Source organism: Bradyrhizobium sp. MOS001, assembly GCF_004634465.1.
GTDB lineage: Bacteria > Pseudomonadota > Alphaproteobacteria > Rhizobiales > Xanthobacteraceae > Bradyrhizobium > Bradyrhizobium barranii.
This window is the reverse complement of record NZ_SPVJ01000009.1, coordinates 56,082-171,424: the sequence shown is the minus strand read 5'-3', so window position 1 is coordinate 171,424 and position 115,343 is coordinate 56,082. Positions and strand designations below refer to the sequence as shown.

At 65.1% G+C, this 115,343-nt stretch carries 96 protein-coding genes (2 of these 96 cut by a window edge); 51 read left to right on the top strand and 45 right to left on the bottom strand.

Features of this window, described 5'->3' with window-relative positions:
* The 5 genes from CT676_RS15680 to CT676_RS15660 form a co-directional block, all read left to right on the top strand.
* Positions 1-666 carry the 3' portion of a branched-chain amino acid ABC transporter ATP-binding protein/permease gene (locus CT676_RS15680; protein ID WP_085403905.1) on the top strand. Its footprint begins 1,113 nt before the window's first position, so 666 of the gene's 1,779 nt are visible here — the last part of the coding sequence; its start codon lies beyond the left edge, outside the window; its stop codon occupies positions 664-666.
* Positions 666-1,394, top strand: coding sequence for an ABC transporter ATP-binding protein (locus CT676_RS15675; RefSeq protein ID WP_063986556.1), 729 nt, complete (start codon positions 666-668; stop codon positions 1,392-1,394). Before CT676_RS15680 ends, CT676_RS15675 begins: the two co-directional genes overlap by 1 nt.
* Before the next feature lie 15 nt (positions 1,395-1,409).
* Entirely contained in the window at positions 1,410-2,495 is a 1,086-nt protein-coding gene (locus CT676_RS15670) for a malate/lactate/ureidoglycolate dehydrogenase (RefSeq protein ID WP_085403904.1), read from the top strand.
* 128 nt (positions 2,496-2,623) lie between these two features.
* Positions 2,624-3,400 (top strand): aldolase/citrate lyase family protein, encoded by a 777-nt coding sequence (locus tag CT676_RS15665; RefSeq protein ID WP_028157190.1) that lies wholly within the window; start codon positions 2,624-2,626, stop codon positions 3,398-3,400.
* A gap of 159 nt (positions 3,401-3,559) precedes the next feature.
* Complete coding sequence (locus tag CT676_RS15660) at positions 3,560-5,083, top strand: altronate dehydratase family protein (RefSeq protein ID WP_071915717.1); 1,524 nt, start codon at positions 3,560-3,562, stop codon at positions 5,081-5,083.
* A 13-nt stretch (positions 5,084-5,096) separates the two neighbouring features.
* On the opposite strand, the gene CT676_RS15655 is transcribed toward CT676_RS15660, so the two are convergent.
* Positions 5,097-6,023 (bottom strand): lipase family protein, encoded by a 927-nt coding sequence (locus CT676_RS15655; protein WP_161495909.1) that lies wholly within the window; start codon positions 6,021-6,023, stop codon positions 5,097-5,099.
* A 263-nt stretch (positions 6,024-6,286) separates the two neighbouring features.
* Between CT676_RS15655 and CT676_RS15650 the strand changes: the two genes are divergently transcribed.
* The 13 genes from CT676_RS15650 (at position 6,287) to CT676_RS15585 (ending at position 23,702) form a co-directional block, all read left to right on the top strand.
* A complete protein-coding gene (locus tag CT676_RS15650) occupies positions 6,287-9,556 on the top strand; it encodes a transglutaminase family protein (protein WP_135214868.1) in 3,270 nt (1,089 codons plus the stop codon).
* A gap of 27 nt (positions 9,557-9,583) precedes the next feature.
* Complete coding sequence (locus tag CT676_RS15645; protein ID WP_135214867.1) at positions 9,584-12,109, top strand: circularly permuted type 2 ATP-grasp protein; 2,526 nt, start codon at positions 9,584-9,586, stop codon at positions 12,107-12,109.
* Positions 12,106-12,984 (top strand): transglutaminase family protein, encoded by an 879-nt coding sequence (locus CT676_RS15640; RefSeq protein WP_085403900.1) that lies wholly within the window; start codon positions 12,106-12,108, stop codon positions 12,982-12,984. The genes CT676_RS15645 and CT676_RS15640 overlap by 4 nt, the downstream gene beginning before the upstream one ends.
* A gap of 207 nt (positions 12,985-13,191) precedes the next feature.
* Positions 13,192-14,019 (top strand): metal-dependent phosphohydrolase, encoded by an 828-nt coding sequence (locus CT676_RS15630; protein WP_085403899.1) that lies wholly within the window; start codon positions 13,192-13,194, stop codon positions 14,017-14,019.
* 111 nt (positions 14,020-14,130) lie between these two features.
* Complete coding sequence (locus tag CT676_RS15625) at positions 14,131-15,021, top strand: alpha/beta hydrolase (RefSeq protein ID WP_085403898.1); 891 nt, start codon at positions 14,131-14,133, stop codon at positions 15,019-15,021.
* 126 nt (positions 15,022-15,147) lie between these two features.
* Complete coding sequence (folE, locus tag CT676_RS15620) at positions 15,148-15,774, top strand: GTP cyclohydrolase I FolE (RefSeq protein ID WP_071915711.1); 627 nt, start codon at positions 15,148-15,150, stop codon at positions 15,772-15,774.
* 32 nt (positions 15,775-15,806) lie between these two features.
* Positions 15,807-17,330: an FAD-dependent oxidoreductase gene (locus CT676_RS15615; protein ID WP_135214866.1), complete on the top strand. Its 1,524-nt coding sequence runs from the start codon at positions 15,807-15,809 to the stop codon at positions 17,328-17,330.
* A 129-nt stretch (positions 17,331-17,459) separates the two neighbouring features.
* Positions 17,460-18,035 carry an HdeD family acid-resistance protein gene (locus CT676_RS15610; RefSeq protein WP_014496836.1) on the top strand — a complete coding sequence of 192 codons (576 nt, stop codon included), beginning with the start codon at positions 17,460-17,462 and terminating at the stop codon, positions 18,033-18,035.
* A 92-nt stretch (positions 18,036-18,127) separates the two neighbouring features.
* Positions 18,128-18,352: a hypothetical protein gene (locus tag CT676_RS15605; RefSeq protein ID WP_014496835.1), complete on the top strand. Its 225-nt coding sequence runs from the start codon at positions 18,128-18,130 to the stop codon at positions 18,350-18,352.
* Positions 18,353-18,465: 113 nt separating this feature from the next.
* On the top strand, positions 18,466-19,677 hold the full coding sequence (locus CT676_RS15600) for an ABC transporter substrate-binding protein (RefSeq protein WP_041955751.1): 1,212 nt from the start codon (positions 18,466-18,468) through the stop codon (positions 19,675-19,677).
* A gap of 357 nt (positions 19,678-20,034) precedes the next feature.
* Positions 20,035-21,264, top strand: coding sequence for an acyl-CoA dehydrogenase family protein (locus CT676_RS15595; RefSeq protein WP_135214865.1), 1,230 nt, complete (start codon positions 20,035-20,037; stop codon positions 21,262-21,264).
* A 326-nt stretch (positions 21,265-21,590) separates the two neighbouring features.
* Positions 21,591-23,045: a hypothetical protein gene (locus tag CT676_RS15590; RefSeq protein WP_085403895.1), complete on the top strand. Its 1,455-nt coding sequence runs from the start codon at positions 21,591-21,593 to the stop codon at positions 23,043-23,045.
* A gap of 147 nt (positions 23,046-23,192) precedes the next feature.
* Positions 23,193-23,702 carry an AAA family ATPase gene (locus CT676_RS15585; RefSeq protein ID WP_085403894.1) on the top strand — a complete coding sequence of 170 codons (510 nt, stop codon included), beginning with the start codon at positions 23,193-23,195 and terminating at the stop codon, positions 23,700-23,702.
* 271 nt (positions 23,703-23,973) lie between these two features.
* Here the strand turns inward: CT676_RS15585 and CT676_RS15580 are convergent, their stop codons facing one another.
* Positions 23,974-25,713 (bottom strand): HAMP domain-containing methyl-accepting chemotaxis protein, encoded by a 1,740-nt coding sequence (locus CT676_RS15580; RefSeq protein ID WP_085403893.1) that lies wholly within the window; start codon positions 25,711-25,713, stop codon positions 23,974-23,976.
* A 219-nt stretch (positions 25,714-25,932) separates the two neighbouring features.
* Here CT676_RS15580 and CT676_RS15575 point away from each other — a divergent pair, with 219 nt between their 5' ends.
* From CT676_RS15575 to CT676_RS15560, 4 genes are all read left to right on the top strand, one after another.
* Positions 25,933-27,315, top strand: coding sequence for an ethanolamine ammonia-lyase subunit EutB (locus CT676_RS15575; RefSeq protein WP_135214864.1), 1,383 nt, complete (start codon positions 25,933-25,935; stop codon positions 27,313-27,315).
* Positions 27,316-27,467: 152 nt separating this feature from the next.
* On the top strand, positions 27,468-29,054 hold the full coding sequence (locus tag CT676_RS15570) for a B12-binding domain-containing radical SAM protein (protein WP_167768054.1): 1,587 nt from the start codon (positions 27,468-27,470) through the stop codon (positions 29,052-29,054).
* 6 nt (positions 29,055-29,060) lie between these two features.
* Positions 29,061-29,843 (top strand): ethanolamine ammonia-lyase subunit EutC, encoded by a 783-nt coding sequence (gene eutC, locus CT676_RS15565; RefSeq protein ID WP_085403890.1) that lies wholly within the window; start codon positions 29,061-29,063, stop codon positions 29,841-29,843.
* A 207-nt stretch (positions 29,844-30,050) separates the two neighbouring features.
* Positions 30,051-32,417 carry an MMPL family transporter gene (locus tag CT676_RS15560; RefSeq protein WP_071915703.1) on the top strand — a complete coding sequence of 789 codons (2,367 nt, stop codon included), beginning with the start codon at positions 30,051-30,053 and terminating at the stop codon, positions 32,415-32,417.
* Between the two features lie 25 nt (positions 32,418-32,442).
* Here the strand turns inward: CT676_RS15560 and CT676_RS15555 are convergent, their stop codons facing one another.
* Both CT676_RS15555 and CT676_RS15550 read right to left on the bottom strand, forming a co-directional pair.
* A complete protein-coding gene (locus CT676_RS15555) occupies positions 32,443-33,276 on the bottom strand; it encodes a hypothetical protein (protein WP_085403889.1) in 834 nt (277 codons plus the stop codon).
* 75 nt (positions 33,277-33,351) lie between these two features.
* On the bottom strand, positions 33,352-33,849 hold the full coding sequence (locus CT676_RS15550; RefSeq protein ID WP_028146949.1) for a hypothetical protein: 498 nt from the start codon (positions 33,847-33,849) through the stop codon (positions 33,352-33,354).
* A 457-nt stretch (positions 33,850-34,306) separates the two neighbouring features.
* On the opposite strand from CT676_RS15550, the gene CT676_RS15540 reads away from it, so the two are divergent.
* The 6 genes from CT676_RS15540 to CT676_RS15515 all read left to right on the top strand — a co-directional run bounded on the left by CT676_RS15540 (position 34,307) and on the right by CT676_RS15515 (position 40,466).
* Positions 34,307-34,540, top strand: coding sequence for a hypothetical protein (locus CT676_RS15540; protein ID WP_028143219.1), 234 nt, complete (start codon positions 34,307-34,309; stop codon positions 34,538-34,540).
* Between the two features lie 192 nt (positions 34,541-34,732).
* Entirely contained in the window at positions 34,733-35,617 is an 885-nt protein-coding gene (gene hpnC / locus CT676_RS15535) for a squalene synthase HpnC (RefSeq protein ID WP_014496822.1), read from the top strand.
* A complete protein-coding gene (gene hpnD, locus CT676_RS15530; RefSeq protein WP_071915699.1) occupies positions 35,607-36,446 on the top strand; it encodes a presqualene diphosphate synthase HpnD in 840 nt (279 codons plus the stop codon). The genes hpnC and hpnD overlap by 11 nt, the downstream gene beginning before the upstream one ends.
* Positions 36,446-37,702, top strand: a complete 1,257-nt coding sequence (gene hpnE / locus CT676_RS15525) for a hydroxysqualene dehydroxylase HpnE (RefSeq protein WP_085403887.1) — start codon at positions 36,446-36,448, stop codon at positions 37,700-37,702. The genes hpnD and hpnE overlap by 1 nt, the downstream gene beginning before the upstream one ends.
* Before the next feature lie 50 nt (positions 37,703-37,752).
* Positions 37,753-39,720: a squalene--hopene cyclase gene (gene shc / locus CT676_RS15520; RefSeq protein ID WP_085403886.1), complete on the top strand. Its 1,968-nt coding sequence runs from the start codon at positions 37,753-37,755 to the stop codon at positions 39,718-39,720.
* Positions 39,717-40,466 carry a phosphorylase gene (locus CT676_RS15515; RefSeq protein WP_063984634.1) on the top strand — a complete coding sequence of 250 codons (750 nt, stop codon included), beginning with the start codon at positions 39,717-39,719 and terminating at the stop codon, positions 40,464-40,466. The genes shc and CT676_RS15515 overlap by 4 nt, the downstream gene beginning before the upstream one ends.
* A gap of 408 nt (positions 40,467-40,874) precedes the next feature.
* Here the strand turns inward: CT676_RS15515 and hpnH are convergent, their stop codons facing one another.
* Both hpnH and ispH read right to left on the bottom strand, forming a co-directional pair.
* On the bottom strand, positions 40,875-42,035 hold the full coding sequence (gene hpnH, locus CT676_RS15510; protein WP_063984632.1) for an adenosyl-hopene transferase HpnH: 1,161 nt from the start codon (positions 42,033-42,035) through the stop codon (positions 40,875-40,877).
* A gap of 35 nt (positions 42,036-42,070) precedes the next feature.
* A complete protein-coding gene (gene ispH, locus CT676_RS15505; protein WP_063984631.1) occupies positions 42,071-42,997 on the bottom strand; it encodes a 4-hydroxy-3-methylbut-2-enyl diphosphate reductase in 927 nt (308 codons plus the stop codon).
* A gap of 462 nt (positions 42,998-43,459) precedes the next feature.
* On the opposite strand from ispH, the gene CT676_RS15500 reads away from it, so the two are divergent.
* Entirely contained in the window at positions 43,460-46,048 is a 2,589-nt protein-coding gene (locus CT676_RS15500) for an MMPL family transporter (protein ID WP_135214862.1), read from the top strand.
* Here CT676_RS15500 and CT676_RS15495 read toward each other — a convergent pair.
* Entirely contained in the window at positions 46,016-46,693 is a 678-nt protein-coding gene (locus CT676_RS15495) for a DUF2147 domain-containing protein (protein ID WP_085403884.1), read from the bottom strand. The genes CT676_RS15500 and CT676_RS15495 overlap by 33 nt on opposite strands.
* Before the next feature lie 141 nt (positions 46,694-46,834).
* Here CT676_RS15495 and hpnO point away from each other — a divergent pair, with 141 nt between their 5' ends.
* Positions 46,835-48,226, top strand: a complete 1,392-nt coding sequence (gene hpnO / locus CT676_RS15490) for an aminobacteriohopanetriol synthase HpnO (RefSeq protein WP_028146959.1) — start codon at positions 46,835-46,837, stop codon at positions 48,224-48,226.
* Positions 48,227-48,321: 95 nt separating this feature from the next.
* Here the strand turns inward: hpnO and CT676_RS15485 are convergent, their stop codons facing one another.
* The 6 genes from CT676_RS15485 to CT676_RS15460 form a co-directional block, all read right to left on the bottom strand.
* Positions 48,322-49,089, bottom strand: a complete 768-nt coding sequence (locus CT676_RS15485; RefSeq protein ID WP_085403883.1) for an anti-sigma factor — start codon at positions 49,087-49,089, stop codon at positions 48,322-48,324.
* The gene (locus tag CT676_RS15480; RefSeq protein WP_028146963.1) at positions 49,086-49,634 is read right to left on the bottom strand and encodes a sigma-70 family RNA polymerase sigma factor; all 549 of its coding nucleotides are present in this window, start codon (positions 49,632-49,634) and stop codon (positions 49,086-49,088) included. The genes CT676_RS15485 and CT676_RS15480 overlap by 4 nt, the downstream gene beginning before the upstream one ends.
* A gap of 142 nt (positions 49,635-49,776) precedes the next feature.
* Positions 49,777-50,100: a cupredoxin family copper-binding protein gene (locus tag CT676_RS15475; RefSeq protein ID WP_028146964.1), complete on the bottom strand. Its 324-nt coding sequence runs from the start codon at positions 50,098-50,100 to the stop codon at positions 49,777-49,779.
* Between the two features lie 39 nt (positions 50,101-50,139).
* Positions 50,140-51,081, bottom strand: a complete 942-nt coding sequence (locus CT676_RS15470; protein ID WP_085403881.1) for a metallophosphoesterase — start codon at positions 51,079-51,081, stop codon at positions 50,140-50,142.
* Between the two features lie 262 nt (positions 51,082-51,343).
* Complete coding sequence (locus tag CT676_RS15465) at positions 51,344-52,225, bottom strand: alpha/beta hydrolase (protein ID WP_085403880.1); 882 nt, start codon at positions 52,223-52,225, stop codon at positions 51,344-51,346.
* A gap of 12 nt (positions 52,226-52,237) precedes the next feature.
* Entirely contained in the window at positions 52,238-53,857 is a 1,620-nt protein-coding gene (locus CT676_RS15460; RefSeq protein WP_085403879.1) for a GMC family oxidoreductase N-terminal domain-containing protein, read from the bottom strand.
* 211 nt (positions 53,858-54,068) lie between these two features.
* On the opposite strand from CT676_RS15460, the gene CT676_RS15455 reads away from it, so the two are divergent.
* Entirely contained in the window at positions 54,069-55,241 is a 1,173-nt protein-coding gene (locus CT676_RS15455) for a M20 aminoacylase family protein (RefSeq protein WP_085403878.1), read from the top strand.
* 76 nt (positions 55,242-55,317) lie between these two features.
* Here CT676_RS15455 and CT676_RS15450 read toward each other — a convergent pair whose 3' ends face one another.
* The 3 genes from CT676_RS15450 to CT676_RS15440 all read right to left on the bottom strand — a co-directional run bounded on the left by CT676_RS15450 (position 55,318) and on the right by CT676_RS15440 (position 59,732).
* Positions 55,318-56,946 carry an inorganic phosphate transporter gene (locus CT676_RS15450; protein ID WP_135214860.1) on the bottom strand — a complete coding sequence of 543 codons (1,629 nt, stop codon included), beginning with the start codon at positions 56,944-56,946 and terminating at the stop codon, positions 55,318-55,320.
* Between the two features lie 108 nt (positions 56,947-57,054).
* Positions 57,055-58,497, bottom strand: coding sequence for a UdgX family uracil-DNA binding protein (locus CT676_RS15445; protein ID WP_085403877.1), 1,443 nt, complete (start codon positions 58,495-58,497; stop codon positions 57,055-57,057).
* A complete protein-coding gene (locus CT676_RS15440) occupies positions 58,497-59,732 on the bottom strand; it encodes a putative DNA modification/repair radical SAM protein (protein ID WP_085403876.1) in 1,236 nt (411 codons plus the stop codon). Before CT676_RS15440 ends, CT676_RS15445 begins: the two co-directional genes overlap by 1 nt.
* 163 nt (positions 59,733-59,895) lie before the next feature.
* Here CT676_RS15440 and CT676_RS15435 point away from each other — a divergent pair, with 163 nt between their 5' ends.
* The 3 genes from CT676_RS15435 to CT676_RS15425 are packed head-to-tail and all read left to right on the top strand — an operon-like array spanning position 59,896 to position 65,538.
* Positions 59,896-60,678: a DNA repair protein gene (locus CT676_RS15435; RefSeq protein WP_085403875.1), complete on the top strand. Its 783-nt coding sequence runs from the start codon at positions 59,896-59,898 to the stop codon at positions 60,676-60,678.
* On the top strand, positions 60,581-62,167 hold the full coding sequence (locus CT676_RS15430; protein ID WP_085403874.1) for a DNA polymerase Y family protein: 1,587 nt from the start codon (positions 60,581-60,583) through the stop codon (positions 62,165-62,167). The genes CT676_RS15435 and CT676_RS15430 overlap by 98 nt, the downstream gene beginning before the upstream one ends.
* A complete protein-coding gene (locus CT676_RS15425) occupies positions 62,164-65,538 on the top strand; it encodes an error-prone DNA polymerase (protein WP_085403873.1) in 3,375 nt (1,124 codons plus the stop codon). Before CT676_RS15430 ends, CT676_RS15425 begins: the two co-directional genes overlap by 4 nt.
* 255 nt (positions 65,539-65,793) lie before the next feature.
* Here the strand turns inward: CT676_RS15425 and CT676_RS15420 are convergent, their stop codons facing one another.
* Both CT676_RS15420 and CT676_RS15415 read right to left on the bottom strand, forming a co-directional pair.
* Complete coding sequence (locus CT676_RS15420) at positions 65,794-66,564, bottom strand: SDR family oxidoreductase (RefSeq protein ID WP_085403872.1); 771 nt, start codon at positions 66,562-66,564, stop codon at positions 65,794-65,796.
* A 176-nt stretch (positions 66,565-66,740) separates the two neighbouring features.
* The gene (locus CT676_RS15415) at positions 66,741-67,028 is read right to left on the bottom strand and encodes a hypothetical protein (RefSeq protein WP_085403970.1); all 288 of its coding nucleotides are present in this window, start codon (positions 67,026-67,028) and stop codon (positions 66,741-66,743) included.
* A 113-nt stretch (positions 67,029-67,141) separates the two neighbouring features.
* Here CT676_RS15415 and CT676_RS15410 point away from each other — a divergent pair, with 113 nt between their 5' ends.
* The 3 genes from CT676_RS15410 (at position 67,142) to CT676_RS15400 (ending at position 73,090) form a co-directional block, all read left to right on the top strand.
* On the top strand, positions 67,142-68,554 hold the full coding sequence (locus CT676_RS15410) for a CoA transferase (RefSeq protein ID WP_085403871.1): 1,413 nt from the start codon (positions 67,142-67,144) through the stop codon (positions 68,552-68,554).
* 145 nt (positions 68,555-68,699) lie between these two features.
* Positions 68,700-69,944, top strand: a complete 1,245-nt coding sequence (locus CT676_RS15405) for an efflux RND transporter periplasmic adaptor subunit (RefSeq protein ID WP_085403870.1) — start codon at positions 68,700-68,702, stop codon at positions 69,942-69,944.
* 29 nt (positions 69,945-69,973) lie between these two features.
* Positions 69,974-73,090 (top strand): CusA/CzcA family heavy metal efflux RND transporter, encoded by a 3,117-nt coding sequence (locus CT676_RS15400; protein ID WP_063984613.1) that lies wholly within the window; start codon positions 69,974-69,976, stop codon positions 73,088-73,090.
* A 20-nt stretch (positions 73,091-73,110) separates the two neighbouring features.
* Here CT676_RS15400 and CT676_RS15395 read toward each other — a convergent pair whose 3' ends face one another.
* The 5 genes from CT676_RS15395 to CT676_RS15375 form a co-directional block, all read right to left on the bottom strand.
* The gene (locus CT676_RS15395) at positions 73,111-74,073 is read right to left on the bottom strand and encodes an amidohydrolase family protein (protein WP_085403869.1); all 963 of its coding nucleotides are present in this window, start codon (positions 74,071-74,073) and stop codon (positions 73,111-73,113) included.
* 51 nt (positions 74,074-74,124) lie between these two features.
* Positions 74,125-74,682, bottom strand: coding sequence for a hypothetical protein (locus tag CT676_RS15390; RefSeq protein ID WP_085403969.1), 558 nt, complete (start codon positions 74,680-74,682; stop codon positions 74,125-74,127).
* A 25-nt stretch (positions 74,683-74,707) separates the two neighbouring features.
* On the bottom strand, positions 74,708-76,138 hold the full coding sequence (locus tag CT676_RS15385) for a TolC family outer membrane protein (protein ID WP_094184354.1): 1,431 nt from the start codon (positions 76,136-76,138) through the stop codon (positions 74,708-74,710).
* 188 nt (positions 76,139-76,326) lie between these two features.
* Complete coding sequence (locus CT676_RS15380) at positions 76,327-77,106, bottom strand: enoyl-CoA hydratase (RefSeq protein ID WP_085403867.1); 780 nt, start codon at positions 77,104-77,106, stop codon at positions 76,327-76,329.
* Between the two features lie 162 nt (positions 77,107-77,268).
* Positions 77,269-77,904 (bottom strand): hypothetical protein, encoded by a 636-nt coding sequence (locus CT676_RS15375; RefSeq protein ID WP_085403866.1) that lies wholly within the window; start codon positions 77,902-77,904, stop codon positions 77,269-77,271.
* Between the two features lie 289 nt (positions 77,905-78,193).
* Here CT676_RS15375 and CT676_RS15370 point away from each other — a divergent pair, with 289 nt between their 5' ends.
* Complete coding sequence (locus tag CT676_RS15370; protein WP_028146986.1) at positions 78,194-78,739, top strand: sigma-70 family RNA polymerase sigma factor; 546 nt, start codon at positions 78,194-78,196, stop codon at positions 78,737-78,739.
* A gap of 2 nt (positions 78,740-78,741) precedes the next feature.
* Positions 78,742-79,380 (top strand): DUF1109 domain-containing protein, encoded by a 639-nt coding sequence (locus tag CT676_RS15365; RefSeq protein ID WP_085403865.1) that lies wholly within the window; start codon positions 78,742-78,744, stop codon positions 79,378-79,380.
* Positions 79,381-79,391: 11 nt separating this feature from the next.
* Here CT676_RS15365 and CT676_RS15360 read toward each other — a convergent pair whose 3' ends face one another.
* Both CT676_RS15360 and CT676_RS15355 read right to left on the bottom strand, forming a co-directional pair.
* Positions 79,392-80,495: a DUF2336 domain-containing protein gene (locus CT676_RS15360; protein WP_085403864.1), complete on the bottom strand. Its 1,104-nt coding sequence runs from the start codon at positions 80,493-80,495 to the stop codon at positions 79,392-79,394.
* Between the two features lie 63 nt (positions 80,496-80,558).
* Positions 80,559-81,716, bottom strand: a complete 1,158-nt coding sequence (locus CT676_RS15355) for a GGDEF domain-containing protein (RefSeq protein WP_085403863.1) — start codon at positions 81,714-81,716, stop codon at positions 80,559-80,561.
* A 433-nt stretch (positions 81,717-82,149) separates the two neighbouring features.
* Here CT676_RS15355 and CT676_RS15350 point away from each other — a divergent pair, with 433 nt between their 5' ends.
* The 4 genes from CT676_RS15350 to CT676_RS15335 all read left to right on the top strand — a co-directional run bounded on the left by CT676_RS15350 (position 82,150) and on the right by CT676_RS15335 (position 86,367).
* Positions 82,150-82,719 (top strand): sigma-70 family RNA polymerase sigma factor, encoded by a 570-nt coding sequence (locus CT676_RS15350; RefSeq protein ID WP_008140099.1) that lies wholly within the window; start codon positions 82,150-82,152, stop codon positions 82,717-82,719.
* On the top strand, positions 82,716-83,405 hold the full coding sequence (locus CT676_RS15345) for a hypothetical protein (RefSeq protein WP_085403862.1): 690 nt from the start codon (positions 82,716-82,718) through the stop codon (positions 83,403-83,405). Before CT676_RS15350 ends, CT676_RS15345 begins: the two co-directional genes overlap by 4 nt.
* A 15-nt stretch (positions 83,406-83,420) precedes the next feature.
* The gene (locus tag CT676_RS15340) at positions 83,421-85,133 is read left to right on the top strand and encodes a S8 family serine peptidase (protein ID WP_135214859.1); all 1,713 of its coding nucleotides are present in this window, start codon (positions 83,421-83,423) and stop codon (positions 85,131-85,133) included.
* A gap of 511 nt (positions 85,134-85,644) precedes the next feature.
* Entirely contained in the window at positions 85,645-86,367 is a 723-nt protein-coding gene (locus CT676_RS15335; RefSeq protein ID WP_085403968.1) for a TIGR03809 family protein, read from the top strand.
* 28 nt (positions 86,368-86,395) lie between these two features.
* Here the strand turns inward: CT676_RS15335 and CT676_RS15330 are convergent, their stop codons facing one another.
* The 16 genes from CT676_RS15330 to CT676_RS15250 form a co-directional block, all read right to left on the bottom strand.
* Complete coding sequence (locus CT676_RS15330; protein WP_063984604.1) at positions 86,396-87,766, bottom strand: TIGR03808 family TAT-translocated repetitive protein; 1,371 nt, start codon at positions 87,764-87,766, stop codon at positions 86,396-86,398.
* Positions 87,767-87,997: 231 nt separating this feature from the next.
* Positions 87,998-88,654, bottom strand: a complete 657-nt coding sequence (locus tag CT676_RS15325; protein WP_085403860.1) for a pyroglutamyl-peptidase I — start codon at positions 88,652-88,654, stop codon at positions 87,998-88,000.
* On the bottom strand, positions 88,651-89,640 hold the full coding sequence (gene meaB, locus CT676_RS15320; protein ID WP_085403859.1) for a methylmalonyl Co-A mutase-associated GTPase MeaB: 990 nt from the start codon (positions 89,638-89,640) through the stop codon (positions 88,651-88,653). Before meaB ends, CT676_RS15325 begins: the two co-directional genes overlap by 4 nt.
* Before the next feature lie 51 nt (positions 89,641-89,691).
* Positions 89,692-91,203: a tripartite tricarboxylate transporter permease gene (locus CT676_RS15315; RefSeq protein ID WP_135214858.1), complete on the bottom strand. Its 1,512-nt coding sequence runs from the start codon at positions 91,201-91,203 to the stop codon at positions 89,692-89,694.
* A 4-nt stretch (positions 91,204-91,207) separates the two neighbouring features.
* Positions 91,208-91,702 carry a tripartite tricarboxylate transporter TctB family protein gene (locus CT676_RS15310; RefSeq protein ID WP_039151132.1) on the bottom strand — a complete coding sequence of 165 codons (495 nt, stop codon included), beginning with the start codon at positions 91,700-91,702 and terminating at the stop codon, positions 91,208-91,210.
* 191 nt (positions 91,703-91,893) lie between these two features.
* Entirely contained in the window at positions 91,894-92,886 is a 993-nt protein-coding gene (locus CT676_RS15300; RefSeq protein WP_028146998.1) for a tripartite tricarboxylate transporter substrate binding protein, read from the bottom strand.
* A gap of 131 nt (positions 92,887-93,017) precedes the next feature.
* Entirely contained in the window at positions 93,018-93,791 is a 774-nt protein-coding gene (locus tag CT676_RS15295) for an RsiV family protein (protein ID WP_085402697.1), read from the bottom strand.
* A gap of 32 nt (positions 93,792-93,823) precedes the next feature.
* Positions 93,824-94,120, bottom strand: a complete 297-nt coding sequence (locus CT676_RS15290) for a nucleotidyltransferase domain-containing protein (RefSeq protein ID WP_085402698.1) — start codon at positions 94,118-94,120, stop codon at positions 93,824-93,826.
* A gap of 37 nt (positions 94,121-94,157) precedes the next feature.
* The gene (gene scpA, locus CT676_RS15285; RefSeq protein WP_085402784.1) at positions 94,158-96,314 is read right to left on the bottom strand and encodes a methylmalonyl-CoA mutase; all 2,157 of its coding nucleotides are present in this window, start codon (positions 96,312-96,314) and stop codon (positions 94,158-94,160) included.
* A gap of 24 nt (positions 96,315-96,338) precedes the next feature.
* Positions 96,339-96,803, bottom strand: coding sequence for a GFA family protein (locus CT676_RS15280; RefSeq protein ID WP_085402699.1), 465 nt, complete (start codon positions 96,801-96,803; stop codon positions 96,339-96,341).
* On the bottom strand, positions 96,800-98,671 hold the full coding sequence (locus tag CT676_RS15275) for a methylmalonyl-CoA mutase family protein (RefSeq protein WP_085402700.1): 1,872 nt from the start codon (positions 98,669-98,671) through the stop codon (positions 96,800-96,802). The genes CT676_RS15280 and CT676_RS15275 overlap by 4 nt, the downstream gene beginning before the upstream one ends.
* Positions 98,672-98,752: 81 nt before the next feature.
* Entirely contained in the window at positions 98,753-99,244 is a 492-nt protein-coding gene (folK, locus tag CT676_RS15270; RefSeq protein ID WP_085402701.1) for a 2-amino-4-hydroxy-6-hydroxymethyldihydropteridine diphosphokinase, read from the bottom strand.
* Position 99,245: 1 nt separating this feature from the next.
* Positions 99,246-99,614 (bottom strand): dihydroneopterin aldolase, encoded by a 369-nt coding sequence (gene folB, locus CT676_RS15265; RefSeq protein WP_008553485.1) that lies wholly within the window; start codon positions 99,612-99,614, stop codon positions 99,246-99,248.
* Positions 99,611-100,471: a dihydropteroate synthase gene (gene folP / locus CT676_RS15260; RefSeq protein WP_135214856.1), complete on the bottom strand. Its 861-nt coding sequence runs from the start codon at positions 100,469-100,471 to the stop codon at positions 99,611-99,613. The genes folB and folP overlap by 4 nt, the downstream gene beginning before the upstream one ends.
* A 231-nt stretch (positions 100,472-100,702) precedes the next feature.
* Positions 100,703-101,110, bottom strand: a complete 408-nt coding sequence (locus CT676_RS15255; protein ID WP_071915663.1) for a DUF4332 domain-containing protein — start codon at positions 101,108-101,110, stop codon at positions 100,703-100,705.
* 24 nt (positions 101,111-101,134) lie between these two features.
* Positions 101,135-101,500 (bottom strand): hypothetical protein, encoded by a 366-nt coding sequence (locus CT676_RS15250; RefSeq protein ID WP_063984593.1) that lies wholly within the window; start codon positions 101,498-101,500, stop codon positions 101,135-101,137.
* Between the two features lie 348 nt (positions 101,501-101,848).
* Here CT676_RS15250 and CT676_RS15245 point away from each other — a divergent pair, with 348 nt between their 5' ends.
* The 3 genes from CT676_RS15245 (at position 101,849) to CT676_RS15235 (ending at position 106,411) form a co-directional block, all read left to right on the top strand.
* The gene (locus tag CT676_RS15245; RefSeq protein ID WP_085402703.1) at positions 101,849-103,474 is read left to right on the top strand and encodes a helicase HerA-like domain-containing protein; all 1,626 of its coding nucleotides are present in this window, start codon (positions 101,849-101,851) and stop codon (positions 103,472-103,474) included.
* Positions 103,475-103,663: 189 nt separating this feature from the next.
* Complete coding sequence (locus tag CT676_RS15240; protein WP_167768053.1) at positions 103,664-104,992, top strand: glycosyltransferase family 87 protein; 1,329 nt, start codon at positions 103,664-103,666, stop codon at positions 104,990-104,992.
* Between the two features lie 24 nt (positions 104,993-105,016).
* Positions 105,017-106,411: a M20/M25/M40 family metallo-hydrolase gene (locus CT676_RS15235; protein WP_085402705.1), complete on the top strand. Its 1,395-nt coding sequence runs from the start codon at positions 105,017-105,019 to the stop codon at positions 106,409-106,411.
* Positions 106,412-106,734: 323 nt separating this feature from the next.
* Here the strand turns inward: CT676_RS15235 and CT676_RS15230 are convergent, their stop codons facing one another.
* Positions 106,735-107,514, bottom strand: coding sequence for a class II aldolase/adducin family protein (locus CT676_RS15230; protein ID WP_028153549.1), 780 nt, complete (start codon positions 107,512-107,514; stop codon positions 106,735-106,737).
* A 176-nt stretch (positions 107,515-107,690) separates the two neighbouring features.
* Positions 107,691-109,340, bottom strand: a complete 1,650-nt coding sequence (locus tag CT676_RS15225) for a glycosyltransferase family 39 protein (RefSeq protein WP_085402706.1) — start codon at positions 109,338-109,340, stop codon at positions 107,691-107,693.
* A 312-nt stretch (positions 109,341-109,652) separates the two neighbouring features.
* On the opposite strand from CT676_RS15225, the gene CT676_RS15220 reads away from it, so the two are divergent.
* Both CT676_RS15220 and CT676_RS15215 read left to right on the top strand, forming a co-directional pair.
* Complete coding sequence (locus tag CT676_RS15220; protein WP_085402707.1) at positions 109,653-110,510, top strand: hypothetical protein; 858 nt, start codon at positions 109,653-109,655, stop codon at positions 110,508-110,510.
* Positions 110,511-110,668: 158 nt separating this feature from the next.
* Entirely contained in the window at positions 110,669-111,085 is a 417-nt protein-coding gene (locus CT676_RS15215) for a MucR family transcriptional regulator (RefSeq protein WP_063984587.1), read from the top strand.
* Positions 111,086-111,090: 5 nt separating this feature from the next.
* On the opposite strand, the gene CT676_RS15210 is transcribed toward CT676_RS15215, so the two are convergent.
* Both CT676_RS15210 and CT676_RS15205 read right to left on the bottom strand, forming a co-directional pair.
* The gene (locus tag CT676_RS15210; protein WP_028149946.1) at positions 111,091-111,519 is read right to left on the bottom strand and encodes a SufE family protein; all 429 of its coding nucleotides are present in this window, start codon (positions 111,517-111,519) and stop codon (positions 111,091-111,093) included.
* A gap of 68 nt (positions 111,520-111,587) precedes the next feature.
* The gene (locus tag CT676_RS15205) at positions 111,588-112,013 is read right to left on the bottom strand and encodes a DUF5330 domain-containing protein (protein WP_063984586.1); all 426 of its coding nucleotides are present in this window, start codon (positions 112,011-112,013) and stop codon (positions 111,588-111,590) included.
* 409 nt (positions 112,014-112,422) lie between these two features.
* Between CT676_RS15205 and CT676_RS15200 the strand changes: the two genes are divergently transcribed.
* The 3 genes in view from CT676_RS15200 to CT676_RS15190 are tightly spaced (at most 57 nt apart) and all read left to right on the top strand, a layout consistent with a single transcriptional unit that may run on beyond the window.
* Positions 112,423-114,294, top strand: coding sequence for an ATP-binding protein (locus CT676_RS15200; RefSeq protein ID WP_085402708.1), 1,872 nt, complete (start codon positions 112,423-112,425; stop codon positions 114,292-114,294).
* Complete coding sequence (locus CT676_RS15195; RefSeq protein ID WP_135214854.1) at positions 114,287-115,003, top strand: peptidoglycan-binding domain-containing protein; 717 nt, start codon at positions 114,287-114,289, stop codon at positions 115,001-115,003. The genes CT676_RS15200 and CT676_RS15195 overlap by 8 nt, the downstream gene beginning before the upstream one ends.
* A gap of 57 nt (positions 115,004-115,060) precedes the next feature.
* Positions 115,061-115,343 carry the 5' portion of a DUF1491 family protein gene (locus tag CT676_RS15190; RefSeq protein ID WP_063986550.1) on the top strand. 62 nt of this gene lie beyond the right edge of the window, so the window shows 283 of its 345 coding nt (coding positions 1-283); its start codon is at positions 115,061-115,063; the stop codon falls past the right edge of the window.

The window sequence follows — 115,343 nt, the reverse complement described above, 5'->3', positions numbered from 1 at the left end:
GTCGACATCGCCGTGAAGCGCGGCGGCGTGCATGCGCTGATCGGGCCGAACGGCTCGGGCAAGACCACGACGCTCAACGTGCTCTCGGGTCTCTATGAAGCGACAGCCGGCAGGATCGTGCTCGACGGCACCGACATCACCCACATGCCGCCGCATCAGCGCACGGCGTCTGGTCTCGGCCGCACGTTCCAGAACATTCGCCTGTTCCGTTCGATGACGGCGCTGGAGAATGTCGAGATCGGCGCCGAGCGGCCCGGCAACACCATGGTCGGGAAGGGCGACGACGCCCTGACCGAGCGGGCGATGGAGGCGCTGACCTTCGTCGGGCTCGGCAGCCGGGCCAACGAGCTGATCTCGAGCTTCTCCTACGGCCATCAGCGGCTGATCGAGATTGCCCGTGCGCTGGCCTCGAACCCGACGCTGCTGCTGCTCGACGAGCCCGCTGCCGGCCTCAACTCAACCGAGAAGCTGGAACTGCACGAGCTGCTCAAGCGCATCGCGGCGCAGGGCCTGACGATCCTGATCATCGATCACGACATGACGCTGGTCTCGGAAGCGGCCCAGCACATCACCGTGCTCAACTTCGGACGCCGTATCGCGGACGGCGAATCCCTGGCCGTGCTGCGTCATCCCGACGTCGTCTCCGCCTATCTCGGGAGCGAATGATGCCGTTGCTCGAAATCCGCAATCTGGTGGTGCGCTACGGCGAGATCGAAGCGCTGCGCGGGGTGACCTGCGCGGTGGAGCAGGGGCAGGTGGTGACGCTGCTCGGGGCCAACGGCGCTGGCAAGTCCACTACGCTGCGCGCCATCTCCGGCCTCGCCAAGCCGACCTCCGGCGACATCCTGTTCGACGGCAAGTCGATCGCAGGTCTTGGTCCGGAAGCGATCGTCCGCATGGGCATCTCGCACGTGCCGGAAGGCCGCAGGGTCTTCCCGGGTCTCACCGTGAAAGAGAACATCATGCTCGGCGCGTCCAATCGCCGCGCGCCGACCTCGGAGATCTCGCGGGAGGCGGACGCGATGTTCGACCTGTTCCCTGACATCCGGAAGTTCACCAACGCACTCGGCTGGACGCTGTCCGGCGGCCAGTTGCAGATGGTGGCGGTTGCGCGCGGCTTGATGGCCAAGCCGCGGCTGTTATTGCTCGACGAGCCCTCGCTTGGTCTTGCGCCCGTCATCGTGCAGGCCGTGTTCAAGATCATCTCGGAGATCCGGCGCAACACGACGGTGCTGCTCGTCGAGCAGAACGCGCGCATGGGCCTGTCGGTGGCCGATTACGGCTATGTGCTCGAAACCGGCCGCATCGTGCTCGGCGGCAAGCCCGACGCGCTCTGGGGCAACGAAGCGATCCGCGCCGCCTATCTCGGCGGCCATGCCAAGGTGAATGCTTAACCGGGGAGTTTCTTGATGGTCACGATCCAGGTCCAGAACCTCATCGACTTCGTCGGCGAGGTGTTTGGTCACGCAGACTCCTCGCCGGAGGAAGCGAAGCGGATCGCGACCTATCTCACCACGGCCAATCTCACCGGCCATGACAGCCACGGCGTGATCCGCGTGCCCGTCTACATCCGCTGGAAGAAGACGGGTTTCGTGGTCCCGAACCAGAACGCAGAGGTGGTTGTCGACACGCCTTCGCTCGCGGTGGTCGACGGCAAGTTCGGCTATGGCCAGACCGTGACGCCGCAGGCGGTCCGGATCGGCATCGAGAAATGCAAGAAGGCGGGCCTTGCCGCGGTTGCGCTGCGCAATGCCGGTCATATCGGCCGCGTCGGCGACTGGGCCGAGATGGCTGCCGCCGAAGGGTTGGTCTCGGTGCATTTCGTCAATGCGGCCGGCTCGCTGCTGGTGGCGCCGTTCGGCGGCGTCGAGAAGCGGCTCTCCACCGCGCCTTACTGCGTCGGCATCCCGCGCGAGGGGCAGGATCCGATCGTGCTGGATTTCGCCACCTCGGTCGTCGCCGAAGGCAAGGTGCTGGTCGCGAGCCGCGGCGGCAAGAAGCTGCCGAAGGGCGCACTGGTCGATGCCGACGGGACCCTGAGCGAGGACCCGACCGTGCTCTACGGGCCCTTCACGCCGGAAGGGCCGCGCGATCACACCAAGGGCACCGGCGCGATCCGTGCCTTCGGCGACCACAAAGGCTCGGGTCTGGCCTTCATGTGCGAGCTGCTCGGCGGCGCGCTGACCGGAACCGGGGCCACCTCGGGCGGGCGGCGCTTTGCCAACGGCATGCTGGCGTTCTATGTCGATCCGAAGGTGATTGATACCTCCCATGTGTTCGACGCAGAGGTATCGCGCTATACGGACTTCATCCGTGCCACCAAGCCGATGGCAGGGGTCGATCAGGTGCTGATTCCCGGCGATCCCGAGCGGAAAACCCGGGCCGAGCGCACCAAGAACGGCATCCCCTTGCCGGATGACACCTGGGCGGCAATAGTGAACACCGCCCGCGAGGTCGGCGTCAGCGAAGTCAGCATCCAGCGGGCGACCGCATAGGCCTTGCGTCATTGCGAGCGTAGCGCGGAGCCCCGGTTCGCGGTAACAGCAGAGCCGTGCTGTCGCGGCGCTCGTCATGGTGACGAAGGTCCAAACAACGGTCCAAGCAACAAAAGAAGGAAGGCAACGTGGCGAACAAGGTCAAGGAAATCTGGAAGTCGGGCAAGGCCGTGGTCAACGCGTGGCTCGCAATTCCCTCCGGCTTCTCCGCCGAGATGATCGCGCAATGCGGCTTCGACAGCGTCACCGTCGACATGCAGCACGGCGTGCAGGACTATCTCTCGATGGTGCAGTGCTTCCAGGCCATGGACAAGCATCCCGTGACCCCGATGGTCCGCGTGCCCTGGAACGAGCCCGGCATCATCGGCAAGGTGCTCGACGGCGGCGCCTATGGCGTGATCTGCCCGATGGTCAACACGGCGCAGGAGGCCAAGAACCTCGTTTCCTATTCCAAGTATCCGCCGCAGGGCGTCCGCTCCAACGGCCCGATCCGCGCCGGCATGTACGGCACCGCGGGCTCCTACCAGAAGACCGCGAATGCCGACACCATCCTGCTGCCGATGATGGAGACCAGGACCGCGGTCGAGAACATGGAAGCGATCCTCGACGTCGAGGGCATCGATGGCGTCTATATCGGCCCGTCCGATCTCGGCTTCTCCTACGGCCTCGAGCCCAAGCTCGACCGCACCGAGCCGGAGATTCTCGCGATCTACGACAAGATCATCAAGGAATGCGCCAAGCGCGGTCTCAACCCGGGCATCCATTGCAGCGGTGCGGAAGGCGCAGCGCGTGCGATCAACATGGGCTTCAAGCTGGTGACGTTGTCCAACGAAGTCGGCCTGATGACGACCTACGCCAAGATGCAGGTCAACGCGACCCGCAAGGATTCGGCCGGGAAGGCCTGATCTCGTGTCCCGGACGCGATGCGGCGCCTAGCGCCGCTTCGCAGAGCCGGGACCCAGTTGCTTGCGAAAGAAACGACACATGGGGCCCCGGCTCAGCAGCGCACCGTTTCACGCTGCGCTGCGTCCGGGGCACGATAGTTTTGATACAGGAGACCTGCCATGACCATCAGCCCCGTCATTCGCCTCCATCCCGATGATGGCGTGCTGATCGCGCGCGCGAGCCTGCCGCCGGGAACATTGGTTGCCGACGGCGTGACCACGGTCGAGCGCATTCCCTCCGGCCACAAGGTCGCGATCAAGCCGATCGCAGTGGGCGAGCCGGTCAGGCGCTACGGACAGATCATCGGCTTTGCGACGGTGCCGATCGCGCCGGGCCAGCACGTGCATACGCAGAACTGCGGCATGGGCGATTTTTCCAAGGACTATGCCTATTGCGCCGACGTCAAGCCGACGCCGAACTTCGATCTGCCGGCAACCTTCGAGGGCATCCGCCGCCCGGATGGCCGCGTCGCCACGCGCAACTATATCGGCATCCTCACCTCGGTGAATTGCAGCGCGCATGTCGCAAGCCTCGTCGCCGACGTCTTCAAGAAGAATCCGTTCACCGGCGACAATCCGCTCGCCGACTTCCCCAATGTCGACGGCGTGGTCGCGCTGACCCATAAGACCGGCTGCGGCATGACGCAGAACGAGCCCTTGGCGCTGCTCCGCCGCACGCTCGGTGGCTATGCGCGTCACGTCAATTTCTCCCACGTCATCGTGCTTGGGCTGGGCTGCGAGGTGAACCAGATCGGCGGCCTGATGGAGGAGCAGAAGCTCGCCGGCCGCCTGCGCGCGATGGACATCCAGGAGGTCGGCGGCACCCGCAAGACTGTCGAAGCGGGTATTGCCTTCGTGCGTGAAGCTCTCGCGGACTCCAACAAGGTCAAGCGCGAATCCGTGCCCGTCAGCGAACTCACCGTGGCCCTGCAATGCGGCGGCTCGGACGGCTATTCCGGCGTATCCGCGAATCCGGCGCTTGGGGCTGCCAGCGATCTCATCGTCCGTCACGGCGGCACCGTGATCCTGTCCGAGACGCCGGAGACCTATGGCGCCGAGCATCTGCTCACGCGCCGCGCCGTCAGCCGCGAGGTCGGCGAGAAGCTGGTCGATCTCATGCGCTGGTGGGACGCGTATACCGAGCGCGAGGGCGCCGAGATGAACGCCAATCCGAGCCCCGGCAACAAGGCCGGCGGCCTCACCACCATTTTGGAGAAATCGCTCGGCGCGATGGCCAAGGCCGGCACCACCAATCTCGTCGACGTGCTGCGCTATGCCGAGCCCATCACCAAGAAGGGTTTCATCTTCATGGACACGCCCGGCTACGATCCGGTCGCGGCGACCGGCCAGGTCGCCGGCGGTGCCAATCTGGTCTGCTTCACCACCGGCCGCGGCAGCGTGTTCGGCTGCAAGCCGGCGCCCTCGATCAAGCTTGCCACCAACACGCCCATGTACAAGCGCATGGAGGAGGACATGGACGTCAATTGCGGCACCATCCTCGAAGGCGAGGAGAGCGTCGAGCAATGCGGCCAGCGCATCTTCGAGCTCATCCTGAAGACGGCGTCCGGACAGCCGACCAAGAGCGAGAGCTTCGATTTCGGCGGTGCCGAATTCGCGCCCTGGGTGCTCGGGGCGACTATGTGAGGCTACGCGGCAGTTACGGAATGGTGACCGACAACGCCCGGAAGTAGCTTGCCGGAACATGGTCGCGCACGAAGCCGGGCAGTACGTCGGATTGGTCGAGCGTCCGCGGGTCGATGTTGCGGAGTTCCTCGATGCTTGGGATCTTCAGGTGGAAATTGCCTCCGGTAAGAAGGGTACCAAGCCCGACTAGGTTGAAGCTGGGGTCGTTTCCCTCTTTCGACGCCGGCACCTGACCTGCGAAGGTCGAGCCAGACGCGCAACGCAGCATTCGGCCGACGTGGCGGAAGTTGCCTCGCAGGCTGGGTGGAACGGCCGGGACGATGTCGTTACCGTTGACGAGCCGGAACGTGCTTTCGCTGAGAGGCTCGTAGGCTTCAAAGAAATCCTGACCGCCGGTTCGCGGCCCGCCAAACGTGTAAATGGCGGTTGCCCGTAGGCCAGCATCCAACGCCCGCAGTGCTGAGATATTTGCCAAGGCGCCGCCCATGCTGTGTCCAGTAAAGAAGAGCGGCTGTCCGGCGCCGCCACTCCTGATCGCGACTTCGATGTCTGATCGGACTGCATCGACGGCTTCGGCAAATCCCTTGTGAAGAACATTTTGACTTGGTGCGAGGGTGAAGTCGGTGATCCAATCCTTGATACTGAGCGGATCGGTGCCGGAGAGTGTGACGAAAGTCGCGCCGCGTCCGACGGCGACAATGAAGCGGGCTTTTGGCGGTACCAAACCTGTAGCGGGAGTGTCGGCACCGAAGCCGCGCATCTCTAGCCCCAGTGCCGTCAGGATATTGTCTACCTTGTCGCGGTCGTCGGTCTCGTAGGCGAGCTGCGACAACCACATCATGGCTTGCGCGTTTTCCGGTGTGAAACCTGGAGTGACAGTGAAACCATCGAGCGCGTCGGCGCGATAGGAAGCCCGCGGGAATCTGACCAGAAAGCTCATCGGAAACATCTCCTCTTTCAGGCCGCGCCACGCGTCGAGACGTTGCGCGGCAACCATTACGAACGGGAGAGTCCATCATGCGCAAAGCGGCGCGTCGGGCGCGGCTTGTGCAGGCAATGGTTCATTCGATCATAGGTAGATCACTTCGGCAAGTGTAACTCGCAATTCAGCCCGCGGCGTAGGCAACCCGTGCCCGTTGTTAGTGCTTGATCCCACCCGGAACCGGTGTTCTGCTCAAAAAAGCTGCTGGAGCACCGCACCCCGTGTCGATCTACGTCGCATTACACCACGTCACGCACTACAAATACGACCGCCCGATCGATCTTGGCCCGCAGACCATCCGCCTGCGGCCGGCGCCGCATACGCGCACGCCGGTTCTGAGCTATTCGCTCAAGGTCACTCCGGCCAATCATTTCGTGAACTGGCAGCAGGATCCGCAGGGCAATTGGCTCGCGCGCTACGTCTTTCCGGAGAAGACGACCGAGCTGAAATTCGAGGTCGATTTCACGGCGCAGATGACCGTGGTCAACCCGTTCGACTTCTTCGTCGAGCCTTATGCCGACAGCTTTCCGTTCGAGTATTCGAAGGATCTGAAGACCGAGCTCGCGCCGTATCTCGAGACCATCAAGCCCGATCGCCTGTTCGCAAAATTTCTCGACGCGATCCCGCCTGAAGCCCCGAACACCGTCAACTTCCTGGTCGATCTCAATCGCGAGCTTCAAAAGCACGTCCGTTACATCATCCGCATGGAGCCCGGCGTGCAGACTCCGGAGGAGACGCTCTCCTCCGGTGCCGGATCGTGCCGCGACTCCGCCTGGCTCCTGATCCAGACCTTCCGTCATCTCGGTCTCGCGGCCCGTTTCGTCTCCGGTTATCTCATTCAGATACGCCCCGACATCGATCCGATCGAGGGACCGCCAGAGGTCGAGAACGATTTTACCGACCTGCATGCCTGGGCCGAAGTCTATTTGCCCGGCGCGGGCTGGATCGGCTTCGACGCGACCTCGGGTATGCTCGCGGGCGAGGGGCACATCCCGGTTGCGGCCACGCCGCACTATCGTTCGGCGGCGCCGATCTCCGGCGGCGCCGGCTTTGCCGAGGTCGAGTTCGAGTTCGACATGAGCGTGAAGCGCATCCGCGAGGCGCCGCGCATTACAAAGCCGTTCTCCGACGAATCCTGGACGCGGCTCAATGACCTCGGCGAGCAGGTCGACGGCGATCTCGCCGCGCAGGATGTCCGGCTGACCATGGGCGGCGAGCCGACCTTCGTCTCCGTCGACGATCTGGAAGCGGCGGAATGGAACACCGAGGCCGTCGGCCCGACCAAGCGCGCGCTCGCCGACGATCTGATCCGCCGCTTGCACACGCGCTTCGGGCCGGGTGGCCTGCTGCACTTCGGCGAGGGCAAATGGTATCCCGGTGAAAGCCTGCCGCGCTGGGCCTTTGGCCTGTACTGGCGCAAGGACGGCGTACCGATCTGGAAGAATGCCGATCTGATCGCCAGGATCGAGAATCCGCGGCGCGCCGAGGTCAAGGACGCCCAGGAATTCGTGGAGGGCGCGGCGGCGCGGCTCGGACTTGATCCCGGCTACGTCATCCCAGCCTATGAGGACACCGCGTACTGGCTCCAGAAGGAAGCCGAGCTTCCCCTCAACGTCGATCCGTCCGACTCCAAATTATCCGATCCCGAAGCCCGCGCGCGGATGGCGCGCGTGTTCGACGAGGGCCTCAACACGCCGCGTGGCTTCGTGCTGCCGGTGCAACGCTGGAACGCGCCGCCGCGCTGGCGCAGCGAGCGCTGGCAACTCCGGCGCAATCATCTGTTCCTGATGCCGGGCGATTCACCGCTGGGCTTGCGCCTGCCGATCGGCTCGCTCGGCTACATCCCGCCCAACCAATATCCTTACATCGTCGAGCAGGATCCGTTGGAGCCGCGGGGCAAGCTGCCGGTGTTCACCCTCGCCGCGCGCCCGGAATCGCCGCCGCAGGTCGCGCCCGAGCATCTCAACACGTCCGTCCCCGTCCGCACCGCGATGTCGGTCGAAGTCCGCGACGGCGTGGTCTGCGCCTTCATGCCGCCGGTGGAGCGCATCGAGGATTATCTCGAGCTGGTCGCGGCCCTCGAAGCGACCGCCGAGGAGATGCAGATCCAGGTTCACGTCGAAGGCTATCCGCCGCCGTTCGATCCGCGCATCGAGGTGATCAAGGTGACGCCCGACCCTGGTGTCATCGAGGTCAACATCCAGCCGGCCAAGAGCTGGCGCGAGGCGGTCGACATCACCGTCGGGCTCTATGAGGACGCCGGCAAGACACGCCTCGGCGCCAACCGCTTCCTGGTCGACGGCCGCCACACTGGCACCGGTGGCGGCAACCACGTCGTGGTCGGCGGCTCCAGCCCGCAGGACTCGCCGTTCCTGCGCCGGCCTGATCTCTTGAAGAGCCTCGTGCTGTACTGGCAGCGGCATCCGTCACTGTCCTATTTCTTCTCCGGCCTGTTCATCGGCCCGACCAGCCAGGCGCCGCGCATCGACGAAGCCCGGCACGACAGCATCTACGAGCTCGAGATCGCGCTCTCGCACGTGCCGCCACCGGGCTACCAGACGCCGCTGTGGCTGGTGGACCGGCTGTTCCGGCACCTGCTCGTCGACATCACCGGCAACACCCACCGCGCCGAGATCTGCATCGACAAGCTCTATTCGCCCGATGGCACCACTGGCCGGCTCGGCCTCGTCGAATTCCGCGCGCTCGAAATGCCGCCCGATCCGCGCATGTCGCTGGCGCAGCAGTTGCTGATCCGCGCGCTGATCGCAAAATTCTGGCGCGAGCCGCAACAAGGCAAGTTCGTGCGCTGGGGCACTGCGCTGCATGATCGCTTCATGCTGCCTCACTTCATCTGGCAGGATTTTCTTGACGTGCTTTCTGAGTTGAAGCAGTCCGGCTATCCCTTTGAGCCGGAATGGTATCTGGCCCAGCTCGAATTCCGTTTCCCCGCCTTCGGCCGCGTCCATCATGGCGGCGTGACGCTGGAATTGCGTCAGGCGCTGGAGCCCTGGCACGTGCTGGGCGAGGAGGGCTCGGCCGGCGGCACGGTGCGCTACGTCGACAGTTCGGTCGAACGACTTCAAGTGAAAGCTGAGGGCTTTGTCGAGGGCCGCCACATCGTGACCTGCAACGGCCGCCGCCTGCCGATGACCTCGACCGGTCGCTCGGGCGAAGCCGTGGCCGGCGTCCGCTTCAAGGCCTGGCAGCCGGCCTCCGGCCTGCACCCGACCATCCCCGTTCACGCGCCCCTGACCTTCGACCTGATCGACACCTGGAACGGCCGCTCGCTGGGCGGCTGCGTCTATCACGTCGCCCATCCCGGCGGGCGCAGCTACGACACCAAGCCCGTCAACACCTACGAGGCCGAGGCGCGGCGGCTGGCGCGCTTTCAGGACCACGGCCATACGCCGGGTCCGATGCAGCCCCCGCCCGAGGAACGCACAAATGAGTTTCCGCTGACCCTCGACTTGCGGACCCCGCTCCTGCAATGAGAATGATGGTGGGGCAGGGAGAGGCGCATGGGCGAGGGCGCAGCCGAGCAGGACGACAAGACGGGTAAGGCGCGAGGTCAGCGCGAAGGCCAGCGCCGCCTCGCGCAATGGGTCCGCGACTATAGCCGCCTGCCCGGCATCCCCGACGAGTTCCTGGGGCCCGACGGCGCCCCCCGCGCGGTCTGGAGCCGCTTCTTCGACGCCTTCGGCGCGCTCGCGCCGGACGAGATCGAACGGCGGTTCGGCATGGCCGACCGCCATTTGCGCGAGGCCGGCGTCACCTACCGTGCGCCCGGCGACAGCGCCGATCGGCCGTGGTCGATCAGCCATCTGCCGCTGCTGATCGACGAGGCCGACTGGAAGCAGCTGTCCGCCGGCATCACCCAGCGCGCCGAGCTGCTCGAGCTCGTGCTGCGCGACATCTATGGCGAGGGGCGGCTGGTCGCGGAAGGCGCGCTGCCGGCCGCCGCGATCGCCGGCAGTCCCGAATATCTCCGTCCCGTCTGTGGCGTGCCGCCGCCGGGCGGGCGCTATCTCTCGCTCTATGCCGCCGATGTCGGCCGCGGACCCGACGGGCGCTGGTGGGTGCTCGGCGACCGCACGCAGGCGCCCTCAGGCGCGGGCTATGCGCTGGAGAACCGCCTGGTGCTCTCGCGCGCCTTCTCCGATCTCTACAAGTCGATGAACGTGCCGCGCGTCGCGCCGTTCTTCGAGGCGTTTCGCGACAGCCTGCGTGCGCGCGCCGATCGCGACGAGCCGCGCATCGGCGTGCTCACGCCGGGCAGCTTCAGCGAGACCTATTTCGAGCACGCAACCCTGGCGCGCTATCTCGGCTTTCTGCTGGTCGAGGGCGACGATCTCGCCGTCAGCGACAACCGTATCCACATCCGCACCGTCGCCGGCCTCAAGCGGCTCGACGTGCTCTTGCGCCGGGTCGATTCCAACTCGCTCGATCCGCTCGAGCTCGATGCCTCCTCGCATCTCGGCGTGGCCGGCCTGATCGACGTGCTGCGCAAGGACGGCGTCGTCGTCGCCAACATGCCGGGCTCGGGCGTGCTGGAGGCGCGCGCGCTGCTCGGCTTCCTGCCGGCCCTGAGCCGCCGCCTGCTCGGGCAAGAGCTCAAGATGCCGCATATCGCGACCTGGTGGTGCGGCCAGCGCAACGCGCGCGACGAGGTGTTGTCACGGCTCGACGAGGTCGCGATCGAGGGCGCCTATCGCCGCGGCGTTCCCGGCTTCGACAGCAATGGCCCGGTGCTCGCGAGTGAGCTCGACGCCGCCGGGCGCCAGCGTCTCGTCGACGCCATCAGCGCGCGCGGCATGGACTATGTCGGCCAGGAGATGGTGCGGCTTTCGACCATGCCGGTGTGGGAGCAGGGCCAGCTCACGCCGCGTCCCTTCGTGCTGCGCGTGTTCGCGGCCGCGACGGCCGACGGCTGGGCTATCATGCCCGGCGGCTTCTGCCGGATCGCCGAGCAGGCGGACGCGCGCGCGGTGTCGATGGGCGACGGCGCGCGCGCCGCCGACGTCTGGGTGGTCTCGGACAAGAAGGTCTCGATCGCGACGCTGCTGCCCGCGACCGACAAGGTGCGGATCCGCCGCATCGCCGGCGTGCTGCCGAGCCGCGCCGCGGACAATCTGTTCTGGCTCGGCCGCTATCTCGAACGCGCCGAGGCAACGCTGCGGCTGGTGCGCGCGCTGGGTTCGCCGAGCGGGCCCAACAAGGGCACCGCTGCCTCGCTGCAATCGGCCGACCGCATCCAGCGCCTGCTGGTGGCGTGGGGCGCGATCTCGCAGGCCTCGCGCACGGCGCCGGGGCGCATCGTCGCCGAAGCACTGCAGAGCCCGGAGCGTTTCGGCTCGGCGCTGTCGCTGGTGCGCGCGGCGCAGCGCACGGCGACATCCTTGCGCGAGCGGCTGTCGCCCGACGCCTGGCAGGTCATCACCGAGATGGCCGATCGCCTCGCCTACGAGGTCGAGGACGACGACGACGTGCTGAGTGCGGCCGAACTGACCTTGCAGGAGCTTGCGAGCTTGGCGGGGCTGGCGCAGGAGAACATGAACCGCGCCGCCGGCTGGCGCTTCCTCGATATCGGCCGCCGCACCGAGCGCGCCATCAACACCACGCGCTTCGCGCGCCAGTTCGCCTATGACGAGGCCTGCGACGAGGACCTCGATATCCTGCTGACGCTGGTGGATTCCCAGATCACCTACCGCTCGCGCTATCTGCTGGCGCCGATCCTGGCGCCGGTGCGCGATCTCGCCGTGCTCGACAGCTACAATCCGCGTTCGGTCGCGTTCCAGGTGACGACGCTGAACGAGCACATCGCTTCGCTCCCGAGCCTGAAGGAGCACGGCCTGATCGAGCAGCCGCAGCGGCTCGCGGTGGCGGTGCAGTCCATGCTGGCCACCGCGGAAGCCGAGAAGCTCGAGGTCAAGACCCTGTTCTCGCTGGAGCAGGACCTGCTCAGCCTCGCCGAGGCGATCGGGCTGCACTACTTCCCGCACGGCCCCAATGCGAGCCGGCCGGAAAAGCTGACGGGGCTGGCGTGATCTACGACATCCGTCACGTCACGACTTACGAATACGAGAGTCCGGTCAGCTTTGCCCGCTGCACGCTGCGGCTGGAGCCGAAGAGCGGCGACGGTCAGGAGCTGATCTCGCACAGGGTCGAGATCCGGCCGCGCCCGTCCGAGCGCCACGTCCGCCGCGACTTCTTCGGCACGCTCACCGAGAGCGTCGTGATCGAAACCGCGCACCGAAACTTGCGCATCGACTCGCGCTCGCGCGTGTCCGTCTCGCGCAAATCGCCGGCGCGCGATGCCGTCAGCCCGCCCTGGGAAAGCATCCGCGACATCGCGTTTGAAGCAACGAGCCTCGGGCCGTCCTCGCCGGTCGGCTACGTCTTCGCGAGCCCGCTGGTGCCGGTGCTGCACCCCGTCAGCGCCTATGCGGCCACGAGCTTTGCGCCAGGCGCAGGGATCCTCGCCGGTGCGACCGATCTCATGCATCGCATCCGCACCGAATTCCGCTACGATCCGAAGGCGACGGTGATCTCGACGCCGCTTGGCGAGGTCTTCGACAAGCGCCACGGCGTTTGCCAGGACTTTGCCCATGTGATGATCGCAGGGCTACGCGGGCTCGGCCTTCCGGCTGCCTATGTCAGCGGCTATCTCCGTACCATTCCGCCGCCGGGCCAGCCGCGTTTGCAGGGCGCCGATGCCACCCATGCCTGGGTGTCGCTGTGGTGTGGGGCTGAGCTTGGCTGGGTCGATTTCGATCCGACCAATGATTTGCTGGTCGCCAACGATCACATCGTGCTCGCGGTCGGCCGCGACTTTTCCGACGTCTCGCCGGTCGACGGCATCATCGTCGGCTCGCCGAAGCAGAAGCTCGGCGTCGCCGTGGACGTGCTGCTGGTGGAATAAAAGCGGTCTTGACGGGCCCGGCCAGGCTGTGTCGCGCCCCGACTGCAACCGTGATGTCGCAGGGCACAACAGCAACATATTTCCGTAAATTCGTCCCGGCGTTTGGTCACTTGGCCCAAGATGGGCTATGCTGGCCGTTGCGTCGAAGACACGAAATGAGACGTCGGGAGCTGGCGTGGGACACCACCGACGAGCGGGGCTGCATCCATGATGACGTTACCGAGACTGGCGGCTGAATCCCTGGAGAAAGTGCTGGGCTCGTTCATGCGTCGCAGGTACGGCGAGTCTCCCGCGAACATCGTCGAGAGCGCGACGCGCACCGCGATGGAGTGCATTGGCAACAGCGACGCGCTCTACCACAATGTCGAGCACACGATGCTGGTGACCCTGGCGGGCCATTCCATCCTCAGCGGCCGATATCTCCACACCCACCTCGAGGCCGCGGATTACGTCCACATCCTGATCGCGTGCCTCGCCCACGACATCGGCTATGCCCGGGGCCTGTTCGAGGAGGATGACAATGACGGCTTCGTGATCGACGCGGCGGGCACCAAGGTTTCATTGCCGCGCGGCGCCTCGGATGCCAGCCTGATGATGTATCATGTCGACCGGTCGAAGCTCTATGTCATGCGGCGGCTGCAGCATATCCCGGGGCTGGACCCGGAACGCATCGCCAGCGCCATCGAGGGCACTCGCTTCCCGGCCCGCGAAGGCCAGGAGTACGACGACGAAGCCTCGATCCTGCGTGCCGCCGATTTCATCGGCCAGCTCGGCGATCCCAACTATCTGCGCAAGGCCAACGCGCTCTATTACGAATTCGAAGAGGTCGGCATCAATCGCCAGCTCGGCTACGACTCGCCCGCCGACATCGTGAACCGCTATCCACAATTCTACTGGAACAGCGTCGCACCGCACATTCAGACCGAGATCGGCTACCTCAACAAGACCGAGATCGGCCGGCAGTGGATCGCCAATCTCTACAGCAACGTGTTCCGCGCCGAACGCGAGATCTCGCTGTCTGGCCCGCAGAAATAGCCCCCGTAGCCCGCATGGAGCGAAGCGGAATGCGGGGACGCCTGTATCCGCGAATCCCGGATTGCGCTGCGCTCCATCCAGGCTACGGCCTCTCAACTCCGTGAGCAAATCATGCAACAAAAAACCATCGCCACGGATATCCTCGACATCGCCTATCTCGAATACGGCGCACCGGATGGCTGGCCCTGCATCATGGGCCACGGCTTTCCCTACGATGTGAACGCCTATGCCGAGACCGCGCCGCTGATCGCGGAAGCCGGCGCGCGGGTGCTTGTGCCCTGGCTGCGCGGCTACGGGCCGACGCGGTTCCGGTCCGCAGCGACGCTGCGCTCCGGTGAGCAGGCGGCGCTCGGCGCCGATCTGCTGGCTTTCATGGATGCGCTTCGCATCGAACGCGCGGTCGTCGGCGGTTACGATTGGGGCGGACGCGCGGCCTGCGTGGTCTCGGTGCTGCATCCCGAGCGCGTGATCGCCCTCGTCTCCGGCAATTCCTACAACATCCAGAACATCGCGCGTGCGATGGAGCCGGCTTCGCCACCGGAGGAGGCGGCGCTCTGGTATCAATATCTCTTCCACAACGAGCGCGGCCGCCGCGCGCTGGAGCGCAACCGGCGCGGCTTTGCGCGCCAGCTCTGGGCGATGTGGTCGCCGAAATGGGGCTTCGACGACGCGACGTTCGAAACGAGTGCGGTGGCGTTCGACAATCCTGATTTCGTCGATGTCGTGATCCACTCCTACCGTCATCGCTATGGGCTGGTCGAAGGCGATCCCGCCTATGCCGCGATCGAGGCCAAGCTCGCCGCGCAGCCGCCGGTCCGTGTCCCGACGATCGCGGTCGACGGCGACAGCGACGGCGTCAATCCCGGCACCGCCCATCATGCGCCCAAATTCGAAGGCGTGTTCGAACGGCGTGTCTTCGCTGGAGCCGGCCACAACCTGCCGCAGGAGCGGCCTGCCGAATGGGCGCGCGCTGTGCTCGACGTGCGGAAAGCAGCCTCGTAAAGCCCGGCTTTCCCGCCCCGCCGCCCGGTCGCCCGATTTTTCGCGACTTCGGGAACCTTTTCCGATTGCAGCCGTCCAAGCTGAGGGACCGCCAGATGTGCGCGGCCCATTGCAGGGAGGCTATTGATGAATTCACATGCGCGCAGGTTGGAGGGCGTCGCGGTGGCGCAGCTGCCGGGCGAACGGCCTGGCAGGGCCGAGGTCGAGCAGGCGGTCCGGACCATGATCCGCTGGGCGGGCGACGATCCCGCCCGCGACGGCCTGCACGACACGCCGGACCGGGTTGCGCGCGCCTTCGCAGAGTATTTTTCCGGCTATGCGCAGGATCCGACCGAAATCCTGCAAAAGACCTTTGAGGAGATCGAAGGCTATGACGAGATGATCGTCCTGCGCGGCGTTCGCTTCGAAAGCCATTGCGAGCACCACATGGCGCCGATCGTGGGCCGCGCCTGGGTCGCCTATATCCCGCAGGGCCGCGTCGTCGGCATCAGCAAGCTCGCGCGGGTGGTGGATATCTACGCAAAACGCCTCCAGATCCAGGAGAAGATGACCGCGCAGATCGCCAATACGATCAACGATGTGTTGAAGCCGGAAGGCGTCGGCGTCATCATCAAGGCGACGCATCATTGCATGACCACGCGTGGCGCGCACAAGCCTGGGACCGATCTCGTCACCAGCCGCATGCTGGGCGTGTTCCGTGACAACGCGTTGACGCGCCAGGAGCTGTTGGGGCTGGCCAATTCGGACGCGTGATCCGCGCGGGCCGAGCTGAAGGAGACGACACCATGACCGAGCACAAGACGCCGAGCGGGCCGGACCTCACCAGGGGCGTGTTGCTAACCGCGTTCGAGGACGGCAAGCTGCTCGGCCATGTCGGCGAGGAAGATGTGCTACTGTTAGCCGCAGATGGCGAGGTCTTCGCGATCGAGCCGTCCTGCAGCCACTATCACGGTCCGCTCGCCGAAGGGCTGGTCGTGGGCGACACGATCCGCTGCCCCTGGCATCACGCCTGCTTCTCCTTGCGCACGGGCGAAGCCACCCGCCCGCCGGCGCTGAACGCGCTGGCGGTCTGGGAGGTCACGCGCGACCAGGACAGGATCTCGGTTCAGCGCAAGCGCGAGATGCCGCAGCCTGCAGCGTCACATCGCAGCGCGCCGACGCCGGAAAAATTCGTCATCGTCGGCGGTGGTGCGGCCGGCTTTGCGGCCGCCGAGACGCTTCGGCGCGAGGGCTTTGCCGGCGCCATCACCATGCTGAGCGATGATGGCGCGATGCCGGTCGACCGGCCGAACCTCTCCAAGGATTACCTCGCCGGCAGTGCACCCGAGGATTGGCTGCCGCTGCGGGGCGAGGACTATTATCAGGACGCGGGCATCGATCTCAGGCTCAACACGAACGTCGCAGCGATCGATCCGAAGGCGCGCACCATCACGCTCGGCAATGGCGACAAGCTGCCGTTCGACCGGCTGCTGCTCGCGACCGGCGCCGAGCCGGTCAAATTGCAGATTCCGGGCGCGGACCAGCCACACGTGCACACCTTGCGCACCGTTGCCGACAGCCGCGCCATCATCAAGGCGGCGGGTAGCGCGAAGCGCGCGCTGGTGATCGGCGCCAGCTTCATTGGCCTCGAAGTCGCGGCCTCCTTGCGAGCGCGCAAGCTGGAGGTGCATGTGGTTGCCCCCGAGAAGCGGCCGATGCAGCGTGTGCTCGGCCCCGAGATGGGCGACTTCGTCCGCGCGCTGCATGAAGAGAACGGCGTCCACTTTCACCTCGAGGACACCGTGGAAAAACTCGAGGGCAAACGCGCCACGCTGAAGAGCGGCAGCGTGATCGAGGCCGATCTGGTCGTGGTCGGGATCGGCGTCAGGCCGCGCCTTGCGCTCGCCGAGCAGGCGGGGCTCGCCATCGATCGCGGCGTCAGCGTGAACGAATATCTCGAGACCAGCGCATCGGGCATCTTCGCGGCCGGCGACATCGCGCGCTGGCCCGATCCCCATTCGGGCCAGAACATCCGCGTCGAGCACTGGGTGGTGGCGGAGCGGCAGGGCCAGGCCGCGGCGCGCAACATGCTCGGCAGGCGCGAACGCTTCGACGCCGTGCCGTTCTTCTGGTCGCAGCACTATGACGTTCCGATCAACTATGTCGGCCATGCCGAGAGCTTCGACGACATCGCGACCGACGGCAGCATCGACGGCAGGGATTGCCTGCTGAAGTACCGCAAGGGCGGGCGCGTGCTGGCGGTTGCTTCGATCTATCGCGATCTCGATAGTCTCAAGGCCGAGCTCGACATGGAGCGCTCGCGCGCGTGAGGCGCCCCGTCCGCTCTTGACTTAAGTCAATGGGGGCTCCCGCGGGGGCTGCTCTACTGGCTGTTGTCCCAGCGCGGCTCGTGCTATCCTGAGATGTGCCTTGGGACTTCGCATGCAGGAGTAGCCGTCATGACAAGTGCTTCGGATACGTCTCCAAACTTGGGTCTTGGGTCCGGCATTGCTGCGCTGCACGCCAAGTGGGGCTGGATCGTCGCCCTCGGCGTCGTCTATCTCATCACCGGCTTCATCGCGCTCGGCAGCATGATGATGGCGACGGTGGCGAGCGTGCTCGTGGTTGGTGTGATGATGATCATCGCCGGGGTCACCGAGGTGATCGGCGCGTTCCAGATGAAGAGCTGGGGCAAGTTCCTGATCTGGGCCTTGCTCGGCGTGCTCTATATCGTCGCGGGCTTCCTGACCTTCGAGAACCCGTTGTTCGCCGCGGTGCTGCTTACCTTGTTCCTCGGCGCGTCGCTGCTGGCCTCGGGCGCCGTCAGGCTGTTTCTCGCCTTCAGCATGAAAAGGGAAAGCCCGTGGGTGTGGGTGGCACTGTCTGCGGTCATCACCCTGCTGCTCGGGCTCTTGATCCTGGCGCGCTGGCCGGTCAACAGCGTCTATATCCTCGGCCTGTTCCTCGGCATCGACCTGATCATGGCCGGCGCCGGCTGGGTCAGTCTGGGCTTTAGCCTGCGGCGGCGCCATTAAGGCTTGATCCGGAGAAGGACCGTGGTCGCCCAAGAGCGCGATGACGGTTCATCCAGATTTCATCGCGCGTCGGGCGACGCTGAGGGATTGTCATGCGCTGGTTTCATCTTGCCGTGATCGTGTTTTTCGCCGCAGCGACCATCGTCTTCGCCGTGCAGAATCTCGACACGGTCACGATCTCCTTCTTCAAGATGAATCTCAGTCTGCCGCTCGCGCTCCAAACCCTCGTTGTCTATCTCGTTGGAGCCGCGACCGGCGGCAGCCTGTTCGCCCTGCTGCGGCGTTCATACGCAGGTTCCAAACGAGACGTCGAATGAACCAGCAACTCGACGCAAGACCATCTTGCGGAACTCCGCTGATCTGACGTGCTGGCAAAAAGCAGCACGCCGCGCGGTCGCCTCGCGTGGACGATCATCACCGGGGAGAAACCATGAGAGCCGCTTTGGTCCTGGCCGCAGCGCTAGCTGCCGCCTGCCTGTCCACGCCCGTCTCCGCGCAAAAGTCCTACGGTCCCGGCGTCAGTGACACCGAGATCAAGATCGGCAACACCATGCCCTATAGCGGCCCCGCATCGCCGCTCGGCATCACCGGCAGGGTGATCTCCGCTTATTTCGATGAGGTGAACGAGAAGGGCGGCGTCAACGGCCGCAAGCTCAACCTGTTGTCGCTCGACGACGCCTTCTCGCCGCCGAAGACCATGGAAGCCGCGCGACGTTTGGTCGAGGGCGACGGCGTCGCCTTCATCTTCGCGACCATGGGCACGGCGCCGAGCTCGGCGATCGCAAAATACCTCAACAGCAACAAGGTGCCGCAGCTGTTCCTGATCAGCTCGGCCTCGAAGTGGAACGATCCCGCCAACATGCCGTGGTCGATGGCGCTGCCCTGGGCGCCGAACTACACCAGCGAGGCCGCGATCGACGTCGCTTACGCCCGCGCCAAGAACCCGAACGCGCGTTTCGCGGTGCTCTATCAGAACGATGACGCCGGCAAGGAATATTTTCGCGGTGTCAAGGAAGCGCTTGGTGCCGACGCCGACAAGGCGCTCGCGATGGCCTCGAGCTTCGAGGTCACCGATCCCACCGTCGATTCCCAGGTGCTGACGCTGGCCAACACCAAGGCTGATGTCTTCATGATCTATTCGGTGACGCCGCGCGCCTGCGCGCAGGCGATCCGCAAGGCCCATGAGGTCGGCTGGCAGCCGACGCGCTTCCTCGCCTCCGGCTGCGCCAACAAGGCGACCGTCATGGTCCCTGCGGGCCTCGATGCCGGCAAGGGCGTGCTGTCGCTCGGCTCGCTCAAGCCGTTTGTCGAGCAGCCGAAGGACGACCCGTCGATGACGGCCTATATCGACTTCATGAAGAAGCGCCTGCCCAATGCCGACATCAACAATGTCGCCGGCCTCTACGGCTACACCGTCGCCGAGGCACTGGTCGTCCTGCTCAAGCAGTGCAAGGACAATCTGACGCGCGAGAACATCATGGCGCAGGCGGCGAACCTCAAGAACGTGCCGCTGTCGCTCTTGATGCCCGGCATCACCCTCAACACCACACCGCAGGATTTCCGCCCGATCAAGGACGGCTATATGCTCCAGTTCGACGGCAACGACTGGATCGTGGCGAGCGAGCTCTTGCGCGGGACGTGAGGGGGCGTTCTCTCCGCGAACTCGGAATCGTAGGGTGGGCAAAGGCGCACTTGCGCCGTGCCCACCACCGATCCAACACCGAAACAGAAACGTGGGCACGCTTCCGCCTTCGCTCTTCGAGCTACGGCGGACAAGTCGCTTTGCCCACCCTACGACACCGCTAGCAAAGCGGCCACACAGACGGTGCACCCTCTCCCCTTGTGGGAGAGGGTGGATGCGCGAAGCGCAGCCGGGTGAGGGGTGTCTCTCCTCACGACTGCTTGTGCGAGTGGATACAACCCCTCATCCGGCGCTTCGCGCCACCTTCTCCCACAAGGGGAGAAGGGAAGAGCTAAGCGCAGCGAACAGGAGACCACCATGGACTTTCAACACTCCGCCCGTTCGCTGGAGCTGCAGGAACGCGTTCGCCAGTTCATGCTTGCGCATGTCGAGCCGGTCGAGGAGCTCTATTACGAGCAGGTCAAGCCGGAGGCCGCGCGCTACAAGACGCCGCAGGTCCTCCAGGACCTGAAGCGGCTGGCACGCGAGCAGGGGCTCTGGAACCTGTTCCTGTCAGGCGAGCACGGCCAAGACCCTGACAACACTGGCCTCACCAATCTCGAATATGCGCCGGTGAAGGAGATCATGGGCCGCATCCTCTGGGCGCCTGAAATCTTCAACTGCTCGGCCCCTGATGTCGGCAACATGGAGGTGCTGGCGAACTACGGCACGCTGGCGCAGCAGGAGCGCTGGCTGAAGCCGCTGCTGGAGGGGCGCATCCGCTCCGGCTTCTCGATGACGGAGCCGCAGGTCGCCTCCAGCGACGCCACCAACATCCAGTGCGAGATCAAGCGCGACGGCGGCGACTACGTCATCAACGGCCGCAAATGGTTCACGTCAGGCGCGATGAATGAGGATTGCGAGATCCTGATCGTGATGGGCAAGACCGCGCCCGACGATCCCGACCGCCATCGCCAGCAATCCATGATCCTGGTACCCAAGGCGACGCCCGGCGTGCGCATCGTCCGCGACATGCTGACCTACGGCTACGACGACGCGCCGGTCGGCCATCCCGAGATCGTCTACGAGAATGTCCGTGTGCCGGCCGAGAACATCCTGCTCGGCGAGGGCCGCGGCTTCGAGATCGCGCAAGGCCGGCTCGGCCCCGGCCGCATCCATCACTGCATGCGCTTGATCGGCTGCGCCCAGCGTGCGCTGGAATTGATGTGCCAGCGCTCGGTGTCGCGCACAGCCTTCGGCAAGCCGCTCGCAGACCAGGGTTCGGTGCGCGAGGACATTGCGCACTCCTTCTGCGAGATCGCGCAGGCGCGGCTCCTCACGCTGCAGGCCGCCGACAAGATGGACCGCGAAGGCAACAAGGCCGCGCGCGACCTGATCGCCGCCGCCAAGATCGTGGTGCCCAGCATGGCCGCTCGCGTCATCGACCGCGCCATCCAGATCCACGGCGCCGCCGGCGTCTCGCAGGACACCTTCCTCGCCCGCGCCTACGTCTATGCCCGCTTCATCCGCATTGGCGACGGCCCCGACCAGGTGCACCTTGCCGCGGTCGGCAAGGAGCTGATCAAGCGCGGCGGAGTGATGGGGTAGGGCCTGACCCTCTCCAGGAGCGCGTGCACCTTGATGTGGGATGAACGCTCATAGCGGCGCGCAGGATGCCGCGCGCAACCCCGGCGTCTCGCCATTCGACCTGACATTTAACCATGAAACGGCACTGTTTCAGGTCGTTACCGTATTGTTTCAGATCATTGTAGCACAATAGTAACGACTCTCGATTGAAAGTGGCGCTGAGTACGCGCAGCGGCAGGTTCGCGCACGGGTGAGAGAGAACAGACCGCTTCCGTTCGAGGAGAGGGCCTTTGCCGGCGTCAAAAGAGGCGGTCACGCCCCTGGCCATGTCAGGAAGCACGTTTAGCATGAGCTACCGCTGGATCATCGTGTCGGCGATCCTGCTGATGGCCTTGCTCGTTCAAATGCCTGTCGTTCTCAACGCGGATTTGAGCTGCCTGCTGACCGAAGGCGAGAAAGTTCTCGATGGCGGAAAGCTCGGCGTCGACGTCTTCGAACTGAATCCGCCGCTGTCGGTCTATTTGTACATGCCGGCGTTGCAGCTTGCGCGCATCACCGGCATTGCCCCCGAGATCATCGTGATCATCCTGGTGATGATCGAGATCGTTGCCGCACTCGTCATCATCGATCGTGCCGCTGCGGCGGCAAAGCTGGAAGCCGACGAGAGGAGCATTACGGCGTGCGTGCTAGCATTCCTGTTCGCAATTTTTCCCAGCGCCGTATTCGGACAGCGTGAACACATCGCCGTCATTGCGATGACGCCTTTCGTCGCCATCGCTGCGATCCGCTGGCGCGGGCTTGCGCCCGGACCGGTTGCGATCCTGGCGGGACTGGGTGCCGGGTTGGGCATGAGCCTGAAGCCCTACCTTACCCTCGTGGTCGGCCTGCCGATCATCCTCTGCGTCCTCCGTCAACGCTCCATCAAACCCTTGTTCACACCCGAAGCGTGTGCGGCCGCTGCTGTCGTGATCGGCTATGGAGCGGTGCTCGCCATCTTCTTTCCGGCTTATCTGTTGACCTTTGCCCCGATGGTTACTGCCGCTTATGTGCCATTGAGGATGGATTTCGGCGATCTGCTTTTTTTCCCGGCCGTTATGCTGGTCGCTTCCGTCGGCCTCGTGCGCCTGTTGGCGCCGCAGGACTTCAAATGGGAAGGCGGCGCAACGCCGTGGCTGGCCGCAGCGGTTGGCGGAGCGGCGAGTTTCATCATCCAGGGTAAGGGCTGGACCTACACGGCATTTGCGCTTTGCATGTTTGCGAGTGCCGCGCCATTGCTGCAGGCTCGCACGAAGACGTTGCGCCTGCCTGTCATGATCTGCGCCCTTGCTGCGATTGTGTGCATCGGCTCCCGTTTGTCCCTTCAGGTGCGGCCGTTCCCGCCACTGGAGGGGCGTATCCTGGCCCTTGCAAAGCATCCGCGGCTGATCACGATCGGCGATCACGTCGCTCTCGGGCATCCGCTCGTCCGTCAGATCAATGCGACCTGGGCGGGCAACACGTGTGGGCAGGCGTTGGCGGCCGGCTCAATGCTCCAACAGAAGAGCTCGCAACTGCCTGAGGGTGAGCGAGCGAAACTGGACGGCATCATCAATTTCGAGCGGCGGCTGCTGTTGGCGGACCTGCGGGCCGGTCGGCCGAATGTGATTCTCGTGGATACCTATCTGCTGAGCTCAATGCCGTTCGATTGGCTGGCCTGGGCCAATTCGGATCCCGACCTCAAGGCGGAGTTGAGCCGTTATCGTGAAGTCGCGGATGCCGACGGCCGCGTTCGCATCTTGGTCGATCCATCCGGCTCGGAATGATAGTCCCGTCTCGCTCGATGTGAGCTGTCGATGGCAGTGCTTGCCGGGCTGCAGTGGCTAATAGCCGCTTTCGTTTGCTTGGCCGCTTATTCGTGGTGGCCGACGTCACGTCCCTAAGGGGCCGGTCCAACGCAATTCGGGTGTGCAATGGCGAGACTCATCACGCTTGCTGGTTTGCCGGGGGTCGGCAAGTCAAGCATTGCCCGGGTTCTGGCGCGGCGTACCGGAGCCGCCTGGCTGCGGATCGATTCGATGGATCAAGCGATCTGGGCATCCGGTACTGCACCGGCTGATCTGCTGGACTGGACCTATCGCGCCGCTCAGGCCGTCGCGACAGACAACCTCGCCCTCGGCCTGGACGTGATTGCCGACTGCGTCAATGATTGCGAGGAGGCGCGGGAAGGCTGGCAAATCGCTGCGCGAAAGGCTGGCGCCGAGATCGCCTGGATCGAGGTGGCGTGCAGCGATGCAGACGAGCACCGACGCAGGATTGAGACGAGATCGACCGACATTGCCGGGCTGTCGTTGCCCGGCTGGAATGCGGTCGCCGGCCGAGCGTACGCTCCGTGGGAGCGCGATCATTTTACGGTCGACACAGCACGGCGCAGTCTCGAGCAGTGCGTGGAAGAAGCGCTCGGCCTGCTTGACCGTCGGTAGCCGCTTCTGGCGCCTCCTTCCGCAAACACAAGTCTACTGAAGCTGACCCAGCTCATCCATGGCGCCTGACGCCGCCACGATGACATCATGCCAGTGTTTTGCCCGACGAGTCAAAGCGATTTCGTAAAATCAGTAGTCATCCGAGCGCGAAGCCAAGCCATTGATATCGCTGGCCCCGGCTACTGTGCATGGGGTTGTTTTTCAGTTTTGGTTCTGGCAGGCCTGCCGCCGGCCTCATGGCGCCGCGGTGCGCCGGATCATTTCGCCTTCATCATCCCGCTTTGGCGATACGGCTGTCGGCCGCTCCCGAACGCAGGTTCTGGAAGAACTTTTCCACCTCGCGCGACAGCGTGTCCGCCGTCTCCGTGAGGCTGCTCGCCGCCGTCAGCACGGAGGCTGCCGCCGTGTCCGTCTCGCCGATGGCGTCGCGCAGCGAGGTGATGTTGGCGACCAGGGTCTCGTTGCCCTGCGCGGCCGATTGGGCGTTGGACGAGATCTCGCGCGTGGCGGTGTCCTGCTGGCCGATGGCGCCGGCGATTGCCGAGGTGACGTCGCTGATCTCGCGCACGGCGCCGCCGATCTCGCGCACGGCATCGACCGCGTTGCGGGTGGACGCCTGGATCATCGAGACGTTCTCGCCGATCTCGGCGGTCGCCTTGGCGGTCTGACCCGCCAGCGCCTTCACTTCGTGCGCAACGACGGCAAAGCCGCGGCCGGCGTCACCGGCGCGCGCGGCTTCGATGGTGGCGTTGAGCGCGAGCAGATTGGTCTGCTCGGCGATGGCCTGGATCAGGTTGAGCACGCCGTCGATGCGCTGGGTGGCGGCCGCGAGGCTTTCGATCTCGGAGATCGACTTCTCGGTGCGCTGACCGGTCTGCTCGACCGCGCTTGCGGACTGCCGGACCTGGCGGCCGATCTCCACCACCGACGCCGACAGCTCCTCGGCTGCGCCTGCCACCGCGGTGACGTTGTGCGAGGCCTGCTCGGTGGCGTTCGCCGCGGTGCCGGCGCGGCTGTTGGCATCCGCTGTGACGCGGGTGATCGTCTGCGCGGTCTCGCGCATGACAGAGGCGTTGTCGCTGAGGCCGCGCATGATCGCGCCGATCGCCTCGCGAAACGCGTCGACGGATTGCTCGATGTGGCGGGCGCGCTGCTCGCGCGCGGCGGAGTCCTGCGAGACCTGCGAGGCGAGATTGCGGTTGCGGCCCATCGCGTCCTGGAAGATCTGGATGGCGCGTGCCAGCGCGCCGATCTCGTCGGCGCGGTCAGAGTGCGGTACCACGACATTCTCGGCGCCGTCCGCGACCTGCTCGATGGTCGCGGTGATGGCGGAGAGGGGACGGGCGATCGAGCGGGCGATGATGACGATGCCGATCACGACGAGGGCCAGCGCGACGCCGCCGAGGCAGGTCAGCACGAAGGAGAGGGTGCGATTGGTCTCGGTCTCTTGCGCGATCTGTCTGGCGCGTTCGGCATAGACCTTGTACAGTGCCTCGAGATCCTTGTTCAGCGCCGAGCGCACGGCGCGATTGGCGTCGTTGTCGCCCCATTCGCGGCCCGCGGCCGCATTGATCTCGACGCCGCGGCGCACCAGCTCCTTGCGGAACTCGACGAACTGCTCGATGCGCTTCTTGAACGTGGCGAACTGCTCGGCATCGTCGGCTTTGACGATGGTCTCCCAGCGCTTCACGACGTCCAGGATCTGGGCGTTGAACTTGAGCAGGCCTTCGCCGTATTTCTTCACGACGGCCGGTTCGGTCGACATGTAGACGCCGCGCGATTCCATCACGACCGCGTAGACCAGCGAGTTGACTCGCTCGACATTGAGCGCGGCGGCGTTCGCCGTCTCGATCGCGCTCGTCAACTCGGCGCTGCGGCGGCTGTTGTAGTCGGACAGCGTCGCGATCGCCGCCGTGAGCAGCGCGAACAGCGCGAAGATCGCGTAGAGCTTGGTCGCAAGCGTGAAACGGCCTGCCACCCCCGTGGCATTCCCAGATCGGTCGGTTGTCATGCTTTTCAGAGGCCCCAATGGCCGGCAGTGGCCGGAGAGCGCGGTCGTATAAAATTGATGCAAAACTATGCAGAATGAAGATGGACGCCGTCTTAACGCCGTGGCCCGGCCCCTTCGTCCTTAGTCGAAAGAAAGGTAAGATATTTCAGTGTCTTGATCTGGGTATAGTTTGGGATCGCGCTGATGTCGGCCACTGGCCGATGAACCCCGGAGGGGCCTTTGGTCTACCGCCACACCATCGACGCCACGACCTACACGTTCCCGGACCTGCGCGACCTGCTCGCCAAGGCGACGCCGCCGCGCTCCGGCGACCGGCTGGCCGGAATTGCCGCGGCAAGTGCCGCGCAGATGATCGCGGCGCGGATGGCGCTCGCCGACGTCCCGCTCGGGCAGTTCTTGCAGGAAGCTGTCATCCCGTACGAAGCCGACGAGGTCACCCGCCTCGTCATCGACAGCCACGATGCCAGAGCATTCGCGCCGGTGGCTTCGCTGACGGTCGGCGCCTTTCGCGACTGGCTGCTGTCGGACGCGGCGACATCCGAGGTTTTGCGCAGGCTGGCAGGCGGCATCACCCCGGAAATGGCGGCCGCGGTCTCAAAGCTGATGCGCAACCAGGACCTGATCCTGGCGGCGCGGAAATGCGAGGTCACCACCGCCTTTCGCAACACCATTGGCCTGAAGGGGCGGATGAGCACGCGGCTTCAGCCCAACCATCCCTTCGACGACGCCAGGGGCATCACCGCCTCGATCCTCGACGGCATCCTGTTAGGGGCCGGCGATGCCTGCATCGGCATCAATCCGGCGAGCGACGATCCCGCTGTCATTGCGCAATTGCTGCGGCTGCTGGACGAGATCATCGCGCGGCTGAAGATCCCGACGCAAGCTTGCGTGCTGACCCATGTCACGACGACGCTGTCGCTGATCGGGCAGGGCGTGCCGGTCGACCTCGTCTTCCAGTCGGTCGCCGGCACCGAGGCCGCCAATCGCAGCTTTGGCGTCGATCTCGCGCTCCTGAAGGAGGCGCAGCAGGCCGGCCTCTCGCAGAAGCGCGGCACGGTCGGCGAGAACGTGATGTATTTCGAGACCGGCCAGGGCTCGGCGCTGTCGGCGGGCGCCCATCACGGCGTCGACCAGCAGATCTGCGAGGCGCGGGCCTATGCGGTCGCCCGCGCCTTTGCGCCATTGCTGGTCAACAGCGTGGTCGGCTTCATCGGCCCGGAATATCTCTACGACGGCAAGGAAATCATCCGTGCCGGGCTGGAGGATCATTTTTGTGGCAAGCTGCTCGGCCTGCCGCTCGGGATCGACATCTGCTACACCAACCACGCCGAGGCGGACCAGGACGACATGGACAATCTGCTGACGCTGCTGGCGGCCGCCGGTGTCACCTTCATTATGGGTGTCCCCGGGGCCGACGACGTCATGCTGAACTACCAGTCGACGTCTTTTCACGACGCGCTCTATGTCCGCGACGTCTTCGGCCTGCGCCGCGCGCCGGAATTCGACGACTGGCTGGTGCAGTCGGGGATCGCGGGCGCCGATTTCCGTCTTGCCGGCGACGCAGGCCTGCTGCCCGATTTTGCCTCACGGCTGATCGCGTGACGCGGCGGGAGCGCCCGGCGGCTTGAGGAAACCATTGGTCCCTCTCGGAATTATGGTCCTGCCACAATATTGAGAAATTCCGGCGACAGCATTACGCTATGTGTCTGGCTGGCAATTTCCGCAGCTATGTCGACCGTGGCGGGGGAGCTTTGATGCGAGCTGAAAGTAACGGTACGGCCCGGCGGATTCTGTGCGTGTTTCCCCGGTACACCTCGTCGTTCGGGACGTTCGAGCATTCCTATCCATTGACCGACGGCGTCTGCGCCTTCATGCCCCCGCAGGGGCTCTTGCTGCTCGCGGCCTATCTGCCCGAGGAGTGGGAGGTCAAATTCGTCGACGAGAATCTCCGTCGCGCGACCAACGAAGAGTTCGCGTGGGCGGAGGCGGTCTTCGTCAGTGGCATGCACATCCAGCGCCAGCAGATGAACGACATCTGCCGCCGCGCCCATGAGTTCGATCTCCCGGTCGCGCTCGGCGGTCCTTCCGTCAGCGCCTGCCCGGACTATTATCCGTCCTTCGACTATCTCCATGTCGGCGAACTCGGCGACGCCACCAATCGGCTGATCGAGATTTTGGCGCGCGACACGTCGCGTCCCGGGGAGCAGGTGGTGCTCACCACCAAGGACCGCGTGCCGATGACGGAGTTTCCGATCCCGGCCTACGAACTCGCCGACGTGAAGAAATACTTCCTCGGCAGCATCCAATATTCCAGCGGCTGCCCCTATCAGTGCGAGTTCTGCGACATCCCCGGCCTCTACGGCCGCAATCCGCGCCTCAAGTCGCCCGAGCAGATCATCGCCGAGCTCGACCGCCTGCGCGAATGCGGGATGACCGACACGGTCTATTTCGTCGACGACAATTTCATCGGCAACCGCAAGGCGGCGATGGACCTGCTGCCGCATCTGATCGAATGGCAGAAGCGGACCGGCTATGTGGTGCGGCTCGCCTGCGAGGCGACGCTCAACATCGCCAAGCGGCCCGAGATCCTCGAAAAGATGCGCGAGGCCTATTTCATCACCATCTTCTGCGGCATCGAGACGCCCGATCCCGACGCGCTGAAGGCGATGCACAAGGACCACAACATGATGGTCCCGATCCTCGAGGGCGTGCAAACGATCAACTCCTACGGCATGGAGGTCGTGTCCGGCATCATCATGGGGCTCGACACCGACAAGCCGAACACCTCGGAGGCGCTGCTGGCCTTCGTCGAGGAGTCCCGGATTCCGCTGCTCACGATCAACCTGCTCCAGGCGCTGCCGAAGACGCCGCTGTGGGACCGTCTGGAGCGCGAGGGACGCCTGATCGAGGATGACGGTCGCGATTCCAACGTCGACTTCCTGTTGCCCTATGATGAGGTCGTCGCATCCTGGAAGCACGCCATGGGCGTCGCCTACGAGCCCGAGAAGGTCTACGCGCGCTTCCAGTATCAATGCGACAACGTCTATGTGCACCGCCTGAAGATGCCGACGCCGGACGAGATGAAGACCTGGCCCAACATCCGGCGCGGTCTCGTGATGCTGCGCAACATCTTCTGGAAGGTCGGTGTGCTCGGCGACTACAGGCGCGTGTTCTGGAAGTTTGCGCTCGGGCGCATCAAGCGCGGCGACCTCGAAGGGCTGATCGGCTGCACCTTGATCGCGCACCATCTGATTACGTTTGCGCGCGCGGCGTCCAGCGGCAGGCAAAACGCCTCGAACTATTCGATCCGCCTGCGCGAGGCCTCCGTTGCCGCCGAATGACGCGACATGTCTGATCCGGCCGTCCCGCGCCGCCCGACCCTCGATCTGCGGTCGCTGACGCCTGCGCGCGTCGCGCTCGGCCGCAGCGGCGCGAGCGTGCCGACAAGGGCCTTGCTGGATTTCACGCTGGACCATGCCCGCGCCCGCGATGCCGTGCATGCAGTCTTCGACGCGCCGCGTCTGGTCGCAGATCTCCGCGCGCTTGGCCTTATCGTCACCGAGGCGCGGAGCCAGGCGGTCGACCGCAGGGATTATTTGCGGCGGCCGGATCTGGGACGACAGCTCGATGCCGGTTCAGCGGAGCTTTTGGCGCGAAGTGCCTCGGAGCCGTGCCAGCTCGCCATCGTGATCGGCGACGGCCTGTCGTCGGCCGCGGTCCACGCCCATGCGGTGGCGCTGGTGTCTCACCTGCTGCCGCTGCTTGCGGAAGGGAACGACGTCGCGATTGGACATTTCGTTGTCGCCTCAGGCGCGCGCGTCGCGCTCGGCGACGAGATCGGCGCCATTCTCGGTGCGCGCATGGTGGTGACGCTGATCGGCGAGCGGCCGGGCCTGTCCGCGCCCGACAGCCTCGGCGCCTATCTGACCTTCGCACCGAAGCCGGGCCGCACCGATGCCGAGCGCAATTGCGTCTCGAACGTCCACAAGGCCGGGTTGAGCCATGACGAGGCCGCCTTCAAAATCGCCTGGCTTGTTCGCGAGGGGCTGGCGCGGGAGGCCACCGGCGTGGCGCTGAAAGACGAGAGCGGCGATCCTCCCGCTCGAATCGGGACGATCCGGCCGGAATGACCGGTATCAAGGGTCGAAATCGCCGCATGTTGATCCAATTTGTGCGCTTGCGCGCGCTTGCGAGAGGGCGTTTGGACCTGCTAAACCCCTCGCGGCGATTTTCCGCGCATTTTCAAAGGGCAAGCCTCCCATCTGTATGGCATTTTCAAGCCGTTCGCGGGACGCAATAAGCTCACAGACCCGAGCCGATTAGGAACTGGACAAGGCATGCTCGAAAAGCACCGCGAGAATGAGGTTCATGTCGACAAGGTCGAGCAGGGACCGACGTCCTCGATCGCCTTCGGGCTCGAGCGCATCGGGCTGATCGCCGTCCGGGCGCCGATCGTCTCCTGCATCGTTCTGCTCGCCCTGATCGTCGGTGCCGTGTTCGGCATTCACCGGATCAAGATCGACGATTCGCTGTCCCAGCTGTTCCGGTCCAACACGCCGGAATTCCGCCAGTATGAAGCGGTGACAAAGAAGTTCCCGGCTGAGGAATTCGACGTCCTCGTCGTGGTCGAAGGCAAGACCCTCCTGGCGCGGAATAACCTCGAGAAGCTGCGCGACTTCGTCACCGACATGCAGCTGGTCGAAGGCACGCGCGGCCTGGTCTCGCTGTTCTCGGCGCGGCAGGCGCCGGCGCCGGGCAGGCTGCCGGCGGCGCTGTTCCCGCCCGAACTGCCCGAGGGCGCGGCCTATGACAAGTTCGTCGAGACCGTCAAGAACAACGAGATCATCCGCGGCAAGCTGTTGTCGGACGACGGCACGCTGGCGCTGATCGTGCTCTCGCTCGATCCGGAGGTGGTCGCCTCCAGCAAGCTGACCAAGACCGTCGGCGACATCCGTGCGCTGATGAAGGAAGACCTCGGCAATACCGGCCTCAACGTGCAGCTCTCCGGCGTGCCGGTGATGCAGCTTGAGATCCGCAACGCGGTCGAGCGTGACGGGCTGACCTACAACATCCTCGGCATCCTCGCCGGCTGCGTTATCGCCATCATCTTCTTCCGCAAGATCTCGTTCATGGTCGCGGCGGCGTTCCCGCCGATGATTGCGATCCTGCTGGCGCTCGGTGCGCTCGGCTGGGCCAATTTCAATCTCAACATGTTCCTGAACGTGATGACGCCGCTCATCATGGTGATCAGCTTCTCGGACTCGATGCAGTTGACGTTCGCCGCGCGCGACCGGCTGATCGCGGGCCAGGACAAGTTCACCGCGTTCAAGAACGCCGTGCTGGTGGTGGGCCCGGCCTGCGTGCTGACGCACGGCACCGCCGGCATTTCCTTCATCGCGCTCCAGTTCTCCGACTCCGACCTGATCCGCAAGTTCGGCGAGGCGGGCCTCGCCGCCACCATCATCGCGCTGGTCGCGGTGCTGTCGCTGGTGCCGGTGTTCGGCGTGCTGCTGGTGCGCAATGAGAAAGTCTTTGCTTCCAAGTTCCAGAGCGCGGATGCCGGCGTGCAGGCGCTGCGCAATTTCTGCTACTGGATCGCGGTCCGCATGGTGGGCCGTCCCGGCCTGTTCAGCCTGATTGCAGTGTTGTTCGTCGCGGGCCTCGGCGTCATCTACGCCAATCTGGAACCGCGCTACCGGCTCGCGGATCAGGTGCCGGACAAGCGCCAGGCCGTCGCCGCCAGCGACCGGCTCGATGCCAAGCTCACCGGTGCCAATCCGGTCAACGTGCTGGTCCAGTTCCCCAAGGGTGAGACGCTCTACTCGCCGGAGACGCTCCAGACCATCGCGGACGTGCATGCGACCGTCGAGAAGGCGGCCGGTGTCGGCAACGTCTGGTCGCTCGAGACCCTGCGCCGCTGGCTCGCAGACAAGGCCGGCAGCGCCGACGTCGCGACGCTGAAGGAATATGTCAACGTCATCCCCGAGCATCTGGTCCGGCGCTTCATCGACGCCGAGCAGGACGCCGTCGTGGTCGCAGGCCGCGTGCCGGACAAGGATTCCAGCCAGCTGCTACCGATCGTCGACAAGCTCGATTCCGAACTTGACGCCGTCCGCAAGAAGCATCCGGGCTACGAGATCGCGGTAACGGGTCTTGCCGCGATTGCCGCGCGCAACTCGGCCGGCATGATCGAGAAGCTCAACCGCGGGCTCACTGTCGAATTCGCGCTCGTCGCGATCTTCATCGGCCTTGCCTTCCGCTCCTGGGTCGTGATGTTCGCCTGTATCCTGCCGGGCATCTTCCCGGTGGTGATGTCGGGAACGGTGCTGTGGGCGATGGGCGAGGGGCTGCAATTTGCCAGTGTCGTGGCGCTGACCGTTTCGTTCGGCCTGGGCTTGAGCGCGACGATCCACTTCCTCAATCGCCTCAGGCTGGAGAGCAAGCCGGGCGTCGGTTCGGCGCTCGCGGTGGAGCGCGCGACGGTGCTGGTCGGCCCGGCGTTGATCCTGACCACGCTGGTGCTGGCCTGCGGTCTCGTCGTCACCGTGTTCTCCGACCTGCCGTCGCTGCGGCTGTTCGGCTGGCTCAGCGCCTTCTCGATGGTGATGGCCCTCGTCGCCGACCTCTTCATCCTGCGGCCGACGGCGATGTGGCTGATCAACCTGCACGCCAAGCTTCAGGGCCCTGACAAGCCGGCGATCTGAGCGGGCGGCATACGCCGCCCTTTGCTCACGCCTCGACCCGGACGATCCCGTACGGATTGAACTTGAAATCGTCCTCGGCGTAGTCCTGCTCCCGCGAGAGCGTAAGCTTGCGATCGCGTAGCGTCGCTTCGATGCCACTCTCGGCCATCGCGTTGGCAAGCTCCTCCATGAGCATCACCGCCGACCATTCGTTGCCGCGCGATTTCGCGACATAGATCTCCGGCAAGCCGACGAGGTGATAGCCGACGGTCTCGTAATAGCGATCGCCGCCGAGCGGACGCTTGGCGAAAGCAAGACGACACGCCTTGGCGACGGCGAGGGTCATGCCAAGGCCCTGACTGGTCTTTGCGCCCTTGCGGGCCTGATCGCCGAGACTGCGCCACCGCTCGAGGCCGTGGGCAATGCCGGCGCTTTCGCCCTTCACGGCGGTGGCACCGGCTTCGATCATCTCCTCGACGATGCGCAAGGCCGCGGCCGAAAAGGCGACTGCCTTCTGCTGCTCCAGCGGCGGGCTCAGCAAATAGAGCACCGCTTTGTGGCTGGCCACGGTCGCTTCGTCCGCGGCAGACCAGGCTTTCGGGAAGACGCGGTCCCAGCACACGCCGAACGACCGCTCCATGTGCGGATCGGGTTTGGCTTGCGAATAGGTGCGGTCGATCTCGAAGTTGAAATCCGCGATTGTCTTGGCCACCGCCTTCGACGGGTGCAGCAGGCTCTCGTCCTTGCCGAGGAAGCAGAGCACGTGACGCGGTTTTACCGACGAAGGCTGCATGCTCGTACCCTGCTGGTCATTGGCGAAGGCGCGGCTGGTTACGAAGAGCCCGGCGGCCTTGAGCAGATGTCTGCGAATTGGGTCCATGTCCGCAACAATGTCAGCAAAAAGCCCCCGGCTCGCGAGAACCGGGGGCGTGTTCCTTATCCGCTGGGAAGGGCGTCAGCCCTTCGTCATCGTGATGTTGACGCCGCGGATCTCGCCCTTCGAGCTGATCTGCACCGTCTGCTTGGTGCCGTTGGTGCGCAGCGACAGGTTGGCGGCGAAGCCGTTGGCTTCGACGAACACCTCGATCTGGCCGCCGCCGGCGGTGCCCTGGAGATTGCCGAAGATGTTGCGGTTGGTCTCGCTCCAGTTGCCGGAGATTCGCTCGCCCTGGCTCGTCACGTCGCTGGTGAGGTCGAACTTGTAGCTGTCGGACGCGCAGTGAAGGGCCTGCTTGAGGCTGAGACCGGTGCCGGCGACCTTGTAGTCGGCCTTGCAGCGGATGCGCTCGGTGCTGCCATCGGACAGCGACACCGTGCCGGTGCCGCTCCACGCACCGTCGAAACCTGCAAACGGTCCGGACGACTGAGCATGGCTTGCCGAGACTGAGAAGAGCAGCGCAGCCCCGATGCCGGCCGCCTTGATTGCCTGTCCAGATCGCCCAAAGAATTGCATTTTGAATATCCCGTTTTCGAGCGACGTTCGCTTAGGATGAACGTCTCGCCACATCGAAAGTTTAGTGTTCCGAGGCTGTGTCTGGTTCAAAGTCTGACAGCCGGGGACGGCGGTTCACGACGCCCTCGCGCCAGGTCAGGCTGCGCGATTCTCTCTGTTTCGGTGTGTTTCTGGCGGGAAAAGCAGGGCGGAGAGATGCAGCTCTGCAACAGGTACGCATCAAAACGCGGTGTGCCAGAATTATGACGTAGTATCAAACTCTTACATCTGCCAATGAAGAGCGAGGGAAGACCTAATTTGGTGGCTGTGGCGCCAATTTGGCCGCATTTGCCAGTGCTTGTGCCTTCTCCGAGGCCGCACGTTCCGCGGCGACTTGCCATCAGAACAATCCATTCCGGTCGTCCGCCCTGTGCTGTCCGGGATTGGTGCGATTCTGCCGTCAGAATGAAGGAATACAATGCGTAAGCTTCTCGTCGCTCTCACCCTGCTGTCGGCATCCCTTTCGACGGCGGCATTCGCCCAGGCAGGACGCGGCACGGACGCGGAACAGAAGGCCTGCACGCGCGATGTGCAGAAGTTCTGCCGTCCGGTCATCGACCAGGGCGATTTCACCATCCTGGCCTGCCTCAAGGAGAACCGGGCCAAGATCTCGCAGGCCTGCGACCAGGTCCTGAAGACCCACAACCAGTAAGCTCGGCCACTGGCCTACCAAGGGCGGCCCCGGGGCCGCCTTTTCGGGCCGGATCCGGAAGGGCAGCCATCGAGAGACAGGATTGGTTTTGCGGCCGTATTCCCCTATATGGGGGCCGCGGCGGCATCGCCGGCATGAGCCCGCGCGAGCGAAAAAGCCCTTCCTGTCCAAACGATTGTAAACCAGCCCTCGATGACCTCTGCGAGCGAATTGCGATCCGGCAAGGGTGACCGCGACGAGAATTTTCCCGTCGCGTCCTGGATCATTCATCCGCGCCATCGCGCGCTGATCCTGGCGTACTACAATTTCGTCCGCACCGCCGACGACATCGCCGATCACGCGACGCTGCCGCCCGACCAGAAGCTCGCTTATCTCGACCTGCTCGAGGCGGAACTGCTCGGCGAGGGCGACACCCAGGCCGAAGCCGTCATTCTGCGGCGGGCGCTGGCCGAGCGAGGCATGGCGCCGCGCCACGCGCTCGACGTGCTCATCGCGTTCCGCATGGACGTCACCAAGCTGCGCTACGAGAACTGGGACGAGGTCATCCACTATTGCCGCTACTCGGCGATGCCGGTCGGCCGTTTCATGCTCGACGTCCACGGCGAGAGCACGTCGACATGGGCGGCCTCGGACGCGCTCTGCGCAGGTCTTCAGATCAACAACCACCTCCAGGATTGCGGCAAGGATTTTCGCGAGCTCAATCGCGTCTATCTGCCGCGCGACGCGCTGGCCGCGAGTGGCGCCTCGGTCGAGCAGCTCGGGCTGACGCAGTCGCCGCCGGCGATGCTGGCCTGCCTTCAGGCGCTCGCCGTGCGCAACGCAGCCCTGCTCGACGAGGGCCGGTCGCTCAGCGCGGAGATCCGCGATTTCCGCCTCGGCGTCGACGTCGCGGTGATCCAGGCCTATGCCGATCGCATCGTGCGCCTGTTGAAGGTGCGCGATCCCCTGCGCGAGCGCGTGCATCTGAACAAGTTCGAGCTTCTCACTTTCAGCCTCGCCGGCATGATCGGCGAAGTCGGCCGCCGCGCGATCGGGCGCAAGGCCATTTCCAGACCGGGGACTGCACATGACGCTTGAGGCGACCTCGCCCAGCGCCAATTACGGCTCGACCGCATCGAACAGCTCCTTCTACGCTGCGATGCGCATCCTGCCGCATGACCAGCGCGAAGCGATGTTCCAGATCTACAGCTTCTGCCGCCAGGTCGACGACATCGCCGATTCCGACGGCCCGCGCGACGAGCGGCTCGCCGCGCTTCAGGAGTGGCGCAACGACATCGACGCGCTCTATCAGGGCCATCCGCCGCCGCGGCTGAAGGACTACGTCGCCTCGGTGAAGACCTTCGGCCTCAAGCGCGAGGATTTCCTTGCGATCGTCGACGGCATGGAGATGGACGTGCCGCAGGACATCCGCGCGCCCGACATGACGACGCTCGATCTCTACTGCGATCGCGTCGCCAGCGCCGTGGGGCGGCTGTCGGTGCGGGTGTTCGGCCTGCCCGAGGAAGACGGCATCCAGCTCGCCTACCATCTCGGCCGCGCGCTCCAGCTCACCAACATCCTGCGCGACATCGACGAGGACGCTGGCCTCGGCCGGCTCTATCTGCCGCGCGAGGCGCTGCTGCATGCCGGCATCACCTCCAACGACCCGAACCGCGTGATCACCGAGCGCGCGCTGCCGAAGGTCTGCCAGCCGCTGACGCAGCGTGCGAAGGCGCATTTCGAGAAGTCTGACGAGATCATGAACCGCAACAAGCGCCGCGCCGTGCGCGCGCCGCGGATCATGTCGAAATACTACCATTCCATTCTGGACCTCCTGATCGCACGCGGCTTCAACGCGCCGCGCGAGCCGGTGCGTGTGTCGAAGGTCGCGCGCATCCTGATCCTGCTCCGTTACGCTTTCATCTGATGCAAAAGACAGCTCACATCATCGGTGCTGGAATTTCCGGCCTCTCCGCCGCCGTGCGGCTCGCCAATGCCGGCTTCAAGGTCGCCGTGCACGAGGCGACGCACCAGGCCGGCGGCCGCTGCCGTTCCTATTTCGACGGCGCCACCAATCTCACCATCGACAACGGCAATCATCTGCTGCTGTCGGGCAACAGCCATGCGCGCGCCTATGCCCGCTCGATCGGCACCGAGGCGGGCCTCGTCGGCCCCGAGCGCGCGCAGTTTCCGTTCGTCGACATCAAGACCGGGCAGCGCTGGCAGATCGATCTCGGCGATGGCCGGCTGCCGACCTGGGTGCTCGACGAGAGCCGCCGCGTTCCCGACACCGGGCTCAGCGATTATCTCAAGCTGGCGCCGCTGATCTGGGCGTCGGAGGAGACGCTGGTCGGCAAGTCCATTCCCTGCGAAGGCATCCTGTATCAGCGGCTGGTGCAGCCGCTGCTGCTTGCGGCGCTCAACGTCGATCCGCCCGAGGGCTCGGCCGGGCTTGCCGGCGCGATCGTGCGCGAGACGCTGCTTGCCGGCGGACAGGCGTGCCGGCCGCTGATTGCGCGCGACGGCTTGAGCGCCGTGCTGATCGAGCCTGCCGTCAAGTTCTTGCAGGAGCGCGGCCACACCGTTCAGCTCGGCCATGAGCTGCGTTCGTTTACGACCGGTGACGGCAAGGCCAGCGCGCTGAATTTCGGCGGCGAGGATGTGATCCAGCTCGGTGAGGGCGATGTCGTCGTGATGGCAGTGCCGCCGCGTGCCGCTGCGAGCCTGCTGCCCGGGCTGAAGACGCCGACCGAATTCCGCGCCATCGTGAACGCGCATTTCCGCTTTGAACCGCCGCCGGGCTCGGCGCCGATCCTCGGCGTGATCGGCGGCGTCGTGGAATGGCTGTTCGCGTTCCCGAACCGGCTCTCCGTGACCATCAGCAATGGCGACCGCCTGGTCGACATGCCGCGCGAGGAACTCGCGCAGGCGATCTGGAACGACGTCTGCAAGGCGGGCGGGGTCTCCGGCGAGCTGCCCCCCTGGCAGATCGTGCGCGAGCGCCGTGCCACATTTGCGGCCACGCCGGCCCAGAATGCCCTGCGTCCGGGGCCGGCCACTGCGCTGAAAAACCTGTTTCTTGCCGGCGACTGGACTGCTACGGGATTGCCTGCAACCATCGAGGGATCGGTGCGGTCCGGTGATCGCGCCGCCGATCTGGTTTTGGCCGCAAAGCGGCCCTGACGGGCAAAGTCCCGGTCAATTTCAATCGACTATCGGAGCAATCGAGCGACATGGATTCCGTGAACGCGACCAGCCGCGAAGCCTTGGAATCGGGCGTCCTGGAATCGAGCATTGCGTCGGCGACGCAAGGCGTTCTCGGCTTCCAGCAATCCGACGGCCATTGGGTGTTCGAGCTCGAGGCCGACTGCACCATTCCGGCCGAATACATCCTGCTGCGCCATTATCTCGCAGAGCCCGTGGACGCCGTGCTCGAGGCCAAGCTCGGCAATTATCTCCGCCGCGTGCAGGGCGCCCATGGCGGCTGGCCGCTCGTGCATGACGGCGAGTTCGACATGAGCGCGAGCGTGAAGTCCTACTTCGCGCTCAAGATGATCGGTGATTCCGTCGACGCCCCGCACATGGTGCGTGCGCGCGAGGCGATCCATGCCCGCGGCGGCGCGATCAACAGCAACGTCTTCACGCGCTTCCTGCTTGCGATGTTCGGCGTGGTGACCTGGCGCGCGGTGCCGGTGCTGCCGATCGAGATCGTGCTGTTGCCGTTCTGGTCGCCGTTCCACCTCAACAAGATTTCCTACTGGGCGCGCACCACCATGGTGCCGCTGATGGTTCTCGCCGCGCTGAAGCCGCTGGCGAAGAATCCGAAGGGCGTCGGGATCGACGAGCTGTTTCTCCAGGATCCGCGCTCGATCGGCATGACCGCGAAGGCGCCGCACCAGAGCATGGCCTGGTTCGTGCTATTCCGCGCGCTCGACGGCATTCTGCGCGTGATCGAGCCGATGTTTCCGAAGAGCCTGCGGCAGCGCGCGATCGATACGGCGCTCGCCTTCACCGAGGAGCGGCTCAACGGCGAGGACGGCATGGGCGCGATCTATCCGCCCATGGCCAACATCGTCATGATGTATGACGCGCTCGGCAAGGACGAGAATTATCCGCCGCGAGCGGTCACGCGCCGCGGCATCGACAAGCTGCTCGTGTTCAACGGCGACGAGGCCTATTGCCAGCCCTGCGTCTCGCCGGTGTGGGACACGACGCTGACCGCCCACGCGCTGCTCGAAGCCGGCGGTGACATAGCCCTGCCTGCGGCCAAGCAGGGCCTCGACTGGCTGATCCCGAAGCAGGAGCTCGAGGTGAAGGGCGACTGGGCGGTGAAGCGGCCCGACGTGCGCCCGGGCGGCTGGGCCTTCCAGTACAACAATGCCTATTATCCCGATCTCGATGACACCGCGGTGGTGGTGATGTCGATGGACCGCATGCGACGCGAGCACGGTGCGACCGGCTATGACGCCGCAATCGACCGCGGCCGGGAGTGGATCGAGGGCATGCAGAGCGACGACGGCGGCTGGGCCGCCTTCGACGTCAACAACCTCGAATACTATCTGAACAACATCCCGTTCTCGGACCATGGCGCGCTGCTCGATCCGCCGACCGAGGACGTCACCGCGCGCTGCATCTCCATGCTGGCCCAGCTCGGCGAGACCGAGAAGACCAGCAAGCATGTCGCCGACGGGGTCGCCTACCTCAGGAAGACCCAGCACCCGGAAGGGTCCTGGTACGGCCGCTGGGGCATGAACTTCATCTACGGAACCTGGTCGGTGCTCTGTGCCCTCAACATGGCCGGCGTCCGCCATAACGACCCGATGATTCGGAAAGCCGCCGACTGGCTGGCCTCGATCCAGAACAAGGACGGCGGCTGGGGCGAGGCCGCCGTCAGCTACCGTCTCGACTACAAGGGCTGGGAGGCGTCTCCCTCGACCGCCTCGCAAACGGCATGGGCCTTGCTTGCCCTGATGGCTGCTGGCGAGGTTGATCACCCGGCCGTCGCCCGCGGGGTGGAGTACCTGATTGCAACACAGAACAAAAAAGGACTGTGGGACGAGCAGCGGTACACCGCCACAGGCTTTCCTCGTGTATTCTATCTGCGTTATCACGGTTACCCGAAGTTCTTCCCGCTGTGGGCGTTGGCGCGGTATCGGAACTTGCGGAACACCAACAGCAGGGTGGTAGGGGTCGGGATGTGACTTTGGGGACGGGGGACTATCTGACCGTGGGTAATGCCATCGACCCGCGGCCGATATTGATCGTGACTGGACTGGTTCAGGAGGCCCGTATCGCGGCTGGGCCCGGAATGGCGGTCATTTGCTCGTCGAGCAGCCCGACCCAGTTGCGGGCGCTTCTGACGGTGGTGGATCCCGAGACGATTCGCGGCGTGATCTCGTTCGGCGTGGCCGGCGGGCTCGACCCGACGCTGCGCTCCGGCGACGTCGTGCTGGCGACCGAGGTGCTCTCCGGCGATACCCGCTGGGCCGCGGGCCTGTCGCTCGGCGACGACCTGATCGACCGCCTGACGTCGGGCCGCCGCCGCGTGGTGCGCGGCAGCCTTGCCGGCGCCGAGGAGGTGGTTACGAAGCGGTCCTGCAAGGCGGCGCTGCATTCGGAAACCGGCGCCTCCGCCGTCGACATGGAGAGCCACATCGCGGCCGCCTACGCCGCCGAGGCGGGGCTGCCCTTTGCCGCGGTCCGCGTCATCAGCGATCCCGCCCATCGCGCGCTGCCGGCGCTCGCCCGCGCCGCCATCAAGCCGAACGGCCAGATCGATCTCGCCGCCGTTCTGCGCGGCATCGTGCGCAATCCGACCACGCTGCATGCGCTGGTCTCGACCGGCATCGACTTCAACCGCGCGCTGCGTAGCTTGCGCGGCTGCCGCGACTATTTGATCGGCACCGAGCTCGTCGACAGCGAGGCCCTGGTCTCCAAGGCGGCCTGACCTCTTGATACGATAAAGCAAAGGGCCCGGTCGCCATTGGCGACCGGGCCTTTTGCGTTTTGGTGCCTGCTCACTCGGTCGCTTCCATGCGGTTTCGATCCACGACCCACAGCGTCCGTCGCATCATGCCCTCGACAATTGCCGCCGACTCGCTTGGACGCAGATAGATCGCCGTCGCACGACGCTCGTTCCGGACACGCTGGGCTCGATCGTCGGTTTGCTGGATTCAGCGCGATCAGCCTGACGAAGGTCGGCAATCTGCCTTATGGCACGAGTGGCCGCGCAGGGCCGTTTGGCTTCACGGGGCAGCGGATCTGCCTCCGGTCGCCTCGGGGCGTTCGTGCCGAAGATGAAAAGGCCCGGTCGCGGTGGCGACCGGGCCTTCTTTGTTCGTACCGACTTGCGTGCTTACGCGGCGGTCGACGCCTTCCGCGCCGCCTTCTCCTGCGCCGCGGCCGCCTCGTCCTTGCGGATCTCCGACAGGCGCTTCTGCACTTCCGCCGAGAAGATGTACTGCGCCGGACGCTGCTTGGTCATGTCGATCTCGGGCGCCATCGGGCCCGTGGTCCTGATGCCGCGCAGCGACACCCACATCGCCTTCAGCGGGTGGCTGATGGCAGCGGTCGCAGCCGTCGGCTCGTAGCCGCAATGGGCCATACAGTCGGCGCACTTCTCGTACTTGCCGGTGCCGTAGGTTTCCCAATCGGTGGTGTCCATCAGCTCCTTGAAGGTCTTGGCATAGCCTTCACCGAGCAGATAGCAGGGCTTCTGCCAGCCGAAGATGTTGCGCGCGGGCATGCCCCACGGCGTGCACTCGTATTCCTGGTTGCCGGCGAGGAAGTCCAGGAACAGGCCGGAATGCATGAAGTTCCACTTCTTGCCCTTGCCCATCGCGAAGACGTCGCGGAACAGCTTCTTGGTCTTGGTGCGGTTGAGGAAGTGCTCCTGGTCCGGCGCACGCTCATACGCATAGCCCGGCGACATCGAGACGCCGACACCGAGCTCGACGGTGAGGTCGAGGAATTTCGCGATCTCCTCGGCCGGATGGCCGTCGAAGATGGTGGCGTTGACGTTGACGGTGAAGCCGCGCGCCTTGGCCGCCTTGATCGCGGAGACGGCGCGGTCGAACACGCCCTTCTGCGACACAGCCTTGTCGTGATGGTCCTTCAGGCCGTCGAGATGCACCGAGAAGAACAGGTACGGGGAGGGCGTGAACAGGTCGAGCTTCTTCTCGAGCAGCAGCGCGTTGGTGCAGAGCGAGACGAACTTCTTGCGTTCGACCAGGCCGCGCACGATCTCGCCGATCTCCTTGTGGATCAGCGGCTCGCCGCCGGGAATGGCGACCATCGGCGCGCCGCACTCGTCGGCCGCGTCCCAGCACTCCTGGGCGGTCATGCGGCGGTTGAGGATCGCATCCGGATAATCGATCTTGCCGCAGCCGACGCAGGCGAGGTTGCAGCGGAACAGCGGCTCCAGCATCAGCACGAGCGGATAGCGCTTGCGGCCAAGCAGTTTCTGCTTGAGCAAATAGCCGCCGATACGCATTTCCTTGAAGAAGGGGATAGCCATTACAAGTTTCTTTCTGGGCTAGGAATTCGGGTGGGTCAGCTCGCAGCCAGTTCGGCCGGAAGCCGGAATTCGATGTTTTCCTCGCGGCCCGGCAGCACCGAGACCTTGACTGGTCCGATCCGCCGCATCGCTTCGATCACGTCATCCACGAGTACCTCAGGCGCCGAAGCGCCGGCCGTGACGCCGACGGTCTTGGCATCCTTCAACCACTCCGGATTGAGCGCGCTGCCGTCGGCAATCAAATAACTCGCGACGCCGGCCTCAGTGCCGATTTCGCGGAGCCGGTTCGAGTTCGAGCTATTGGCAGCGCCCACCACCAAGATCACGTCGACCAGCTTGCTCAAGTCCCTTACCGCAGATTGGCGGTTCTGTGTCGCATAGCAGATATCCCGGATATCCGGGCCTTGAATATCTGTAAAGCGGGCCTGGAGGGCCGCAATAATGTCCTTGGTGTCGTCGACCGACAGGGTGGTCTGGGTGATGTAGGCCACTGGCGTATCCGCCTGCAGCGTCAAGGCCTTAACCTCTTCAACGCTTTGGACAAGCAGCACCGGGGCGGGAACCTGGCCCATCGTGCCCTCGACCTCGGGGTGGCCGGCATGGCCGATCAGGATCAGGGTGCGGCCCCTGGAGATGTAGCGTTTCCCCTGATTGTGAACTTTCGTGACCAGGGGGCAGGTGGCATTGAGCACCGGAAGGTCGCGCGCGGCAGCCTCTTCCTCGACGCTGCGGGCGACGCCATGGGCACTGAAAACGGTCACGGCTTTCGGCGGAACCTCGGACAGTTCCTCGACGAAGATCGCGCCCTTGTTCTTCAGGCTCTCGACCACGTACTTGTTGTGCACGATCTCGTGGCGCACGTAGACGGGCGGGCCGTACTTCTCCAGCGCCCGTTCCACGATCTCGATCGCACGCACCACGCCCGCGCAAAAGCCGCGCGGCTGCGCTAGATAAACTTCCATAGGACGCCCATCACGCAATTTGCACCAATCCGCTTCTCAAGTCCCCGGCCGCACTTCGATACTGTCCAATGAGTTGCAATAACCGCACCATTGGTTTCGCGCACGCGGTAACCGCCCACCCTATCTGGGCCCCGGCGCATGGAGGCACAGCACTTTGTGTCAAAAAATCGGCAAAAAGGAAAGACCGGATGAAACCCTGGTTCCGTTACCGTGCGCATCCGCGGTATTATAATAGGGCATGCGCTCTGAGCAAAATGGCGACATTTGTGCTCACCGCTTCGCCACTTTCCCGCCTCAAGTCACCGGCTATACCGACCGCCCCGCATGATTTTGCCTAGGTCTGTCGCCGTTTACCTCGAACCTTCGTGCGGCGAGAACCACTCAAAACAGCAATAGGTTTCGCCGGGGAACTCCGATAAACAGCGGGCGTTTCCGGCAAGCTGTTAACCGCAGAAAGAAAAGATGCTGCAAAGCGTAGTCGTTGCCATCGTCAGGGCCTGCACCCGGTTTGCCTCCCTCGTCGTCGTTCTCGGGCTCCTGCTTTCGGTCGGGGCGGGCTATTACACGTCTAAGCATTTCGCCATCAACACCGACATCAATTCGCTGATTGCCCAGAATTTGGACTGGCGCCAGCGCGACCAGCAATTCGACCGTGCCTTCGACCGCGACGCGACGATTCTCGCGGTCGTCGAGGCCAGGACGCCGGAGATGGCGACCGCGGCGGCGGATGCGCTCTTCGCCAAGCTGAAGGACAACAAGACCGACTTCCAGTCGATGCAGCAGCTCGGCACCGGCGAGTTCTTTGAGAAGAACGGCTTGCTGTTCCTGCCGACCGAAGAGGTCGGCAAGATCACCAGCCAGTTCGAATCCGCAGCGCCCCTGGTCGAGATCATGGCCGGTGATCCCTCGATCCGCGGCCTGACCGGCGCGCTGGAGACGGGACTTGCCGGCGTCAAGCGCGGCCAGGTCAAGCTCGACAATACCGCGCGGCCCTTCAATCAGATCGCGCAGACCGTCGAGACCGTGCTCAACAAGGGCAAAGCGAGCTTCTCCTGGCGTGAGCTCGTCAGCGACGAGCCGCTGACGGATTCCGATAAGCGCGCCTTCATCGAGTTCAAGCCGATCCTGGACTACAACGCGCTGGAGCCCGGCAAGGGCGCCACCGACGCGATCCGCAAGGCGGCAGTTGATCTGGATTTTGCGAACAAGTACCAGGCACGAGTGCGACTGACCGGTCCCGTCCCGATCGCCAACGAGGAATACGCCACCGTCCAGGAGGGCGCCGTCGTCAACGGCGTCGGGACTGTGCTGGTCGTGCTGCTCATCCTGTGGATGGCGCTGCACTCGTCGAAGATCATTTTCGCGGTGTTCGTCAATCTCTTCGTCGGCCTTGCGCTGACGACCGCTGCCGGCCTGATGATGGTCGGCTCGTTCAATTTGCTGTCGATCGCGTTCGCCGTGCTGTTCGTGGGACTGGGCGTCGATTTTGGTATCCAGTACAGCGTCCGCTACCGCTCGGAGCGCTACAAGCACAACGATCTCTCCGGCGCGCTGGTGCTTGCCGCCAAGCGCTCCGCGGTGCCGCTGTCGCTGGCGGCAATGGCGACCGCCGCCGGCTTCCTCTGTTTCCTGCCCACCGATTACAAGGGCATCTCCGAGCTCGGCCAGATCGCCGGCGTCGGCATGCTGGTGGCGTTCCTCTCCAGCATCACCGTACTGCCCGCAATGCTGAAGCTGTTGAACCCGCCCGGTGAGCAGGAGCCCGTCGGTTATGCCTTCCTGGCGCCGCTCGATTACTTTCTGGAGAAGCACCGTGTGCTGGTCGTGGGCGGCACGTTGCTGCTGGCGCTCGCCGGCCTGCCGCTGCTCTACTTCCTGAAGTTCGACTTCAACCCGATGAACCTGCGCAACCCGAAGGCCGAGTCGATCGCGACCTTCCTCGATTTGCGCAAGGATCCGAACACCGGCGCCAATGCCATCAACGTGATGACCACGTCCGAGGAGCAGGCGAGGCAGGTCGAGTCGAAGCTGGAGAAGGTGCCGGAGGTGCTGCGCGTGATGTCGCTCGACAGCTTCGTGCCGACCGACCAGGCGCCAAAGCTGAAGCTGCTCGCGCAGGGCGCCAAGGTGCTCAACCCCGCGCTCAATCCTGACCAGGTCGACGCTGCGCCAACGGACAAGGAAAACGTCGAGGCGTTGAAATCCTCGGTCGACAATCTGCGCCGGACCGCCGGTGACACGAAGGGCCCGGGCGCCGTCGCCTCGCGCCGGCTGGCGGACGCGCTCGAAAAGCTCGCCAATGGCGACGAGGCCACGCGGAACACGGCGCAGGACGTGTTCGTCACGCCGCTGAAGATCGCGTTCGGCCAGCTCAGGAACGCGATGCAGGCCGGGCCGGTCACCCTGGCCTCACTGCCCCCCGAGCTCGTCAGCGCCTGGAAGAGCAAGGACGGGATCATCCGCGTCGAGGCGCAGCCGAAGGGCGATCCCAACGACAACGACACGCTGCGCAAATTTGCGGCGGCGGTGCTCGCGGCCGAGCCGACCGCGATCGGCGGGCCGGTCTCGATCCTGAAATCCGGTGACACCGTGGTGAAGGCGTTCATCCACGCCGGCATCTACGCGCTGCTGGTGATCGGCCTGTTGCTTTGGATCACGCTGCGGCGGTTCGTCGACGTGCTGATGACGCTGGTGCCGCTGCTGGTCGCCGGCGCGGTGACGCTCGAAATCTGCGTGTTGATCGGGCTGCCGCTCAACTTCGCCAACATCGTCGCGTTCCCGCTGCTGCTCGGCGTCGGCGTCGCCTTCAAGATCTATTATGTCGTGGCCTGGCGCTCGGGCAGGACAAACCTGCTCCAGACCAGCCTGACACGCGCGATCTTTTTCAGCGCGCTGACGACGGCGACCGCGTTCGGTAGCCTGTGGCTGTCGAGCCACCCCGGAACGTCCAGCATGGGCAAGCTACTCGCACTCTCGCTGGTGACGACGCTTGCCGCAGTGCTGCTGTTCCAGCCGGCCCTAATGGGCAAACCCCGCAATCTCAGGGAGTAGGCAGATGTCGCCGACCGGGTCGGCGGCGTTCTTCTGACCGGGCTTGGCGGTGGTAGCGGTCTTCTGGGCTGCGGGGGCAGGGGCCGGCGCTGTGGCGCTGGCGCCGGTCGTGCCGCCTGTTGTCGGGCCGCCTGTGGTGCCGCCGTTGTTGCCTTGGGCTTTCGGCGCCGCGCCGGTGGGCTTCGGTGCGCCCTTGGCCATGGCGTTGGCGGTGCTCAAAGGAATCGGCGGGGCGACGCGGGTCCAGGTCTCGCCGCCGCAGAGGAAGCCCATCACGCAGCCCTTGATTTCGAGCTGGTCGGTGCCGACGGTCGTGATGGTTGCGCTGTAGAGCTGGCCGTCCTTGGCGTTGTAGACCTGCCCTTCCCACTGATCGACGCCGGGCTTCTTCTTCATGTCGATCAGGGTCGCCATGCCCAGCGTCGGCCTGGTCTTTTTCGACGGATCCGGATTGTATTCATCGCGGCCGCCGGGCTGTTTTTCCCAGGAAACCGCGCCCCACATGCTGCCATTGCATTGGGCGACACGAATGTTGGCGACGGCGTCGGCGACCCGCCAGTCGCCGGTGGGATCGGCGGCGAGCGCGGGTGTCAGGCAGGTGTAACCACCAGCCAGTATTAGTCCGGTGTAAAGGGCTAAACGCATGATAGTTCCTTGGCAGTGCAACATGGTTTAAAGCTGTGCTTGCGAAGATGGTCCGAAAAAGGGCAAAAGGCCGCACAGACCGTTTTCGGTAACGGTCCCTTTTCAGTTGACGAGCCGGCCCTCAAGCGAAGTATGTAGCGGATGCACAGCCCAAATCCAGACATGTCTCAGCTATTCGCGGACCGTCAGGCCCAGCGCAGCACCCTGCATAATCGGTATCTGAACGAGCAGTTCGTTCGGGTTCTCAAGACCATCGGCTACGATGTCGGCTTCCAGAAGGGGCAGGGGCAGTACCTCTACGATCGCGAGGGGGCGCGCTATCTCGACCTGTTGTCCGGCTTTGGCGTGTTCGCGATCGGGCGCAATCACCCTGTCATGCGCGAGGCGCTCAAGAGCGTGCTCGATGCCGACCTGCCCAATCTGGTCCAGTTCGACGTCTCGGTGCTTGCCGGCGTGCTCGCCGAGCGGCTGCTGAAATACGTCCCCTATCTCGACAAGGCGTTCTTCGCCAATTCCGGCGCCGAATGCGTCGAAGCCGCGATCAAATTCGCCCGCGGCGCCACCGGCCGTCCCGGCATCGTCTATTGCGCCCACGGCTATCATGGCCTGACCTACGGCGCGCTGTCGCTAACGGGTGATTCGAACTTCCGTACCGGCTTCGAGCCGCTGCTGCCCGGCTGCACCTCGATTCCGTTCAACGACCTCGCCGCGCTCGAAAAGGCGCTGGCCTCGCGCGAGGTTGCGGCCTTCGTCGTCGAGCCGATCCAGGGCAAGGGCGTCAACATGCCCACCGACGAGTTCCTGCCGGGCGCTGCCGCGCTCTGCAAGAAATACGGCACGCTGTTCGTCGCCGACGAGATCCAGACCGGCATGGGCCGCACCGGCCGCTTCCTGGCGGTCGAGCACTGGAACGTCGAGCCCGACATGGTGCTGCTGTCGAAGTCGCTGTCCGGCGGCCACGTGCCGGTCGGCGCCGTGCTGACGCGCAAGAGCATCTTCGACAAGATCTTCAACCAGATGGACCGCGCCGTGGTGCACGGCTCCACCTTCTCCAAGAACGATCTGGCGATGGCCGCGGGCATCGCGACGCTCGACGTCATGGAGTCCGAGAAGCTGATCGAGTCCGCCGCCAAGCGCGGCGCCGAGCTGCGCCTCGCGCTGACGCGCATGGTGCCAGGCTACGAGCTGATGAAGGAAGTGCGCGGCAAGGGCCTGATGATCGGCGTCGAGTTCGGCCCGCCGAAGTCGCTGCGGCTGCGGGCGTCCTGGAACGTGCTGGAAGCTGCCAACAAGGGCCTGTTCTGCCAGCTCATCACCGTGCCGCTGTTCAAGGACCACAAGATCCTCACGCAAGTCGCCGGTCACGGCAGCCACACCATCAAGCTGCTGCCGCCGCTCACCATCACCGAGGAAGATTGCGGCTGGATCGAGCGCGCCTTCGACGACGTCATCGCCGGCAGCCACAAGGTCCCCGGCGCGATCTGGTCGCTCGGCAAGACGCTGGTGGACAACGCGGTGCGGCGGTCGGCGTAAATTCGCCGATCTATCTCAGCGGTCGTCATTGCGAGCGAAGCGAAGCAATCCAGTATCCCTCTGCGGATGCGGGCTGGATTGCTTCGCTCCGCCAGCTACCCCTCCACATTCGCCTTCATCGCCGCCTCGAACTTGTCGACGAATTCGGCGAGCTCGTCGGCGCCGATATCGCTGACGGCCCAGAAGTTCAGGCCGCGATTGCCCCAGCGGCGGCAGTTGAAGCCCTGCATGGTCTCGGTCTTCGGCGCGCGATATTCCGCGTTCGATGTCTGCGATACGAACAAATTGATCACGTGCTGCCGGCGCTTGTAAACGACGGCGCCGATGGCGCGGGCGTCGATATAGTCGAGCCGGCCGCCGACCAGCGTGAAGCCTTGCGCGGTGAGATCGATCACGGGCGGGGCGACGTCGAGCTTGCCGTTGAACCACGGCTTCACGGTGTGCTGGTCGGTGGAGACCACGTCGATGAGATGGCCGGCCTGAAGCGAGCGCAGATGCGCGGAGACGACCTCCGACAGGATGCGCTGCTGGTCGTCCTGGCGCAGCACCACGGCGACGACGCCGGAGGCGGCGAGCGCGGAGACGGCCGAGCCCATCGCAAAGCCGCGCAGCACGGAGCGGCGGGTCGGTTGCCGGCGCTGCGGCTGCGGCAGCGCGGCTTCGATCCGGGCGCGCAGGCTAGCCGGCGCGGCATAGCGCAAATCGGTGTCGGCGAGCACGCGCTGCATCTCGCGTTGTGCGGCAAACTCCGCGGCGCAGTCCGGGCAACTGGCAATGTGGGCTTCGACCTCGCGCGCGTGGCCGGCATCGAGCTCGTTGTCGAGCAGCGCGTGAAGCAGGATTTTTGCTTCGTCGCAGGTCATCTCGAGTGCTCCTCTTCCGCCGTCCAGGCCGCGCGCAGCATGGCGCGGGCGCGGGCGAGGCGGGACATCACGGTGCCGACGGGGGCGCCGACGGCCTCGGCGATTTCACGATAGGACAGGTTGTTGATCTCCCGCAGCACGAATGTTTCCTTGAACGGTTCGGCGAGCGCGTCGATCAACTTGCGGATGGCGCCGGCATCGCGGCTGCGCAGCACCTCGGTCTCGGGGCTCGCCTCGCTCTCCTGCCAGATCGGCGTCTGCTCGGCGGCGCCGGGCGTATCCTCGATCGCGCTGGGCCTGTGCGCGCGCCGCGCGTATTCTGCGTTGCAGACGTTGCGCAGGATCGCGAACAGCCAGGGCTTCATCGCCGGCCCGCGATAGCTGTCAAAATGCTTCAGCGCGCGCAAATAGCACTCCTGCACCGCATCCTCGGCGTCGGAGGCATCGCGCAGCAGATAGCGCGCGAGCGTGTAGACGTCGTCGAGATAGGGCAGCGCGGCTTCACGGAAGCGCTGCGCCTTCTGCAAATCGTCGTTGGCGGGCATCGCTCCTCGCTTTGCCTCTTGTTCTGCGCGTCGCGTTGTTTCGTCCCTGTTTGTTTCGTCTCCGTGTGTGACGGAAGGCACACGAGCCCGGCCGGCGTGGGACCACCGGCCGGGCAAGACGTTGATGCCTTGGTTTGAGACGTTACTCAACCTTGATCATCCCCGTCATGTGCGGGTGCAACGAACAAAAATATTTGTAGTCGCCCGCATTGGTGAAGGTGAACGAGAACTTGTCGTCGGTGTCCAGGGCCTTGGACCTGAACTTGCCGGCCGACACCACGGTGTGCGGGATGTCGTCCCGGTTGGTCCAGGTCACGGTGGTGCCGAGCTTGATCTTCAACTCGGCCGGCTGGAAAACGAAATTGTCGATATGCACTTCCATGTCGTCGGCACGGGCCGTCGTTGCGGGCAACAGGATGGCCGCGACCACGGCGACACCGAAGTCGCGGCGATTGAGTGTTTTCATTGTCAGCTTCCGTTCAGCCTTTTTCCGTTCAATCTTGGATCAACCCTGCAGCGGCGTGTCGATGATCGCGAGCCGCTGCTCGTTCTGCTTGAAGTTGATGCTGGCGACGCCGAGCATGCCGCGCAGCTTTGCGTCCTCGACCTTCATCGGTCCGGGCGAGGGCGCGGTCCCCGGCGCGGGCTGCGGGAACGCAGTCGAGCGCGCGGTGTGGAAAGTGACGTTGCCCTCGACCTTCTGCATCACCTGATGGATATGTCCGTTCAGCACGGTGACGGAGCCGAAGCCCTTGACGTATTCGAGCGCGCGACCGCCGTCCTCGGTGCCCCAGCCCCATTCGGGATAGACCGTCCAGAGCGGGATATGCGCGAACAGCACGATCGGTGTCGATTTCGACTTGCCGCGCAGATCGTCCTCGAGCCAGGCGAGTTGCTCGGCGCCGAGATTGCCGAGACCGCCGCCCTTGAGGTCGACGACGTTGACGAGGCCGATGAAGTGTACGCCGCCGGCGTCGAACGAATACCAGCCTGCACCCTTGGTGCCGCGGCCGTAACGCTCGCGATAGAATTTCACCTCCTCGTCGAGAAAGTCATGCTCGCCAGGCACGTAGTGCACGTCGAGCTTGCTCTGCGAGATGATGCGGTCGGCATTGTCGAACTCGGCGGCCTTCGACAGGTGCGTGATGTCGCCGGTGTGGATCATGAAGGAGGGTTTTGCCGGCATTGCGTTGATCTTGTTGATGGCCTCCTCCAGCGTGCCGAGCGCGTTGGGGTTTGCCGGCTTGTCGAAGCCGACATGGCTGTCGCTGATCTGGAGGAAGGTCATGCCGGGCGCGGCTGCCGTGGCGGCCTGCGCGGAATCGATGATGCCGAGCGAGCGCGGCACGCCGCCCGTGATGGTCCAGAGCACCCCGGTGCCGGCCCAGGTCATGCATTCCAGCACCTTGCGGCGGCTGACGCCGTCCCCGTGATCGTGTCCGCTCATCGCACGTCTCCACTTCGCCCGGAATTGGGCTTCGGGGAGGTGATTGGGGGCGGAGGAGACTTATTCCCGGATGCGATGACGTTTTCGTGAGGTGGTAGGGTCTCGTGTCCCGGACGCGGTGCAGCGCCCAAGAGCGGGTTCACGCGCGTCTTCGACGCGTTATGGCGGTGCGCCGCAGAGCCGGGACCCACGCGGCTCGGATTGTCTGGGCCGGGCTCTGCGCAGCAGCGTTGCACGCTGCAGCGCGTCCGGGGCGCGAGACTTATTTCGCGAATTCCCGCACGGCCTCCACCACGCGTTCCGGCACTTCCTGCGCCACGCAGTGCCCGGCGCCCTCGAAGACCAGTGTGCTGACGCGCGGAATCAGCGACACGGCGCGTCGCGCCATCTCCTTGTAGATCGGCCCCGACTTCGCGGCGGTGGTGACGCGCACCGGGCAGTCGATCTCGGTGAGCGAGACAAACGGATTGCCGCGGGCATCGCCGACATAGACCTGCTCCATCGCCTCGTAGATCGGACGCAGGATTGCGAATTCGATCTCGGGCGTGCAGCAAAGCCGAACCCGGCCATTCTCCAGCGGCACGAAGCCGTGGCGCACATAGGCCCGCAGCGATGGTTCGGTCCAATCGGCAAACGCCGGCGCTGTGCGGTAGCGCTCGAACACGGTGTCGGCACTGTCGAATTCGGCCCGCCGGCGCAGCGTGCCCTGGACGCGGGTGAGCGAGTCTTCGCTCAAGCCTCCGGGCCGCGCCGCGCGCGGGTCCATCACGGTCGGCTCCATCACGAACAGGCGCGTGAAGCGTCCTGGCCGAAGTTTCGTCGCGAGCAGGAGATCGGTCGCGCCGGCGCTGTGGCCGATGCCGTAGACGTCGCGCAGATCGAGCGCATCGATCACCCGGCAGACATCCTCGGCATAATCAAGGAAATGATAGGCATCGGGCTTGTGGCTCGCGCCGTGGCCGCGGCGGTCGAGCGCGTAAACGGTGCAGGTCGATGCAAGCTCGCGCGCGACCTCGTCCCAGACGTCGGCGACGAAACCGGTGCCGTGCACGAGCAGCGCGGGCGGCCTCCCGCTCTCGCCCCATTGCAGCATCGCGATCTGCGCGTCAGTGGGGCCAATGGAGAAGCGATGTGGATTGATCATGGGGACGGGACGCTACTTCGCGTCCTCCAAAATCATCGTCGCGCCCTTCTCGGCGATCATCGCTGTCGGCGTATTGGTATTGCCTGACGTTATCGTCGGCATGATCGACGCGTCGATAATGCGCAGGCCGCTCAGGCCGTAGAAACGCAGCCGCTCGTCCACCACCGCCATCGGATCATTCGCCGCGCCCATCTTTGCGGTGCCGACGGGATGGAAGATGGTGGTGCCGATGTCGCCGGCGGCCTTGGCGAGCGAGGCATCGTCGTCGCCGACGGTGGGACCGGGCAGATATTCGCTCGGGCGATATTTCGCGAGCGCCTTCTGCCGCATCAGTCGCCGCGTGGTCCGGATGGCGTCGGCGCCGACCTGGCGGTCGTCGTCGGTCGACAGATAGTTCGGCGCGATGATCGGCTTCTCGTCCAAGCTCGCCGAGCGCAGCCGCACCGTGCCGCGCGAGGTCGGCTGCAGATTGCAGGCGCTCACGGTGATCGCGGGGAAGCAGTGCAGGGGATCGCCGAACTTGTCGAGCGACAGCGGCTGCACGTGGAACTGGATGTTGGCGCGGGCGCGCGTCGCGTCGGAGCGGGTGAAGATGCCGAGCTGCGACGGCGCCATGGTCAGCGGTCCGCGGCGGCGGAAGGCGTAGTCGAGCCCCATCAGGCCACGGCGGAACAGATTGTAGTAGGTCTCGTTCAGCGTGCGCACACCCTCGACCTTGTAGATCGCGCGCTGCTGGAGATGGTCCTGAAGGTTGCGGCCGACGCCGGGCTTGTCCATCACGATGTCGATGCCGAGCGGCGACAGCCAGTCGGCGGGACCGATGCCGGAGCGATGCAGCACCTGCACTGAGCCGATGGAGCCTGCCGAGAGGATCACCTCGCGCTTCGCGCGCGCCTCGATGACCTCGCCATTCTGGATGAAGCGTACGCCGACGGCGCGGCCCTGCTCGATGATGAGACGATCGACCAGCACGTTCTTCTCGAGCCGCAGATTTTGGCGGTTCAGTGCGGGCTTGAGGAAGCCGCGCGCGGACGACCAGCGCCGACCGCGCTTCTGGTTGACGTGGAAATAGCTGGTGCCTTCGTTGTCGCCGGTGTTGAAATCCGGAATGCGCTTGATGCCCATCTCCTCGGCGGCGTCGCCCACGGCGTCGAGAACGGCCCATGACAGCCGCGGCGCCTCGATGCGCCAGCCGCCGCCGGCGCCGTGATGCTCGCTCGCGCCGAGGAAGTGATCTTCGAGTTTCTTGAACAGCGGCAGCACGTCGTCATAACCCCAGCCGGTCATGCCGAGCTGGCGCCAGTGGTCGTAATCAGCGGCCTGTCCGCGCATCGAGATCATGGCGTTGATCGCCGAAGAGCCGCCGATCACCTTGCCGCGGGGATAGGCCAGCGAGCGGCCATTGAGACCGGGCTCGGCCTCGGTCTTGAACATCCAGTCCGAACGCGGATTGCCGATCGCGAAGAGATAGCCGACCGGAATGTGGAACCAGATCCAGTTGTCGTCGCCGCCGGCTTCGAGAATGAGGACGCGATTCCCTGATACGGCCGAGAGGCGGTTGGCGATGATGCAGCCGGCCGTGCCGGCCCCGACGACAATGTAGTCAAACTCACCTTCGAGCCGCCTCGGCATTCTGCTTCCACCCAAACAGGCGTCATGCCCAGGCTCGTCCCGGGCATCCACGCGCTTTCCGTCCTAATAGTCAGACGTGGATGGCCAAGACAAGCTGGTGACAGGCCCGGCCATGACGAGAGCACAGGGGACCCTCGATCCACGGGAGTTAGGTGGACTGGTGCTTGCATGGTAGACAGTCCTGTATTCCCAACAAGGCTTGAGACCCTCCATGCCCATCGTGAACCGAGTCGCCGACCTCCAACCCGATATTCAGGCATGGCGCCGGGACATCCACCAGCATCCGGAGCTGCTGTACGACGTTCACCGCACCGCAGCATTCGTTGCGGACCGGCTGCGCGAGTTCGGCTGCGACGAGGTCGTGACCGGCCTCGGGCAGACCGGCGTGGTCGGCGTGATCAAGGGCAGCAAGCCGGCCGGCGATGGGCTCAAGGTGATCGGCATGCGTGCCGACATGGACGCGCTGCCCGTCGACGAGCAGACCAACCTGCCTTACGCCTCCAAGACTCCGGGCAAGATGCACGCCTGTGGCCATGACGGCCACACCGCGATGCTGCTCGGTGCGGCCCGCTACCTTGCCGAGACCCGCAACTTCGCCGGCGATGCTGTCGTAATCTTCCAGCCTGCCGAGGAAGGCGGCGCCGGCGGCGCGGCCATGGTCAAGGACGGCCTGATGGAGCGTTTCGGCATCGAGCAGGTCTACGGCATGCACAACGGCCCGGGCATTCCGATCGGCTCGTTCGCAATCCGGCCGGGCCCGATCATGGCGGCGACCGACGAGGTCGACATCATGATCGAGGGCCTCGGCGGCCACGCCGCGCGTCCGCACAAATGCGTCGATTCCGTGCTGGTCGGCGCGCAGGTGATCACCGCGCTGCAGTCAATCGTCGCCCGCAGCGTCGATCCCCTGGAATCGGCCGTGATCTCGATCTGCGAATTTCACGCCGGCAACGCCCGCAACGTCATTCCGCAGACCGCAACGCTGAGGGGCACCATCCGCACGTTGTCGCCGGAGGTGCGCAAGCTGGTCGAGAAGCGCGTGCACGAGGTGGTGGCGGGCGTGGCGCAGATCACCGGCGCCAAGATCGACCTGCACTACAAGCGCAACTACCCTGTCGTGAACAACCACGCTGCGGAGACCGAGGTGGCGCGGCGCATCGCCAGGAACGTTGCCGGCGAGGCCAATGTGCACGAGATGCCGCCGCTGATGGGCGGCGAGGATTTCGCCTACATGCTGGAAGCGCGGCCCGGCGCGTTCATCTTCTGCGGCAACGGCGACAGCGCCGGCCTGCATCACCCAGCCTACAATTTCAACGACGAGGCGATCGTGTTCGGCACGTCCTATTGGGTCAAGCTGGTCGAGGAATCGCTCGCGGCGTCTTAACGCCGCCCCCCGAACCACAAACGAAAAGGGCCCGTTCATCGCACGGGCCCTTTGTCTTTGAGGCGCGTGATCGGCTTCAGAAGATCCGCGAGAAGATCACATACAGCGTGGCCGACAGCGCGATCGCGCAGGGCAGCGTCAGCACCCAGGCCATCAGCAGGTTGCGGATGGTCGCCATCTGCAGGCCCGAGCCGTTCGCGGCCATGGTGCCGGCGACACCCGACGACAGCACGTGGGTGGTCGAGACCGGCAGGCCGAACACGTCGGCGGCGCCGATCGTGGCGGCGGCGACCAGCTCGGCGGAGGCGCCCTGTGCGTAGGTGAGATGGGTCTTGCCGATCTTCTCACCGACGGTGACGACGATGCGCTTCCAGCCGACCATGGTGCCGAGGCCGAGCACGATGGCGACGGCGACCTTCACCCAGGTCGGGATGAACTTCGTGGCGCTATCGAGGCCGCCCTTGTAGGCGTTCAAGGTCGCGACCTCTTCCTTGTTGAGGTCGTTTTCCTTGTCCTTCATCAGGAAGCGGATCGCTTCCGAGGTCAGGTACATGTCGTTACGGGTGTTGCCGACCACTTCCGCCGGTACCTTGTTGAGCGAGCCGTACTTCGCGACCTGGTCGCCGACATCCTTCACCAGCACCGACAGCGAGGGGTAGGTGCCTTCGCTGATGTGGTGCGAGGTGATGTACTGCGTCACCGCAGGACGAGGATCGCCGATGATCGAGTGACCGGCGCCCTTGGCCGCGATCACCTTGGAGGCGGCCTCCGAGACCTTCTGGAACTGGGCGACCTGGCTCTCCGGCAGCGCGCGGTTGAGCGCGTAAGCGGTCGGCACGGTGCCGATCAGGATCAGCATGATCAGGCCCATGCCCTTCTGGCCGTCGTTCGAGCCGTGGGCGAAGCTGACGCCGGTGCAGGTTGCGATCAGCAGGCCGCGGATCCAGAGCGGCGGCGCCTTGTTGCCTTCGGGCGCGGCATAGAGCGCAGGGTTGCGCACGATGAACTTGAGCAGCAGCAGCAGCACGGCGGCGCAGATGAAACCGAACAGCGGCGACAGCAGCAGCGCGTAGCCGATCTCGGTGGCCTTGCTCCAGTCGACGCCCGAGGTGCCGTCGCGGCCGCGCATGACGGCATTGGCGATGCCGACGCCGATGATCGAGCCGATCAGCGTGTGCGAGGAGGAGGCGGGCAGGCCGAAATACCAGGTACCGAGGTTCCAGATGATCGCGGCGATCAAGAGTGCGAACACCATGGCGAAGCCGGCGCTGGAGCCGACCTGGAGGATCAGCTCGACCGGCAGCAGCGAGACGATGCCGAACGCGACCGCGCCGGAGGACAGCAGCACGCCGAGGAAGTTGAAGAAGCCCGACCACATCACCGCGAATTCAGCCGGCAGCGAATGGGTGTAGATCTCGGTGGCCGCCGCGTTGGCGGTGTCGTGGAAGCCGTTGACGAATTCGAAGCCGAGCGCGATCAGCAGCGCGACGAACAAGAGGATGTAGGGCAGGAAGGTCGTCACCTTCGTGCCGGTCGCGTTGACGTCGACATAGATGCTGTAGGCAACGAACAGCAGGCCTGCGGCAAGGATGCCGAAGAACAGGATCATCGTGAGCGGGTTAAAACCCTTGTCGAGATTTGGCCTGGAAGCCGGCTGGACGGGCGTCGGATCGCCTACCGCACGGTCGAATGCAACGTCTGTCATTTTTGGACGCCCCTTAACTAATTTGAAGGGGCTATTGTCCGCGATGGATTTGAAGGCTGGATGACAACTGCGTCCTAAAGTCGCTTTCCCACCAGTATTCGCCAGTATTTAGGCGGCGCGTGGGGCTTTCTTCTGCAAACTGGCGGCAATCTTCAGGTCTTCGACAAAGCGCTGATATTCCAGCACTTTGGCTTCCGGATCAGGCAGCCGCAACAGATAGGACGGGTGCACCGTCACCAGTGCCTTGCGTCCCTCGGGCATATCTATGAGCCGGCCACGGGTCTTGCCGATCGGGGTGATCTTGCCGAACACGCTCTGCGCGGCGGTGGCGCCCATTGCCACGATGAGCTCGGGCTGGATTGCCGAAACTTCCCGCTCGTACCATTGCCGGCACGCCCGGATCTCCGGCGTCGCCGGCTTCTGGTGCAGACGGATCTTTCCGCGCGGCACGAATTTGAAGTGCTTGACCGCGTTGGTGACGTAGACCTTGTTGCGGTCGACGCCGGCTTCCTGAAGCGCACGGTCGAGCATCTGGCCGGCCGGGCCGATGAAGGGGTGGCCGGCGAGGTCTTCCTTGTCGCCGGGCTGCTCGCCGACCAGCATGATGGTCGCGTCTTTCGGGCCCTCGCCGAACACGGTCTGCGTCGCGTCCTTGTAGAGCGGGCAGGCGCGGCAGTGCGCGGCCTCCTCGCGGAGCGCTTCGAGATCGTCGGCAGCCAGCTTGCGTGGCATCGGAGCCTCCGGCCGCTTCTGGGGCTTGTGCGGATCGGTTGCGGCATTGGCGATCATGGCGCCGGTCATGCGCTCGGCGTCCTCGATCAAGGGCTTAATGATCGACGCCTCGGGCAGGTTCCTCCAGTATTTCTTCGGCATCTCCGTCTGCATCGCCTTCACCTTCAGCCGCGCCGGGTTGAAGATGCTGGCGTAGTAGCGCCGCCAGGTTTCCTCGAGCCGGTCTTCGCCGGGTGCTTCGCTCTTGCTCACGCCCGACGTGAACGAGAGCGCGTGGCCATCCCAATGCGCACACAGATCGGGTGTCAGGATCGACCATGGCATGTCGGCGAAGCGCTTGGCAAAGAACGGCGCGGCAAGCTCGACGATGTAATGCTCCGGCTCGAACCAGGCGACGTAATGCGCCGCGCGCTCGCGGCCGATCTCGCGGAAGCGCACGAAGGCATGCATCTTGTGCTCGTCGCGATGGACTGCTCTTGCCATGGCGGTGACTTGCGCGACATCAGGATTGGTCGCGACCTCGATGAGATCGTGATTGTCCTTCAATCGCCAGAGCAGGCGATAGAGGATCGCAAAGCGCTCGCCGTCGCGATGCAGGATCGCGGCCTTGGCGAGATCGACGAATTTTGCCGAGACGTTAAAGGTGCTGTCGTTCACCTCAAATATCGGAGACGGGGAGGGCGGTGCAAACAGCTCGGCTTCGCCGCCTTGTACGGTCCAGGTGACATCGGTTGGCTGCACATGATGCAGCACGAGGCTACGCGCGGCTTTGCGCCAGCCGTCGAAATCGGTTTCGGTGTCGAGGGTGATGTACTGCATCAGAAGCCAAACCCCAATTGTGTTGCCTTCGGCTTGAACCGTTCGATCAGCCGCGCCTCGTCGAGGCGATGCGGCGCGGGCCGGTGATCGCTGAGGACGATGAATGGCAGCGCCTTGTTGCGGGGCACATGCAGCCGCGCGAGATCGGAGAGGCGGATCGTGGTGGTGCGCCGCGTCGCGATGATGCGTTCGACCGCCTTGGTGCCGAAGCCCGGCACGCGCAACAGCTCCTCGCGGCTGGCGCGGTTGACGTCGAGCGGGAAGCGGTCGCGATGGCGCAGCGCCCAGGCGAGCTTCGGATCGATGTCGAGCGGCAGCATCGCGCTGTCGTCAACGATCTCCGCAACGTCGAAACCGTAGAACCGCATCAGCCAGTCGGCCTGGTAAAGCCGGTGCTCGCGCAGCAGCGGCGGCTGTACCAGAGGCAAAGCGCGGCTGGCATCGGGGATCGGGCTGAAGGCGGAGTAATAGACGCGCCGCAGCCGGTAGGAGCCATAGAGATTGGAGCTGGTGTGCAGGATGGTGTGATCAGAGGCCGCGTCGGCGCCGACGATCATCTGTGTGCTCTGTCCGGCGGGCGCGAAGCGCTGCGGCCTGGCCTTCGTCTTTGTGCTGCGGTTTTCCTCGGCCTCGTCGAGCTTCAGCCGCAGCCGGCCCATGGTGCGGCGGATCGCGCGCACATCCTTTTCCGGTGCGTATTGCTGCAGGCTCGTCTCCTCAGGCATCTCGATGTTGATGGAGAGGCGATCTGCATATTTGCCGGCTTCCGCGATCAGCGCGTCGTCGGCCTCGGGAATGGTCTTGAGATGGATGTAGCCGCGGAAGTGATGCTCCTCGCGCAGTTTGCGCGCGACGCTGACCACCTGCTCCATGGTGTAGTCGGGGCTGCGGATGATGCCGGAGGAGAGAAACAGGCCCTCGATGTAATTGCGCCGGTAGAAGTCGAGCGTGAGCTTGACCACTTCGTCGATGGTGAAGCGGGCACGCGGCACGTTGGAGGAGGCGCGGTTGACGCAATAAAGGCAGTCGTAATTGCAGGCGTTGGTCAGGAGCACTTTGAGCAGCGAGATGCAGCGTCCGTCCGGCGCGTAGGAATGGCAGATGCCCATGCCCGGCGCGGTCGAGCCCATGCCCTTGCCATCGCTGGAATCCCGCTTCTCGGTGCCGCTGGAGGCGCACGACGCGTCGTATTTGGCGGCATCAGCCAGAATCTCCAGCTTGCGTTGTACGTCCATCGTGGAATCCCTTTGATTCAGCTTACGAATCCGGATGAGCACCAATTCGATTGACTCCCCGGCCGCTGTTAGCTTTATATTAGAACATATCATGAACAAATGAGCCAGCCGTAGGTTCTTATTTTTGAGAACCTCGGCAATCACCTCTGAAGGAGCGGCGTATATGAGCGGCGCACGGATGAACGCGCTTGCGACCTTGCGCGGCCAGATCGAGCGCATCGAGACGGCGGAGGTCGTGCATCAGCACGATCGCGTCGCGCTCGGCCACGACGAGGTCGACAGCGCGCTGAAGGGCGGGCTCGCGCGCGCGGTGATCCACGAGGTGTTTTGCGAGGGCCGGCAGGGAACCGCCGCGACGGGTTTTGTCATGGGGCTTGCGGGGCGTGTCTCGCGGCGCCGGCCGCTGCTGTGGGTGCGGCAGGATTTTTCGGAACTCGAGACCGGCGCGCTGTCGATGAGCGGGCTTGCCGAGATCGGTCTCGATCCGCGCCGCGTGGTGATGGTGCGCGCCGCCGATGTCGAGAGCGCGTTGCGGACCTCGGCCGATGCGCTCGCCTGCGACGCGCTTGGCGCCGTTGTGCTCGAGCTCTGGGGTGAGACGCGGCAGTTCGATCTCGTGGCGAGCCGCAAGCTGACACTGGCCGCGCAAGGCTCCGGTGTCACCGGCCTGATGTTGCGGATGGCCGCGCAGCCGCTGCCCTCGACCGCGGAGACGCGGTGGATGTTGCGCGCGGCGCATTCGCCGCCGGGCCCGGCATGGAGCTCCTGGGGCGCGCCGCGCTTCGATGCCGAACTCTTGCGCAATCGTCATGGCCCGTGCGGCCGGTGGATCATGGAATGGAAATGTGATGAGTGCCAGTTCTCTGAACCGTCGACGTATCCTCAGCCTGTGGCTGCCGCGCCTGCCCATCGATCGGATTCAGCGGTTCTTCGGCGCGCTGGGTAAGACCAATGATCCGAGCATCGTTGTCATCAAGGACAACAATGCGCTGGTGATCCATGCGCTGGACGAAGCCGCCGAGCGCCTCGGCTTGCACATCGGCCAGCCCCTGGCCAATGCACGGGCGATGTGTCCGGACTTGAAAGTGTTCGACGCCGATGTCGTGGCCGATGCGAAGACGCTCAGCGACGTCGCCGACTGGTGCGACCGCTTCACGCCGCTGGTGGCGCTCGATCCGCCGTACGGGCTGTTTCTGGACATCACCGGCTGCGCGCATCTGTTCGGCGGCGAGGCTGCGTTGTTGCAGACCTTCGTCCGCGCGCTCGCCCGTCAGGGTTTTGCCGTCAGCGCGGCGATCGCCGGCACCTCGGTCTGTGCGCGCACGCTGACGCGGCAGGCCTCCGGCACCATCGTCGCCGATGGCGGGGAGGCGGCGGCGATCAGCCGGCTGCCGGTATCCGCGCTTGGTGCGGGCGAGGCCATCACCACTGGTCTGCGCCGCGCCGGCCTGAAAACCATCGGCGATGTCGCCTCGCGCGAGCCGCATGAGATCACGGCGCGGTTCGGCGCGCGGTTCTCCACGCTGCTCGCGCATGCGCAGGGGCATGGCGATGCCCCGATCAATCCGCGCAAACCGCTGCCGGATTATATCGTGGAGAAGCGCTTTGCCGAACCGATCGCCACCGACACCATGATCGCGCTGACGCTGTCGCGGCTCGCCGACACGCTGATCGCGTCCATGGAGAAGCAGGGCAAGGGCGCGCGGCGCCTGGAAGCCGCCTTCTTTCGTACCGACGGCGTGGTGCGCGCGATCATGGTCGAGACCGGGCGGCCGGTGACGCAAAGCAAAGTCATCGACCGGCTGTTTCGCGAACGTCTCGATGCGCTCGCCGATCCGCTGGATCCCGGCTTTGGTTTCGACATGGTGCGGCTGTCGGCGAGCCGCACCGAGATCGTGGTGCAGGAGCAGCGCGATCTCGACGCCCATGTCCATGACAATGACGAGCTCGCCGCGCTGATCGACCGCATCGCCGCGCGCATCGGCGGAAAGCGCGTCGTCGTGCATTTGCCTGAGGATACCCATATCCCCGAATGTGCGGTGCTGGCCGCGCCTGCCCAGCACCATCTCGCCGTGGCCATGCAGGCCGAATGGCCGGCGCGCGCCGAGAGCGAGCCGCCGCTGCGCCCCCTGCGGCTGTTCGACAGACCGGAGCCGATCAAGGTGCCGTTCGCGACCGTGCCGGACGGCCCGCCGCATCAGTTCACCTGGCGGCGTGCGCTGCATGCGGTGGTGCGGGTGGAAGGGCCCGAGCGCATCGCGATGGAATGGTGGCGGCAGGACGGCAAGCAATTGACGCGGGATTATTTCCGCATCGAGGATGCCGAAGGCCTGCGCTTCTGGATCTTTCGCGACGGTCTTTACGAAGGAGAGGTGTTCGACGACGAAGGCAAACCCATTCCCCCCAACTGGTATGTGCACGGTCTCTTCGCATGACCACGCCCGCTTATGCCGAGATCGGCATCACCACCAACTTCTCCTTCCTGCGCGGCGGCTCGGATCCGCGCGCCTATGTGCATCAGGCGAGCATCCTCGGCATTCCCGTGATCGGCATTGCCGACCACAACACGCTCGCCGGCGTGGTGCGCGCCTACAAGGAGCTCGACAATGACAAGGTGCTGCACAAGCCGAAATTGCTGATCGGCGCGCGCATCGTCTTCATCGACGGCACGCCCGACATTTTTGTCTATCCGCGCGACCGCGCCGCCTATGGCCGGCTGTGCCAGCTCCTCACCAGAGGCAAGCGCGGCGACGACATCACGCGGATCGAGAAGGGCGAATGCCATCTCTCTTTTGCCGACCTTCTTGAGTTTTCCGAGGGCCAGCTCCTGATCCTGACGCTGCCGCATCGCTTCGAGCCCGCGCAGGCGCTGGATGTTCTCGCCAAGCTTAAGGACAGCCGCGCCGAGGGCGTGTGGCTGGCGGCGAGCCTGGTCTATCGCGGCGACGACCGCCGCCGCCTGGCGCGGCTCGATGATCTCGCCGCCAAAGCAAACGTGCCGCTGCTCGCGACCAACGAGGTGCTCTATCACGATCCCGGCCGCCGTCCGCTCCAGGACGTGCTCACCTGCATCCGGGAAAAAACCACGATCGAGGCGGTCGGAAGGAAGCTCGAAGCCAACGCCGAGCGCTTCCTGAAGACGCCACGCGAAATGTCGCGGCTGTTCCGCGATTTTCCCGAGGCGATCGCGGAGACCATGCGCTTTGCGGGCAAGATCGATTTCACGCTCGACCAGCTCAAATACCAGTATCCGGACGAACCGGTGCCGCGGGGCAAGACCGCGCAAGAGCATCTGGAGGATCTGACCTGGGCCGGCGTCGACAAATATTTCGGCGGCAAGATCGATGACAAGCTGCGCACGACCCTGAAGAAAGAGCTCGCGCTGATCGCCGAGCTGAAATACGCGCACTACTTCCTCACCGTGCACGACATCGTACATTATGCGCGCAGCCAGAACATCCTGTGCCAGGGGCGGGGATCGGCGGCGAACTCAGCGGTCTGCTACGTGCTCGGCATCACCTCGGTCAATCCGACCAGCGTCGATCTCCTGTTCGAGCGCTTCATCTCCAAGGAGCGGCTGGAGCCGCCTGACATCGACGTCGATTTCGAGCATTCGCGGCGCGAGGAGGTGATGCAATATGTCTATCGCCGCTACGGCCGCCACCGCGCCGCGATCATCGCCACCGTGATCCATTACCGTCCACGCAGCGCCATTCGCGACGTCGGCAAGGCGCTGGGCCTGACCGAGGACGTCACCGCCGCGCTCGCCGACACCGTCTGGGGAAGCTGGGGCAAGGGCCTCAACGACATGCAGGTCAGGCAGGCCGGGCTCGATCCCAGCAATCCCATGATCAACCTCGCGGTCGAGCTTGCGACCGAGCTGATCGAATTCCCGCGTCATCTCTCCCAGCATGTCGGCGGCTATGTGCTCACCCAGGACCGGCTCGACACCTATGTGCCGATCGGCAACGCCGCGATGGACGAACGCACCTTCATCGAGTGGGACAAGGACGACGTCGACGCGCTCAACATGATGAAGGTCGACGTGCTCGCGCTGGGCATGCTGACCTGCATCCGGAAATGTTTTGATTTGATCGACCACCACAAGGGCAAGCGCTGGGTTCTGGCGAGTGTCCCTCAGGACGATCCCAAGGTTTACGACATGCTGTGTGCTGGGGAATCCCTCGGCGTGTTCCAGGTCGAGAGCCGCGCCCAGATGAACATGTTGCCGCGGTTGAAGCCGCGGACCTTCTACGACCTTGTCATCGAAGTCGCGATCGTGCGGCCCGGACCGATCCAGGGCGACATGGTGCATCCGTATCTGCGACGGCGGAACGGCCAGGAAAAGGTGAGTTATCCCTCGCCATCACCCGAACACGGTCCCGCGGACGAACTCTACAAGGTGCTGCACAAGACGAAAGGCGTGCCCTTGTTCCAGGAGCAAGCCATGCGCATCGCGATCGAGGCGGCAAAATTCACCTCCGAGGAGGCTAACGGCCTGCGCCGCTCGATGGCGACCTTCCGCAATGTCGGCACCATCGGCCAGTACGAGGAGAAGCTGATCGGCAACATGGTCGCGCGCGGCTACGATCCCAACTTCGCCAGAAGCTGCTTTGACCAGATCAAGGGCTTTGGCTCCTACGGTTTTCCAGAGAGCCATGCCGCGAGCTTTGCTCAGCTCGTCTACATCTCGTCATGGCTGAAATATCATCACCCCGATGTGTTCTGTTGCGGCCTGTTGAACTCGCAGCCCATGGGCTTTTACGCGCCCGCGCAGATCGTCGGCGACGCCCGCAAGAATGGCGTCGAGGTGCGCGACATCGACGTGTCCTGCAGTTTTGCGCAGAATACGCTGGAGAATATGGACGACGGATATTGCGCCGTGCGTCTGGGTTTTCGCCAGATCGACGGCTTCCACTGGCTCGATCCGGATGAGGAGGAGCTTAAGAGGCAGCAGGCTGAGCGGCAGGGCAAGGTCTATGTCACTCAGGAAGACTGGGCCGACCGCATTATCAAGGCTCGCGACCGCCAGCGGTTCACCTCGCTCGAAGACTTCGCCCGCGACACCGGCCTGCCCAAGCGTGCGCTGATCCTGCTCGCGGATGCCGACGCCTTCCGCTCGCTCGGCCTCGACCGCCGCGAGGCGCTGTGGCAGGTGCGGCGGCTGCCCGACGACGTGCCGCTGCCGCTGTTCGAGGCCGCGACCGCGCGCGAGCAGCCGGACGAGCATGCAAAACCGTTGCCGGAGATGCCGCTGGCCGAGCAGGTGGTCGCGGACTACCAGACTATCCGGTTATCGCTGAAGGGCCATCCGATGGAGTTTTTGCGCGAGATGTTTTCGCGCGAGCGTGTCGTGGCCTGCAGGGACATCAGCCATGAGAACGAGCGGCGCCGCGTCCGCTGCGCCGGCGTGGTGCTGGTGCGGCAGCGGCCGGGCAGCGCCAGCGGCGTCGTGTTCATGACGCTGGAGGACGAGACCGGCATCGCCAATGTCGTGGTGTGGCCCAAGATCATGGAGCAGTACCGCAAGGAAGTGATGGGCGCACGCCTCATCCTGGTCGAGGGCTATATCCAGAGCAGCCCCGAAAAGGTGACGCATCTCATCGCCCAGCGCATGGTCGACCGCTCGCACGATCTGGTCGGCCTCGCCAACGACGCGCTGAGCCGCAAGCATCCGGTGCCGGCAGGCGCCGACCTGATCGAGCCCCTCAACGACGATCCCCGGGCCCACGCGGATATGCCGGCGCAAAAAATCCGCCACCCCCGCAACGTCCGCATCCTGCCGCCATCGCGGGATTTCCATTGAAGATGTGACGCAGAATGCTGCCACACCGTCATTGCGAGCGCAGCGAAGCAATCCAGACTGCCGCCCGTGGAAAGACTCTGGATTGCTTCGCTGCGCTCGCAATGACGAGCTTGTTGAGCCGGGCCGTGTCATACTCTCGGTGTCATACCCTGCGAAAGCGGGGTATCCAGTACGCTGCGGCTTCTCGGTTCTAGCCGCGCTGTCTCTGGAATACTGGATCGCCCGATCAAGTCGGGCGATGACAGAGTGCCCGCTCTAAAAATTCACCCGGTTCGAGATCGCGCCGTCCACGACGAGATTGGAGCCCGTGGTGAACCCCGACACCGGGCTTGCCAGAAACACCGCCGCGCTTGCGATCTCCTGCGGCGTTGCCATGCGGCCCGTCGGGTTGCGCTTCATCGCGTCGTTGTAGCGCTCCGGCATGTTCTGCTCGATCATGTTCCAGACGCCGCCCTTGAAATAGACCGTGCCGGGCGACACCACGTTGACGCGGATCTTCTTCTTTGCGTATTGCCGCGCCAATCCCTTGGCCATGTGGATCAGCGCCGCCTTGATCGGGCCGTAGGAGCTGGCGAGATCGGCCTGCGCCGCCGAGATCGAGGAGATGATGACGAAGGCGGCATCGCCGCTTTTCTCGCCGCTGGCCTCGAGGAACGGCCGCGCGGCGTCGAACGCATGCACGGCGCCGAGCACGTCGAGCCGGAAGTTCTGTTCCCAGGACGCCGCATCGTGGCCCTGCGCCATCGCGCCGGCATTGGCGAACAGCAGGTCGACGCCGCCGAGCTCCTTTGCAGCAGTCTCGATCCAGGATTTCAGCGCCGCGCCGTCGGTGACGTCGACCGGTCCGCCGCTGGCACGGATTCCGCTTGCCTTGAGTTCAGTGACGGTCGCCGCAACCTGATCGGCGTTGCGCGCGCACACCGCGACGTTGGCGCCTTCGCCGGCCAGTGTCGCCGCAATCGCCCGCCCGATGCCGCGCGTGCCGCCGAGGACGATGGCGTTTTTTGCTTTGAGACCGAGATCCATTGTTTGGTTTTCCTTTTTGTTGGTGCAAAGAGTGTAGCCGTTTCAGGAGACATGCTGAACTCTCCAATTCGTCCTTGCGAGCGTAGCGAAGCAATCCAGGAATGCATCCGCAGAGACAGTCTGGATTGCTTCGTCGCAAGGGCTCCTCGCAATGACGACGCGGAGAGGCGGTCCTCTCACTCCGGTGCCGCCCCCACCGGCGGGCCGCCGGGCGGGCGGTGCAGGAAGGTCAGCGAGACGTAGGCGCCGGCCCACGAGCCGATCGCCGCGAAAGCGACATAGAACGGGTTTTCGGTGTAGCTGATCACGGCGTAGGAGGAGAGCAGGTACCAGACCGCGCTCCAGTTCGCCGCCGGCACGCGCTTGCGCGCGATCACGGCCGAGGTGAACATGACATAGACTGCGTCGGTGGCCGCCGTTGCGATGAACACGGCGCCTGCGGTGAGGGGATCTACGGCGGCCATTGCATTCCTTTCTGCGATCATGACATGGTCGCGAAAACTACAGCATGATCCGGAAAATGCGCAGCGGATTTACGAAAAGATCATGCTCAAATCTGAAAGGGAGAGAAGCGGTCATGCAAAGCCCCGCCGATATTCTTAGGGATCTCTGGACCTCCATCGGCGGCGACAAGGCCGCGCTCGAGCGCGTGCGGCTGACCGGCGAGGAGCCGCAAATTCCGTCCTCGTTTCGCGTCGCCGTCGCCGGACAGACGACGATCGCAGCCGCCGGTCTTGCCGCCGCCGAAATCCGGAGACTGCGCAGCGGTGAGACGCAGGACGTCTCCGTCGACATGCGCCACGCCGTCGCCGAATGCCGTTCGGAGCGCTATTTGCGCCTCGACGATAAGCCGCCGCCGCCAGCCTGGGACGCCATCGCCGGTGTCTACAAGACCGGCGACAACCGCTTCGTCCGCTGCCACACCAATTTCCCGCATCATCGCGACGCCGTCTGCAACGTGCTCGGCTGCGAGCCCGAGCGCGACAAGGTTCAGGCCGCGTTGATGCAATGGAAGGGCGAGGATTTTGAAACTGCGGCCTATGCCGCGGGCGGCGTCGTCGCCCTGATGCGTTCCTACGACGAATGGTCCGCGCTGCCGCAGGCGCGCGCGCTCGCCGAACTGCCGTTGGTCTCGATCGAGAAGATCGGCGAGGCCCCACCCAAGCCATGGCCGCAGGGATTGTCGAACGGCGATCGTCCGCTTTCCGGCCTGCGCGTGCTCGATCTCTCGCGCGTCATCGCGGGCCCCGTTGCCGGCCGCACGCTCGCCGCGCACGGCGCGGATGTGCTGCTCGTCTCGGGGCCGGAGCTGCCGGCCATTCCCTGGCTCACCATCGACACCGGCCGCGGCAAGCTCACCACGTTGGTCGAGTTGAAGAGCGAGGCGGGCAGGGCGCAGTTGCGCGAGCTGTTGAAGGGCGCCGACATCTTCTCGCAAGGCTATCGTCCGCGCGCGCTTGCAGCCCTCGGGTTCGCGCCGGAGGATGCAGCGAACATCAATCCCGGCATCGTCTATGTCACGCTGTCGGCCTATGGCCATGCCGGCCCCTGGGCGGAGCGGCGCGGTTTTGATTCACTGGTGCAGACCACGACGGGCTTCAACCACGCCGAGGGGCAGGCCGCGGGCATCGACGGTCCGAAGGAATTGCCGGCGCAGATGCTCGACCATGCCACCGGCTATCTGATGGCGTTCGGCGCGATGATGGCCAAGGCACGCCAGGCCCGCGAGGGCGGGAGCTGGCACGTGCGCGTGTCGCTGGCGCAGACCGGACGCTGGCTGTGGAATCTCGGCCGGCTCGATGGCGGCCTGGACACCCCGGATCTTACGGGCGAGGCCGTACATGCTGCATTCATCGAGTCCATGCCATCTGGCTTCGGCACGTTGAAGGCGGTGCGCCATTCCGCGCTGCTGTCGACCACGCCGGCGCGATGGAGCCGCCCGGCGATGCCGCTCGGCAGTCATCCGCCACAATGGCCGGCGCGAAACTGACGTGAAGCTGACGCGATGCAATATTTTAACGCAAACGGAAAGGTGGCTGGCGTTTTTTAGGTTGTTTGAAATCCCAATTCAGCACTATTAGCGCGACCGATAAGGCAGGCGTCTGCCGAGATCGTCGCAGACTTGACCGGGCCCCATGGTAGTTGAAAATACCAAGCGATTGCAGGTGTTTACAAAACAACGGGTGATCACATCCGTAGTTTTACTGGCACTCGCCTGCGCCGGTGCCTATGGCTTCCTGCGTGCGGGGGCCAAGGAAAAGAGCCACTCCGAGGTCTCCAGCCAGTCGCGCAGGAATGCGCAGAATTTCACGCCGACGCCGTCCGAGTGGGCGACGCTGACGATCGAGCCGGTCAAGGCCAAGACCTTCCGGGCCGAATATGTCACCGAGGGCAAGGTCGCGGTCGACGAGGATCGCTCGACGCCGGTGTTCTCGCCCTATGCGGGCCGGGTGACCAAGCTGCTCGCCAAGCCGGGCGAGATGCTGAAGCAAGGTCAACCGCTGTTCACGATCGAGGCCGCCGACACCGTGCAGGCCCAGAACGATTTCATCGCGGCGATGACCTCGCAGAACAAGGCGAAGTCTGCGATCGATCTTGCCGACATCCAGTTCAGGCGCGCCAAGGACCTCTATGAGGGCCGCGCCATTCCGCTGAAGGACTATCAGCAGGCCGAAACGACCCAGGTCCAGGCGCAGAACGACGTGCGCTCCTCGGGGACGGCGCTGGAAGCCGCGCGCAACAAGCTGCGCATCCTCGGCTTCACCGACGAGACCATCAAGGCATTCCAGGACAAGGGCGTCATCGATCGGGAGATCACGATCTACTCGCCGATCTCCGGCACCGTCGTGCAGCGAAAGATCGGCCCGGGCCAATACGTCAATTCCGGCGCTAGCGATCCGGTGTTCGTGATCGGCGACCTCTCGACGGTCTGGCTCACCGCCTTCGTGCGCGAGAGCGATGCGGCCGCGGTGTGCATCGGGCAGGACATCAGCGTCAACGTGATGGCGCTGCCGGGCCACCCCCTGACCGCCAAGATCAACTACGTCGCCGCCGCCATCGATCCCACCACCCGCCGCCTGCTGGTTCGCGCGACCATCGACAACAAGGACGGCCTGCTCAAGCCGGAAATGTTCGCCAACGTCACGATCTATTCGGCCGGCGACCGTGCCGCGCCGGCGGTGCCGAAGCAGGCGCTGATCTATGAGGCCGACAAGGTCCGCATCTGGGTCGCGCGCGAGGACAAGTCGGTCGAGCTTCGCCAGATCAAGACCGGCCTCATCAATGGCAATTTCGTCGAGATCACCAGCAATCTGAAGCCAGGCGAGCAGGTCGTCACCAAGGGCAGCCTGTTCATCGACCGCGCGGCGTCCGGTAGCTGATCGACGACCCAAGAAAATTGAAGACCTGAATGGATCGTCTCGTCGCCCTTGCCGTCAACCGGCGCTTCCTGATGGTCGGGATGTTCTTCGCCGTGCTGATCGGCGGCCTGATCGCGTTCAACCAGCTCAACATCGAGGCCTATCCCGATCCGACGCCGCCGATGGTCGACATCGTGACGCAGAGCCCGGGCCTGTCGGCGGAAGAGATCGAGCGCTACATCACGATTCCAATCGAGACCCAGGTCGCGGGTCTGAAGAACCTCACGACGATCCGCACCATCTCGCTCTACGGCCTCTCCGACATCAAACTGCAGTTCTCCTTCGCCTACACCTATGACGAGGCGCAGCAGCAGGTCTTGAACCGGCTGGCGCAGCTCGCGCCGCTGCCGGGCAATGTGCAGCCGCAGATCTCGCCGCTCAGCCCGATCGGCGAAATCTTCCGTTACCGCCTCGTCGGCCCGCCGAACTACAGCGTGCTCGACCTCAAGACCATCCAGGACTGGATCCTCCAGCGCCGCTTCCGCGCCGTACCCGGGGTCATCGACGTCACCGGCTGGGGCGGCAAGAGCAAGACCTACGAGCTCCAGGTCGACTTCAACAAGCTCGTCGCCAACGGCCTGACGCTGCCGCAATTGCTCCAGGCGGTCAGCAATTCCAACGTCAATGTCGGCGGCAACACCGTCAATATCGGCCAGCAATCGGCCGTGGTACGCGGCGTCGGCCTGATCCGTTCGATCGACGACCTCGCCAACACCATGGTCTCGCAGACCAACGGCAATCCGGTGTTGGTCAAGGACGTCGCCACCGTCACTGTCGGCCAAAAACCCCGTCTCGGCATTGCCGGCATCGACGATTCCGACGACATCGTGCAGGGCATCGTCCTGATGCGCCGCGGTGAGCAAAGCTCGCCAACCATCAAGCGCGTCCACCAGCTCGTTCAAACCATCAACAACTCCAGCATCCTGCCGCCCGGCGTGCGCATCGAGCGCATCTACGATCGCGGGGACCTGATCGAACTCACCACCCACACCGTGTTGCACAACATGGTGGTCGGCATCCTGCTCATCGTACTGTTGCAGTGGATGTTCCTCGGCGATCTCCGCAGCGCGCTGATCGTCGGCGCCACCATTCCGTTCGCGCTGTTCTTCGCCGTGATCATCCTGGTGCTACGCGGGGAATCCGCGAATCTGCTGTCGGTCGGCGCGATCGATTTCGGCCTCATCGTCGACGCCACCGTCATCATGGTGGAAGCGATCTTCCGCCGCCTGACGCAGACCACGCCGGTGTCGGAATCCGAGCAGATGTCGCCCGAGACGCTGTTCGGCATGAAGAGCCACGCCATCCTCAGCGCCGCCGCCGACGTGTCGCGCTCGATCTTCTTTGCCGCCGCCATCATCATCGCGGCGTTCCTGCCGTTGTTCACGCTGTCCGGCGTCGAGGGCAACATCTTCGGGCCGATGGCGCGCACCTATGCCTATGCGCTCGCCGGCGGGCTGCTCGCGACCTTCACGGTTACCCCGGCGCTGTCCGCGATCATTCTGCCTGCGCATCTCGAGGAGACCGAGACGAGGGTCATGCGGATCCTGCACCGGATCTACATGCCGGTGCTGAATTGGGCCGTCGCCAACCGCGGCATCATGCTCGGCGGCGCGGTCGGTCTCGTGCTGATGACGGTGGCGCTCAGCCGCCTGCTCGGCCTCGAATTCCTGCCCAAGCTGGAAGAGGGCAATCTCTGGATCCGCGCCACGCTGCCGCCGACCATCTCGCTCCAGGAAGGCAACACCTACGTCAACGAGATGCGCAAGCTGATCCGTGCCCGGCCCGAGGTGGAATCCGTGGTGTCGCAGCATGGCCGCCCCGATGACGGCACCGACGCGGCCGGCTTCTTCAACGCCGAGTTCTTCGCCCCCCTCAAGCCCGCGAGCCAATGGCCGGGGACGCACGACAAGGAAGAGTTGACCGCGCAGCTATTGAAGCAGCTCGACGATCGCTTCCCAGGCGTCGAATTCAACTTCTCGCAATATCTCCAGGACAACGTCTCCGAAGCCGTCTCGGGCGTGAAAGGCGAGAACTCCATCAAGCTGTTCGGCAGCGATCTCCAGGCGCTCACCGACACCGCCAACAAGATCAAGTCGGTGCTGGCGACCGTGCAAGGCGTCACCGACCTCGCGGTGTTCACCTCGCTCGGGCAGCCGACCATTCAGATTGACATCGACCGTGCCAAGGCCGCGCGCTATGGGCTCGCGCCGGGCGACATCAACGCCACCATCAAGGTCGCGATCGGCGGCGATACCGCGGGCGATCTCTACGAGCCGGGCTCCGATCGTCACTTCCCGATCATCGTCCGCCTCGCGCCGGAATATCGCAGGAGCGCCGAGGCGATCCAGAATTTGCGCATCGGCGCGCCTGGCCCCAACGGCACCGTCACGCAGATTCCCCTGAGCGAGGTCGCCACCATCAGCCTCGTCTCCGGTGCCGCCTACATCTATCGCGAGCAGCAGGAACGCTATCTGCCGATCAAGTTCTCGGTGCGCGAGCGCGACCTCGGCAGCGCGATCCGCGAGGCGCAACAGAAGGTCGCCGAGCAGGTGCAGCTGCCGCCCGGCGCGCACATGGACTGGGTCGGCGAGTTCGGCAATCTCCAGGACGCCATCCGCCGGCTGTCGATCGTGGTGCCGATCTCGCTGGCGCTGATCGGCGTGCTGCTCTGGTTCAATTTCGGCTCGATGACCGACACGCTGCTCGCCATGAGCGTGATTCCGATGGCGATCTTCGGCGGCGTGCTCGGTCTCTTGATCACCGGCACCGCCTTCAGCGTCTCCGCCGCGATCGGATTCATCGCGCTGTTCGGCATTGCGGTCATGGACGGCATCATCATCCTGTCGCAGTTCAACCAGCTCATCGAAGAAGGCATGGACCGCGTGAGCGCGGTGATACGCACCGGCGAGTTGCAGCTCCGGCCGGTGCTGATGACCTGCGTCGTTGCCGGCGTCGGCCTGCTGCCGGCGGCGCTGTCGGAAGGCATCGGCTCGCAAGTGCAGAAGCCGCTCGCCGTCGTCGTCGTCACCGGCATGATGCTCGCGCCGGTCGTGATCCTCGTGACCTTGCCGGTCCTGATCTCCTTCTTCTCCCGCCGCGCGCGCTGATCGCGCGCCGTCGCCGCGCCTCAGAATCCGTAGAGACGCGCGGGATTGTCGACCAGGATCTTCTTGCGCACCTCCGCATCCGGCGCCCACACCGGAAGCTGGTTGAGGAGCCGGCCGTCTTCGATCTGATAGAAGGGCGCGATGTCGGTGGGCTTGCGTCCCTCGACGGGGCTGGAATCCGGATGCGGCCAGTCGGTGCCCCAGACGATGCGGTCCGGGTTCGCCGCGATCAGCGCCCGGGCATAGGGCACCATGTCCTGATAGTCGGGCGCGAGGTTCGACGAGCGATAGGCTCCCGAGATCTTCACATAGGCCTTACCGGATTTGACGAGCGCGATCAGGTCGGAGAATCCCGGCTGCTCCAGTCCGAGCGACGCCTCGAGGCCGCCGAAATGGTCGAACACAGCCGGCACAGGCGAAGCCAGCACGAGCTCCTTGATCGCCGAGATCATCGGCAGCGTGGTGTAGAGCTGCACGTGCCAGCCGCGTGCCTTCATGCGCTCGACGGCGGCGGTGAAGCGCGCGCGGCCGACATTCGGATCGCTGACGCCGCCGGTGGCGAGATTGATGCGACTGCCGCGAAAACCGTCCGCCTGCATCGCGTCGAGCTGGGCTTCCGTGGTCTTGTCGTCGATCACGGCCACTCCGCGTGCGGTCGCGCCGCGCGCCTTCATGCCGAACAAGGTGGAGGAATTGTCGGTGCCATAGACGCTCGGCGTCACGATCACGACGCGCTCGATATGCAGCGCCTTGTGCAGCGCCGCCATTTCCTCGGGGCTTGCCGGTTCCGGCGTATAGACGCGCCCCGCGAAGAACGGAAACTTTTCGACGTCACCATGGATGTGCGTGTGGCAATCGCAGGCAAGGGCCGGAACGTCGAAATCGACCGGCGTCGCGGGCTGCGCCGCACGGGCGTGAGCTTTGTTGGTCATGGCTACTCCGGCGGCAAGGGAGGCAAGCAGGACGCTGCGTCGGTTGAGCATGGTTCTCTCCCTGCTTCGTTATTTTTGAGGTGGGACCGGAACAATATCACATCAGCCGGGTAGCCGCTCCGCTTCACTGCATAGCTGCTCGACAAGATCCGCAAGCCGGCGTGAGCCGTCGATGCGCACGACCGGGCAGGGCAGGCCCGCGAGCCAGGCTTCATCTTTTGTGAGACTGCGGCCCTCGCGATCGCCGGCTTCGTAGCGCGAGGCCCATTCGACGAACGACTCCGTCTCCTCGTGACGCCAGCCGCCCTGTGCGACGGCATCAGCTCCGAAATGCGTAGCCTCGCGGCCACGCAGGCGCTGCAAGCGAAGCTCGCGCGGTGTCGTCACAAAGACGACAAGATCGAAGAACGGGACGAGTTCGTCGCCCCAGCCGGTGACGGTTCCGCTCAGCACCCAGTCGAGACGCGGCAGAAACATCTCGCGCATCAGGCGCAGGCGCTCCGCGGCAGGGCGCGTCGTCTGGTGGGGCGGCACGGTCGGCAGCCAGAAATAATCGTCGCTGTCGTGATGCGGCAGCGCAAGCCGGCCGGCGAGCGCGCGACCGAGCGTCGTCACGCCGGAGCCCGAAGCTCCCATCAGATGGATGCGGCGGCTCTTCATCGGCATCAGGCCAGACGATTTGAAACTACTGCCCCGACGGCGTGCGCAGGCCGTGCCAGGCGTCGCGGACCTGCTGGTAATGCACCTCGGGCAGATAGTCCGGCGTGTTGAGGCTGAGCGTCTTGACGTCGAGATGGCCGACGGCGCTGAGCAGCGTGTAGGAGGCGATGACGCGGTCGCGCAGTGCGCCGATCAGGCGGGCCTTGGCCTGGATCAAATCGGCCTGCGAGTTCAGCACGTCCACCGTCGTGCGCTGCCCGCCGGCGGCCTCGCGCTGCACGCCCTGGAGCGCGACGGTCGCCGCCTTCACCTCTGATTCGGAAGCGGAGACCGTGATCTTGGCGCCCTCATTGGCGACCCAGGCGCTGGTCGCCGCCGTGCGCGCCTGGTTGCGGACCTGGTCGAGCACGAGCCGGCTCTGCGCCGTGATCTCCTTGGCCTGTCGGGTCTGTGCGGCGGCCTGGCCGCCGTCGTAGATCGGCGCGGTGACGTTGGCGACGATCGAGGCCTGGTCTTCGGCGATGGTGCTCAGCGTCGGGTCGTTGCTGCGGCTCTTGCTGGCACTGCCCTGGAGACTGGCGCTCGGCAGCAGCGCGCCCTCGGCGACGCGGATGTTGGTCGAGGCGACATCGACGTCGAAGCCCGCCGCCATCACCGCTGGATGCTGGCGGATCGCCGTCGTCAGCGCATCCTCGCGGCTCTTCGGCAGATAGCGGTCGACGACTTCGGCGGGCCGAAGCTGCGATGGCGCATTGCCGATCACCTGCGCGTAGACCGCCTGGCTCACCGCCAGCGCGACTTCCGCGGCGTTGAGGTCGGCGAGCCCCCGGCTGAGCCGCGCCTCGGCCTGGGCGCTGTCGGTCGGCGTGACGTCGCCGGCGTTGAGGCGGCGTTGGGTGACGGCGAGCGTCTCGCGCAGGAACGCGACGTTGGAGCGTTGCGCCTCGACCAGTGACTGGTTGGCCAGCACGTTGGTGTAGGCGGTGACCGCGTCGAGCAGCACGCCTTGGCCGACATTGCGCAGCGCCTCGCGGCCGGACTGCACCTGAAGTTCCGCAGCGCGGACGCTGTTGGCGGTGCGGAACCCGTTGAACAGGGTCTGCGTCACGGTGACGCCGATGATCCACGGCTTCAGATTGGCGGTCTGGATCGTGTTGTCGGGCAGCAGATTGCGCACCGATTGCAGGCCGGCGCTGAGGCTTGCCACGATCTGCGGCCGGTAGCCGGCGAGGGCCTGCGGCACGTTTTCATCCGTGGCGCGTTGCCGCGCGCGCTCGGCATTGAGCTGCGGGTTGGTCTGGTAGGCCTTGGCGAGCGCCTCCGGCAGGGCTTCCGCCCATGCGGCGGAGGGCAGGGCGCAACAGAGCGCCAGCGTGGTCCATGTCGCAAGCACAGGACCCACGCCCGATCGATGCCGCGTCATCACGCGACCAACTCTGGCGGCACGCCCAATCATGTAATCCTGCTAAACCCCGGCTGTCCGCCCCCGCCGACGGTGGCCTCTTAACTGTTTAACCAGCCGGGGTCCCGCAGGCAAACTGCCGCGGGGAAAACCCCCATCTATTCCGTGCTTGTTGCAGGTGCGTCACAGGGTTTCTGCACCAGAGCGGCGAAGCCTTACACCAGCCTGACCGCTCGCGGGCATTACCGGTTCTTGTTGACAGGCTTGCGCTTCTCGATGAACGCCGCCATGCCCTCGGAGCGGTCCTCCAGCGCGAAGGTCGCGTGAAACAGGTTGCGCTCGACGCTCATGCCTTCGGCGAGCGTGGTCTCGAAGGCGCGGTTGACCGCTTCCTTGGCCATGGCGACGGCGGGCCGCGACATCGATGCGATCTTTTCGGCGGCTTCCATGACCTCGTCCATGAGCTTGTCGGCGGGCACGATGCGGCTGACGAGGCCTGAGCGCTCTGCTTCCGCCGCATCCATCATGCGGCCGGTGAGGCAGAGGTCCATCGCCTTCGACTTGCCGATCGCGCGGGTCAGGCGCTGGGTGCCGCCGATGCCGGGAATGGTGCCGAGCGTGATTTCGGGCTGCCCGAACCTGGCGGTGTCGGCGGCGATGATGAAGTCGCACATCATGGCGAGCTCGCAGCCGCCGCCGAGCGCATAGCCCGCAACCGCGGCGATGGTCGGCTTGCGGCAGCGCGCGACGCGATCGCCGCCGATCGCGGCGAAATCCTCGGAGAACATGTCGATGAAGCCTTTCGGCTGCATCTCCTTGATGTCGGCGCCGGCGGCAAAGGCCTTCTCGCTGCCGGTCACGACGATGCAGCCGATGGCGTCATCGGCCTCGAGATCGTCGACGGCCGCGGCGATCTCGCGGAAGACGCCGAAGGAGAGCGCATTGAGCATCTTCGGCCGGTTCAGCTTGATGATGCCGACCGCGCCTTTGCTCTCGACGATGATGTGTTCGAACGTGCTCATGCTCCACCCACGCGTTTGATTGGGCGGGCAATGTGCCCGCTGGCGCGGTGGGCTTCAAGGGCCGAAAAGCTGTCGGAACGAGGCCGTCCGGAACGCGCGGCGAGACGCGCGTTCCGGACGAGGTCCCTCACCCCAAAATCAGGCCAAAAACCAGGCCAAGCATCAAGCGAAGAACATGCGTGCGGCAGACGCCAGCGTCAGCAGCGTGCCGACGCCGATGAAGATCTTGCCGATCAGCGAGCTCTGGTCCCAGGCCGAGCTGTGGCTGCTCGCCATCACCGGCGCCGGCCGCGCGTCGGTTGCGGCGATCACCGCCTTCTGTGCCGGCGGGTCCTGTTGGAGGGCGCGGTCGATGTCGTTGAGCTGATCGGGCGCCACCACCTGAGCCTCGTCATTCGGCGCGGTGGTATTATCGGCTGCAGCCTGAACGTTGTCGTTGGCGCGGCCGGTCAACGCGGAGGCCGCGGCAGCCGTCGGCGTATCGGCTGCGGCGATCTGCGCGTTGGCGTTGGCGACTGCCGGCGGCATCTGGCTCAAGGCCGGCACGTCGTTTTCGGCCTTCGCCGCGCCGTCCTTCTTGTCGGCCTTGTCGTCGGATTTCTGCGCCGTCTTGCCGCTGTCGCGGTGGCGCGATGCATGGCGCCGCTGCTTGCTCGGCTTGACTGCGTCGGCCTGGTTGCCCGCGCTGTCCGATTGGCTGCTTGCGGCTGAACTCGGTGCCGCCTGTGCAGCGGCTCCGACCAGCACGAAAAGGCCGGCAAGAAGAATCAGTGCGGCGCGCCCGCTGGCTTTCATCATGTTGACGATCTCCCCAATTCCGCCTGTCCCGGGACCGAACAGAGCCCCTGGGGCGTGACCACAGCGGGGCAAAAAATGGGAATCTTCGGGCTATCCCGGGCAAAAGCGGGGCAAACCGCCGCCTCGCAACCGGCCGCCGGATGCGGACGGGACCGATCGGTGTTATGAGCCGTCGCGGGTTTCGACGGCCGCATCGCGTGGCGAGGCACGGCGCAGATCACGAAGTCGTGATCTTTCTGGTGCCGGCGTAACAAACTGAAAGAGCTGCCGAATTGCATGGTGAGGGCGCGTGCGCGGACGTGAGGACGAGTGGACCGGCCTGATGCGGTCGGCCATGGCAGGCGATGATGCGGCGTATCATCGCCTGTTGAAGGCGGTCACGCCTGTGCTGCGCGCTGCCGCGAGGCGGGGTCTGGCGCGGGCCGGGCAGCCTCCCGACCAGGCCGAGGATATCGTGCAGGAGATTTTGTTGGCGGTGCATCTGAAGCGGCACACCTGGGACAGCGAAGCCCCCTTCGCCCCGTGGCTGTTTGCGATCGGGCGCAACAAGCTGATCGATGCGCTCCGGCGGCGGGGCCGGCGGGTCTTCGTCAACATCGACGATTTCGCCGAGACGCTGCCGGGCGAGGCACCGCAGGAGACGGCCTCGGCGGCCGAGGTCGCAACGCAGCTCGACACGCTGCCGCAGCGCCAGCGCGACGTGCTGCAGTCGATCGCCGTCGACAGCGCTTCGATCAAGGACACGGCGTCAAAGTTTTCGATGAGCGAAGGTGCGGTGCGGGTCGCGCTGCATCGCGGACTTGCGGCGCTGACTGCCAAACTGCGGGACCACTAGTCATGGATACCGATCAACTCATTCGCTCGCTCGCGGCCGACAACGCCCATCGCGCGCCGCGCGTCGGTGCCGTGCTGACGATGGCGCTGCTGGTGGCGGCGCCGTTCTCGATCCTGATCTTCGCCAGCTTCCTTGGCGTGCGGCCCGACGTGATGACCGCGATGCATAATCCGTTCTTCGACACGAAGTTCGCGGTCACGCTGTCGCTTGCGATTCCCGCGATCATCGTCAGCCTGCATCTGTCGCGGCCCGAAGCCTTGATGCGCGGCTGGGGCTGGCTGCTGCTGCTTCCCGTCGGCCTGCTTGCGGTTGCGATCGGCGGCGAGACCATGATGGCCCCGGCGATGCCGATGACGATGCGGCTGGTGGGCAAGAACTCCCGGGTGTGCATGCTCGCGATCCCCGCGATGTCGCTGCCGCTGCTTGCGGGCGCGCTGTTCGGCCTGCGCCACGGCGCGCCGTCGCATCCTGCACTCGCCGGCGCGCTCGCCGGCCTGCTGTCGGCCGGCCTTGCCGCAACGCTCTACGCCTCGCACTGCACCGACGACTCGCCGCTGTTCGTCGCGACCTGGTACACGATCGCGACGGCACTCGTGACCGCGATCGGCGCCTACGCGGGTTCGAAAGTTTTGCGCTACTAGCGGCGGCGGCCTCACGCCGCCGGCGTCGTGCCCTGCTGCATGCGGTGGAAGCGCAGCACCTGCTGCGCGGTCGATGAGCGCAGGGCCTCGTAGGCATCGCGCAGCGTCAGCATGTCGGTCTTCGAGCCGCCCGAGAGCTTTTCGCGCATCGCGATGATCGCGCGGACGCTCGACCATTGCATGCCCGCGACCTTGGCGAGAACCATCACGCCCTCGTTGCGGCTCTCGATCATCATGTTCTCGGCGGTCTCGACCGCGACGCCCGCGAGTGCTGCGAGCCCCGCATTTGTCTCGTCGAACTTGCCCTGCTCGGCGAAGCTGGTGACCTGAAACTCGTTGAGACGACCGTCCTCGTGCAGCGATCTCACCAGCGCGCGCGCCATTTCGGTCTGCCTGGTCATGGCGGCGGCGCGGACCCGATGGGTCGCTTCCTGGACCACGCTGGACACTTCGTCCGCGAGCTCCGGATGCGCGGTCTCGAGCTTCCTGCGCACGCTCAGGGACGCCTTGGCGATCAGCTTCAGGTAGTGATGGCGCGGCAGGTCGGGCCGCAGGCCGATGCAGGTGGCGAGGTCATCGTCGCGTTCGGCGCGCGTGACGAGGTCGGTAAAACTTCCCTCGGAGAGCTGCGCGCCCGGATTGCTGACGGTCGATTGCACGACGTCTTCGTTGCCGCGCGCCACCAGCACGTCGGTCAGCGCTTCCGACAGCACCCGCCGCAGCGAGATCGCCTTGAGATGCGCCTGGCCCCTGGTGCGCGCGATCTCGATCAGGGTCGCCTCGTCCAGCCGTTCCGATTTCGAGAGCACGGGGCCGGAGACCTCGATCACCTCGTCGAGCGCGAGGGTGCGGATGATCCTGGGCGGCGCGGCCGCGATCGGCGCGAGACGGTTGGCGAGCAGCGCTCTCGCCGAGGTCTCGATCTGCTCGATCAGGCACTGGAACACGTCGTCGAACACCCTGATGTGCTCGTCGGAATAATCCACCGCATTGTTGATGAAGAGATCGGTGACGCGGCGCAGGGCCTCGACCCGGCGCGCGACGGTGCCGTGCGAGAGCGCGGTCTGCAATTCATCAAGCAGGTTCTCGGATGGTTTGTCGGATTTCGATCTCATGGCCCTGTCCTGGAGCGTTCGGTCCGGCTGCGGCTTCTGCGCAGCCAGGAAAAAATGGATTAGTCAGCTCGTTGCAATACGGTTGCGCCCTTGCGCCTTGGCGGAATAAAGCGCGCTGTCGGCGCGTGCGAGAAACGTGTCGGCAGTATCGTTGTCGCGCAGCGTCACGACGCCCGCGGAAATCGTCACCCGCATGCCGGGGGAAAATGCGCTCCAGTCGAGATCGGCGACGATGCCGCGCAGCCGCTCGAGCATGCGCCCAGCTGCGCCGCCGTCGGTGCCCGGCAGCAGCAGCAGAAATTCCTCGCCGCCATAGCGGCCGAAAAAGTCGGCCGGGCGGATATTTGCAAAAATGGTGATGGCGAAGGTGCGCAGCACCTCGTCGCCGACGGGGTGGCCGTGGGCGTCGTTGATGCGCTTGAACCAGTCGAGGTCGATCAGCGCGATGGCGCAAGGTGCGGACGCCTGCTGCGACTTTTCGACCTCTGCATCGAGCAGCCGCATGATGCAGCGGCGGTTGTAGGAGCCGGTGAGCTCGTCGAGCTCGGCGAGCTCCTCGATGCGCTGATAGGCGGCCTTCAGCTCGATGCTGCGCCGGTACAGGACCTTTCGCAGTGTGGCACCGAACAGGCCGAGGAAGGCGCACTGGCCGATCACCAGGACGAAGCACAGCATCGAGGCGGTCCGCTGGAGCTTCGTGGCGACTGGCATGCCGATCGGCAGGTCGGAGGCGAGGAAGACGGCCGCGAGGCAGGTCGTCGCGATCGCCCAGGTGAACATCGCCTGCGCCGAGGTCATGCGCAGCGTGCCGAAGGCGAAGATCAGGAACAGCACGCTGATGAAGGCGATGCCGAGGGTCGGCACCGACACCAGGAAGATGAACTGCAGCGCCATGTGCGCCGAGATCTGGAAGACGGTGAGATAATGGTCGCTGTGTCTGTCGCCGACGCCGGCTTCCGACATCACGACGAAGATGCCGATGATCATCAGGCCGCCGACCCAGAACAGCGACGGAACGTTCATCGGGACGACGCCGTCATGGGCATAGATCAGCAGCACGAAGGCGCCGAGCGAGTAGCTTGCGACCTGGCCGACATACATCTGCCGGCGTTGCCGGACCCGGCGTGCTCGTACCTCGGGCGCAGCCGCGTCGGGCATGAGAACGAGATCCGCGACCTCAGCGGCATTCCTCTCCGGTAAGGTCGTCGCGGCCGTGCTCATTGTCCCGCCAAGGGTGAATGTCGCCCAAAAATCTACGCGGCAAGCCTTTAGGTTTGGTATCCTTCGAAATCGAATCCAAACGGTGCAGCGCGCAACAGGGTGACAGCGGCCGGCGGGGAAATTTGCCGGCGATTAGGCATCGTTGGCGACGGGGTCGAGCCAAAGCAGGGCTTGGTGAGACATACGTCGTGCAGGGCTGCTATGGTTCCATCATGTCGGGCCGTCCGCGCCGGACGGCATTGCGCAGGGAATTCTTCATTACTATGTTACCGTTATCGAGCGAGCCGGCCAACCGCCGCGGGTGGCAAAAGGAAAATTCGCGTATGTGGGGTAGATCACACAGACCCCCGTGTGACTGCGGTAGGCTGAAGAATTTCGCCCCGCCCGTCGAACCGTCCGCCGCGCCGACCCGACCAACTTTGCGAGACGGGCATTGAGCGTGACACAGGCGGCTTCGGACGAGGTCCTCATCGCCAGGATCGCTCAAGGTGACCGGCTCGCCATGCAGGTGCTGTACGGGCGGCACCATGTCAGGGTCTACAGGTTCGGGCTAAGGCTCGTGCGGGACGAGCAGGCGGCGGAAGACCTCATCAGCGAGGTGTTTCTCGACGTCTGGCGTCAAGCCGGCAAGTTCGAGGGTCGATCCGCCGTTTCCACCTGGCTGCTGGCAATCACCCGATTCAAGGCCCTGTCTGCGCTCCGGCGCAGGAAGGACGTTGGGTTGGACGACGAAGCTGCCAACGCGATCGAGGATTCGTCTGACGATCCGGAAATCGCGGTGCAGAAAAAGGATACCAGTGAAGCGTTGCGGGAGTGTCTGACGGGCCTCTCGCCGGACCATCGGGAAATCGTCGATCTCGTCTACTACCACGAGAAATCCGTGGAAGAAGTGGCCGAAATCGTCGGTATTCCGGAGAACACTGTGAAGACGCGCTTGTTCTATGCGCGCAAGAAACTGGCCGAACTGCTGAAGGCAGCCGGCGTTGAGCGAGGCTGGCCATGATGGCATTGAGCAAAAAGATGCTGGAGCAAGAGCCCAGTGAAATTGAACTGCTGCTGCCCTGGCACGCCGCCGGCACGCTGAACACGCGTGACGCTCGCCGCGTCGAGGAAGCGCTGGCGCGTGATCCGGCGCTTGCAAAGCAATATGCCGCGATCCGCGGCGAGTACGAAGAGACCATCCATCTGAACGAGAGCTTGGGGGCTCCGTCGGCGCGGGCGATGCAGAAGCTGTTCGCCGCGATCGACGCCGAGCCGGCGCGGCCGGTCGGTTCGCTGCCGCTCTCGGCGCGCATCGCGACCTTCTTCTCGAGCCTGTCGCCGCGTACGCTGGCCTGGTCGGCGAGCCTGGGTGCCATCGCGCTGCTGCTCCAGGCCGGCATCATCGGCGCCGTGCTGATAAAGACCCAGCCCGCGACCTTCGAGACCGCTTCGCTGTCGGTCGGCGCGCCGATCACGCGTGAGCTTGGAGCTCCACCTGCGCGCGCGCTGGTGCGCTTCACGCCCGAGGCGCGCGTCGCCGACATCACCGCGCTGCTCGACAGCTACCAGGCTTCGATCATCGGCGATGCCAAGGGCGGCATGTTCCGTCTCCAGTTCGACAAGGCGATGGGCCGGGACGAGCTCGCCTCGCTGCTCGGCAGGATGTCGCGCGAGAAGTTCGTCAACCTCGCCGTCGCGGCGCCGTAAGGCGCCGCTGCACCGATGACGCGCAAGTCCGAGAGTAAGTCGCGAGCCGGGGCCTACGCTTCATCGGTCGGAGCTGCACTCCTGCTCGCCGGTCTCGGCGTCGAGGTTGCGCAGGCGCAGGCGATCATGCGCACGCCGACGATCAGCGTCCCCACGCGCACCCCGACCATCTCTCCCAGCATCGCCGCGCGCGTCAGCCCCGGTGTTGGTGCGCGGGCTGTCGGCGTCGGCCCCGGCCCGCGTTCTATCCCTGCTATCCCGCGTACCACCACCACGGCGCGGATGCGACCGACCCCAGTGCTGCCCTATGCGCGCTATTCGCCGAACCTCTATCCGGCCTGCACCGCCCCCTATCGCGACGCCGACGGCGAATGCCTGGCGCAGCCGGGCGCGGGCGGCGATGGCGCGGGAAAATCGGGCAAGAAGAGCGCCGGGAAGGGGCGGGGCAACAGCACGCCGGCCGCCGTCGACTTGCGCACCTTCGCCAACGAATTCGTGGCCGAGATCGACGGCGCGCTGTCGGCGACTGAAGCCGACGAGCTTGCGCGTCGCCACGGCTTGACGCGTGTCTCATCCGAGAATTTCCCGCTGATCGGGGCGACGTTCGGCCTGTTCCGCATCACGGACGGCAGGCCTTCCGAGACGGTGCGGCGTGAGTTCGCCGCCGACGGCAGCGTGCGCTCGCTCCAGCCGAACTTCCGCTACGTGCTCCAGGATCAGAAATCGTCAGTGCCGACCGAGGGCGATCCCGCGCAATACGCGCTGGCCAGGCTTCGCCTGCCGCAGGCGCATACGCTGGCGCACGGTGCCAACGTGACGGTTGCCGTGATCGACTCCGGCATCGACGCCCAACATCCCGAGCTCGCCCACTCCATCGTCGACAACTTTGATGCGCTCGGCAGCGCCGAGGGCCCGCATGTCCATGGCACCGGCATTGCCGGCGCCATCGTGGCGCATGCCAAGCTGATGGGCAGCGCGCCCGAGGCGCGCATCATCGCCATCCGCGCCTTTGGCGGCTCGACGGGTGGAGCCCAGAGCTCGTCCTACATCGTCCTGCGCTCACTGAATTACGCCGCCGAGCACGGCGCGCAGATCGTCAATATGAGCTTTGCCGGTCCGAAGGATGCCGTGATCGAGCGCGCCATCGCGGCGACCGCCGCCCGCGGGCTGGTGCTGATCGCGGCAGCCGGCAATGCCGGCGCGAAATCGCCGCCGCTCTATCCAGCCGCCAATCCCAACGTGATCGCGGTCAGCGCGACCGACCAGCAGGACAAGCTGTTCTCGGCGTCCAACCGCGGCAATTACATCGCGCTGGCCGCGCCCGGCGTCGACATCTTCCTGCCGGCGCCCGACGGCAAGTACCAGATGACCTCGGGGACCTCGTTCTCGGCCGCCTATATCTCCGGCGTCGCCGCGCTGCTGCTCGAGCGCAATTACACGCTCAAGCCGGAGGCGCTGCGCATGACGCTGGCGAAGACCGCGCGCGACCTCGGCTCACCCGGCCGTGATGATCTGTTCGGCGACGGTGAGGCCGACGCGTTTGCCGCAGTGATGGCCGTTCCCGCCGACAGCGCGACGCCTGTTGCGGCTGCGTCCGGTACAACAAAACGTGAAGATGCCGAGAAGCGTCGCGACGAGCCTGGCATCCGCGCGATCGAACAACCTTCGCTGTCGAGCGCAGACGATAAATCCACGATTTCTCAGGCGGATAGGCCGGCGACGCGATAGCGGCTGCGACAACTTTGCGCGCCGTGCGAGGGCCAAGAAATCGAACGCCGCATTGAACGTTCAGCCGGCTGCCACGACCAAATTATGTGGGAGCGGTCATCCCTCCCCATAAGTCATATCAGGCGCGAGCGCCCATCCACCCCAAGCGCCCATATGGCTCGACCCGTCCGGTTGTCCCCCCGGACGGGTCTTTTCTTTTCAGGCGTCTGATTTCTTGAATCGCTCGGCACGATCAGCTTCTGGTTGAGCGAACGTGGCGGCGCCCCTTGTCGGCGTCCGGGAGTCGCCCCGCAGGCCGGTTATGCTTGTGCGAAGCTTGACTCGAAAACACAGCAATTGTCCGCACGACTACGGTGATTGACGACGACCGGCGTGTCGTTGCTGGACAAGTCAAAACTTTTCCACAAAATATTCATGTCGCGTCTAAATTGATTCGTGTGCGTTGCGTCGCGTCCGTATTTTTCTCCCAACGGGCTGGTTTATGACACATCGCCAAGAGGCTGTTCGCGACGTGGCGCGTGGCCGCGACATTGCGGCACGCTGGTGCGCTCTCGCCGAGCAGCGGCTGGAACATCTCTCCGAAATGTTCGAGACCGGACGCTGGCGCCGCTATCACTCCGAGCTCGCATTCCTCGAAAACATCCAGGAAGCCAAGCGCGCCGTCCAGACCTGGCGCGCGCTCGCGACCGGTAGTGACGTGGCCGCGGCGGCCGCGAGTGTCTCGCCCGTATTCGGCTGGTCGCCGGCGACCATGCCCCGCGTGTTTCCGCGCGACCAGCAGGCCCAGACCGTGCAGCCGAAGGCCGTCCACATCGCCGCGGAGACCGCCGTCCCGGTCAGGCTCGCGCCCAAGCCGGAGGTCCTTGCCGAAATCACCGAAGCCCCGCTCGCGCCGCGAGCGACGCCTGCTACGGTGGCATTGTTCACTGCGCCCGCCGCTGTCGCGCCGCTCAAGGCTCCCGCTGCGCGGGCGCCGCTCACCGCACCCGCCGTGAGGTCGCCGGTTGCCGCGCCTGCCGCAATGGCGGCGTTCACCACGCCTGCCGTGAAGGCGGCGTTCGCCGCACCTGCCGTGAAGGCGCCGCCCGCCACACCTGCTGTAATGGCAACGCTTCTGCCGCAGTTCGCCCCGCCCGCCGCCGAAATTGTCGCCGCTCCCGAGCGCGTCGTCGAATTCACCTTCAGCCTCGACGGCCTGCAAGCGAAGTACCCGCTGCTGAGGAACGCGTTCTAGCGTTTGGGCTCCGGGATGAGGGCGGCAGCTACCGCCGCACCGCATTGCCGCCGACCACCAGCTGCGCAAAGCGCTGTGCGCCGTCGGCCGACAGATCCGACGTCACTGCACGGGCGTGATCGAGCCCAACCACGGCGCCGCGCGGGGTTTCCGAGATCATGTTGTTGTTGACGAGCGCGGTGCCTGCGCCGGACACCACGGAGACGCCGACGCCGGCCAGCGCCTTGCGGATCACATTGCCCGTGATCGCGACGTCGCGCAGATATTTGCCCCAGCCGGCGACGATGCCATAGGACGGCGCGTTCTCGATCACATTGCCGGTCACGGAGCTGTCAGCCTCGATGTAGATGCCCACACCGGCATCGTCGTCGGGGGCGGTGCCGATCGGCCGCTTCGGGATCAGATTGCGGATGATGTTGCCCTGGACCACCGCGATGCGGCCGCCTTCGTTGAAATTGCAGACCGAGACGCCGACGGCGGCACCATCGACCGTGTTGTTGGCGATCATCGCGGCCTCGAACGCGAACTCCGAATAGAGCGCGACCTCGCGCACGTCGCTGACGCTGTTGCCTGATATGTGGATGTTCGACGCCGAATTGCCGCGCACCGCCGAGTAATCGCAGTTCCTGATGCGATTGCCGCGCACGATCACGTTGCCGGCGCGAAACGCGTTGATGGCGTTGCCGTACTGGCCCGAGCCGCCGGGGCCGGCCTTGATGTCCTCGATGCGGTTGTCAGTGACCAGCGTGCCGTCGTCGCCGATTGCGGTGCGCAGGATCTCGATGCCGTTGTCGTTGGTGCCGATGATGGTGTTGCGGGACACGCTGAGGCCCTTGGCGTCGAACGAGACGACTGCCGTCACCGCGATGTTGGTGAAGATGTTGCCCGAGATGTCGCCGGACACCTGCTCGAGCCAGATGCCGCTGCCGCCGGAGCCGGTGATCTCGCAATCGGTGATGCGGACGTCACGCCCGCCGAGGACATGGATCAGTCCGCGCCGCGTCGGCAGCGGGATGCCGCCGCCGTCGAAGATGAGGCCGGTCAGGCCGATCGAGTCCGACCCGTCGCTCTGGATCGCTGCGGCCCCGCCGGTGAAGATGATTTTTGTCGCGCCGCGCACGCCGATCAGCTGGGCGCCATTCGGCAACCGCAGCAATCCGCTGCGGTAGATGCCGGGTGGCAGCGCCAGCGGCATCTGTGCCCGCGCAGCGTCGTCGATGGCGCGCTGGAGCACGCGGGTCTGGTCCTCGCTGCTGCCGGGCCGCACGCCGTATTGCGTGGCATCGCGGCCGAGCAGGGACGTCAGCGGCGCCGCGCGCGCGGCGTCGGCCGGCATGGCGAGGGCGCCCGCGATGCCTGCGGTCGAAGCTCCGATGAGATGACGGCGATTGAGGTCCATGACGCATCCTTCGGCGGACGCGGGAGGTCCGCGACCGACTAGGTAGCGCAGGGTGGCTGGGGCGGTGAGGATTGTTCGCGGTAGGGTTAAATGTTTACCGCAAAGACGGTGCCGTAGGGTGGGCAAAGCGACTTGTCCGCCGTAGCTCGAAGAGCGAAGGCGGAAGCGTGCCCACCATTGTTACACGAATGCGGATGTATGGTGGGCACGGCGCGACGCGCCTTTGCCACCCTACGAAATCTGAGTGTTCCGCTGCTTCCTTGCCAGCCCCACCAGCTCCATCAGCATCGCTTCCCCCGCGTCCACCAGCTCCTCCAGCGTAATCCGGGCTGCGCCCTTGCGCCGCACCGCGCCGCTGCGGGCGAGCAGGGGAATGTGGATGAACGCCGCAAGCTGCGGTCCGCCCGCCCTCACATTCTCGATCGCGCGCCAGCTGAGATAGTTGCAGAGATAGGCGCCGGCATCGCGCGAGGCGCGCGCGTCGATGCCGGTGAGGCGCGCGGCGCGCAGCAGTCTTGCCGTGTGCGGACCGAACGTCATCGCGTCCGCATGGCCGGCGATCCCGCGCTTGCTGGAGCGGGTGTTGGCGGCATCGGGCCAGAGCATGGTGACGGCATTGCGTGCGCGGGTCTCGATGCGGAGGTAAGGCGTACGCGAGGCGAGGCCGAACATCAGCAGCGCGTCGGGCTGTTCCTTCGCGAGCACATCAGGCAATTGCCGGTCGACCGCGGCATAGGTGACCGGGAAGATGTGGCTCGCGAGCGCGACATCGTCGAGCGCCGGACGGCGCAATTGCGCCAGCCGCGCCACCAGTGGCTGGGTCGGGTTATAGGGCGCGCCGGGAAACGGTCCGAAGCCGGTGAGGAGAATGCGGAGCTTTTCGCTCATTGCAGCAACTCCAGAATCTGCTCGGCGGCGAGTGCCGGCGTGAGATGGCCTTCGGCCACCTCAGCCTCGATCTTCCTGACCTTGGTCCGCACCGACGCCTCGCTGCGCAGCCGCGCCAGCATGCGCTGCTCCAGCATCGACCACATCCATTTCACCTGCTGCTCGCGCCGCCGTGCGGCGAAATCACCGGACGCGTTCATCGCCTTGCGGTGATCCAGAACCTTCTGCCAGAGTTTTGCGATCCCGTCGCCGGTCAGCGCCGAATAGGTCTCGACCGGCGGGTGCCAATGCTCGGATCGCGGCGCCAAAATATGCAGCGCGCCGCGATAGTCGGCGGCGGTGATGTTGGCGCGCTTGAGATTGTCGCCGTCGGCCTTGTTGATCGCGATCATGTCGGCGAGCTCGACCAGGCCCTTCTTAATGCCTTGCAGCTCGTCGCCGCCGCCCGGCAGCATCAGCGCGAGGAAGAAGTCGGTCATGTCACAAACTGCGGTCTCGGACTGGCCGATGCCGACGGTCTCGACCAGCACGACGTCGAAGCCGGCGGCCTCGCACAACAGCATGGCCTCGCGCGTCTTGGCGGCGACGCCGCCGAGCGTGCCTGACGATGGCGAGGGACGGATGAAGGCGTCATTGGAGGCCGACAGCCGCGCCATCCGCGTCTTGTCGCCGAGGATCGAGCCGCCGCTGCGCGCCGAGGACGGATCGACCGCGAGTACCGCGACCTTGTTTCCCTGCTCGATGAGATACGTCCCGAGCACGTCGATGGTGGTGGACTTGCCGACGCCGGGCGAGCCGGTGATGCCGACGCGAACCGCCTTGCCGGTGTCGGGCAGCAGCATCTGCACCAGCTCGCGCGCCAGCGCCTGATGGTCGCCGCGCCGGCTTTCCACCAGCGTGATCGCGCGGGCGAGGGCTGCGCGACTGCCGGAGCGCAAGTCGCGGGCGAGGGTTTTGATGTCCAGCGAGGCCTTCTTCTCAGTCATGCCCTGCTTTACAACGCCCCGGCGGGGCAGGCGAGGGCCGCTCGCCCGATATCACCGAGTCGTTGCCGCCGCTGTCTGCACCGGCTTCACCTTGCGCCAGACCCACACCAGCACCGGCCAGAGCAGCGCGCCGATCGCCATGGCGGCGAGGATCGCCGCGACGGGCCGCTCGAAGAACGGCAGGATGCTGCCGTCCGACTTGATCAGCGAGGTCACGAAAGCCTGCTCGACCATGGTGCCCATGACGATGCCGAGCACCATCGCGGCCACCGGATAGCCGTTCGCCTCCATGACATAGCCGATGATGCCGAAGGCGGCGACGGTGACGACGCCGAACATGTTGTTGCCGATCGCGAATGAGCCGACCGCACAGCACAGCATGATGATCGGCATGATGGCGGAGCGCGGTGCCAGCAGGATGTAGGCGGCGATCCGGATCATGGCGATGCCGAGCGGGATCATCAGGATGTTCGCGATGATGAACATCAGATAGATCGCGTACATGCTCGACGCCTTCTCGGTGAACAGCGTCGGGCCGGGATTGAGGCCCTTCATGTAGAGCACGCCGATCGCGATCGCGGCGATGGTGTCGCCGGGGATGCCGAACAGCAGCGAGGGCACCCAGCCCGAGGCGATGCTGGCATTGTTGCTCGCGCCGGCCTCGACCAGGCCCTCGACGTGGCCGGTGCCGAATTTCTCCGGCTCCTCGGAGAAGCGTTTCGACATCGCATAGGAGACCCAGGCGGCCATGTCGGCGCCGGCGCCGGGCAGCACGCCGATGATGATGCCGATGATGTTTCCACGCGTCATCTGCCAGTGATATTTCTTGGTCAGCTTCCACTGGCCGGCCATGATGCTTCCGAATTTTCGCCGCGGCAGCGGCGGCGGCTCGGGCGTCAGCATCGCGCGCATCACCTGCGCCACCGCGAACACGCCGACCAGCGCCGGGATCGGCTCGATGCCGCCGAACAAATCGGTGATGCCGAAGGTGAAGCGCGGCACGCCGCCCGGATTCTCGATACCGATGCAGGACACCAGCAAGCCGAGGAACATGCCCGCGATCGCCTTCACCGGCGAGGAGCGCGCAACCAAAGTGGCGCACATCAGGCCGAGCAGCGCCAGCCAGAAATATTCGAAGGTCGAGAACGAGAGCGCGATCTCGGCGAGCGGCGGCGCCAGGATCATCAGCGACAGCACACCGGCAATGCCGCCGACGGCGGAGAACCAGACGCCGGCCCCCAGCGCCAGCTCAGCCTGGCCCTTGCGCGTCATGGCGTAGGCCTCGTCGGCATAGGCTGCCGAGGCGGGGGTGCCGGGAATGCGCAGCAGCGCGCCGGGGATGTCGCCCGAGAAGATCGCCATCGAGGAGGCTGCGACAATGGTTGAGATCGCCGCGATCGGCGAGAGGTAGAAGGTGACGGGGACGAGCAGGGCGGTCGCCATCGTCGCCGACAGGCCCGGCAGCGAACCGATGACGAGGCCGTACACGGAGGCTGCGAACATCGCGATGATGACCTCCCAGGTGGAGATCAGCGCGAATGCTTCAATGAGGGTCTTGAGCATGGGATCACCAGGGCGTCGGCAACAGGCCAGCGGGGAGCGGCACGCGCAGCAGCTTGCCGAAGATGAGGTGGATGGCGAACGGCGACAGCGCCGCGAGCGGCAGTGCCAGCTTCCACTTCGCCCCGAGCGCGGTCGAGGTGACGTAGACCATGATCGCCGCGGTGATGATGAAGCCGAGCCGGTCGGCGGCGGCGACGTAGAACAGCAGCAGCGCCGGCGGCAGCAGGGCGCGCAGGCCGTAGAGCTTGCCCTGCGGCGGCGGTGCGGCCGCCACCTGGCCGTCCTCGAGCGGGACCAGCTCTTCCTCCTCCTCGAAGGAATGGCCGATGCCGAACACGATCGCGAGCCCGCACAGCGCGAGCCCGATGCCGATCACGAGCGGAAATACGTTGGGGCCGACCGGCTGCCCCGGCACCGGCGGCAGGATCCAGCCGCCATAGGCAGCCGCCGCGCCGAGCACGACGAGAAACGATCCCGTGACGGAGTCGGGAAGACGCATGTGAGAATCCTATGCGAGGTATTCTCCCTCTCCCCGCGCGCGGGGAGAGGGTTGGGGTGAGGGGGGCTCTCCGCGGGGGAGGTGAGAATTGGACTCGTAGAGAGTCCCCCTCACCCGAAACCCGCGCTTCGCGCGAATTCCGGCCTCTCCCCGCAAGCGGGGGGAGGCGATCAGAGCATCGCAGGTCCGGATCACGCCTTGCTCAGGCCGGCGGCCTTCATCGCCTCGCCCATCTGGGCGTCGCCCTTGTCCATGAAGCTTGCGAACTGACCGGCATCGCCCCACACCGTACCGAAGCCGCGGTTGCTCATGAAGTCCTTGAACTCGGCGGAGTCGTAGACCTTCTTCAGCGCTGCGGTGAGCTTCGTTGCGATCTCCGGCGGCAGGTTCTTCGGTGCGCCGATGCCGCGCCAGGCGCCGGTTGCGTAGTCGATGCCCATCGCCTCCTTCAGCGTCGGCACGTCCTTGAAGATCGGGTTGCGCGCCGGCGCCATGATGGCAAGGCTCCTTGCCTTGCCCGCCTCGATGATGGCGCGCGCCTCCGGCACCGAGCACGTCGTGAGGTCGAGGCCGCCGGCGGCGAGATCCTGCATCGCGGGCGCAGCGCCATTCGACGGCACCCAGGCGACCTGGTTGGCGGGCAGGCCCATCGCCTGCATCCAGCCGACCAGCGCGAGATGCCAGATGCCGCCCTGACCGGTGCCCGACGCCTTGAACTTGCCGGGAGGCGCCGCCTTGATGGCTTCGGCGAGCTCCTTGACGGTCTTGTAGGGCGAGGAGGAGGAGACCTGGATGCCGGGCGGGTCCTCGTTCATCAGCGCCAGCGGCGTGTAGCTCTTCGGCGTCAGCTCGGTGAGGCCCTGCCAGTGCATCATCGAGATTTCGACGGTGAGCATGCCGATCGTGTAGCCGTCCGGCTGCGCGGTCGCGATCGCGCTATGGCCGACCACGCCTGAACCGCCGGTGCGGTTGACGACGTTGAAGGGCTGGCCGAGATCCTTTTCCAGGAGGGCTGCGACAATGCGCGCAGTCGCGTCGGTGCCGCCACCGGCGCCCCAGGGCACGATCACGGTGACCGGCCGGGCCGGATACGCCTGTGCGCGTGCGGGTGTGAGACCGAATGCGGCGGATGCGGCAATCGCGGCGGAAGAGGCCGCAAAAGTGCGGCGCGAAATCTTGGACATCAATGCCTCCCAGCGGCGCCCGTGACACCGGGCGCTCTTGTCAATGAAGGCATTCTAGTCGGCTTTGCGGCGCCGCTGCAAGGTAGCGCTACCACAGCGTTGTGAGCAATGTGTCGCTGCTCAAAACATCATCACTGCGGCTCCGCCGCGTCGCCCTTCGGTCGCGCACCGCCGAAGATACGCATGCCTTCCGCCGTGAGATAGGTCTTCAGCGTTTCCCACGTCACGAAGGCGACATATTCGCCCTCGGCGTAGGGGCCGACCGCGTAAGGCGGATAGTGGAAGGTGAGCCCGGAACTCTTGCCCGTTTCGGTTGACGGCGCGAGCGTCACCGCGCCGATCTTGAGCAGGCTCGGCTCGACGCTCTTGAACCACTCGTCGGTCGCGGTCTCGCTGGTGTCGCGCTTCTTCTTCTCGACTCTCAGCGAAGCGATCACGGCCTTCACCATCGCCTTCATAGTTGCCCCGTTGTCGGTGGTCTCGGTGAAGAACGGGCGGATCGAGATGCGCTTGCCCTCGCTCTTGTCCCACAGGATCGTGTTCACGTCCGAGTTGGGATGGGCGCCATGAGTGTCCATGTAGTCGTTGCGCAGGACGCTGACATAGCGATCTGCAACAACGGAGCGGATCGCATATTTGCGCTCGAAATCCCAGCCGCCGTCCTTGAAGAACTGCGGATCTTCCTTGCGCGAGGCGGCGGCCTCGGCCGCGTTCTTGTCGAGCCACTTCCTGCCTTCGGCCAGGCAATCCGCCGCGAGCGCCGCATCCGCCTTGATCCTGTCGTCGAGGAAGACGCGGGCGTCGATGCTCTTGGTCTTGATGATGGCGTCGGGCTTGGGGTCCGCGGCGAGGGCGGAGATCACGCACGTTGCGCTAAGCGCCATGGCGACGCTCAAACCGATCATGAACTTCAATGGGAGTGCTCCTTACGTGAGCGTCAGAATATTTCGAGGATGTGGTCTGCGATCTGCTGCGCAGAGTGGGGGGAGGCGGAGCGCCGGACAGTCGCCTGCGCCTGCAAGCCGGTCGCATCCTCGATGATCTGCTCGACGTCGATCAGGTTGAGCAGCGAGAAAGAGGCCTCCGGTTCGACCTCGACCAGGACATCGATGTCGCTGTGCGGGTGATAATCGTCGCCGTCCCGCGTGCCGAGGATGGCGAGCTTCGAGACGCCCTTGGCTTTGATGGCATCAGCGTTCTGGCGTATCGCAGCGATGACCTCATCACGTGTCATGGAGACAATCCGGCCGGTGATACGGCCAGCGTACCATCTACTCCGCCGCCTCGCTATGCCCGAGCCGGGCATTCAGCTTGCGGATCAGCTCCTCGGCGGCTTCCGCGATCACCGTGCCCGGCGGGAAGATGGCTTCGGCGCCGGCCGCATAGAGCGCGTCGTAATCCTGCGGCGGCACCACGCCGCCGATGATGATCATGATGTCGTCGCGGCCCTGTTTCTTCAGCGCGGCCTTGAGTTCAGGCACTGCGGTGAGATGGGCGGCGGCGAGCGAGGAGACGCCGAGGATGTGCACGTCGTTCTCGACCGCCTGCCGCGCAGCTTCATCGGCAGTTGCAAACAGCGGCCCGATGTCGACGTCGAAGCCGATGTCGGCGAAGGCCGAGGCAATCACCTTCTGGCCGCGGTCGTGGCCATCCTGGCCGATCTTGGCGACCAGGATGCGCGGCCGGCGGCCTTCCGCCTCCTCGAAGGCGTCGATCAGCGCCTGAACCTTCTCGACCTGGTTACCCATGCTGGACGCCTCCCGCTTGTAGACGCCGGTGATGGACCTGATCTCGGCGCGGTGCCGGCCGAACACCTTTTCCATCGCGTCCGAGATTTCGCCGACGGTCGCCTTCGCCCGTGCTGCGTCGATCGCGAGCGCGAGCAGATTGCCGTTGCCTTCGCCGGCCGAGCGCGTCAGCGCGGCAAGCGCCGCGTCGACGTCGGTCTGGTTGCGCTCGGATTTCAGCCGCGTCAGCTTGTCGATCTGGAGGCGGCGGACATTGGTGTTGTCGACCTTGAGGATGTCGATGGGAGCCTCATCCGTCGGCTTGTACTTGTTGACGCCGATCACCGCCTGCTTGCCGGCATCGATCCGGGCTTGCGTCTTGGCCGAGGCCTCCTCGATGCGCAGCTTGGGCACGCCGGCCTCGATCGCCTTGGCCATGCCGCCGAGCTCCTCGACCTCCTGGATGTGGCTCCAGGCCTTCGCCGCGAGGTCGCGCGTCAGCCGCTCGACATAATACGAGCCGCCCCAGGGATCGATGATGCGGGTGGTGCCGCTCTCCTGCTGCAGGAACAGCTGGGTGTTGCGGGCGATGCGGGCCGAGAAGTCGGTCGGCAGCGCTAAGGCCTCGTCGAGCGCGTTGGTGTGCAGCGACTGGGTGTGGCCCTGGGTGGCCGCCATCGCCTCCACCGTCGTGCGCATCACATTGTTGAACACGTCCTGTGCGGTCAAAGACCAGCCCGAAGTCTGGCAATGCGTGCGCAGCGACAGCGAGCGCGGGTCTTTCGGGTTAAAGGGCTTCAGCAGCTTCGCCCAGAGCAGGCGCGCGGCGCGCATCTTGGCGACTTCCATGAAGAAGTTCATGCCGATCGCCCAGAAGAACGACAGGCGCGGCGCGAAGCGGTCGACGTCGAGGCCCGCGGCAAGACCGGCGCGCAGATATTCGACGCCGTCGGCGAGCGTATAGGCGAGCTCGAGGTCCTGCGTCGCGCCGGCCTCCTGCATGTGATAGCCGGAGATCGAGATCGAATTGTATTTCGGCATCTTCGTGGAGGTATAGGCGAAGATGTCCGAAATGATCCGCATCGAGGGCGCGGGCGGATAGATATAGGTGTTGCGCACCATGAACTCTTTCAGAATGTCGTTCTGAATGGTGCCCGAGAGCTTTTCCGGCGGCACGCCCTGTTCGCCGGCGGCGGCGACATAGAGCGCGAGGATCGGCAGCACCGCGCCGTTCATGGTCATCGACACGCTCATCTGGTCGAGCGGAATGCCTGCGAACAGCGTGCGCATGTCGTAGATGGAATCGATGGCAACACCGGCCATGCCGACGTCGCCGCCGACGCGCGGATGGTCGCTGTCATAGCCGCGATGGGTGGCGAGGTCGAAGGCGACCGAGAGGCCCTTCTGTCCGGCCGCGAGGTTGCGGCGGTAGAATGCGTTGGAATCCTCCGCCGTGGAGAAGCCGGCATATTGCCGGACGGTCCAGGGCTGATTGACATACATGGTCGGGTAGGGGCCGCGCAGGTACGGCGCGATGCCCGGATAGGTCTCGAGGAAATCGAGCCCGGCGAGATCGGCCTCGCCATAGGCGGGCTTCACCAGAATGCCCTCGGGCGTCAGCCACGGCTCGGCGCTGCCTGACGGCGCGGCGGTAGCGATGCGCTCGAAGGCGACGTCGGCGAAATCAGGAATGCGGCTCATGGTTTCAACCATATCATTAGACGCTCAATCATGATCCGGATGCTGATGGCTGACGATGGTCGCCATCTTCTCCGGTCCGTAATTCTGTTGCGTGGTCTGGCTCGGCAAATTGGAGATTCCGACCACCCAGCCGAGCCGGGATTCGGATCCGTATTGGCGCGTCGGCACCAGCTGGTCGGGGCGGTCAAAGGCGCCGGTCATGATCTCGATCCGGTCGCCGTCGATGCGGCCAAAGCTCAGCGGCGTGCCGCAGGCGGCGCAATAGCCGCGATCAGCGATCGAGGAGGAGCGGAAGAACGCCGGCTGCCCCTTGCTCCAGGCGAAGTCCGTCCGGTTGATGTCGGCGAAGGACGCGAACGGCGCGCCGCTCGCCTTCTGGCACATACGGCAATGGCAGATCGAAACCCTGTTGGGGGTTGCCGAAATCGCAAAGCGCACCGCGCCGCATTGGCAACCGCCGGTGAAAACTGGTTTGCCCGCCTCGCTCATGCCTGCTCCATCCGTCGGTAGGCGTCTTGCAGTGTCGCAAGCGCATCGCCTCCGGCGAAGACAAAACCCGTGACGCCGGCCGCACGGAGTGCCGCCTCGGCATCGGTCGGACGGCCTGCCAGATAGATATGTCGCGCGCCCGCCGTTTGCAGGGCCTTCGCCGCGGCGTCGGCGTGTTCCGGATAGACCTTGTCGCTGGAACAAAGACAGGCGAGCTCGGCGCCGGAGGCCTTGAATGCGGCGGCCAATTTGGCCGGATCGGCAAAGCCCTCGCTGTCGACGGCCTGGATGCCGCCGGCCTCGAACAAGCTCTTGGCAAAGGTCGCCCGCGCCGTGAAATCGGCGGGCGTGCCGAGATTGGCCAGAAACACCTTTGGCCGCGCACCGCGCGCCTTCAGCGCCGCATCGGATTTGTCGCGCAACGCCTCGAACGGTTCCGCCAGCCGGATCGGCGGCAGCGCATCGAACTTGTATTTCTGCTCGCCGTAGGGAGCGAGCTTGACCGGCGTCGCCGTCAGCACCGCCGTCTCGCGCTCATGCAGGTTGGGAAACTCGCTGGCGCCTGTCAGCACGTCGCGGCGCTTTGCGATGTTGGCGTCGCGGGCCTTTCGCGCGGCCGCGACCTTGCTTTGGAACAGGCCTTGCTGAAGCGCGGCGAAGGCGCCGCCGGCTTTCTCGCTGTCCTGGAACAGCGCCCAGGCGGCGTCGCAAAGCTGCGCCGTCAATGTCTCGATGCCGCCCGCGCCGGCGGCGGGATCGCTGACCTTGGCGAGGTTGCTTTCTTCCAGAAGCAGGGCTTGCGTATTGCGCGCCACGCGCCGCGCGAATGGATCAGGTAGCCCGAGCGCCAGCGTATGCGGCAGCACGGTGATCGCATTGGCGCCGGCGAGCCCGGCCGCGAATGTCGCGATGGTCGCGCGCAGCATGTTCACGTAAGGGTCACGCTGGGTCAGCATGCGCCAGGCCGTATCGGCGGCAATGAACAGCGGCTTCGGCGTCAGCCCGCACGCCGTCTCGATGCGCGCCCACAGCAGCCGCAGTGCGCGGAATTTTGCCATGGTCAAAAACTGGTCGGCATCCGCAGAGAGCCGCGCATAGATCATGTCCTGCGCCTGCTCCAGTGGAACGCCGGCGCCCTCGATCGCGCGCAGATAGGCGACGCCGCAGGCCAGCACGAACGCGAGCTCCTGCACCTCGGAGCCGCCAGCATCGTGGATCACGCGCCCGTCGGCGGACGCGAACGGTCCCTTGAAGCCGAGCGCGGCGAGCCCCTTGATGGCGCCAGTGACGGCCGGAACGATCTCGTCCCATGTGTAGGGGCTGTGACCCCACACCGCGCCGGCCGCAAGCGGATCGAGCCCGAAGCGGATGTTGCAGGCGGCGGGATCGAGGCCGTTGCTCTTCACATATTCCGCGACATGGATCGCCGCCATCCGCGATTGCGGACCGATCTGGAGCTCGATGCCGATGCCGGCATCGAGATGAATATCCTTGAAAACCTTGGCGACCGCATCGGCCGAAGGTTCCAGCCCGAACCCGTGAGCGCCACTGCCGCCGGCGAACACCAGCGCGAGCCCCGTCGCGCCATTTTCGAGATCGGTCAGCGCCTGCGCATTCGCGAGCGCCGCATCGGGATGGTCGATCCGCTGCATGATCTGCCACGGCGCGGCGGCAGGCCGTCCCACCACGGGCGCAACGCCCCGGGCGCGCGGATAGAGAGGGTCGATCTTGAGGCCGTCATAAGTCTTGCCGACCAGCTTCTCGAACGGCGCGCCCTTCAGCACGCCGTCGACCAGCTTGCGCCAGTCGTTGACCGTGGCCTTGGGGAAATCCGCCGCCAGCGGCAGGTCGTCAGTCACGGAGGTCATACGGCCAAGGGCTCCCAAAAATCTTGTTGTTCGCGGGCGAAATTGCCACGGCCGGCCGTCGCTGCAAACGGTTGTTTTTGGTTAACCGGTATCCGGAAGCCGCTCAATGCCTTGCGTCGAGGCGCTGGCAAGCCCGTCACGCACACGAATGCCTGAGATCACGCGGTCGGGCGCGATTTCGGCCAGCGGCACCAGCACGAAGGCGCGCTCGAACAAGCGCGGATGCGGCAAGGTCAGGTCGGGTTTCTGCAAGCTGACATCGTCATAGGCGATCATGTCGAGATCGAGCGTGCGCGGGCCCCATTGCCTCTCCTTGTTCCGTGTGCGGCCGAATTTCTGCTCGACCTTATGCATCACGAACAAGAGCGCATGCGGATCGAGGCTGGTTTCGATCTCGACGCAGGCATTGATGAAGGGATCCTGGTCCTCGTCACCCCAGGGCGGCGTCGCATAGTCCGAGGAGCGCGCGATCAGCGCAGCTTGCGCCATGCCGCAGATGTGCGAGATCGCCTTCCGGAACGTCGCGCGGACATCGCCGACATTGCCGCCGAGTGCGATCAGCACGCTCGCCATCTTACGGATGCCGCGAGCGCGTCAGCATGATGCCGACGTCGTCGAAGATTGCGGCGATCGGCGCATGCGGCTTGTGCACGGTGATCTTCACGGCGCGGATGCGCGGGAAGTGCGACAGGATGGCATCGGCGACCGCGCCGGCCGCTCGCTCCAGCAGCTTGTAATTTGTATTCTTGAACGCCGCCGTCGTGGTCGCCACGACTTCGGCGTAGGACACGGTGTCGGCGAGCCGGTCGCTACGCGACGGCTCCGACAAATCGGTATAGAGCTCGAGATCGATGACGAAGCGCTGGCCGACTTCGGTCTCGTGATCCATCACGCCGTGGCGGGCGTGGATCGACAGGCCGGTGACGAAGATCGTATCGGTCATTGCTTGCTCTCGATTGCATTCGCGACCCGCAGGGCCTGCAAGGTCTCGGCGACGTCATGGGTGCGGATGATCTTGGCGCCGCGCTGTGCGGCGATCAGATGCGCGGCGATCGAGCCGGCGAGCCGTTCCTTCGGCTCCGAGGGCGACACCGAGGCGATGAAGCGCTTGCGCGAAGCGCCGACCAGGATCGGCAGGCCGAACGTGTCGAATTCGCGCAGCCGCGCCAGCGCGGTCATGCTCTGCTCGGCCGTCTTGCCGAAGCCGATGCCGGGATCGAGCACAATCTTGTCGCGCGCGATGCCGGCCTTGGCGGCGATATCGAGCGAGCGCAGGAAGAACGCTTTCATGTCCGCGACGATGTCGATGGCGGAATCGACGGCCTCGCGGTTGTGCATGACGATGACGGGGACGCCGCGCGCGGCGATAAGCTGTGCCATGCCAGTGTCGCGCTGCAGGCCCCAGACGTCGTTGGCGATCGCAGCGCCCTGGTCGAGCGCAAAGGCCACCACCTCAGCCTTCATGCTGTCGATCGACACGGGAACGCCCAACGCCACCACGCCTGACAGCACCGGCTTCAGCCGGGCCAGCTCGTCCGCCGCCGTCACCGGCCGGGCGCCCGTGTAGGGCCGGGTGGACTCGGCACCGATGTCGATGATGTCGACGCCGGCCTCGATCATCGCCCGCACCCGCGCAAGCGCCAGCTCGGGCGCGATGAACTCACCGCCATCGGAGAAGGAATCCGGGGTGACGTTGAGCACGCCCATCACTGCCGGAATCGGCCGCTCCAGCAGCGTCCGCAGCACGTCGGGCCCGGCCGAGCCGGCCGGCGGGACGGATGGGGAGGGCGAGGCATTCATGCGGCCCGCTTTAGCGGTCGGGGAGGGGGGATTCAAGGTGGGATTGGGGGCGAATGTCGATGTGTTCGCGGAGCATCGATCGCCTCCGCTGTCATCGCCCGCGAAAGCGGGCAATCCAGTATTCCGAGGCCGTGCGGTGATATGGAGGAGCCGCTGCGTACTGGATACCCCGCCTTCGCGGGGTATGACACCGAGAGCTAACGCGGCAGGTCGTATGCCGAGGGAGATGCCCTAATACGTAATCTTCGGCGGCAGCTTCTTCGCCTTGGCGATGATGTCGCCGACCGATTTTTCCGAGGGCAGGATGCGGACGAGCTTCTTCTTCACGTTGGCTTCCCGCATGCTCTGGGCCAGCCGTGCCGGATTCCGATAGGCGAGCTCGCGCACGGTGGTGACGCCGGCGGCGCGGACGAGGCCGACCTTGGCCCGGCCCATCCCGGGAATGCGCATGTAGTCGGAGACGTTGGCCCATTCCAGCAACTGCTGCTCGCTGATGCCGGTCTTGGCGGCGAGCGCCTTGCGACCCTTCACGGTCGAGGCCGCCTCGAGCAGCGCGTCGGTCGTGCGGATTCCTTGCGCCTTCAATTTGTTGGCGGCAAAGGCTGGCAGGCCCTCAATCTCGGAGATCGGATATGTCATGATACTCGATATGAAAAGCGTCGCTCAGGCGAACTGGCTGAGGCCCGGCGTCCCCGCGATGATCTTGCCCATCTGATCCGCTCCGATTTTGTCTCGGCCGTAGCGGAAAAGTTCACGGGCAACGTTCTGAATCTCGGACATGCCAAGTCCCAGGCCCATCAGGCGCGTGCCGACGGCCATCAGGCCGCCGCCCATCAGCCGCGACAGTCCGCCGCCGCTCCTGGACGCTTCTATCGCCGCTTCTGCACCGGGAATCTGATCGATCAGCGCTTCGACGTTCTCGGAAGGACCTTCGCTGCGGAGGAAGCCCAGGATAATGCCGACGGTCTTTTCAGCCACAGCACCATCTATGCTGGCGTTCGACGCCAGCCGCCCGATCAGCTCGTCCATAAGGCCCGCCCCTCAGCCGGTTTGCATGCCCGAGTATTGCTTCCGAAATGATCTTGATCCGGAGCGATGTGAAATACAAGCGATGAACGTACGCAAGGTTCCGATTCACTCTCGAAGGCGCGAAAAGTGTTGCAACGATGCAAGAGCGGAGATGGATTCAGCGAAAAATTGCCGCGGTGCGAACGCGTCATTCCTACTTTCGGCTGATGTCGGCGGTATGTTTCCGACAATGTCGCATGCTCGGGGCGCGTTGAACGGTTTTAATCCGCACGCGACATGCGTTAAACTACGGAGCAGGTGCATTCGAGTTTCAATAGGCGAAACACGGCAGAGAGATCAGAGAGAAGCATGACCGCACAGGACAGCAAGCTCGGCGACACCGACGACAAGATCTTCGTCGGCAAGGGAGACGAGCAGGCATGGCTGACGCTGGCGCTTGCCAATCGCCACGGCCTCGTCACGGGTGCAACCGGGACCGGTAAGACGGTATCGCTGCAAGTCATGGCGGAAGGATTTGCGCGCGCCGGCGTTCCGGTCTTCGCATCCGACATCAAAGGCGACCTCTCCGGCATCTCCGAGGTCGGCGAGGCCAGGGATTTCATTGTCAAGCGTGCCACCGAGATGGGGCTGACGTTCCAGCCCGACCAGTTCTCGACAGTGTTCTGGGACGTGTTCGGCGAACAGGGCCATCCGGTGCGGGCGACCGTCACGGAGATGGGGCCGCTTCTGCTTGCGCGCATGCTCGACCTGAACGACGTGCAGGAAGGCGTGCTCAACGTCGCCTTCCGCGTCGCCGACGACAACGGGCTGACCCTCATCGACATGAAGGATCTGCGCGCGCTGCTCGATGCCATCGTGCCGGATGCCGGCAAGAAGGGGGCGGACGCCGAGGAAGGCCCGCTTGCCGACATCAAGAAGGAGGCTCAGGGTTTTGGCAACGTCACCAAGGCCACCGTCGGCACCATCCAGCGCCAGCTTCTGGTGCTGGAAAACCAGGGCGGCACCAAATTCTTCGGCGAGCCGGCGCTGACGCTGAAGGACTTCCTGAAGACCGACCGCGACGGCCGCGGCATGGTCAACATCCTTGTTGCCGACAAGCTGCTGCAGAGTCCACGGCTTTACGCGACATTCCTGCTGTGGATGCTGTCAGAATTGTTCGAGGAGCTGCCCGAGGCCGGCGACCTGCCGAAGCCGAAGCTGGTGTTCTTCTTCGACGAGGCACATCTGTTGTTCAACGACGCGCCGAAGGCGCTGATGGACAAGATCGAGCAGGTGGTGCGTTTGATCCGATCCAAGGGCGTCGGCGTCTATTTCGTGACGCAAAACCCCGTCGACGTGCCCGACCGTGTGCTCGGGCAATTGGGCAACCGTGTCCAGCATGCGCTGCGTGCCTTCACCCCGCGCGACCAGAAGGCGGTCGCCGCCGCGGCCCAGACCTTCCGGCCCAACCCGAAGCTCGACACCGCCAAGGTGATCATGGAGCTCGGCAAGGGCGAGGCGCTGGTGTCCTTCCTCGAAGGCAACGGCACGCCGACGATGGTCGAGCGTGTCATGATCCGGCCGCCATCGGCCCGCATCGGATCGATCACGCCGGAAGAGCGCAAGGCGATCATGGATGCGAGCCCGGTGAAGGGCAAATACGACACCGCTGTCGATGCCGAATCCGCCTACGAGATGATCCAGAAGCGGATTGCCGGCACGGCTGCGACTGCCGATGCCGGTGCGGCCGACGGAGGTGGCGGCGGCATCCTCGGCCAGATCGGCTCGATGGTCGGCACCATCTTCGGCACCAACGTCAAGCGCGGCCGCCTGTCGGCGGGCCAGGTCATTGCGCGCGACGTGACGCGATCGGTCACCAACCAGGTGATCGGGGGGATGGCGGCCAATCTCGGCAAGTCGGTCGCCGGCCAGCTCGGTGGCTCGATCGGCCGCACCCTGGTGCGAGGCGCGCTCGGCGGGCTGCTGCGAAGGTAGGCAGGGAAGCCGGATTTGAGGCACTAAAGCCTCCACTGCGTCAAGCCCGGGCATGACGAAATCTCGCGAGTATTTGGATGCGATTGCCCCGCACGCCGGGCGAGGCCGAACACCATAAATTCAGGTGAGGGGGGTTCTCCAAGCGTCCGTCGGTCTGCTACGTGCTATTTGTTTCCGACGGGACATAATGTGACATCACCGAATCTATCAGACAAACTCGGCCCGCACAGAGCCTTGTCGCTGCGCGCGCCGCTCGATCTGCTCTTCCTGTTCTGCTGCGTCCTCCTGACCGCCGACGTGCTCGTTCCCGAGATCTTCGGCCACGGCAAGACCAAGGATTATGGGCTGTGGTACTGGGCCGGGCAGCAGGTGCTGCACGGTGGATCGCTCTATCCCGACGAGATCGGCGAGTATTTCGAATTCATTTATCCACCGCTGCCGGCGATCCTGCTGGCGATCCCGAGCTGGTTCGGCAAGATCCCGCTCTATGTCGTGCTGTCGATCCTGAACGTGGTGGCATGGTGGTACACGGGCAACTTCTCCAATGCCATGACGGGATCGGGCCGCAGGCCCGGCCCGTGGCTCGAAGCGCTGCCGGCCATCGTCACCGTGACCTTCGTGTTCGACATGTTCGACCTCGGCCAGCCGAACCTCGTCCTGCTGGCGATGATGCTGTGGGGCTTCTGGTTGTTGCAGCGTCAGCGGTCCTGGCTCGCGGGCTTCCTGTTCGCGCTCGCTACCGCCATCAAGGTGTTTCCGATCGCGGTGCTGCCCTATCTGATCTGGCGCAGGAAGTGGGCGGCCACCGTCGCGACGGTCGCTTTCACCGGCATCCTTCTTTATGTCGTGCCGGCACCGATCCGCGGCTTCGAGCGCAACGCGGCCGAGCTCAAGACCTGGTACCAGGGCATGGTCGGCACGAGCTCGGAAAAGGGCTTTGGCCAGCGCGACGAGCAGAACTGGTCGTGGGTCAACCAGTCCCTCATTGCCGTCACGCACCGTCTGGTCCGGCCGATCAACTACAATCAGGAAGATCCCAGCAAGTCACCGCGCACGATGAATGTCATCGACGTCGACTACAAGACGGCGAACTTGATCGTGCTGGCGTTGTCGGCGTTGCTCGGGCTCGGCTTCCTCGCGGTGATGCCGTCGCAAGCGCGGCGAACGGCGCGCTCGGATGCGGAGGAGCTCGGCATCCTGTTCTGCCTGATGACGGTGGCATCGCCGCTGGCGCGGCAATACTACTTCATGTGGCTGTTCTTCCCGATGACGGTGCTGATGCATCGCGCCGCTTTCGACGCGCGACCGAGCGTGCGGCTGGGAACCTGGCTCGCGCTGGGCGCTGCCGGCATCCTCATGCTGCTGTCGCTGCCGTGGTTTCCCAATGTCATCCAGGCCTGGGGCAATAACCTTGTCGCGACCGCCATTCTTGCAGGTAGCCTCGCATGGCACATCCGGCATCCGCCGGTTGCGGCTGGCTCCGAGGCGGCGGCGGCGCTAAAACCCGGTACCTCTTGAGACTCACAAGTCAGGAATACGACCATGGCCAATGCGCAGCTTCAATCGGTGCTCGATCACATTGACAAGGATTTCGACAACAGCCTGGAGCGTCTGTTCTCGCTGTTGCGGATCAAGTCGATCTCTGCGGATCCGGCCTTTGCCGCCGACTGCAAGGCTGCGGCCGAGCATCTCGCCAAGGACATCGCGAGCCTCGGTGTCGCCACTGAAGTCCGCCCGACCGCCGGCCATCCCGCCATCGTCGGCAAGACCGGGGCGGGCGGACGGCCGCATGTGATTTTCTACGGCCATTACGACGTGCAGCCGGTCGATCCGCTCGATCTCTGGCACCGTCCGCCGTTCGAGCCTGTCGTCACCGACCATGCCGACGGCCGCAAGATCATCGTCGCGCGCGGCGCCGAGGACGACAAGGGCCAGGTCATGACCTTCGTCGAGGCCTGTCGCGCCTGGAAGAAAGTGACGGGCTCGCTGCCGATCGACATCACCTTCCTGATCGAAGGCGAGGAGGAGGTCGGCTCGAAGAACTTTGTCCCTTTCATCGAGGCCAACAAGGACGAATTCAAAGCGGACTACGTGCTGGTCTGCGACACCGGCATGTGGGACCGCAACACGCCCGCGATCACGACGTCGCTGCGCGGCCTGCTCTATGAAGAGCTGAAGATCACCGCCGCCAATCGCGATCTGCATTCCGGCGTGTTCGGCGGCAGCGCGATGAACCCGATCCGGGTGCTGACGAAAATCCTGGGCGGCCTGTTCGACGACGACAACCGCATCACCATCCCCGGCTTCTATGACGGCGTGAAGGATCTGCCGCCTGATATCCTGGAGCAGTGGAAGAAGCTCAACCTCACGCCGGAGATGTTCCTCAAGCCGATCGGTCTGTCGATCCCCGCCGGCGAGAAGGGCCGGCTGCTGATCGAGCAGGCCTCCTCGCGTCCGACCTGCGACGTCAACGGCATCTGGGGCGGCTATATCGGCGAAGGCTCCAAGACGGTGATCCCGTCGCATGCCTCGGCCAAGGTCTCGTTCCGCCTGGTCGAAGGGCAGGACCCCCAGAAGATCCGCAAGGCTTTTCGCGACTACGTGACGGCGCGTATCCCCGGCGACTGCAAGGTCGAGTTCGGCGATCACTCCGCCGCGCCCGCGGTGGCGCTCGACTGGAACATGAAACCGCTCGCGGCCGCCAGCAAGGCGCTGACCGAGGAGTGGGGCAAGGAGACCGTGCTGATGGGCTCGGGCGCCTCGATCCCGATCGTCGCCGATTTCAAGCGGACGCTTGGGCTCGACTCGCTGCTGGTCGGCTTCGGATTGGACGACGACAACATCCATTCGCCGAACGAGAAATACGACCTCCGCAGTTTCCAGAAGGGTATCCGCTCCTGGGCGCGGATCCTCGCGGCGCTCGCGGACGTGAAATAGGCGCGGTGCCGTAGGGTGGGCAAAGGCGGTGCCCACCATCTCTCCGCGATCGCGATGGAAGAGGTGGGCACGCTTCCGCCTTCGCTCTTCGAGCTACGGCGGACAAGTCGCTTTGCCGACCCTACGAAGACTCTCTCCTCGTCATTGCGAGCGTAGCGAAGCAACCCAGAATCCCTCCACGGGCACAGTCTGGATTGCTTCGTCGCTTCGCTCCTCGCAATGACGGCGGGGCCAAATAAAAACGCCGCCCGGAATTGGGCGGCGTTTCATTCCGAAACGTGTAGAGGGTGTTGAGACCTACCCTACACGAAATCCAGAAAATCTCAAGACCGGTAGCCCGGCAGCTCGCGGTCGAGCTTGCGCAGCAGCGGCGGCCAGACCAGGTTGGTGGCGCGCAGCTCGGCGCGGTCGCGGTTGGCGAGCAGCTCGGTGTTCTTCTCGATCGCAATCTCCTCGACCGGATAGACCGGCGTGCCCAGCGCGCGCGTGCGCACCTGCATCGAGCAGGCGCGCTCGAGGTGGTACATGCGCTCGAACGCGGAGGCGACCGAGCGGCCGACCGTCAGCGTGCCGTGGTTACGCAGCAGCATGTGGTTGTGGTCGCCGAGGTCCTTCTGCAGCCGCGGCCGCTCGTCGTGGTCGAGTGCGATGCCCTCATAGTCGTGATAGGCGAGGTCGTGGGTGACGAGCTGGGCGGTCTGGTTGAGCGGCAGCAGCCCTTCCGCGCTGCTCGACACCGCGGTGCCGTCGAGCGTGTGGAGATGCAGCACGCAGATTGCGTCCTCGCGCACCTCGTGGATCGCCGAATGGATGGTGAAGCCGGCCGGGTTGATGCTGTACTCGCTCTCGGAGAGCTGGTTGCCGTGCAGGTCGACCTTGACGAGGCTCGATGCCGTGATCTCGTCGAACATCAGCCCGTAGGGGTTGATGAGGAAGTGATGGTCGGGGCCGGGCACGCGCGCCGAAATGTGGGTGTCGACCAGATCGTCCCAGCCATACAGCGAGACGAGGCGGTAGCAGGCGGCGAGATTGACCCGTTGCTGCCACTCCGCCTCCGTCATGTTCGACGGCACTTCCTTCAGGCGCGCTTCCGCTGGCGACATGGCTTATCTCTCCGAACATCGTTGTTGCGGGGAGGGAGCGTAGTCGCGGGTGAGGCTGGCGGCAAGGCGGTCAAATCGCAGCAGCCACGCGTAGCCCGCATGGAGCGCAACGTAATGCGGGGGCCGCTGTCCCCGGATTTCGCTTCGCTCCATCCGGGCTACAAGGGAGAAGAATTTTACGGCGCCGGGATCGACAGCAGGCTGGAAATGCTGCGGCCGCGGATGTCGTAGACGCGGGCGAACACCACGTCGTCGCGCTTGATCTCGACCATCACGGGCGCAGTGAGGCCCTTGCAGTAGAACTCGCCGAGCGTCATCGCGAAATCGGCCGCGTTGGAATCCCAGCCGATGGTGAAGTCGGGCCCGAGCGCGACCTGGGCCGGGCGCTGCGGACCGCACACCGCGACCTTCCATTTGCGGTTGCCCGGCGCCACTTCCTGCCGCTCGACGATCTGCTCGCGCAATTCGTCCGAGGCCTGCTTCAGCGCAAGGCCCCAATAGTCCAGCATGAAGCGGTCGTCGGCGCCGCGCACGGTGCCGGCGATGTGGTTGAAGTGCGTGTACTGATAGGGATGCAGCCGGATCATCTCGGCCAGCGAGAGCGCGAGGCCGAAGCAGAAGGTCGCGAGCACGACGGGCTGCCAGGTGCGGTGGTTGGTGCGCAGGCGCTCCATGGCCCAGGCAAAGGCGACGCCGCCGAGCACCGCCATCGGCGGGATCACGAAGACGAAGTGGCGGATGCCGTTGTACAGCGCCGGCCGCTTCACCATCGCGATCGCGAGCGGCAGGGTCGCCGCCAGCGTCAGCATCAGGAGGATGGTCTTGCGGCGCGCCGGAACCTCGCGGCGCGGCAGCATCGCGAAGGTGCTGACCACGGCGCCGCCCATCAGCACCAGCATGACCTCGGGAAGCTGCAGCGCGAACAGCGTCGGCAGATAGGACCAGGGCATGTCGGGCACGGACACAATCGCGCCGTCGAACATCTCCTTCCAGGGCTTCTCGAAGAAATGCGAGAAATAGGTCAGGGCCTCGAAGGGATTGCCGGGCTCCATGATCGACCACGGCCAGATCAGGCCCATCACGAGATAGCCGAACACGAGGCCGGGCAGCAGCACGTAGACGACATGGGCGAAGCGGCGGGCTGCTTCGCGGGCGCCTTCGGTGCGCAGCTCCTCCAGGAACAGCGGCATGAAGCCGATCATGGCGTAGACCAGCGCGAGGCCGCCGAGGACGCGGCAGCCGAGCGAGAGGCCGGCACCCAGGCCGACAATCAGGATCGTGCGCGGCGACGGCTGCGGATATTCCTCGGCGAGGCGGACGAGGCCCAGCATCAGGATGATCATGGCCACCGCGAAGGGCGCATCCTTCGGGTTCATGAACATGTGGCCATAGAAGATCGGGCAGAGCGCGAGCAGCAGGAGTGCGGCAAGACCGGCAAGGGGCCCGCCGATGCGGCGGCCGAGCCGCCACGTCACCGCAAGCCCGATCACGCCGACCGTGGCGCCGAGCAGGCGTCGCGTCTCGAACAGCTCGAGCGGAATGACCTTGTGCAGGAGAGCCGCGACCATGTCGAAGCCGCCGCCATACATGTAGAGATTCGCGAAGGAGAGCGCCGCGGTGTCCCTGAAGCCGGAACCGAACATGCGCAGCAGCAGGTCGGCATATTCAGCGTGGGTGTAATCGTCCCAGCCGAGCCCGTAGTCGCGGAAGGTCAAGCCTGCAATGACGGCGACCGCAGCCAGCACCAGCATGGCGAGATCGTCGCAAGTCCGTTCAACCGAGCGCCGCAGAGGCGTGTCGATCGCCGAAGTCGTGATGGATGTCATGGCTATTGGTGACCCGGAATCCCCTCTTGGCCCTGCTGGTGCCCGCGGGCCACTTCCCCGGAATCCCTATAGCGCAGTTCCATTACCAAGTAATTGGGCATTATGGCTAAAATCCTGATGCGACGCAGCAAATCCAGACAGTTGAGAGCAAGTTAGAAGTAGCGGGCCGTAGCTGAAGGGAATGTGAATAAGTCCCTGATATCCTTCCCTTTAGGAACGCAGGCTCTAATTCGCCGTTGGCGTGGAACACCGTATGACGGTATCGTGGCGCAACGGGTGTCGCGCACGGCTGCGCGACCAGGGGTGAGTTCGATGAGCTTGGCATTGTTGATTGTGGGGATTTTCGCCGTCCTGGCGGGCCTCCTTACGATCCTGTTCGGCTTCACCGTTAGGGAGGCCAGCCTCGGCAGCACCCTCATAATCTCCGGCACCATTGGCGTCTGCTCCGGAATGTTACTGGCCGGCCTCTACGTCGTGGTCGTGGAACTGAAGGGCATCGCCCGCCGGTTGGCCGGATCGGCCGCGCCGGGCGAGGTTCGGGTCAGGCCCGTGCTGCCAGGCCTCGCGGTGCCTGGCGTGCCAGTGTCCGAGCCGTTCCCGGCATCGGCGACGAAAACCGAGCCACCACCGGCCGCGGGTCTGCCGCCGTGGCAGAGCGAGGCCGCCGCGCGCGAGCGTCCGCGCGCCGAACCGCCGCCGGAGCCGGAAGCTCCGACACCGCCTGCGGCTCCGGAAGCGCCGCGCCGCCGCAACCTGTTGTTCGCATCGTCCTCCCGCAAGGAGCGCGAGCGCGCGGAGGCGAAGGCGACAGAGAGCTTGCCGCCGCAGCCTCATGACGAGCCCACGGAACCGGCCGGCCCGGAGAGTCAGCCGGCGAGCTTCGACGATGCCTGGCCGAGGCCGGACCGTATGCGGCCACCGGAACCGCCGGCCGCCGGGCGTCGCCCGCCGCCGCGCTCGCCGTCGATCTTTACCGAGCCCGGCCCGCCGCCTCCGCCCGAACCGACGCCGGTCGAGCAGGCGCCCGTGACCGTGCTCAAATCGGGTATCGTCGACGGCATGGCCTATTCGCTCTATTCCGATGGCTCGATCGAAGCGCAGATGCCGGAAGGCATGATGCGCTTCGCCTCGATCGACGAACTGCGCGCCCATCTCGACCAGCGGTCCTGAGGCCGCTGCGTCCAAGTAGAGCGCCATCGTTCTTGTCACTTCGTCAGTAATCAGCTCATATTCGTCAGTCGTCTTATTTCGGCCGAATGTATTGTTGACACGAAATACTTCGGCGTCGTCAATCCGGCGAGACGCAAGGTCAGGGAGAGGTCGGGCCCATGTCGGATAACGGGGCTAAGAATTTCATCGAGCTAACGGCGAGCATCGTGTCCGCCTATGTCGGCAACAATCCGACGCCGGCGGCCGATATCCCGAACCTGATCAGCCAGGTGCATGGCGCCTTGGTGCGCGTCTCGTCAGGCCGCACCGAGACCGCGCCGCTCGAGCCGGCCAAACCGGCGGTGTCGCTGAAGAAGTCGATCGCGCCGGACTATCTGGTCTGTCTGGAAGACGGCAAGCGCTTCAAGTCGCTGAAGCGCCATCTGCGCACCCAGTACAACATGACGCCGGAGCAATATCGCGAGAAATGGGGCCTGCCGGCCGACTATCCCATGGTCGCGCCGAACTACGCGGTGGCGCGCTCGCAACTGGCAAAGCAGATGGGACTGGGACAGCAGCAGCGGAAGCGGAAGTAACCGCTTCAGGTGGCTTCCGCGAGCGCCTCTTTCGCGTCGGTCTTGATGCGCTCGACCATCGAGCGCAGGCCGTTGGAACGCTGCGGCGTCAGATGATCGCGAAAGCCGAACTCGTTGAACACCGCGATCGCGTCGGTCGCAAGGATCTGCTGCGGCGTGCGGCCGGAGTAAAGCGAGAGCACGATCGCGACCAGCCCGCGCACGATGTGGGCGTCACTGTCGCCGCGATATTTCAGGATCGGGGCGCCGCCATCGCGATCGACCAGCTTCTGGAGCCAGACCTGGCTGACGCAGCCATTCACCTTGTTCTCGGCCGAATGCTCGGATTCGGGCATCGGTTCCAGGGTGCGGCCGAGCTCGATGACGTACCGGTAGCGGTCGTCCCACTCGTCCAGAAGCTCGAAATTGTCCCTGATTTCGTCGATCGTCGTCATGCTGGCCCAATGTTTCCGTTCAGGCCAATATAAGGATGCGAGGAGGCGAAATCGATAGGGTTTGGGCGCTAATTCGCCGGCGCCGCCGCAGGGCCGCGCCATTCCAGCGCGAGGTCGTCCTGGCTCAGGGTGTCGCGCGGCGCCTCGCCCGAGGCGGCATCGCCTTCGCCGGCCAGCGCGATCGAGCCGGTATGATCGGGCGCCTTCTTGTCGGTCTTCTCGAGCTGCTCTTTCTTGTCGTTGATGATCTGGTAGATCTTCTTCGCGCCGTCCTGGGCGCGCTGGCCGATGATGGTCGCGGCCTGGCCGCCGACCTCGCAGGCCGCCGGCTGGCGCTTGCAGAACTGGGTCACGTCGGAGACGGCCGCGGTCGCAGCCTGCACCGCATCGGCGGCGCCGATCTGCGGCAGCTTCTCCGATTCGGGCGTCTTGTCCCGCGGCAGGAGCACCAGCACCAGCCCGAGCCAGAATGTGATGCGGAGCAGAAAGCGCATCTTATCGACCTGTATGTTAGATCCCGCCGCGGCGATGCCCGCGAGGCGCCGGACCTAGCAACTCTCGATAAATCGCAAGTGATTGCCTTCCGCTTAATTCGCGGAAAATCTGCGCAAGAATCTTCCCGAACCGCCACGTCGTAAATTTTCGATTGACGCCGGAGCCCCGTGATTCCGCCGGCGCCGCTTGTCCACCAATTCGAAACCATGCGGGGACTGGTGAAACCCTGTGTTCACCATCCCCGATGATGACGTGGTCAAATCGCTTAAAAATCTCCGCGATGACACAGTGTCCGGCGGCGGGCCGCATTGCCTTAGCACTCGTTTAAGGTCGCTCTGACACGGTGGCTCAACGATAAGGAGGCGTTCCGGCACGTCTTCTCGACGAGTGGGCCGAAGCGCGAGACCCGTGACAGTTTTGAGTATCATCCGCGATTGTCTCGATGCACTGCTGCATCCCTCCGCGCGTTACGACGCGCTGACGCGAGCGCGCCATCGTGCCTTCATGGCGCCGCGGCTGCTCGGCAGCCTGGCCGCGTTTGCCGCATTCCCGGTCTATCTCGCCACGCGCGGTGCGCCGAGCGCGATCGAGGTCGCCGCCTTCGCGTGGCTGATCGCCCCCATTCTCCTGTCATGGTTCCTGTCGCGCACCGGCCGCTATGAAGGCGCCCATGTGCTGTCGTCGCTGGCGCTCGCCGGCCTGATCATGGCGGTTGCCGGCACCACCGGCGGCATCGAATCATTCGCCGCGATCTGGCTGGTCGTGGTTCCCCTGGAAGCCGCGTTGTCGGCCTCGCGCCGCGTCGCGGCCTTCGCCTCCCTGCTTGCGCTGTCCTGCGCCGGCGTCCTGATCCTTGCCGGCCAGCTCGGCTGGCTGCCGGCCGGAGACGCCAGCTCCGCACAACGCGGCGTGCTGATGGCGTTCGGCGTCGCCTCGGCGACGCTCTATGCCGCGGGCCTCGCCTTCGGCGCGGAATCGCTCGCGCGCACCAGCGTTGCGCTGCTGTTGCGCGAGGAAGAGCGCTATCGCCTGCTGGCGCGCAACATGAGCGACGTGATCTCGCGGCATCGGCGCAACGGCGCGGTGCAGTTCATCTCGCCGGCGGTGGAAGCCATGCTCGGCATGCCTGTCGCGCAGCTGCTCGGCCACGGCCTGTTCGACCGCGTCCATGTCGCCGATCGTCCGGCCTATCTCACCGCGCTCTCCGATGCCGCGCGCGGCGACGTGCGCAGCGTCGAGTTCCGACTGCGGCGGGAGCCGGCCGGATCGGAGCGTGGCCAGGTCGATTTCATCTGGGTCGAGATGCGCTGCCGGCCGCTCGACCAGGATATCGGCCGCCAGGATATTGACGGTGACGCCACGCGCGAGGCGGAAGTCGTCGGCGTGATGCGCGACGTTACCGATCGCAAGCTCGCGGAGCAGGCGCTCGATCAGGCACGCAGCGCCGCGGAAACGGCCGATGCCGCCAAGACGCGCTTCCTCGCCACCATGAGCCACGAGCTGCGCACGCCGCTCAACGCCATCATCGGTTTCTCCGAGATGATCGCGCAGGAGCAGACCCTGATGCTGGGTGCGGCCCAGCGCAAGGAATATGCCCAGCTCATCAACGATTCCGGCCAGCATCTGCTGTCGGTCGTCAACGGCATCCTCGACATGTCGAAGATGGAATCGGGCAATTTCGAGATTGCGTCGGAACCGTTCGCGCCGCGCGCATCTCTGATGCATTGCTGCAATCTGCTGGCGCTGAAGGCGCGGGAGAACGGCATCGACCTCATCACCGATGCGCCGCAGGACCTGCCTGTCATGACCGGCGATCCGCGCGCCTTCAAGCAGATCGTGCTCAATCTCGTCGCCAACGCCATCAAGTTCACCGAGCGCGGTGGTCAGGTCACCGTATCGGCCGCGGTGTCCGGATCGCAGCTCGCGCTGCGCATCAGCGACACCGGTGTCGGCATTGCGGCGGATGATCTCAAGCGCATCGGCGCGCCGTTCTTCCAGGCCGGAAAGACTTATCAGCGCCGTCACGAAGGCACGGGTCTCGGGCTTTCGATCGTCAAGAGTCTGGTGGCGTTGCATCTCGGCGAATTGACTGTACAAAGCAGGCTCGGCGAGGGCACCTCCGTCACCGTCAGATTGCCGCTCGTCTACACGCCGCCGCAGGCCAAGACGTCCGATAGAATGGCGGCCGAGAGCAAGATCGCGACGCTGACACCGGTGCCGCGCCAGGAGCTTCAGGACCAATCTCACGACCAACCCGCTCTGGTGAAGAAAAGTGCCTAAGAAGTCTGCCAAGGACGAAGCCGCTCCGCGCCGCCGTGGCGCCAAGGCCGCGGTCATCGATGTCGAGACCGAGCGCAATCTTGCGATGCGCATCCTGCTGCACAGTCCCAAGGACACGCTGGCCGGTCTCGTCGGCGTCGCCGCAGTCAGCGCGATCGTTGCGAATGCGCTGTTCCTTCAGACCGGCCGGCATCCGGCGCCGATGTTCGGCACCGTGATCAATCTTCCCGCGCCGTCGTCCGTGCCGCTGTCGAACCCCTTGCCGCGTCCGCGCCCCGTCGGCGCGGATACCTCGCCGCTGGAGCCGAGAGCGACGGAATTCCGCGCCGAGCCCAAGCCTGTCGAGCGCGCCGCCGAGAAGGCCCCCGAGAAGCCGGTCGAGGCGACGGCATCGACGCCGCGCGCGGGCGATCCGATGGCCAATCTGGTCAAGCAAACGACGTCGGCGCCGCCGCAATCCGTCGCCATCGCGCGTCCGCCGGCGCCGATTCCCGTCGCGCAGAGTCCGGCCGCGCGGCGTATCGCCGGCGTGCAGCGCGCGCTGTCCGAATACGGCTATGGCAATTTGAAGATCACGGGCACGATGGGCGCAGAGACGCAGTCCGCGATCCAGAAATTCGAGCGCGAGCACAAGATGCAGGTGACGGGTCAGGTCTCCGACCGCCTGCTGCGCGAGCTCGGAGCCGCGATCGGCCACCCCGTCGAATAAGCGTCATTGTTGTGCGAAGGCTGGTGCTGATTGCAGCACTGGCCTATCGTGCTCTTCATGCGTTTGAAATCAAACATTTGGGTTTCCGCCTACCTGCGCCGGTGCCAGACCGAAGGCGTGTTCGGGGCGGTGCGTCGTCGCGGTGCCGAGGAGGCGGGCGCGGTATTCGTGAAGGTGTCGCTGCTCGACGGCAACGCGATGCTGTACGTACCGGCGCCGCAGACCGTCTATGACGACGGCCGGCCGGTCGATCGCTTCTTCGTGCCACTTGCCGCGCAGCCGATGCCTGAGCCAGCGGTCGAGGAGCGCCTCACCAAGGAAATCCGCTTCGATCCGGACG

Excerpts from the sequence above, each read along its gene's own strand:
- CT676_RS15460 (WP_085403879.1), bottom strand. The coding sequence starts at position 53,857 with ATGCCGAGGCGGCTCGAAGGTGAGTTTGACTACATTGTCGTCGGGGCC.
- CT676_RS15355 (WP_085403863.1), bottom strand. The coding sequence starts at position 81,716 with ATGAGCACGGCCGCGACGACCTTACCGGAGAGGAATGCCGCTGAGGTC.
- CT676_RS15675 (WP_063986556.1), top strand. The coding sequence starts at position 666 with ATGCCGTTGCTCGAAATCCGCAATCTGGTGGTGCGCTACGGCGAGATC.
- folP (WP_135214856.1), bottom strand. The coding sequence starts at position 100,471 with ATGAATGCCTCGCCCTCCCCATCCGTCCCGCCGGCCGGCTCGGCCGGG.
- ispH (WP_063984631.1), bottom strand. The coding sequence starts at position 42,997 with ATGGAAGTTTATCTAGCGCAGCCGCGCGGCTTTTGCGCGGGCGTGGTG.
- CT676_RS15395 (WP_085403869.1), bottom strand. The coding sequence starts at position 74,073 with ATGCTCAACCGACGCAGCGTCCTGCTTGCCTCCCTTGCCGCCGGAGTA.
- CT676_RS15610 (WP_014496836.1), top strand. The coding sequence starts at position 17,460 with ATGACAAGTGCTTCGGATACGTCTCCAAACTTGGGTCTTGGGTCCGGC.
- CT676_RS15550 (WP_028146949.1), bottom strand. The coding sequence starts at position 33,849 with ATGCAATTCTTTGGGCGATCTGGACAGGCAATCAAGGCGGCCGGCATC.
- hpnD (WP_071915699.1), top strand. The coding sequence starts at position 35,607 with ATGACGCTTGAGGCGACCTCGCCCAGCGCCAATTACGGCTCGACCGCA.
- CT676_RS15555 (WP_085403889.1), bottom strand. The coding sequence starts at position 33,276 with ATGGACCCAATTCGCAGACATCTGCTCAAGGCCGCCGGGCTCTTCGTA.
- CT676_RS15500 (WP_135214862.1), top strand. The coding sequence starts at position 43,460 with ATGCTGCAAAGCGTAGTCGTTGCCATCGTCAGGGCCTGCACCCGGTTT.
- CT676_RS15235 (WP_085402705.1), top strand. The coding sequence starts at position 105,017 with ATGGCCAATGCGCAGCTTCAATCGGTGCTCGATCACATTGACAAGGAT.
- CT676_RS15390 (WP_085403969.1), bottom strand. The coding sequence starts at position 74,682 with ATGAAGAGCCGCCGCATCCATCTGATGGGAGCTTCGGGCTCCGGCGTG.
- CT676_RS15435 (WP_085403875.1), top strand. The coding sequence starts at position 59,896 with ATGAGCGGCGCACGGATGAACGCGCTTGCGACCTTGCGCGGCCAGATC.
- CT676_RS15245 (WP_085402703.1), top strand. The coding sequence starts at position 101,849 with ATGACCGCACAGGACAGCAAGCTCGGCGACACCGACGACAAGATCTTC.
- CT676_RS15220 (WP_085402707.1), top strand. The coding sequence starts at position 109,653 with ATGAGCTTGGCATTGTTGATTGTGGGGATTTTCGCCGTCCTGGCGGGC.
- CT676_RS15495 (WP_085403884.1), bottom strand. The coding sequence starts at position 46,693 with ATGCGTTTAGCCCTTTACACCGGACTAATACTGGCTGGTGGTTACACC.
- CT676_RS15205 (WP_063984586.1), bottom strand. The coding sequence starts at position 112,013 with ATGCGCTTTCTGCTCCGCATCACATTCTGGCTCGGGCTGGTGCTGGTG.
- CT676_RS15615 (WP_135214866.1), top strand. The coding sequence starts at position 15,807 with ATGACCGAGCACAAGACGCCGAGCGGGCCGGACCTCACCAGGGGCGTG.
- hpnH (WP_063984632.1), bottom strand. The coding sequence starts at position 42,035 with ATGGCTATCCCCTTCTTCAAGGAAATGCGTATCGGCGGCTATTTGCTC.
- CT676_RS15485 (WP_085403883.1), bottom strand. The coding sequence starts at position 49,089 with ATGACCTGCGACGAAGCAAAAATCCTGCTTCACGCGCTGCTCGACAAC.
- CT676_RS15410 (WP_085403871.1), top strand. The coding sequence starts at position 67,142 with ATGCAAAGCCCCGCCGATATTCTTAGGGATCTCTGGACCTCCATCGGC.
- hpnC (WP_014496822.1), top strand. The coding sequence starts at position 34,733 with ATGACCTCTGCGAGCGAATTGCGATCCGGCAAGGGTGACCGCGACGAG.
- CT676_RS15230 (WP_028153549.1), bottom strand. The coding sequence starts at position 107,514 with ATGTCGCCAGCGGAAGCGCGCCTGAAGGAAGTGCCGTCGAACATGACG.
- scpA (WP_085402784.1), bottom strand. The coding sequence starts at position 96,314 with ATGAGCCGCATTCCTGATTTCGCCGACGTCGCCTTCGAGCGCATCGCT.
- CT676_RS15310 (WP_039151132.1), bottom strand. The coding sequence starts at position 91,702 with ATGCGTCTTCCCGACTCCGTCACGGGATCGTTTCTCGTCGTGCTCGGC.
- CT676_RS15330 (WP_063984604.1), bottom strand. The coding sequence starts at position 87,766 with ATGGACCTCAATCGCCGTCATCTCATCGGAGCTTCGACCGCAGGCATC.
- CT676_RS15570 (WP_167768054.1), top strand. The coding sequence starts at position 27,468 with ATGCGAGCTGAAAGTAACGGTACGGCCCGGCGGATTCTGTGCGTGTTT.
- CT676_RS15250 (WP_063984593.1), bottom strand. The coding sequence starts at position 101,500 with ATGGACGAGCTGATCGGGCGGCTGGCGTCGAACGCCAGCATAGATGGT.
- CT676_RS15450 (WP_135214860.1), bottom strand. The coding sequence starts at position 56,946 with ATGACAGACGTTGCATTCGACCGTGCGGTAGGCGATCCGACGCCCGTC.
- CT676_RS15365 (WP_085403865.1), top strand. The coding sequence starts at position 78,742 with ATGGATACCGATCAACTCATTCGCTCGCTCGCGGCCGACAACGCCCAT.
- CT676_RS15540 (WP_028143219.1), top strand. The coding sequence starts at position 34,307 with ATGCGTAAGCTTCTCGTCGCTCTCACCCTGCTGTCGGCATCCCTTTCG.
- eutC (WP_085403890.1), top strand. The coding sequence starts at position 29,061 with ATGTCTGATCCGGCCGTCCCGCGCCGCCCGACCCTCGATCTGCGGTCG.
- CT676_RS15375 (WP_085403866.1), bottom strand. The coding sequence starts at position 77,904 with ATGATGAAAGCCAGCGGGCGCGCCGCACTGATTCTTCTTGCCGGCCTT.
- CT676_RS15445 (WP_085403877.1), bottom strand. The coding sequence starts at position 58,497 with ATGCAGTACATCACCCTCGACACCGAAACCGATTTCGACGGCTGGCGC.
- CT676_RS15425 (WP_085403873.1), top strand. The coding sequence starts at position 62,164 with ATGACCACGCCCGCTTATGCCGAGATCGGCATCACCACCAACTTCTCC.
- CT676_RS15345 (WP_085403862.1), top strand. The coding sequence starts at position 82,716 with ATGATGGCATTGAGCAAAAAGATGCTGGAGCAAGAGCCCAGTGAAATT.
- CT676_RS15670 (WP_085403904.1), top strand. The coding sequence starts at position 1,410 with ATGGTCACGATCCAGGTCCAGAACCTCATCGACTTCGTCGGCGAGGTG.
- CT676_RS15210 (WP_028149946.1), bottom strand. The coding sequence starts at position 111,519 with ATGACGACGATCGACGAAATCAGGGACAATTTCGAGCTTCTGGACGAG.
- shc (WP_085403886.1), top strand. The coding sequence starts at position 37,753 with ATGGATTCCGTGAACGCGACCAGCCGCGAAGCCTTGGAATCGGGCGTC.
- CT676_RS15655 (WP_161495909.1), bottom strand. The coding sequence starts at position 6,023 with ATGAGCTTTCTGGTCAGATTCCCGCGGGCTTCCTATCGCGCCGACGCG.
- CT676_RS15415 (WP_085403970.1), bottom strand. The coding sequence starts at position 67,028 with ATGGCCGCCGTAGATCCCCTCACCGCAGGCGCCGTGTTCATCGCAACG.
- CT676_RS15580 (WP_085403893.1), bottom strand. The coding sequence starts at position 25,713 with ATGACAACCGACCGATCTGGGAATGCCACGGGGGTGGCAGGCCGTTTC.
- CT676_RS15400 (WP_063984613.1), top strand. The coding sequence starts at position 69,974 with ATGGATCGTCTCGTCGCCCTTGCCGTCAACCGGCGCTTCCTGATGGTC.
- CT676_RS15340 (WP_135214859.1), top strand. The coding sequence starts at position 83,421 with ATGACGCGCAAGTCCGAGAGTAAGTCGCGAGCCGGGGCCTACGCTTCA.
- hpnO (WP_028146959.1), top strand. The coding sequence starts at position 46,835 with ATGCACAGCCCAAATCCAGACATGTCTCAGCTATTCGCGGACCGTCAG.
- CT676_RS15255 (WP_071915663.1), bottom strand. The coding sequence starts at position 101,110 with ATGACATATCCGATCTCCGAGATTGAGGGCCTGCCAGCCTTTGCCGCC.
- CT676_RS15440 (WP_085403876.1), bottom strand. The coding sequence starts at position 59,732 with ATGGACGTACAACGCAAGCTGGAGATTCTGGCTGATGCCGCCAAATAC.
- CT676_RS15290 (WP_085402698.1), bottom strand. The coding sequence starts at position 94,120 with ATGACACGTGATGAGGTCATCGCTGCGATACGCCAGAACGCTGATGCC.
- CT676_RS15480 (WP_028146963.1), bottom strand. The coding sequence starts at position 49,634 with ATGCCCGCCAACGACGATTTGCAGAAGGCGCAGCGCTTCCGTGAAGCC.
- CT676_RS15590 (WP_085403895.1), top strand. The coding sequence starts at position 21,591 with ATGAGCTACCGCTGGATCATCGTGTCGGCGATCCTGCTGATGGCCTTG.
- CT676_RS15360 (WP_085403864.1), bottom strand. The coding sequence starts at position 80,495 with ATGAGATCGAAATCCGACAAACCATCCGAGAACCTGCTTGATGAATTG.
- CT676_RS15605 (WP_014496835.1), top strand. The coding sequence starts at position 18,128 with ATGCGCTGGTTTCATCTTGCCGTGATCGTGTTTTTCGCCGCAGCGACC.
- CT676_RS15585 (WP_085403894.1), top strand. The coding sequence starts at position 23,193 with ATGGCGAGACTCATCACGCTTGCTGGTTTGCCGGGGGTCGGCAAGTCA.
- CT676_RS15625 (WP_085403898.1), top strand. The coding sequence starts at position 14,131 with ATGCAACAAAAAACCATCGCCACGGATATCCTCGACATCGCCTATCTC.
- CT676_RS15405 (WP_085403870.1), top strand. The coding sequence starts at position 68,700 with ATGGTAGTTGAAAATACCAAGCGATTGCAGGTGTTTACAAAACAACGG.
- CT676_RS15385 (WP_094184354.1), bottom strand. The coding sequence starts at position 76,138 with ATGATTGGGCGTGCCGCCAGAGTTGGTCGCGTGATGACGCGGCATCGA.
- CT676_RS15465 (WP_085403880.1), bottom strand. The coding sequence starts at position 52,225 with ATGATCAATCCACATCGCTTCTCCATTGGCCCCACTGACGCGCAGATC.
- CT676_RS15295 (WP_085402697.1), bottom strand. The coding sequence starts at position 93,791 with ATGATCGGTTTGAGCGTCGCCATGGCGCTTAGCGCAACGTGCGTGATC.
- CT676_RS15600 (WP_041955751.1), top strand. The coding sequence starts at position 18,466 with ATGAGAGCCGCTTTGGTCCTGGCCGCAGCGCTAGCTGCCGCCTGCCTG.
- CT676_RS15660 (WP_071915717.1), top strand. The coding sequence starts at position 3,560 with ATGACCATCAGCCCCGTCATTCGCCTCCATCCCGATGATGGCGTGCTG.
- CT676_RS15630 (WP_085403899.1), top strand. The coding sequence starts at position 13,192 with ATGATGACGTTACCGAGACTGGCGGCTGAATCCCTGGAGAAAGTGCTG.
- CT676_RS15475 (WP_028146964.1), bottom strand. The coding sequence starts at position 50,100 with ATGAAAACACTCAATCGCCGCGACTTCGGTGTCGCCGTGGTCGCGGCC.
- folK (WP_085402701.1), bottom strand. The coding sequence starts at position 99,244 with ATGGCGAGCGTGCTGATCGCACTCGGCGGCAATGTCGGCGATGTCCGC.
- CT676_RS15215 (WP_063984587.1), top strand. The coding sequence starts at position 110,669 with ATGTCGGATAACGGGGCTAAGAATTTCATCGAGCTAACGGCGAGCATC.
- hpnE (WP_085403887.1), top strand. The coding sequence starts at position 36,446 with ATGCAAAAGACAGCTCACATCATCGGTGCTGGAATTTCCGGCCTCTCC.
- folB (WP_008553485.1), bottom strand. The coding sequence starts at position 99,614 with ATGACCGATACGATCTTCGTCACCGGCCTGTCGATCCACGCCCGCCAC.
- CT676_RS15380 (WP_085403867.1), bottom strand. The coding sequence starts at position 77,106 with ATGAGCACGTTCGAACACATCATCGTCGAGAGCAAAGGCGCGGTCGGC.
- CT676_RS15300 (WP_028146998.1), bottom strand. The coding sequence starts at position 92,886 with ATGTCCAAGATTTCGCGCCGCACTTTTGCGGCCTCTTCCGCCGCGATT.
- CT676_RS15420 (WP_085403872.1), bottom strand. The coding sequence starts at position 66,564 with ATGGATCTCGGTCTCAAAGCAAAAAACGCCATCGTCCTCGGCGGCACG.
- folE (WP_071915711.1), top strand. The coding sequence starts at position 15,148 with ATGAATTCACATGCGCGCAGGTTGGAGGGCGTCGCGGTGGCGCAGCTG.
- CT676_RS15595 (WP_135214865.1), top strand. The coding sequence starts at position 20,035 with ATGGACTTTCAACACTCCGCCCGTTCGCTGGAGCTGCAGGAACGCGTT.
- CT676_RS15560 (WP_071915703.1), top strand. The coding sequence starts at position 30,051 with ATGCTCGAAAAGCACCGCGAGAATGAGGTTCATGTCGACAAGGTCGAG.
- CT676_RS15275 (WP_085402700.1), bottom strand. The coding sequence starts at position 98,671 with ATGACCTCCGTGACTGACGACCTGCCGCTGGCGGCGGATTTCCCCAAG.
- CT676_RS15325 (WP_085403860.1), bottom strand. The coding sequence starts at position 88,654 with ATGAGCGAAAAGCTCCGCATTCTCCTCACCGGCTTCGGACCGTTTCCC.
- CT676_RS15225 (WP_085402706.1), bottom strand. The coding sequence starts at position 109,340 with ATGACATCCATCACGACTTCGGCGATCGACACGCCTCTGCGGCGCTCG.
- meaB (WP_085403859.1), bottom strand. The coding sequence starts at position 89,640 with ATGACTGAGAAGAAGGCCTCGCTGGACATCAAAACCCTCGCCCGCGAC.
- CT676_RS15280 (WP_085402699.1), bottom strand. The coding sequence starts at position 96,803 with ATGAGCGAGGCGGGCAAACCAGTTTTCACCGGCGGTTGCCAATGCGGC.
- CT676_RS15470 (WP_085403881.1), bottom strand. The coding sequence starts at position 51,081 with ATGAGCGGACACGATCACGGGGACGGCGTCAGCCGCCGCAAGGTGCTG.
- CT676_RS15430 (WP_085403874.1), top strand. The coding sequence starts at position 60,581 with ATGAGTGCCAGTTCTCTGAACCGTCGACGTATCCTCAGCCTGTGGCTG.
- CT676_RS15315 (WP_135214858.1), bottom strand. The coding sequence starts at position 91,203 with ATGCTCAAGACCCTCATTGAAGCATTCGCGCTGATCTCCACCTGGGAG.
- CT676_RS15455 (WP_085403878.1), top strand. The coding sequence starts at position 54,069 with ATGCCCATCGTGAACCGAGTCGCCGACCTCCAACCCGATATTCAGGCA.
- CT676_RS15645 (WP_135214867.1), top strand. The coding sequence starts at position 9,584 with ATGGGCGAGGGCGCAGCCGAGCAGGACGACAAGACGGGTAAGGCGCGA.